Below are 115,343 nucleotides of genomic sequence, written 5' to 3'. Positions count from 1 at the left end.
CGTTTCCGCACCGAAAAAGCCGAGTGGGCCGATCAGAAGACACCGTTCAGGCTGTCCTTCTATCACCAGGGCATGCATTTCGATACGCCGGTGAAGATCAACGAGATCACCGCGACCACCGTCGATGAAATCAAGTATGACCCGACGCGCTTCGATTTCGGTGACGTCAAGTTCGACCCCAAGTCCACTGAAAAACTGGGCTACGCCGGTTTTCGCGTGCTGTACCCGATCAACAAGGCCGACAAGCAAGACGAAATCATGACCATGCTGGGCGCGAGCTATTTCCGCGTCATCGGCAAGGGCCAGGTTTATGGCTTGTCCGCCCGTGGCCTGGCCATCGATACCGCCCTGCCATCCGGTGAGGAATTCCCGCGCTTTCGCGAGTTCTGGATCCAGCGTCCGAGGCCGACCGACAAGCACCTGGTGATCTTCGCCCTGCTGGATTCGCCACGGGCTACCGGCGCCTATCGCATGATTCTGCGTCCGGGCACCGACACCGTCGTCGACGTGAAGTCGCGCGTGTTCCTGCGAGATCGCGTAACCAAGCTGGGCATTGCTCCGTTGACCAGCATGTTCCTGTTCGGCGCCAACCAGCCGTCCAAGATCCTGAACTACCGTCGAGAGCTGCACGATTCCAGCGGCCTGTCGATCCATGCCGGCAACGGCGAGTGGATCTGGCGCCCGTTGAACAACCCGAAACACCTGGCCGTGAGCAACTTCTCGGTGGAGAACCCGCGTGGTTTCGGCCTGCTGCAACGCGGTCGTGACTTCAGCCACTACGAAGACCTCGATGACCGCTATGACAAGCGTCCAAGTGCCTGGATCGAACCGAAAGGCGATTGGGGCAAGGGCTCGGTCGATCTGGTTGAAATTCCGACCGCCGACGAAACCAACGACAACATCGTGGCGTTCTGGAGCCCGGAAAAGCTGCCTGAGCCAGGTCAGCCGCTGGACTTCGCCTACCGTCTGCACTGGACCCTCGACGAAGCCAACCTGCATTCGCCGGACAGCGCCTGGGTCAAGCAGACCCTGCGTTCGACCGGTGACGTGAAGCAGTCCAACCTGATCCGTCAGCCGGACGGCAGCGTGGCTTATCTGGTGGATTTCGAGGGGCCTTCCCTGCAAGCGTTGCCGGAAGACGCGGAAGTGCGTAGTCAGGTGAGCGTCGGCGAAAACGGCGAGATCGTCGAGAATAATGTGCGTTACAACCCTGAAACCAAGGGCTGGCGCCTGACCTTGCGGCTGAAGATCAAAGACCCGAAACAGTCCACTGAATTGCGCGCCGCGCTGGTCCGTCCACTGGTTCCGGTTGAAGCTCCAGCCGCGTCCCATGCGGTGACCACCACCCTTGCCAAGGCTGACAAGGTCGCCAGGCAGCAGAGCGATAAGGAAACCGCGAAAGAAAAAGAGCAGGAAAAAGAAGCCAAGGCCGATAACGCGTCCACTGCCGCTGAGTCGACCCCAACCCCGCAGGAACCGGAACCGACTGAACAAGTCCTGACCGAGACCTGGAGCTATCAGTTGCCCGCCGATGAGTAATACTCCAGTACGGCCAGAGACGCTCAGCGAGTATCTGGCCCATTTGCCGATGACCGACGCGCAGCGTGCCGAGCTGGCGGGCTGCAAGTCGTTCAGCCAGTTGCACGAGCGCCTTTCGTCTTCGACCTTCGATGCACCCACCGAGGCGGCGCAAGCCTCGGTGGGCCGTCGGCTGACCCTGAGCACCGCCGAAGAACTCAAGGACGCCGAAATGCTGGCGCTCGATGCCAGCGGTCGTGTCTGTCTCAAAGCCACGCCGCCGATTCGTCGGACCAAGGTTGTCCCGGAGCCGTGGCGCACCAACATCCTGGTGCGCGCCTGGCGTCGCCTCACAGGGCGCACCAACCCGCCGAAGCCGCCCAAGGATGAGCGCGTGCTGCCACACGCACGCTGGCGCACCGTGGGTTCGATCCGTCGCTATATCCTGCTGATCCTGATGCTTGGCCAGACCATCGTCGCCGGCTGGTACATGAAGGGCATCATGCCGTATCAGGGCTGGTCGTTGGTGGACCTGGACGAAGTCCTGCACCAGCCGCTGTTGCAGACCGCCACCCAGGTACTGCCCTATGCATTGCAGACCAGCATCCTGATTCTGTTCGGGATCCTGTTCTGCTGGGTATCGGCCGGTTTCTGGACGGCGCTGATGGGGTTTCTCGAGTTGCTCACCGGGCACGACAAGTACCGCATCTCCGGTGCCAGTGCCGGCAACGAGCCGATTCCCAAGGACGCCCGCACCGCGTTGGTGATGCCGATCTGCAACGAGGACGTGCCGCGAGTGTTCGCCGGTTTGCGCGCCACGTTCGAGTCGGTTGCGGCCACCGGGGACCTGGACCGTTTCGACTTCTTCGTACTCAGCGACAGTAACGAAACCGATATCTGTGTCGCCGAGCAGCAAGCCTGGCTGGATGTTTGCCGTGAAGCCGCAGGCTTTGGCAAGATTTTCTATCGCCGCCGTCGTCGTCGCGTCAAGCGCAAGAGCGGTAACCTCGACGACTTCTGCCGTCGCTGGGGCAGCGACTACAAGTACATGGTCGTGCTCGACGCCGACAGCGTGATGAGCGGCGAGTGCCTGACCAGCCTGGTGCGCCTGATGGAAGCCACCCCGGATGCCGGCATCATCCAGACCGCGCCACGCGCCTCGGGCATGGACACGCTGTATGCGCGCATGCAGCAATTCGCCACTCGGGTGTATGGCCCGCTGTTCACCGCCGGCCTGCACTTCTGGCAGTTGGGGGAATCCCACTACTGGGGCCACAACGCGATCATCCGCATGAAGCCGTTCATTGAGCACTGTGCCCTGGCGCCATTGCCCGGTAAAGGGGCGTTCGCTGGTGCCATCCTGTCCCACGACTTCGTCGAAGCCGCGCTGATGCGTCGTGCCGGCTGGGGCGTCTGGATTGCCTACGACTTGCCGGGCAGCTATGAAGAGTTGCCGCCGAACCTGCTGGACGAACTCAAGCGTGACCGTCGCTGGTGTCACGGTAACCTGATGAACTTCCGGCTGTTCCTGGTCAAGGGCATGCATCCGGTGCACCGCGCGGTATTCCTGACCGGTGTGATGTCCTATCTGTCGGCGCCGCTGTGGTTCTTCTTCCTGGTGCTATCCACCGCGCTGCTGGCGGTGAACACGCTGATGGAGCCGCAGTACTTCCTCGAGCCACGCCAGCTGTACCCGTTGTGGCCGCAGTGGCATCCGGAAAAAGCCATCGCGCTGTTCTCCACTACCATCGTGTTGCTGTTCCTGCCCAAGCTGCTGAGCATCATCCTGATCTGGGCCAAGGGCGCGAAAGAGTTTGGTGGCAAGTTCAAGGTGACGATGTCGATGCTGCTGGAGATGCTGTTCTCCATGCTGCTGGCGCCGGTGCGGATGATTTTCCACACCCGCTTCGTGCTTGCCGCCTTCCTGGGCTGGGCCGCGACCTGGAATTCGCCCAAGCGTGATGACGACTCCACGCCCTGGAGCGAAGCCTTCAAGCGCCACGGCCCGCAAACCCTGTTGGGCTTCCTCTGGGCCTTGTTGGTGATCTGGCTGAACCCGAGCTTTTTGTGGTGGCTGGTGCCGATCGTCGGTTCGCTGATGCTGTCGATTCCGGTATCGGTGATCTCCAGCCGTGTGGGCCTGGGCTTGAAGTCTCGCGACGAGAGCCTGTTCCTGATCCCCGAGGAATACGCGCCGCCACAGGAACTGCTGTCGACCGACCAGTACACCCATGAAAACCGTTGGCATGCGCTGAACGACGGTTTCATCCGGGCAGTGGTCGATCCGCAACAGAACGCCCTGGCCTTTGCACTGGCCACATCGCGTCACGGCCAGGCCGAGCCGATTGAATGGCTGCGAATCGAACGGGTTCGCCACGCCCTCACGGTTGGCCCGGCGGGCCTGAACAACAGCGAGCGACTGGCGCTGCTGAGCGATCCGGTGACCCTGTCCCGCCTGCATGAGCAGGTCTGGAGCGAGGGGCATACCGAATGGCTGGCGGCGTGGCGTGCATCGGTCAAGGCCGATCCTCACGCTCCGCTACTGCCGCTTCAGCCCATGAGCGCACAGCCTCAACTGGCCTGATACGCAAAAAGCCCCGCTTCTGAAAGGAAGCGGGGCTTTTTGTTGGGCTAAGGATCTGTACCTGGGACTTCCGGATGTCGAGCGACTAGCGTTATTAAACAACTGGAGTGACTTTGGCGTCTGGACTGAGGAAGTCAATGTGAAAGCCGCTGGAGCCATCCCCGATAGCTAAATGGACACCGTTGATTCCCTCATTCATTTGGGAGTTCACCTTGTAATCTATGAAGGCTGCTATTTCTTCGTTGACGCCGATGGCGAATTCGGTCAGTCCAAGTCCTCGAACTCCAGCAGCTAATTTCAAAGTTTCGATATGTTCCTCGTTGTCGGCTTGTAAAGACGTCACCTTGTTTTCCACGACTGTTAGCCATCCTCCCGCCTTGGCTATCGAATCTGATAACAGCTCAAGCCTGACCCGAATGTTTTTAGGCAGTTGTGGGTTGGCTTTTCTTAATACAGTTAAGATTCCGGAAATTTTAAGTTTTCCGCTCAAACAGAACGGGCAGCGTTCGTGGATATTCATGTGGGCATAGTGCACTTCGAAGAATTCGGCTGCTGAGTGTATGAAATTCCCTGAAATGTCCTCCTCTATCAAAGCGTAGGGTTCTGCTTGGCGGTTGAGTGTGACTTTTCCGAAAGTGCCTTCGCCTGATAGGAGGAATGAGTCATGGGAATTAAGCATGTTTAAAAAGAAACGCTGTCTTTCTAATGCTCTTCTGAAGTCGCTGTTAAGCAGTAAGTGCAAACTGTAGTTCGCGCTACTGAAAGACGGATCGAAGACCTGTGCTGCGCAGAAAACGCTCTTTTTGAATGGGGTGGCCTTGGCAATCTCCAGCGTGAGCTTGGCCGCGTTGTTGCTGAACGAGAAAATTATGCTATTTCGAGGGGGAGTACTGATTTCGTGAATGTGCGCTGTGTTTAATCCTTGATGACTGCATTCATCAAGGAATTCTTGTGAGTCTGCAATGACCCAGAATTCTTCCTCTCCAAAAAGTGTGTGGATACTGGTCATGGATGACATGGATTGCTCCTGAATGGGCGGACGGCATATACAATGCCGCCCGCTGGTTAGCGGAAGTTAGTCCTCCGTGTAGGCCCACGCCAATGGAGCCCATCCAAAGTTTTCCGGACCCGAGGTCAGGCGACTCAGTTTCTCTGATGTGTCTATTTGCTGTTCCATATTAATCCTCCTTTTTGTTGGGAACCCCTTTGTTGAACAGGGGGTTGTATTAACTCAAGTGTTTCTAAGATTTGGAATGGTTTTTTTAGAGGTTTTTAGAATGGATTGTGCTGTTTTTTGTTTCTTGGCTGCGAGGAGATTATTTGTGTGGGAAGTGTCTGTAGCGGTTTTCTGAAATTTGAGTAAATGACTCTCTGACATTGTTTGGGTGGTCTAGTGTTGATAGGTTTTATTGCTGTTCGTTTGAGGTTTTAAACTAAGGGGATCGGAAATGGCAGGTACAAAAAAATATTTGTCTGATGCAGCTCTCCAGCAGGCGCTGTCCGTCACAGACCTGACGGAAACACATACGGCCGTCCACGCGGTTCGGCTGATGGTTAATGAGATTGTCGAGGGATTGATCCGTAGCGGCTGGCCTCGGGCACGTATTCAGACAGGCCCGCGTATCGTGTCTGCTGAAGAAAACTATGGGCTGCTAGGCTACGACCCGGCAGAGATCACCTTGGGCAGTGAACACACACGCTGGGTGAGCGAAGATTCGCTATTGCGCACGCAAACCACCAGCCAGATTCCCGCCGCCCTTCAACGGGCTGCTCAAGAGCGCAAGACGGGGGAGATGATCCTGCTCGCCGCTCCGGGCATCACATTTCGCCGCGACAGTCGGGATAGATGGCATTGTGCCGAACCGCATCAAATGGATATTTGGGTTCTGGGCGATCCAGAGCTTTCAGGTCGCGAGCATCTGTTGCGTCTGGTCGGCGATATTCTCGGCGCCGCGGTACCCGATAAGCCTTGGGTCTACAGCGACAGCCCGCATCACTACACCGAGGGCGGAATCGAAGTGAATGTACTGAACGACGGCGCCAATGTTGAAGTACTCGAATGTGGCCTCATCGCCACTTCGCTGCTGCGGCGTTTAAACATTGATCCTCGGCGCCATGGTGGACTGGCGTTGGGAATGGGCCTGGATCGGCTGACGATGCTACGCAAAGGCATTCCAGATATCCGTTTGTTGCGTGACGCTAACGAACGGGTGCAGGCCCAAATGCAAGACCTGCGGCCATGGAACGCTGTTTCGCGTTTGCCTTCGATTTCTCGAGATATTTCGGTGGCGGTGTCTCCTGGATTGAGTGAGGAGGTGCTGACTGAGAGGATGCTGCAGGCGGCCGGGGACTGTTCTGGCTGGATCGAGGAAATGCAGATCAAAGGACGTTGGGTTTCGTCTGAATTGCCGCCCCAAGCTATTGAGCGACTCGGTCTTCTGTCCGATCAGGAGAATGTTCTACTGCGGGTCGTACTGCGTGATTGTTCTCGGTCAATAACGACTGTGGAGGCCAATGCTTTGTATGAAAAGATTCAGTCGGCGTTACACGAAGGTGCCCCGGGAGCAGGCTACCGAATGGACTTGACGGTGCGTTAATGCACTCGCCACTTGTGCTGGTTCCGTTTCCCAGATAAATCAAAATCGCCCCGCTTCTGAAAGAACGCGGGGCTATTTGTTGGGTAGGTTTTTATCTGTGGTCCTGAATGTTGTGGCGATGTTGGTCAGTGCTGCGGGTTGATGCGATCCAACATCCGGTTTGCCAATAACCTGCTCAGCTCGATCAGTTGCTGAATGCCGAAGGCGACATGGCGTCGAGAGCCTTTCAGGTCGAATGCAAGGTCGCTGATCATGGCGTCGGCTGAGGCCAGGTTTTCGCTGAGGTTGGCCAGCAGGCTTTCGGTGTCGATGCCGTCGACGACGGTGAAGAGCTGGTCTGGCGACGGTTTATTCTCGGATTTGGCCTGTTTGGGGTTCAGGTAGTAATCGAGCGTGCGATCAGTGGCTTCCTGGAGTTTCCTGGGGTCGGTTTCTGGTTCTGGTGGGTTGGGTGTGACCTTGTACATGGTTGACGCTCCTTGATTGATGGAGCCGCCAGACATCGCTGCTAAACGAAAAGGGTGGCGGCAGTACGCGGGTTAGCAGACCAGGAATCAAGGAACCCGGCGCACCGAAGTGCCCCACGCACAGCCGCCATAACGCGGGCCTGCGTGCCTTGATATTGTGCCGAGCTGCTAAACCCGATCGCTGAACTGACAGCGACCTGCAAACATTAGAACCCAGGCCCAAGGCGCACAAGCCGGCGGATTCTCGCGTAGTTGTAGGCAATGGCGCAAGGCTGCGTAGCCTTGGGATGACGGATTGTGGGGCGCAGGTATTTTTGTATGTATATCCGTTATTTAGGTAACGGCTGCTGACGGTTCCGCTCTTACAGCGGCTCACTTTTGAGAAGCCGGAATGCCGGCCCAGGCACAAGTAAGCAAAACGCTTTATGCCCCACCACTCGGCACCTCGCTCAGGCTCGGTGTGCCCTCACTCCGGCATTGCTCCGTGGGCCCGCCGCGCAATGCCTGCGTTCGGCCAGCGTGGTTAACGGGGCGCCCCAGATCAACGTCCACCGCGAGGCCTGATAGCCGACCTGGTTCTCCGGCCCGTACACCCGTCTGATCTGTGGGAGCAAAGCTTGCTCGCGAGGCGGCCTGACAGCCGGCCTGGCTCTCACGATCGTACCCCAATCCAATTGTGGGGGCGGGCTTGCTCGCGAAGGCGGCGGCACATTTAGCATTGATGTGAGCTGGCCCACCGCCATCGCGAGCAAGCTTTGCTCCCACAGGACTGGCGGTGGGCACTGATCTTATAAACGACCGAGACTAATGTGGGAGCGAGCCTGCTCGCGAAGGGGTCAGTACATGCAACATCTTCATCGACGGTGATATCGTCATCGCGAGCAAGCTTTGCTCCCACAGGATTGGCGGTGGGCACGGATCTTATAAACGACCGAGACTAATGTGGGAGTGAGCCTGCTCGCGAAGGGGTCAGTACATGCAACATCTTCATCGACGGTGATATCGTCATCGCGAGCAAGCTTTGCTCCCACAGGATTGGCGGTGTGCACGGATCTATAAACGGCCGAAACTAATGTGGGAGCGAGCCTGCTCGCGATGAGGCCGGCATCTCCAACATCTTCATCGACGGTGACTCCGCCTTCGCGAGCAAGCCCGCTCCCACAGGAGGAACGCGGTCCCCATCAATAACCAGGTTGGCTATCAGGCCGCCTCGCGATGGACGTTGATCTGGGGCTGTGCTTTTTGGACAGGTAATCAGCGATGAACATCACTTTAAGGTCCATAGGTTTCAGCTCTCTCCAAGGCATGGTCAGATCCTCGCGAAATCGACCATGCCAGTTAAAAACTGTTACCTATGTGCGTGAACTGATTTGTAACCCATGTGGGTGTGTCATACCCCAAGTTAAACCCTGAATCGCCCCACCAACGTCTGCAAATGAACCCCCAACCGCGCCAGCTCAGCACTGGAGGCGGCGGTCTCTTCACTGGACGACGCAGTTTGCTCCGACACATCGCGTACGTTCAGCACGCTGCGGTTGATCTCCTCAGCCACGGCACTCTGCTGCTCAGCCGCCGCAGCGATCTGCTGGTTCATCGACTGGATGGCCGAGACCGTGCGGGTGATGTTTTCCAGGGATCCACCGGCGCGGCGGGTCAGTTCGACGCTGTTGTCGGTCAGGGTGCGGCTGTTGTCCATGATGGTCGCGACCTGTTCGGTGCCCGACTGCAGGCCGACGATCAGTTCTTCGATTTCTTCAGTGGACTTCTGAGTGCGCTGGGCCAGGCTGCGGACCTCGTCAGCCACCACCGCGAAGCCACGTCCGGCCTCGCCGGCACGGGCCGCTTCGATGGCCGCGTTGAGGGCCAGCAGGTTGGTTTGCTGGGCTACGGACTTGATCACGTCCAGCACGCTGCCGATCTTGTCGCTTTCGCGCTTGAGGTCGCCCATCGCTGTGGTGGAGTTACCCACTTCGAGGGCCAGGCGTTCGATCTGGGCGATGGCTTCGCCGACCACTTTTTCACCCTCGCGTGCCTGCTGGTCAGCCGCGACGGCCGCTTCAGAAGCTTCCTCGGCATTGCGCGCCACTTCCTGCACCGTGGCGGTCATTTCGTGCATGGCAGTGGCGACCTGGTCGGTTTCCACTTTCTGACTGTTGACCCCGGCGCTGGTCTGTTCGGTCACGGCCGAGAGTTGTTCGGCGGCGCTGGCGATTTGCGTAACGCCGTCGCTGATGCCGCCGATCAATTGCCGCAGCCCTACGGTCATGCTCTGCATGGCGCGCTGCAACTGGCCCAGTTCGTCGCGGCGCTCGGAGGTGAGGTTGTGGGTCAGGTCGCCCGCGGCAACGCGCTCGGCGACTTTGAGGGTCTGGCCCAGCGGGCCGACGATCTGCCGGGTGATGACCAATGCTGCGATCACGCCGAACAACATGGCCAGCACGGCAGCCGATACCAGGACAGTCTTGGCCTTCGCGGCGTCGTGGTCGCGCACGGCGGTCTGGGACACGGTCAGGCTTTTGCTGGACTCAAGCAATACTTCGCCTTGCTCGGTCATGCGCTTGAGCGCAGCGGCGGTATCAAGCTGGGAGTCGCGGAACTGGCTGACTGCGGCACGGTAGGCGTTGATCGAATCGCTGGCCTGCTGCAGGTTGGCGGAATGTTCCTCAGGCAACTGCGCCGGCAGGCGTGCGAGAAGTTTGAGGGCATCGGTAATGGCGTCAAGGGCTGGTTGCTGGGCTTCGCTCTTGCCGCTGTAGGTGTAGCCGCGAACCTGGTAGCGCGCTTGCTGGATCGCCTTGCTCAGGGATACCACGTTGTTGAACTGGGCGATGTCCTCGCTTTGTAGCATCGCTTTTTCGACTTCGTCGACCCGGGCCACGGCGTTGTCGGCACTGGCGCCGAGTTTGCTGCGGGCATCTTCGCGGCTGACGGTGGCGCTGGCCATCTCGGCGAAGGCGCTTTTGTACTCGGCCACAGCGGCCAGTTGTTTGTCGATCAGCGCCACGTCGGCCGGCTGCTCGATCATCTGGCGGGCAGCGGTCAGTCCGGACTCGAGTTTGGCAAGCAGATCGTTGACTTCCTGCGGACCGTTCTCACCTCGCGTGGTGTAGTAGTCCAGGCGTGCCAGGCGCAGGTCCTTGCTCAACTCGTTCAGGCTGGAAATGTAGCCCAGCTTGTCGCCACGGCTGATGACATTGCCCAGGCCGCTCCAGCCGGTGAAAGCGATCATCAAGGTTAGAAATAGCACCAGACCGAAGCCGAAGCCGAGTTTGCGATTGACGCTTACGTTTCCCAGACTCTGGGTAAGCATTCGGAACATGCTGATTTCTCCCTTGCTGCATTGAATTGGTTTTATGGGAGCTGTATCGGCGGGACGGGAGGGATCTGTAGAAATGAACTGAGGAACCTGGAGCTTGCCCGAAAAGTTTGCAAGCCGCGGGGCTCAGAACAGCCGTGCAAGCAGCGCGGTAACGGCGGTTTCGACGCGCAGGATACGTTCGCCTAGTTGTACCGGTTGCAGCCCGGCCTTGGCCAACAGGTCAATTTCGTAAGGAATCCAGCCGCCTTCGGGGCCGATGGCCAGGGTCACGGATTCGTCCAGCGCGCGAGGGCAGGGGGGGTAGTTTCCTGGATGACCGACCAGACCCCGGGTGCCGTCCGCCATGGCCGGCAGGCGGTCTTCAACGAAGGGCTTGAAGCGCTTTTCGATGATGATCTCTGGCAGCACGCTGTCCCGCGCCTGCTCCAGGCCAAGGATCAGTTGTTCGCGAATGGCCTCGGGCTCCAGGAACGGGGTTTGCCAGAAACTCTTTTCCACGCGGTAGCTGTTGACCAGCACCACGCGCGGCACACCCATGGTGGCGATGGTCTGGAACACCCGTCGGAGCATTTTCGGTCGAGGCAAGGCCAGCACCAGCGTCAGCGGCAACTTGGCCGGCGCAGGTTGGTCGAGTGTCACTTGCAGTTCGGCTTCGCGGGCTTCCAGGCGCAGCACCTGAGCCGTGCCCATCAACCCGCCGATACGCCCGATCCGCAGGCTGTCGCCGACGGCGCTGCGATGCACTTGCTGCATGTGGGTCAAGCGGCGATCGCTCAGCACGACGCGGTCGGGCCCGATGAAGTCGGCCTCTTCAAGCAACAGCAGGTTCACGCTTGGGTCGCTGGCGGCTGGTCGTTATGGTCGTCGACCGGTTGATCGTCTGCTTCTTCCCGGCGCTTGCGGACCAAGCCGCCGAACAGGATGCCGATCTCGAACAGCAGCCACATCGGCACGGCCAGCAGGGTCTGGGAAAAGATGTCCGGTGGGGTCAGGATCATGCCGACCACGAAGCAGCCGATGATCACGTACGGACGGATTTTCTTCAGGTACGCAACGTCGACCACGCCGATCCACACCAGCAGCACGACGGCTACCGGGATTTCGAACGCCACGCCGAAGGCGAAGAACAGCGTCATGACGAAATCCAGATAGCTGGTGATGTCGGTCATCATCTCCACGCCCGCCGGAGTGGCGGCAGCGAAGAACTTGAAGATCAGCGGGAACACCAGGTAATAGGCGAAGGCCATGCCGGTGTAGAACAGCAGAATGCTGGACATCAGCAGCGGCACGGCGATGCGTTTTTCATGCTTGTACAGGCCTGGCGCGATGAAGCCCCAGATCTGGTGCAGGATCACCGGGATCGCCAGGAACAACGAGACCATCATCGTCAGCTTGAGCGGCGTCAGGAACGGTGACGACACGTCGGTGGCGATCATCGTCGCGCCTTCCGGCAGGTACTGGCGCAGCGGTGTGGAAACGAAGGTGTAGATCTGTTGGGTGAAGGCAAACAGCCCGGCGAAGATGACGAAAATCGCCGCCACGCAACGCAACAGGCGGGTGCGCAACTCGGTGAGGTGCGATACCAGCGGCATCGGCTGGTCGTTTTCAGGAATATCGCTCATGGGGCTCGCGGCGGCAAAGTAGGGTCGTTGGGAACTGCTGGCGTTGCCACTGTCGGGGCGGGCTCCACGGGGTTCGCGGGCTCGGATGCCACAGGCGGCGTGCCATCCACGGGCGCCTGTGGGGCAATCGTCGGCTCGACCGCAGGCTGAACCGGTGTCGGCTCCTGCTGGGTCGGGGTGAAGATTTTCCGCGCTTCCTGCTCCAAAGACAGAATGTGTTCGTTGTGAAGTTGCCGACGAATGTCGTCGGCCCCGATTTCACGTTCAACTTCCTGTTTGATCGCATTGAAGCTGCGCTTGAGCCGCCCGATCCATAAACCTGCGGTGCGCGCAGCGCCCGGCAGCCGCTCGGGGCCCAGCACCAGCAGGGCGACGAGGCCGACGAGCAGCAGTTCAGTGAAGCTGATCCCAAACATTAGTCAGTGCTCACGAGTCTTTGCGGGTCGGCTCTTCGACTTTCTGTGCCTGCACATCGATGGTGTGCGGGGCATTCACAGGTTGAGTGGCCTGTGGGTGTACCGGTTGGGTCGGCTGCGCCGGTTGAGCGGGCGTTGCTGCCGGGTCGGCCGGTTTTTCGTCGTCGTTCATGGCCTTGCGAAAGCCCTTGATCGACTCGCCAACGTCAGTGCCCAGGTTCTTGAGTTTCTTGGTGCCGAACACCAGGACCACGACCACCAGAATGACGACCCAGTGTTTCCAGTCAAAAATACCCATGTGGCTATTCCTCTTGTAAGTTGATCAGGCGGACGGACGCGAGGCTTTCTCGACGTGTCCGGACAGACCGAAGCGACGGTCCAGTTCATCCAATACAGCCTGCGGGTGCTGCCCCAGTTGGGCAAGCATGACCAGGCTATGGAACCACAGGTCGGCGGTCTCGTAGATCACGTCGCTGCAGTCACCGCTGATGGCGGCGTCCTTGGCGGCGATGATGGTCTCGACCGACTCTTCACCGACCTTTTCCAGAATCTTGTTCAAACCCTTGTGGTACAGGCTGGCGACATAGGAGCTGTCGGCCGCGGCGCCTTTGCGCTCTTCCAGCACCTGGGCCAGGCGGGTCAGGGTGTCACTCATGGGTATGTCCTGAATAAATGGCATGCGGGTCCTTGAGCACCGGGTCGACGGTTTTCCAGTCGCCGTTCTCGAAGACGCGATAGAAGCAGCTTTGACGGCCGGTGTGGCAGGCTATCTCACCGACCTGCTCGACCATCAGGATGATGACGTCGCCGTCGCAGTCCAGGCGCATCTGGTGCAGGTGCTGCACGTGTCCGGACTCTTCACCCTTGCGCCACAGCTTGCCACGGGAACGTGACCAATAAATGGCGCGGTTCTCGGCGGCGGTCAGTGCCAGCGCTTCGCGGTTCATCCAGGCCATCATCAGCACGCGCCCGGTCTTGTGATCCTGGGCGATGGCTGGCACCAGGCCGTCAGCGTCCCATTTGATCTCGTCCTGCCAGTTTTTCATCTTGGGTCCTGGGGCAGCGGCAAGCTTTGAGCTTCAAGCTGCAAGTAAAAGCAATTCTGTGTTGTGTTGATAGGTTCAACCCATGAACTTGCGGCTTGCAGCTTATCGCTTGCAGCTGATTCCTGCTATCGACGAACGACCAGATACAAACCAACGATGACCATGATGCCGGCGGGCCAGTGACCCAGCTGGCTCAACGGGCCCCCGCTCGCCAGTACCGCACCGCCACCCAGGTGAGCGGCGCCGAGCAGGCGCATGAACCAGTCGTCCCCGCGCTCTTTCCACGGCGGCGCGGGGTCGTGGGCGTGGGGTTGGGACATGCGTTCGAGCAGGTCGCGGGTCATGTTGGCCAAGTGCGGGATCTGCTCGAACTGGCTCTGTACGTTGCCCAGCAGGGTCTTGGGGCTCACGCGCTCGCGCATCCAGCGTTCGAGGAACGGTTGGGCGGTGTTCCACAGGTCCAGGTCCGGGTATAGCTGGCGACCGAGGCCTTCGATGTTCAGCAAGGTTTTCTGCAACAGTACCAGCTGTGGCTGAACCTCCATGTTGAAGCGACGCGCGGTCTGGAACAGGCGCATCAGCACCTGGCCGAATGAAATATCTTTTAACGGTTTTTCGAAGATCGGTTCGCATACGGTGCGGATCGCCGCTTCGAATTCGTTGAGTTTGGTCTCGGCCGGCACCCAGCCCGAATCGATGTGCAGTTGCGCGACGCGGCGGTAGTCGCGCTTGAAGAAGGCGAACAGGTTGCGGGCCAGATAGTCCTGGTCTTCGGGGGTCAGGCTGCCGACGATGCCGCAGTCGATGGCAATGTATTGCGGGCTCCATGGCTGCACGGTACTGACGAAGATGTTGCCCGGGTGCATGTCGGCGTGGAAGAAGCTGTCGCGGAACACTTGGGTGAAGAAAATCTCTACGCCGCGCTCGGCCAGCAGTTTCATGTCGGTGCGCTGGTCGGCCAGGGTTGCCAGGTCGGTCACCTGGATGCCATAGATGCGCTCCATCACCAACACTTTTGGACGACACCAGTCCCAATAGACTTGCGGCACGTAGAGCAGCGGCGAGCCTTCGAAGTTACGGCGCAGCTGGCTGGCGTTGGCGGCCTCGCGTAGCAGGTCGAGTTCGTCGTAGATGGTTTTTTCGTAGTCCTGGACCACGTCAACCGGGTGCAACAGGCGTGCATCGGCCGACAGCCGCTCGGCGGCCCGGGCGAGGATGAACAGCCACGCCAGGTCCTGGGCAATGATCGGCTTGAGACCCGGGCGGATAACTTTCACCACCACTTCTTCGCCGCTTTTGAGCTGCGCGGCGTGAACCTGGGCCACGGAGGCCGAGGCCAACGGTTCGACGTCGAAACGGCTGAAAATTTCGCTGATCTTCTTGCCCAGTTGCTCTTCGATCAGGGCCACCGACACCTTCGAATCGAACGGCGGGACGCGGTCTTGAAGCATCATCAATTCATCGGCGATGTCTTCGGGCAGCAGGTCGCGACGGGTCGAGAGGATCTGTCCGAACTTGATGAAGATCGGTCCCAGGTCCTGCAAGGCCAGGCGCAGGCGTGCACCGCGACTCAAGTCCAGCGTTCGCCGGGGAAACCAGCGCCACGGCAGCACGAAGCGCAGCGCCAGTAAAAACCAGGGCAGCGGCAGGGCGAACAGCAGGTCATCGAGGCGATAGCGGATCACGACGCGCTGGATGCGCAACAAACGGCGGACGGCAAGCAGCTTCATGCGTTATCGCTTGGTTTCAAGGGAGCGGGAAAGGCGCTCGAAACGCGCCTCGAGACGTTCCAGGTCAAGTTTGATCTGGTCCAGTTCATTAAAGCGGGCTTGCGCTTCGCGTTGGCCTACGAGAGTACGCGATTCCTCGGCCAGGTATTCACTCAGATTTTGCCCCAGGCTGGCGAAGCCTTGGCGATACCAGCGGGTGCGGCTGCGCAGATGGCCACTGAGTAGCTGAGTGCCCACCGGGCCGAGCCAGCGGGACACTTCATATTCCCAGTCCAGCTCCAGGTCCTGGAGAATCGCCGCCAGCTCCAGCAGCACGCCGCTGTCGCCGTCGAGTTCCACCTCAGGGCCGTGCAACACGGCGGTCTTGTCCTTGCTCAGGGCCAGGTTCATCAGGCTCGATGCCGGGGCGCGCAGGGTGCAGTGTGCCTCGGCTTCCCAATGTGCGGCGAGCATCAGGCCTTCGTCGCTGGGCAGGATGAACAGCTGCAACGCCGGGCTGCGGCAGTCCACGGCAATCACCTTGCCGCTCAAGTGCGCCAGGCGCGCAAGCGCCGTACTGTCCAGTCGCAGGACGCGATTGACGCCGAGTTCGACGCTGGCGAGCAGGCCGGTGAGCAGCATCAGGGCTTGATACCGCGGTGCAGGGCCACGATGCCCGACGTCATGTTGTGGTAGGTCACGCGGTCGAAACCGGCCTCGACCATCATCGACTTCAGGGTTTCCTGGTCCGGGTGCATGCGGATCGATTCGGCCAGGTAGCGATAGCTTTCCGAGTCATTGGTGATCAGCTTGCCCATCAGTGGCATGAAGGCGAACGAGTAAGCGTCGTAGGCCTTGGACATCAGCCTGTTGGTCGGCTTGGAGAATTCCAGCACCAGCAGGCGGCCGCCGGGCTTGAGTACTCGTAGCATCGAGCGCAGGGCGTCTTCCTTATGGGTGACGTTGCGCAGGCCGAAGGCGATGGTGACGCAGTCGAAATGGTTGTCGGGGAAGGGCAGCTTCTCGGCGTCGGCCTGGACGAACTCGACATTGCCGGCCACACCCAGGTCCAGCAGTCGGTCACGACCGACCTTGAGCATGGATTCGTTGATGTCGGCGAGCACCACCTGACCGGTCGGGCCGACAATGTGGGAGAACTTCTTCGTCAGATCGCCCGTGCCACCGGCGATGTCCAGCACACGATTACCGCTGCGCACACCCGACAGCTCGATCGCGAAACGCTTCCACAGACGGTGCATGCCGCCCGAGAGCAGGTCGTTCATCAAGTCATATTTGGCGGCTACCGAGTGGAAAACCTCAGCGACTTTTTCCGCCTTCTGGCTTTCCGGCACGTTCTTGAAGCCGAAGTGAGTGGTGGGTTCGGCATCGCTGCCTTTGCGCTGATCAGTCATATCGCTGTCACCAAAAAAGAATGCGGGACATTCTAATCCCGGCGGAGGGCTTTGTCTTGGCAAGCCTGAAGGTAAGATGAGCAACCGCCGGGACGTTTTGACGCAGCCAGGGTCAGAAACGTGCAGGCAAGTCCCGATAAAACAGGAGTCATCAGATGGCCCGTATAACAGTTGAGCGTGCCCACGGCCTGGGCAAGGAAGCGGCCCGCGCGAAAGCCGACCAGTTGGCGCAGAAGCTGTCCGACAGCTATGGCCTGGAGCCGCAGTGGTCGGGCGACACGCTGAAGCTCAAGCGCTCCGGGGTCAAAGGCGAGGTGCATGTGGGCGAAGACTCGATCCGCGTCGATGTCGAGCTGGGCATGTTGATGTCGGCCATGAGCGGCACGATCAAGACGGAAATTGAAAAGGCGTTGGATAAAGCATTGGCTTGATTGAAGAGATGACTCAAGTTCATCACTCATTCACCTGTGGGAGCGAGCCTGCTCGCGATAGCGGCGTGTCATTCAACATCAATGTTGCCGGTCTATCGCCATCGCGAGCAGGCTCGCTCCCACAGGGGAAGTCATCACCTCGGATTCTGTGGCAGTAGTTAGGGTGCCGTTTCTAATTATTGTCACTACTTTGTGCCTGAGCCCGACCGTGTACGGGCAGTTCCTCAAACCTGTTATCGAGTGAGGTGCACCATGGCCAAAGTTATTTTGAAGAAAAAAACCGACGTTGAATCTTCCACGCTCAGCGACGTGAAAACGTACGCGCGCAAGATCTGGCTGGCTGGCCTGGGCGCCTACACCAAGGTCGGCCAGGAAGGCAGCGAGTACTTCCAGGAGTTGGTAAAAGCTGGTGAAGTTATTGAAACCAAAGGCAAAAAGAACATTGCCGGAAAACTTGAAGCGGCCAACAGCGAACTGATTGAAGCCAAGACTGACGTCAACACGTTCAAGGCCCGGGTTGAAGTACAACTCGATAAAGTCGAGAAGGTCTTCGACGCCCGTGTTGCAAGTGCCTTGAATCGTATCGGCATTCCGTCTAAACATGACGTTGAGACACTCTCTGCTAAGCTCGATGAGCTGACGGCATTGCTTGAACGTGTCGCGCGTAAACATTAAGGAGAACGGGATGGCTGGCAAAAAAATCACCGAAAAAGAAGGCAGCTCGTGGGCCGGGAAGATTGAAAAATACTCCCGCAAAATCTGGCTTGCTGGTTTAGGCGTGTACTCGAAGATTGACACTGACGGCAGCAAACTCTTCGAGTCCCTGGTTAAGGACGGCGAGAAGGCCGAAAAACTCACCAAGACGGCGGTCGGCAAACAGGTCGATGCTGCCAAGGACTCTGCCGAGTCCGCCAAGTCGCGAATGGGCGGCGTGAAGGATCGGGCGATGGGCAAATGGGACGAACTGGAAGGGGCTTTCGACAAGCGCCTGAACAGTGCGATCTCTCGCTTGGGCGTGCCGAGCCGCAATGAAGTCAAGGCGCTGCACAGCAAGGTCGACACCCTGACCAAGCAGATCGAAAAACTCACCGGCGCCAAGGTCGCGCCAGTGGCAGCGAAGACTGCGGCAGCCAAGCCTGCCACCAAGACGGCCGCCAAGCCATTGGTCAAGGCCGCGGCAAAACCCGCGGCTAAACCTGCGGCAAAAGCAGCGGCCAAACCGGCGGCGAAAACCGCAGCCGCCAAACCTGCCGCCAAGGCAGCGGCCAAGCCGGTAGCAGCCAAACCCGCGACCAAAGCAGCGGCCAAGCCGGCTGCCAAAACCGCGGCCGCCAAACCTGCTGCCAAGCCTGCGGCAAAAGCGGCGGCCAAACCCGCTGCGGCGAAAAAGCCTGCGGTGAAAAAACCGGCCGCGCCAAAAGCTGCCGCACCGAAGGCGCCGACTGCTGCCGCCAAACCGGCCGCCCCGACGAGCCCCGCGAACTCCGCTTCGGCTCCGACTCCGGCGGTTACCCCGACCGCTGCGCCGGCTCCATCGACGCCTACCACCCAGTCCTGATATCCAGGGCAAACAAAAACGCCCGGCCTGTGAAGGTCGGGTTTTTTTATGCGTATGCATTTGAATGCACCGCAGAAGCGGGCTTGCTTCCACAGGGGGCTGGTGGTGATGCAAATATTGGAATCACCCAGAAAACAATGTGGGAGCGAGCCTGCTCGCGATAGCGGTGTGTCAGCCACATTGATGTTGGATGTGCGTCCGCCATCGCGAGCAGGCTCGCTCCCACAAGGGATCTTCCTCTGCTGGTCGTTAGTCGTGCTCTTCCAGGTACCGCAACGCCAGTTGCTCGGTCGCAACCTTAGCCGCCGGCGGCAGATGCGGCGCTACCAGCATCATGACCTGATAGACCACCAGTCGAACCTCACCCTCGCGGTCGAGGATGCGCTGATAGTCCAGCGAGAACAGCAGGGTCATGGTGATCTGTTCCACCAGTTGCCCCAATGCCTGGGTATCGCTGACCAGCATCCCCTGGGCCTTGAGTTGCGCCAACAGCGAGGCCAGGGTGCGTTTCAGGGCGTTGAGCAACTGGCGGATGCCCTTGGCCAATTTCGGCAGGCGTCCGGCCAGGTTCGACAGGTCCTGGAACAGAAACCGGTATTGAGCCAGCCGTTCGACGATCAGGTGCAGGAACAGCCAATAGTCCTCCGGCGCCAGTTGTACATCTGCCGGTGGGTCCAGCAGCGGTGCCAGCTCGCCCTGGAAGCGCTCGAACAGCCCGAGGATCAGGGGCTCCTTGCCATGAAAGTGGTAATAGAGGTTGCCTGGGCTGATGCCCATTTCGTTGGCGACTTCCATGGTGGAAACGTTCGGTTCGCCCTTCTCATTGAACAACTGCAGGGCGCATTCAAGAATGCGGTCGCGGGTTTTCATCCGGTCTTCTTAGTGATGGAAGTTGTGCCACGGGCCAGCGCCTGGCCGTGGAGTGCGCCCCTAGCGCACGCGCACATAGGTCCCCGGCGCCGCGTCCAGGGGCGGGTAGTTCGCGTTGCCCAGGGTCATTTGTGTTTCGCGCTGGGCGCCGGAGCGCTCCTGGACCCAGCCCAGCCATTGGGTCCACCAACTGCCTTCGACGTGCTTGGCGTCGTAATACCAGGCTCGCGGGTCGCTGCTCAGTTTTGGGTTTTCGACGTAATTGGCCTTGGGGTTGCCTGGCGGGTTGAGGATGCTCTGGACGTGGCCGCTGTTGGACAGTACGAAGCGTCGTTCGCCACCCAGCAGCAACGTGGAGCGATAAACCGCATCCCAAGGCGTGATGTGGTCATTGATGCCCGCCACGCTGAAGCTGTCCACCGTCACTTTGTGCAGGTCGATCGGTGTGCCGCACACTTCCAGGCCGCCGGGGTGGGTCAGGGGGTTGTGCTTGAAGAAGTCCAACAGATCGCCATGGTAGGCCGCCGGCAGTCGGGTGCAGTCGTTGTTCCAGTAGAGGATGTCGAACGCTGGTGGCTCCTTGCCCAGCAGGTAGTTATTGATGAAATAAGTCCAGATCAGGTCATTGGGGCGCATCCAGGCAAACACCCGGGCCATGTCGCGGCCATCGAGGATGCCTTTCTGGTAGGAACGGCGCTTGGCGGCCTCCAGGGTCTGCTCGTCAGTGAACAGCGTGGCCGGGCTCTCCATCTGGCTGTCCAGCAGGCTCACCAGGTAAGTGGCGCTGGCAACCCGGCGCAGTTGGCGCTTGGCTTGCAGATGGCCTTGCAGGGCGGCGATGGTCATGCCGCCGGCGCAAGCCCCCATCAGGTTGACCTCGCGGGCACCGGTGATCGCCCGGCAGACATTCATCGCTTCTTCCGTCGCTTCGACATAGCTGGACAGGCCCCATTCGCGGTGACGTACATCGGGGTTGCGCCAACTGATGATGAACACCTGCAAACCGTTTTTAAGGGCGTACTGGACGAAGCTGTTGGAAGGGCTCAGGTCGAAGATGTAGAACTTGTTGATCTGCGGCGGCACGATCAGCAATGGCTTGGCGTATTGCTTTTCGCTCATGGACTTGTACTGGATCAGCTCGAGCATTTCGTTGCGAAACACCACCGCGCCCGGCGTGGTCGCCAGGGTCTTGCCGACTTCGAAGGCATGGGGCGTGACTTGCCGCGGCAGCCCGTCGTTGTGCAGCAGGTCGTCCACCAGATGGCTGATGCCACGAATCAGGCTGGTACCGCCGGAATTGAACAGCTCTTTGACCGCCAGCGGGTTGAGCAGGGTATTGGAAGGCGATACGGCATCATTGAGCAGGGCGAAAGCGAAGTGAGCCCGGGCACGGTCATCGGGGCTCATGTCGCATTCGTCGATCCAGCTCTTCATCTGTTTCTGCCAGCTCAGGTAGGCCTGCAGGCTACGGCGGTAGAACGGATTGAGCTCCCAGGTGGGGTCGGCGAAGCGCTTGTCGTTGGGGTTGGTGGGGTGCAGGGTTTCCCCTAGCAGCACGCGGCCCAACTGGCTGCCCAACTTCAACGCATGCCGGGCGCTGTGCACCGGGTTGCGCAAGCTGTGTGCGGCAACACTGCGCAGCGTGGAAAGCAGGTCCCTGCCCCGCAGGCCGGTGACCGCGCTTTGTGCGTTGATGAAGTTGGCAGGGGCGGGCATGGAACCCTTCGCCGGTTTGTCGCGCATGAGTCAACTCCTTCGTCATCAGGCTAAAAACAAACACACCGAAGCAGACAACATAGTCGCTGTTTCGGGCAGTTGCGCGGTCCGGCGTCCTGCCAGGCGCTTTTGGACGGTGTCAGCCGCCACCCAGCGGCGCGGGATGCGGGTGCATGACCGCGCGCTGACGTTCTTCCTCCAGAAACTTCATGATGATCGGCGCCACAGCCTCGGCCCGGGTAATCAGGAACAGATGGCCATCGTCGATGATGTGCAATTGGGCGTTGGGGATGCGCCAGGCCAGCATGCGCATGTTGATCAACGGGATCAATGGATCGTCGTCGCCGGCCAGCACCAGGGTCGGCTGGTGGATCTTGTGCAGCCAGTGGATGCTGGTCCAGCCCAGGCCGGCGAACAGTTGCCAGTAATAACCCAGCTTGCCCGCCGAACGAACCTTGGCCGCGTGACTGGCCGCCAGGCTTGGGTCACGGCGGAACGAGCCGCCGTAGATCAGTGGCGCGATGCGCATAACGTGGGACGGCTGCACATAGCGTCGAGGACTTGCCATCATCCACAGCACTTTCGGTTTGCCCGGCACCATCACCGCTCCGGCAGCGGTGGCCGCCAGCACCAGCTTTTTGCAGCGCTCCGGGTAGTCATGAGCGAACTGCTGGGCCAGGGCGCCGCCCCAGGACACGCCGATCACGTTGACTTGCCCGTAATCGAGATAGTCGAGCATCCGCGCGGTGAGTTTTGCCAGGCCGGGAAAGCGATACGGCCGGCTGGGCGTCGACGAGCCCCCTACGCCGGGGACGTCAAAGGCGATGACCTCCAGGTCCGGGTCCAGGGCCTCAATGAACGGGAACACCAGCTCAAGGTTGGCGCCGATGCCGTTGAAAATCAGCAGGGGCGTCAAATGAGGCTTGCCGGGACGTACCGCGGTGCGCAAGGTCTGGCCATCCAGATCGACGGTACGGAAGATGTACGGTTGCGGCATGCTTCAAGCCCTGGGGTAGAAAAGCAGAAAAAGCAGTTTCAAGCTTCAAGCTTCAAGCTGCACGAGGCCAGCTTGGAGCTTGAGGCTTGTAACTTGCAGCTATCTTTCATGTACATACGTGCCCGGCGCCGCTTCTCCCGCCGGATAAGTCTTGTTGCCCAGCGCCGTCGGTGCTTTTTTCAGTTTGCCCGAGCGCTCTGCCTGCCACGCCTGCCAATGCAGCCACCAGGAGTCGGTGTGCTTGGTGGAGTTCTCCTGCCAGTCCTCGGCCTTGGCCGGCATGTCCTCGCTGGTCATGTAGCGCGACTTGGGGTTGCCCGGCGGGTTGAGGATGCTTTGGATGTGCCCGCTGCTCGACAGCACGAATTCCACCTTGCCGCCAAACAGTTGTGCGGATTTGTAGCAGGACTTCCACGGGGTGATGTGGTCGTTGGTGCCGGCCAGGGAGAAGATGTCGGCGGTGACCTGCTTGAGGTCGATCGGCGTGCCGCACACTTCCAGTGCATTGGGCCGGATCAGCGGGTTGTTCTTGAACATCTCGATGAGGTCGCCATGGAACGCTGCCGGCAGCCGGGTGGTGTCGTTGTTCCAGAACAGGATGTCGAACACCGGCGGTTCGTTGCCCAGCATATAGTTGTTGACCCAGTAGTTCCAGATCAGGTCATTGGGGCGCATCCAGGCGAAGACCTTGGCCATGTCGCGACCTTCGAGCACACCGGCCTGATAGGAGTGCCGCTTGGCCGCTTCCAGGGTCTGCTCGTCGACGAACAGCGCCACGTCGGTGTCCAGGGTGGTGTCGAGCACGCTCACCAGCAGGGTCAGGGCATTGACCTTTTTCTCGCCCAGGGCAGCGTAGTGCCCCAGCAGCGCGGTGCAGGTGATGCCGCCCGAGCAGGCACCGAGCATGTTCACATCCTTGCTGCCGGTGATGGCCGTGACGACGTCCACCGCTTCCTTGAGCGCCTCGATGTACGTCGACAGGCCCCACTCGCGCTGCTCCTTGGTGGGGTTGCGCCAGCTGACGATGAACGTCTGCACATTGCTGCGCAGGCAGAAGCGCGCCAGGCTCTTGTCCGGGCTCAGGTCAAAGACATAGAACTTGTTGATCTGCGGCGGCACCACCAGCAATGGGCGCTCGTGGACCTGTTCGGTGATGGGCCGGTACTGGATCAACTCCAGTACGTCGTTGCGAAATACCACGGCACCTTCCGTCACGCCCAGGCTCTTGCCGACTTCGAATGCGCCCATGTCGACCTGGCTCGGCATCCCGCCGTTGTGCACCAGGTCCTTGGCCAGATGCGAAAGGCCGTCCAGCAGGCTCTTGCCGCCGGTTTCGAAGAAACGTTTGACCGCCGCCGGGTTGGCTGCCGAATTGGTCGGGGCCATGGCTTCGGTCATCAGGTTGATCACGAAGTGACCGCGGCTGATGTCCTGGGGCGAAAGGCTGCTCTCGTCGATCCAGGCGTGCAGCTCCTTGCGCCACGCCAGGTAGGTTTGCAGATAACGTTTGTAGAGCGGGTTCTGGCTCCAGGCCGGGTCGTTGAAGCGACGGTCATCGCCCGCAGGTTGCAGTTCGGATCTGCCGAACAGGACGTTCTTGAGTTCGACGCCGAAATGGGCGACGTGCTTGACGCTGTGCAGCGGTTGTTTGATGGCCTGGGTCAGCACCATTCGGGCAGAGGCCAGCAGATCTTTTCTGCGCAAGCCGACGACAGGATTCAACCCCAGGGTATTTTCCGAGGCCTGGTACTTCAGGTCATCGTTGTTCTTGTTGCTCATCTACGACGCTCCATTGTCCTTCAGACGAGTACCTGGGCCATGCCAGAAAGCCCACAGCCAATAACAGGTACGCTGCTCGGGTGACCGTTAATTCCGCATCGAGGCAATGAGGAAACGTGTGCAAGGAATTCGCTGATTCCTTTGCAGGGAACTTGCCAGCTCCATTGGTTACCCGAGTTTAATTTTTTTCGCAAGCAGGCCAGTCATTGACGTTGCGGCGGGGGCATTCAAGCAGATGAGTCTAGAAAATTCGCCCTAAAGCGCCAGCCCTTGAGTTAGAGCATCAGCTTGACGACCGACTCGTTCGGGTCGCGGGTTTTACCGGCCGCCTTGAGTTCGGCAAGATAGTCGTTCCACAGGTCCTCCTGGCGTACCGCCAACTGATACAGGTAGTCCCAGGTGAACAGTCCGCTGTCGTGGCCATCGTCGAAGGTCAGTTTCAGTGCGTACTGGCCGGCCGGCTCGACCTTGGTCAGGCCGACGCCGATTTTCCCGTATTGCAGGATCGGCTTGCCGTGGCCCTGGACCTCGGCGGAAGGCGAGTGCACCCGCAAGAATTCGGCGGGCAGGTGATACTCCTCGTCCGGCGCGTATTTGAGCGTCAGGGTCTTGGAGGCTTTGTGCAGGTTGATGGCGCTGGGGAGTTTGGTCATGGAGGCAGCTTACAAGTTACAAGCTTCAAGCTACAAGCTGGAGGTGACCAGCTTGAGGCTTGCAGCTTGTGGCTTGTGGCTTAGAGAATATACCGCGACAGGTCTTCGTTCTCTGCCAATTCACCCAGGTGGCTGTTGACGTACTCGGCATCGATGAGGATCGGTGCTTCGTCGTGAGCGCTGGCCAGGTCGCCCGCACTGAACGAGACTTCTTCGAGCAGGCGCTCGAGCAGCGTGTGCAGGCGTCGGGCGCCGATGTTCTCGGTCTTCTCGTTGACCTGCCAGGCGATCTGCGCCAGGCGCTTGATGCCTTCCGGCGCGAACTCGATGTTCAGGCCTTCGGTCTTGAGCAGGGCACAATACTGTTCGGTCAGGGACGCATGGGGCTCGCTCAGGATGCGTTCGAAGTCTTCCGGCGTCAGTGCCTTGAGCTCGACACGGATCGGCAGGCGACCCTGCAGCTCGGGCACCAGGTCACTGGGCTTGCTCAGGTGGAACGCCCCGGAGGCGATGAACAGGATGTGGTCGGTCTTGACCATGCCCAGCTTGGTATTGACCGTGCAGCCCTCGATCAGCGGCAGCAGGTCGCGTTGCACGCCTTCGCGGGACACATCGGCGCCGCCGACATTGCCGCGCTTGGCGACCTTGTCGATTTCGTCGATGAACACAATGCCGTGCTGCTCGACGGCCTCCAGGGCCTTGGCTTTCAACTCTTCTTCGTTGACCAGGCGGCTGGCTTCTTCATCGCGCACCAGTTTCAGCGCTTCCTTGACCTTGAGCTTGCGGTTCTTGCGCTTGCCCTTGCCCATGTTGGCGAACAGGCTTTGCAATTGATTGGTCATTTCCTCCATGCCTGGCGGCGCGGAGATGTCGACGCCGGCCATTTCGGCCACTTCGATCTCGATTTCCTTGTCGTCCAGCTGGCCTTCGCGCAGGCGCTTGCGGAACAGCTGTCGGGTGTTGGAATCCTGGGTCGCAGCGGACTCGGCGTTGAAGCCCATGCGCGCCGGCGGCAGCAGTGCATCGAGGATGCGCTCTTCGGCGGCATCTTCGGCACGGTGGCGGACCTTGGTGATTTCCTGTTCGCGCAGCAACTTGATGGCGGCATCGGCCAGGTCACGGATGATCGATTCGACGTCGCGGCCGACATAACCGACTTCGGTGAACTTGGTGGCTTCGACCTTGATGAACGGCGCGTTGGCGAGTTTGGCCAGGCGACGGGCAATCTCGGTTTTACCGACACCGGTCGGGCCGATCATCAGGATGTTCTTGGGGGTCACTTCAACGCGCAACTCTTCGGGCAGTTGCATCCGACGCCAGCGGTTACGCAGGGCGATGGCGACGGCGCGCTTGGCATCGTCCTGGCCGATGATATGGCGGTTGAGTTCGTGGACGATTTCGCGGGGAGTCATGGACATAGTATTTGGCGGTCCTCAAGCAAGAATGAGCCGTGGCACAGGGCCAGGCTTATTCCGCGAGATCCTGCTCCTCAATGGTCTGGGTGTGGTTGGTGAAGACGCAGATGTCGCCGGCGATGCCCAGGGCAGTCTCGACGATTTCGCGGGCCGACAGATCGGTCTTTTTCAACAGGGCACTGGCCGCAGCCTGGGCGTAGGCACCGCCGGAGCCCATGGCGATCAGGCCATCCTCGGGTTCAACGACGTCACCGTTGCCGGTAATGATCAGCGAGGCATCCTTGTTGGCGACCGCGAGCATGGCTTCGAGGCGGCTCAGGGAACGGTCGGTACGCCATTCCTTGGCCAGTTCCACGGCGGCACGCACCAGGTGGCCCTGATGTTTCTCAAGCTGGCCTTCAAAACGTTCGAACAGGGTGAAAGCATCGGCAGTGGCCCCAGCGAAGCCGGCGATGACCTGGCCGTGGTACAGGCGGCGGACTTTCTTCGCGTTGCCTTTCATCACGGTGTTGCCTAGTGAAACCTGGCCGTCGCCGCCCATGACGACTTTGCCATGACGGCGGACTGAAACGATGGTGGTCAAGGGACGAGTCTCCACGCAGCGGGGCGAAAATGCCCGGATGGAACTCATATGGGGGTGGCGTGGGTTTTTTCAACCGTGGGGTGGGAGAGGGGACGAGTGGTGCGAGGCGCGTAGGAGCTGTCGAGCGGAGCGAGGCTGCGATCTTTCCCAGATAATTGAGTCACAAGCGGAGGATCAAGATCAAAAGATCGCAGCCTCGCTCCGCTCGACAGCTCCTACAGGGCGCAGCCCAGCGGGAGCAAGCTTCCTCGCCACAAAAGCCCCGCAGCACCGGGTGTTTTCAGCAGAAATCAGCGGCTCTGGCGCTGTTGTAACAACAGGTTGCTGAAACCGCTGCCGGCCAGTTGTTTTTGGGCCTTTGTCAGTTCTTCGCGGTTGCTGAACGGGCCGACCAGCACCCGATACCAGGTTTCTTCCTTCACCTTGCCGGACTCCACCGCCACGGACTGGCCCAGCAGAATGATCTGCGCCCGGACCTTGTCGGCGTCGGCCTCCTTGCGGAACGAGCCGGCCTGCAGGAAGAACTTCGTCACCGGAGCGGCCTTCTGCACCGGCGGTGCCGGTGGCGGCGTGATGCCGGCCAGGGCAGCCTGGGCGCGGGCGGTGTCGATCTTCGCCGCTTCGGCCGGGGTCACCGGTGTGGTGGGCACCTGCGGCACTTGTGGCGTCGGCAGGGTTTTCTCCGGCACGGCATCGGGCGGCACGATGACTTCCGATTCCGGCAGCAGGGTATAGAAGTCGTATTTGGGTTTGACCGGTTGCGTCGGGCTCGGCGGGGTCTTGTTGGCCTCGGCGATGCGCGTAGCCTTCTGCTGCTCTTGGCGCACGCGCTTGACGTCATCGCCCTGGCCCGGTTCCAGTTTCATCAGAAACACAATGAAAGCGCCAACGGTCAGGCCGATGGCCATCCACAACCAGCCCGGAATCGGCTGTTTGGCTGGAGGCTGGTAACGACTGGCGCCACGTTTGGGTGCAGGTTTTTTCTTGGCGGCCAACTTACATGCGCTCCAGCGTTTCCAGGCCCAGCAGTTCCAGGCCTTGCTTGAGGGTGCGCCCGGTCAGTGCGGCGAGGCGCAGGCGGCTCTGCATTTGCTCGGGCGTTTCGGCGTTGAGGATCGGGCAGTTCTCGTAGAAGCTGGAGAACAGACCGGCCACATCGTACAGGTACGCGCACAGGGTGTGTGGGGTGCCTTTGTCAGCGACGTTGTTCAGCACTTCACCGAACTGCGCCAGTCTGGCTGCCAGCTCCTGTTCGTGAGGGGCTTGAAGCACAATCTGGCCTTCCACCTCATCGAAGCGTTTGCCCAGCTTGCGGAACACCCCGGCCACGCGAGTGTAGGCGTACAGCAGGTACGGCGCGGTGTTGCCCTCGAAATTGAGCATCAGGTCGAAGTTGAAGCTGTAGTCGCTGGTGCGGTGCTTGGACAGGTCGGCGTACTTCACCGCGTCGATGCCCACGACCTTGGCGATCTGGCGCAGTTCGTCTTCGGCCAGGTCCGGGTTCTTGCCCTTGACCAGGGTGTAGGCGCGGTCCTGGGCTTCGGTCAGCAGGTCGATGAGCTTGACCGTGCCGCCGTCGCGGGTCTTGAACGGACGGCCGTCGGCGCCGTTCATGGTGCCGAAGCCCATGTGCTCCATCTCCATCGGATGGGTCACGAAACCGGCCAGGCGCGCCACTTCGAACACTTGCTGGAAGTGCAGGGCCTGACGCTGGTCGACAAAGTACAGGACCCGGTCCGCCTTGAGCACGCTGTTGCGGTAGCGCACGGCCGCCAGGTCGGTGGTGGCGTAGAGGTAGCCGCCGTCCGCCTTGACGATGATCACTGGCAGCGGCTCGCCGTCAGCGGTCTTGAACTGCTCGAGGAACACGCACTGGGCGCCGTTGCTTTCCACCAGCATGCCCTTGGCCTTGAGGTCGTTGACCACGTTGATCAGGTCATCGTTGTAGGCGCTTTCGCCCATCACGTCAGCCATGGTCAGTTTGACGTTCAGCAACTCGTAGATTTTCTGGCAGTGGGACAGGGAGATGTCCTTGAACTTGCTCCACAGCGCCAGGCACTCGGCATCGCCGGCCTGCAGCTTGACCACCAGGCCACGGGCGCGGTCGGCAAATTCGGGCGACTCGTCGAAGCGTTGCTTGGCGGCGCGGTAAAAGTTCTCCAGGTCCGACAGCTCATCGCTGGTGATCGGGTTTTCCTGCAAATAGGCCATCAGCATGCCGAACTGGGTGCCCCAGTCGCCGACGTGGTTCTGGCGGATCACCGTGTCGCCGAGAAACTCCAGTACGCGGGCCACGCCGTCACCAATGATGGTCGAGCGCAGATGGCCAACATGCATTTCCTTGGCGAGGTTGGGGGCCGAAAGGTCGACCACGGTGCGTTGCAACGGGCCGGCCTTGCGCACGCCGATGCGTTCGTCGGCCAGGGCCGCGTCCAGGCGTGAGGCCAGGGCCTGGGTGTTCTGGAAGAAGTTGATGAAGCCGGGGCCGGCAATGTCAGCCTTGCTGACGTTTTCGTCGGCCGGCAGCGCGGCGATGATTTTTTCGGCCAGGTCCCGCGGTTTCATGCCGGCCGGTTTGGCGAGCATCATCGCGATGTTGCTGGCGAAGTCGCCATGGGTCTTGTCACGGGTGTTTTCGACCTGAATCACCGGCGACAGGCCTTCTGGCAGCACACCTTCAGTGACGAGTTGGGTGATGGCTTGCTGGATGAGCTGGCGAATGGTGTCTTTCATGGTCTTCTCTTTCAACCGCAGGCGCGGCGGCGCTTCGATGCGCTGGTGGAAAAACTGGGCATTATCCGTGGCGAAGGCAAGCTTGCCAACTGTAGCGGGTCGGGTGGGGATATGTGGTGAGTATTCGGGCGCCATCGCGAGCAGGCTCGCTCCCACAGGAAATTGCATTTCAATGTGGGAGCGAGCCTGCTCGCGATGGCGATCTCACATTCAGTACAAATCCACCGGATCCACATCCAGCGACCAGCGCACCGCCCGTCCGCTGGGCATCTGCTCCAGCGCCAGCAGCCAGGCACTTAATAGCCGATGCAACGGTGCCCGGGCATTGGCCTGTAATAGAAGTTGGGCCCTATAGCGCCCCGCCCGCCGTTCCATCGGAGCCGGTACCGGGCCCAAGAGTTCGATGCCGGTGAGGTTCTGTTGCCCCAGCAAGCGCTCGGCTTCGCTGCAGGCTTCGTCAAGGAACGCTTCGGCCTGCCCCGGCTTATGGGCTTCGGCCCGCAACAACGCCAGGTGAGCAAACGGCGGCAGGCCAGCGCCGCGACGTTCGCTCAAGGCTTGCTCGGCGAAGGCGAAGTAGCCTTGTTCGGTCAGCTGTATCAGCAGCGGATGGTCGGCCAGGTGGGTCTGGATAATCACCTTGCCTGGTTCCTCGGCTCGCCCGGCCCGGCCTGCGACCTGGACGATCAACTGTGCCATGCGCTCGCTGGCACGGAAGTCGCCGGAGAACAGGCCGCCGTCGGCATCAAGGATCGACACCAGCGTGACCCGGGGAAAGTGATGCCCCTTGGCGAGCATCTGCGTGCCCACCAGGATGCATGGCTGGCCCTTCTGAATCGTGGCGAACAACTGATTCATGGCGTCCTTGCGCGATGTGCTGTCGCGATCGACCCGCAGTACCGGGTAATCGGGAAACAGGATGCCCAGCCGTTCTTCGGCGCGTTCGGTGCCGGCGCCCACCGGGCGCAGGTCCACTTTGCCGCATTGCGGACAGTGTCTCGGCACTCGCTCGGCGTGGCCGCAATGATGGCAGCGCAGCTCGCCGTGGCGTTGGTGCACAGTCATTCGAGCGTCGCAGCGTTCGCAGCCCGACATCCAGCCGCAGTCATGGCACAGCAGGGTCGGGGCGAAACCCCGGCGGTTGAGGAACACCAAGACCTGTTGCCCGGCGGCCAGGGTCTGGCCGATGGCTTGTTGCATCGGACCGGAAATGCCGCTGTCCAGCGGACGACTTTTTACATCCAGGCGCAGGAACCGTGGCTGCTTGGCGCCGCCGGCCCGTTCGTTCAGGCGCAGGAGCCCGTAGCGGCCGGTGTAGGCGTTGTGCAGGCTTTCCAGGGATGGCGTGGCCGAACCGAGAACAATGGGGATGTTTTCCTGGCGTGCCCGCACCAGCGCCAGATCGCGGGCGTGGTAGCGCAGGCCTTCCTGCTGTTTATAGGAGCCGTCATGTTCTTCGTCGATGATAATCAGACCGGGGTTTTTCATCGGTGTGAACAGGGCCGAGCGGGTGCCGATGATGATGTCGGCCTCACCGTCCCGGGCGGCGAGCCAGGCTTCCAGGCGTTCACGGTCGTTGACCGCCGAATGCACCAGGGCGATCCGCGCGTTGAAGCGTTGTTCGAAGCGCGCCAGGGTTTGTGGCCCAAGGTTGATTTCCGGAATCAGCACCAGGGCCTGCTTGCCAGCTTCCAGGGTCTGGCGGATCAGTTGCAGATAGACTTCGGTCTTACCGCTGCCGGTGACGCCGGCCAGTAGAAAGGCGTGATAGCTGTCGAAACCTGCGCGAATCGCCTCGCAAGCGGCCCGCTGTTCGGCATTGAGCGGCAGTTCCGGTTGGGCCAGCCAATGTTCATGGCGAGCGCCCGGGGCGTGCCGGCGGATGTCTACCTGGACCAGGTCCTTGGCCAGCAGCAGGTCCAGGCTGTCCTTGCTGAGCATCAGTTTGCTCAATAGCTGATGGGCCACGCCGTGGGGATGCTGGGCCAGGGTTGCCAGGGCCTCACGCTGACGCGGGGCGCGGGCGATGCGCGGGTCGTCCAGCGAGGCGCCCGGTGCCACCGACCAGAACCGCTCCTGACGTGCCTCGGCCGGTTCGCCCTGGCGCAACAATACCGGCAGTGCCCAGCTCAGGGTGTCGCCGAGGCTGTGCTGATAGTACTGGGAGGTCCACAGGCAGAGCTTGAACAGCGAGGCGGGCAGCGGCGGCGTTGCGTCGAGCAGGGCCAGGGCCGGCTTCAGCTTGTCGGCCGGGACTTCGCTGTGGTCAGCGACCTCCACCAGAATCCCGATCATCTCCCGCCGGCCGAACGGCACCCGCAGGCGCATGCCCGGATGCAGCTGCTCACGCAGGACTCCCGCCGGGGCGCGGTAGTCGAACAGGCGACGCAGAGGCGAGGGCAGGGCGAGGCGCAGGATGGCGTCGGGCACGCGGGAGGGTCTCGATATACAGACAAATTCAGAAGGCTTGGCACAACCCTTGTGGGAGCGAGCCTGCTCGCGATGGCGGAGCGTCAACCAATACCCATGCGGTTGATCCACCGCCATCGCGAGCAGGCTCGCTCCCACAGAAGAGCTTGCGCATGAGGCGGGGAGCCTAGCAGACGGTTGGTACAAGTCATAGCTTGCGTGATTGATGTTGTCTGGTAGAATCCGCGGCCTAATTACGTGCGGTATTCAACAATAGTGTTGGGTGGCGGCACGCTAGCCTGAGGAAAACACCATGAAAACCGATATCCATCCGGAATACCCAGAAATTGCCGTGACCTGCAGCTGCGGCAATAAGTTCGAAACTCGTTCGACCTACGGCAAAGCCCTGTCGATCGACGTTTGCAACGAATGCCACCCGTTCTACACCGGTAAGCAAAAGACTCTGGATACCGGCGGCCGCGTTCAGAAGTTCGCCGATCGTTTCGGTGCTTTTGGCAAAGCAGCTCCAAAGGCCTGAGGCTAATCATTTTGGATGGTCGTCTCGACTGTTCCAGACTGATGAAAAAGGCGTCCCTCGCGGGCGCCTTTTTTGTGTCTGCGATTTGGTTCTGTGGTGCCCAAGCCTCCTGTCCTTCGCCGGGCAACCTGCCCCAGGTGGCGGTGCAACGCGTGGTGGATGGCGATACTTTGTACCTGGAGGATGGCCGACGCATTCGGATGATCGGCCTGAACAGTCCTGAACTGGGCAAGCGAGGCCGCGCCGACGAACCGTTCGCCGTGGCGGCGCGCCAGCGACTCGAAGCCCTGGTGGCTGCCAGCGATGGTCGGGTGGGTGTATTGCCTGGCAAGGACGACCGGGATGATTACGGTCGCACGCTGGCCCACGTCTACAACGCCCAGGGCGAGAACCTCGAGGAGCGGTTGATTGCCGAAGGGCTGGGTTTTCTGGTGGCGGTCGCGCCGAACGTCGAACTGGTCAGTTGCCAGCAAGTGGCCGAACGTCATGCGCGGCAAACCGGATCCGGCCTCTGGAAAAAATCTCCCGTCGTACAAGCGCGGCAGATCAACGCGCCCGGTTTCGTGCTGACGAGCGGGCGTGTAGAAAGCGTGCAACGCAATCGCGGTGGTATCTGGATTGAGTTGCAGGGGTCGGTTGTCTTGCACATTGCGCCCGGTGTGCAGAGACGCTTCGACGCCTCGGCCCTTGAACGGCTCAAGGGCCGGAAAATCGAGGCGCGGGGCTGGGTCATCGACCGTGCCCGGCGTGGCGGGAACAAGGCCGGGCGGGCTCGATGGATGTTGCCGCTGACCGATCCTGCGATGCTGCAAGCGGACCTTTAAGAGAAAAATCGTAGACATTTTTCGGCTGGATTGTATGCATCTATCCCTTGTGTTTCGTGGCTCTTGGCCCAAAGTCGTAGGGCGGCGTGCTTGACAGGGGTGACCGGTCAGTCTTGTAGGGACTTTGCGAGGCGCGTATCCTCGGCGGTCCGTCTGTCCAACACAGTAAAAAGCGGAATGCCCACATGTCTGATCTGAAAACTGCCGCTCTCGAATATCACGCTAATCCTCGTCCAGGGAAGCTGAGTGTCGAGCTCACCAAGGCCACCGCTACTGCCCGCGATCTGTCGCTGGCCTACAGCCCCGGCGTAGCCGAACCAGTACGCGAAATCGCTCGCGACCCTGAGCTGGCCTACAAATACACCGGCAAGGGCAACCTGGTGGCAGTCATTTCCGACGGCACCGCGATTCTCGGCCTGGGCAACCTCGGCCCATTGGCCTCCAAGCCGGTCATGGAAGGCAAGGGCGTTTTGTTCAAGCGTTTCGCCGGTATTGACGTGTTCGACATCGAAGTCGACTCCGAAAGCCCGCAAGCCTTCATCGACACCGTCAAGCGTATCTCCATTACCTTCGGCGGCATCAACCTGGAAGACATCAAGGCACCCGAGTGCTTTGAGATCGAACGCGCCCTGATTGAGCAGTGCGACATTCCAGTGTTCCACGACGACCAGCACGGCACCGCGATCGTGACTGCGGCCGGCATGATCAATGCCCTGGAAATTGCTGGCAAAACCCTGCCGCAAGCCAAGATCGTCTGCTTGGGCGCCGGCGCTGCCGCCATCTCCTGCATGAAGTTGCTGGTGAGCATGGGCGCCAAGATCGAAAACATCTTCATGGTTGACCGTACCGGTGTGATTCACTCCGGCCGTGACGACCTGAACCAGTACAAGGCCGTGTTTGCCCACCCCACCGAGAGGCGCTCCCTGGCCGACGCGCTGGACGGTGCCGACGTATTCGTGGGGCTGTCGGGTCCGAACCTGCTGAGCCCGGAAAACCTGCTGCGCATGGCGCCGAACCCGATCGTGTTTGCGTGCTCGAACCCTGATCCGGAAATTTCCCCGGAGCTGGCTCACGCCACTCGCGGCGACGTGATCATGGCCACTGGCCGTTCGGACTACCCGAACCAGGTCAACAACGTACTGGGCTTCCCGTTCATTTTCCGTGGTGCCCTGGACGTTCGCGCCAAGCGCATCAACGAAGAGATGAAAGTCGCGGCCGCCAACGCCCTGCGCGAACTGGCCAAGCTGCCAGTTCCTCAGGAAGTGTGCGATGCCTACGGTGGCATCAAGCTGGAATTCGGTCGTGAGTACATCATTCCGAAACCAATGGACGCCCGCTTGATTACCCTGATCTCCGACGCCGTGGCCAAGGCTGCGATCGAGACCGGCGTGGCAACCCTGCCGTATCCGAAGAACTACCCGCTCAAGAGCGTGGATGACGTGTTTAACGGTTAACGGCAGCCCGCCCATAAAAAACCCTGGCCTGAACAGCCAGGGTTTTTTTATGGGCTTCAAGCTTCAAGCTTCAAGCGGCAAGTTAAAAGCAGCGCGTACTGCTCTTGCTCTTGCCCTTAACTTGAAGCCTGCAGCTTGAAGCTTACCGCTGCTTTCCTAGAACAGATCGATCGGCGCCGCTTCGTCCGCCGGCAGTGGGCTGCCTGGCACGATGCCGTTGTCCAGTTCGTTGATCGACGGTGGGGTGTCTTCGCTCTTGAACAGTTCGAAATACGCACCCGGAGTGCTTGGAGTGGCTGCGCGGCCGCTGACCGGGTCGACCCGCAGGCTGAGGATGCCTTCCGGTTCCGGTTGGGTGTGTGGGGGTTTGTCCTTGAGGGCTGCGCCCATGTAACTCATCCAGATCGGCAGCGCCACGGTGCCCCCGTACTCGCGCCGGCCCAGGCTTTCAGGCTGGTCGAAACCGGTCCAGACGGTGGTGACGTAATCGCCGTTATAGCCCGAGAACCAGGCGTCCTTGGATTCGTTGGTGGTGCCGGTCTTGCCGGCCAGATCGGTACGACCCAGGGCCAGGGCGCGGCGGCCGGTGCCGAGCTTGATCACGTCCTGCAGCATGCTGTTGAGAATGTAGGTGGTTCGGCCATCGATAATGCGTTCAGCGATGACCGGCGCTTGCGGTACGGCTGGCGCTGTCGTGGCTTCGCCCGGTGTCGCCTCTACCGTGAACGCCTCGCTGGCCGGTGCGGCGACGCCGTCGCTGGCTTGCTCGCCTGAAGGCACCCGTGGCGGGTTGGCGAGGAACAGCGTGTCGCCGTTGCGGCTTTCGATTTTGTCGATCAGGTATGGGGTGATTTTGTATCCGCCATTGGCGAACGTGCTCCAGCCCGTGGCGATTTCCATCGGGGTCAGGGTTGCGGTGCCCAGGGCCAGCGACAGGTTGCGCGGCAGGTCCTGCTTGTTGAAGCCGAACTTGCTGATGTAGTCGATGGTGCGGTCCACGCCCAGCGCCTGCAGCAAGCGGATCGACACCAGATTACGCGACTTGTACAGCGCTTCGCGCATGCGGATCGGGCCCAGGAAGGTATTGGTGTCGTTCTTCGGGCGCCAGACCTTGTCCAGGTATTCGTCGACAAACACGATCGGTGCGTCGTTCACTAGGCTGGCGGCGGTGTAACCGTTATCCAGGGCCGCGCTGTACACGAACGGCTTGAAGCTTGAACCCGGCTGGCGCTTGGCCTGCATCGCACGGTTGTAATTGCTCTGCTCGAAGGCGAAGCCGCCGACCAGCGACCGGATGGCACCGTCCCGCGGGTCAAGAGACACCAGGGCGCCTTGGGCGGCCGGGATCTGGCTGAACTTGAGGGTGTTGTCCGGCTGGCGCTGTACCCGGATCAGATCACCCACCTGGGCGACGTCAGACGGCTGTCGTGGGTTGGCGCCCATGCTGTTGGTGTTGAGGAAGGGGCGCGCCCATTTCATGGTGTCCCAGCTCACATGCTCTTCCAGCTCGCCATTGCGGGTCAGCACCAGGATGCCGTCCTTGTCCACCTGAGTGACGATCGCCGGTTCCAGGCTGCTGATGGTGCGCTGCTTGGTCAATTCCTGCGCCCAGGCCTCTTTGGTCTTGCCGGGCAGGCGCGATTCAGGCCCACGGTAGCCGTGGCGCTGATCGTAGCTGATCAGGCCCTCATGCAGTGCGGTGTTGGCCATTTCCTGCAAGTTGCTCGGCACCGTGGTGATCACGCGAAAACCTTCGGTGTAGGCGTCGCTGCCATAACGTCCGACCATCTCGGCACGGGCCATTTCGGCGATGTACGGCGCGTTCACCTCGGGGGTCGGCACGTGGTAACTGGCGTTCAGTGGCTCGTTGATCGCGGCGGTGTAGTCGGCCTCGCTGATCTTGCCCAGCTTGTACATGCGGCCCAGGATCCAGTCGCGACGCTCCTTGCTGCGCGCCGGGTTGGCCAGCGGATTGAAGCGAGACGGTGCCTTGGGCAGGCCGGCGATCATCGCCATCTGCGCCAGGCTCACATCTCGGATCGACTTGCCGTAATACACCTGTGCCGCTGCCTCGATGCCATAGGCGCGGTTGCCCAGGTAAATCTTGTTGACGTACAGCTCCAGGATTTCGTCCTTGGTCAGCTGTCGCTCGATTTGCAGGGCCAGGAGGATCTCGGTGGTCTTGCGCGAAAAGCTGCGTTCACTGGTCAGGAAGAAGTTTTTCGCCACCTGCATGGTGATGGTGCTGCCACCGGATTGGATGTGGCCACTCTTGATCAACTGGCTCGCGGCCCGCATCAGGCTGCCCGGATCGACGCCGTAGTGATTGGCGAAGTTATCGTCTTCAGCACTTAGTAACGCATTGATGAAATTGGGGGGAATGTCGGCGAAACGGATCGGCGTGCGGCGCATTTCACCAAACTCTGCGATCAACTTGTCGTCGCTGCTGTACACCCGCAGGGGAATCTGCAACTGAATACTTCTCAGCGCCTCCACGGAGGGTAATCCCGGACTAAGGTAAAGAAACGCACCGCTCAGACCCAGGAGCAGTCCGCAGAAAACGGCGACGATGGACCATCCGAAAAATTTCAGCAGACGAATCAAGGCTTTTGGATATCCAGGCAAAGAATGAAAAGGCGCCAGGTGCCGGGAAAAACCCGTGCTTGCAACAAAGCGAAAAAAAACGCTGGGCATTATAAGCATTTTTTTCCGTCGGTAACGCCACCCGGACGTCCGTCGGGCCGGAGTGATTGAACGCAACGCATATTAGAGAGTCCGTAACTCACGGATAGTCATAGGGAATTGGTAGTGCTACGACTCTTCAATAAAAAAGCCCATACGCTTTTGGGGATAGACATCAGTTCCACCTCGGTAAAGCTGCTCGAGTTGAGTCGCCAGGGCGAGCGGTACCGTGTCGAGTCCTATGCGGTGGAACCGTTGCCGGCCAACGCCGTGGTGGAAAAGAACATTGCCGAGCTCGAAGGCGTGGGCCAGGCATTGTCACGGGTGCTCGCCAAGGCCAGGACACCCTTGCGCAACGTGGCAGTGGCTGTCGCGGGGTCGGCGGTGATCACCAAGACCATCGAGATGGACGCCGGACTTTCCGACGACGACATGGAAAACCAGCTCAAGATCGAAGCCGATCAATACATTCCTTATCCGCTGGACGAGGTGGCCATCGACTTCGAAGTCCTGGGCGTTTCACCGCGCAGCGCCGAGCGGGTCGAGGTGCTGCTGGCCGCCTGTCGCAAGGAGAATGTCGAGGTTCGCGAGGCCGCGCTGGCGCTCGCGGGGTTGACCGCCAAGGTGGTCGATGTGGAGGCCTATGCGCTGGAGCGCGCCTTTGGGTTGCTTGCCACGCAACTGGCCGCGTCCCAGGAGCGGCTGACGGTGGCGGTGATCGACATCGGCGCCACCATGACCACCCTGAGCGTGCTGCATAACGGGCGCATCATCTATACCCGCGAACAATTGTTCGGCGGTCGCCAGCTCACCGAAGAAATCCAGCGTCGCTACGGCCTGTCGCCCGAGCAGGCCGGGCAGGCAAAAAAACAGGGTGGCCTGCCAGACGATTACCTCGGTGAGGTCCTGCAACCTTTTCGCGAGGCCCTGGTGCAGCAGGTATCGCGATCCTTGCAGTTTTTCTTTGCGTCGGGCCAGTACAGTGCGGTGGACCACATCCTCTTGGCCGGAGGCACCGCCTCGGTCGCGGGGTTGGACCGGCTGATCGAACAGCGCCTGGGCACGCCGACCCAGGTGGCCAATCCGTTTTCCAACATGGCCCTGGGCAGCAAGGTCAATGCCGGTGCCCTGGCCAGTGATGCACCGGCCTTGATGATTGCCTGCGGGCTGGCCCTCAGGAGCTTTGACTGATGGCGCGGATCAACCTTCTTCCCTGGCGAGAGGAACTGCGTGAGGAGCGTCGCAAGCGCTTTTTGCTGGCACTGGTAGGCGCATTGGTCGGGGCGGTGGGCCTGACGCTGATCGCGGTCCGATACCTGGACAGTGCCATTGACTACCAAGTGGCTCGCAACAGTCATATCAGCGAGCAGATCGCGGTGCTGGACGAGCGCATCAAGCAGATCAGCGAACTCAAGGCCCGCCGCCAGCAACTGCTGGAGCGCATGCGCATCATCCAGGACTTGCAGGGTAACCGGCCGGTGAGCGGGCGCATCTTCGATCAACTGGCGCGAACCCTGCCGGACGGGGTTTATTTCACCGAAGTGAAGATGGAAGACAAGACGCTCTCGATCAAGGGCGCCGCGGAATCGAACAACCGGGTCTCGGACCTGATGCGTAACCTGGACGCCTCGGACCTGTTCGATGCACCCAGCCTGACGGAGGTCAAGGCCACCACGGCCGGTCAGCTCGACCAGGCCAACGTCTTCCAGCTGACGGTTCGCCAGACCCGTCCGGCCATTGCCGAGGACGCCCAATGAAGCCGGGAGAGTGGTTCGAAGCGCTGCGCAAGATCGACATCAGCGAGCTGGACACCAACAACATTGGCTCCTGGCCGATGCCGGTCAAATGGATGACCGGCATCCTGCTGGTCATCCTGGTGTTGGGGTTGGGCTATAACTTTGCCTTGAGTGACCTGGAGAACCAGCTGCAGCAAGTGCGTGGGGAAGAAAACACCCTCAAGGCACAGTTTGCGGGTAAAGCTCACATGGCCGCGAACCTGGAGCGCTACATCGAACAGATGAAACAGATGGAAGCCTCCTTCGGCGTGCTGTTGCGGCAATTGCCCAGTGACACCGAAGTGCCTGGCCTGCTGGAGGACATCACTCGCACCGGTCTGGGCAGTGGCCTGGAATTCGAGGAAATCAAGCTGTTACCGGAGGTCACCCAGCCGTTTTATATCGAGCTGCCGATCCAGATCACCGTGACCGGCGACTACCATGACCTGGCAACCTTTGTCAGCGGCGTTGCCGGACTGCCGCGGATCGTCACGTTGCACGATTTCGACATCGCCCCGATGGAGCCCGATGCGGGGACGAAACTGCGCATGAGCATCCAGGCCAGGACCTACCGGTACAACGAGCAGCAGGTGCAGCCATGACGCCGGCTTGTCGCATTCTCCTGCTGGCAGGGCTGTTCGCGCTGGCGGGCTGCAACAACGATAACGGCTTCAGCGACCTGGACGCCTACATGAACGAAGTGCGGCTGCGCCCGCCCGGCAAGATCGAGCCAACGCCGACGTTCAGGCCCTACGAAACCTTCACTTACAGTGCCGCCGACCTGCGCAGCCCGTTTTCACGGCAGGTCAGGGTGGATCAGGCCGGTCGCCAGAAGGGCGCGCGCAATGTCCGGCCCGACCCGGCCCGGGTCAAGCAATACCTGGAAGGCTTCAACATCGAGCAGTTTGAAATGGTCGGGACGATCTCCAACGGCAGCGGCTCCTTCGCGCTGCTACGCGGTGCGGGTGGGGTTCACCGGCTCAAGGTCGGTGACTATCTGGGACGCAACGACGGGCGGATCGTCGGCATCAGCGCCACTCAGGTCGATGTGGTCGAAATCGTTCCTGATGGCGAGGGCGCCTGGCTGGAACGGCCACGGACCATTCCTCTGAAAGAGCACTCAATAGTGGAACTCGAACAATGAACAGGATTTTTCCAACCCTCGGTATGTCGCTATGGATAGCGCTGCTGTCGCCGATGGTTCATGCGGCCAATCTGAAAACGCTGGATGTCGCGGCGCTGCCCGGGGACCGTATCGAGTTGAAGCTCACCTTCGACGGGCCGCCACCTGCGCCCCGGGGCTATACCACCGAGCAACCGGCCCGGATCGCCCTGGATCTGCCAGGGGTAACCAGCCAGCTGGCCCACAAGAGACATGATCTTGGCGCTGGCAATGCACGAAGCGCCACGGTGGTCGAGGCGGGGGATCGTACCCGCTTGATCATCGGCCTTACCCAGCTTGCGCCCTATACCGCGCGGGTCGAGGGCAACGCCCTGCTCGTGGTGGTCGGCAAGGGTGCGGCTCCCGGCGCCACTTCCCAGGTATCACGCCCGGCAGCCCCCAGTGCTGTGCCGGCCAGAGCCAGTGCGCCGGCGGGCAAGGCCATTCGAGGCGTTGATTTCCAGCGCGGCACCCAAGGCGAAGGCAACGTGGTGATCGATCTGTCGGATCCTTCCATCACCCCAGACATTCAGGAGCGTGAAGGCAAGATCATCCTCAATTTTGCCAAGACCCGGTTGCCTGAGCCGCTACGAGTGCGCCTGGACGTCAAGGATTTCGCCACCCCGGTGCAGTTTGTCAACGCCAGTGCCGGCGCCGACCGGGCCACTATCAGCATCGAACCCAGCGGTACTTTCGATTACTCCACCTACCAGACGGATAACAAGCTGACCGTCAGTGTCCGGCCCATGACTGTCGAGGACCTGCAGAAACGCGATGCCGGTCGCGCCGCCTACAGCGGTGAAAAGTTGTCCCTCAACTTTCAGGACATCGAGGTGCGCTCGGTCCTGCAACTGATTGCCGATTTCACCAACCTCAATCTGGTGGCCAGCGACACGGTGCAGGGCGGCATTACCCTGCGCTTGCAAAATGTGCCTTGGGACCAGGCGCTGGACCTGGTGCTCAAGACCAAAGGGCTGGACAAGCGCAAGGTCGGCAACGTGCTGCTGGTCGCTCCTGCCGACGAAATTGCGGCCCGTGAGCGCCAGGAACTTGAATCCCAGAAGCAGATTGCCGACCTGGCGCCGCTGCGGCGTGAGCTGTTGCAGGTCAACTATGCGAAGGCTGCGGACATTGCCAAGCTGTTCCAGTCGGTGACCAGCGCCGAAGCCAAGGCCGATGAGCGCGGTACGATCACGGTTGATGAGCGAACCAACAACATCATTGCCTACCAGACCCAGGACCGGCTCGATGAACTGCGCCGGATCGTGGCGCAACTGGATATCCCGGTGCGCCAGGTCATGATCGAGGCGCGGATTGTCGAGGCCAACGTCGACTACGACAAGAGCCTGGGCGTGCGCTGGGGTGGGTCGATACAGAACAAGGGCAACTGGAACTCCTCCGGGGTCACCACCGGCGACTCCACCACCATCGGCACGCCAGGCAGCACCAGCACCAACCAGCCGTTTGTCGATCTGGGCGCGTCGGGCAATACCTCGGGCATCGGCATCGCCTTCATCACCGACAATGTATTGCTGGACCTGGAGTTGACGGCCATGGAGAAAACCGGCAACGGGGAAATTGTCTCCCAACCCAAGGTGGTGACGTCTGACAAAGAGACGGCAAAGATCCTCAAGGGTACGGAGATTCCCTATCAGGAAGCCAGTTCCAGTGGTGCCACCTCGGTGTCGTTCAAGGAGGCCTCGCTGTCCCTGGAGGTGACCCCGCAGATCACTCCGGACAACCGCATCATCATGGAGGTCAAGGTCACCAAGGATGAGCCGGATTACCTGAACAAGGTGCAGGATGTGCCGCCAATCAAGAAAAACGAAGTCAACGCCAAGGTGCTGGTCAATGACGGCGAGACCATTGTGATTGGCGGGGTTTTCTCAAATACTCAGAGCAAGGTCGTAGATAAGGTGCCATTTCTTGGCGATGTGCCGTATCTTGGCCGCCTTTTCCGGCGTGATGTGGTTTCGGAGAAAAAATCCGAGCTGTTGGTATTCCTCACTCCGCGTATCATGAATAACCAGGCGATTGCTGTGAGTCGTTGATTCTGTGCGAAATTTGATTCTTGTTGGGCCGATGGGCGCTGGAAAAAGCACCATCGGCCGTTTGCTGGCCAAAGAGCTGCGCCTGCCATTCAAAGATTCCGACAAGGAAATTGAATTGCGCACGGGCGCCAATATCCCATGGATCTTCGATAAGGAAGGCGAGCCGGGCTTTCGTGACCGCGAGCAGGCGATGATCGCCGAACTGTGCGCGTTCGACGGTGTGGTGCTGGCCACCGGTGGCGGCGCAGTGATGCGCGAGGCCAATCGTCGGGCATTGCATGCCGGCGGACGAGTGGTTTATCTGCACGCTTCCGTCGAACAGCAGGTCGGTCGCACCGCTCGGGATCGTAACCGTCCGCTGTTGCGCACCGCCGACCCGGCCAAGACCCTGCGCGACCTGCTGGAACTGCGTGATCCGCTATACCGGGAGATCGCTGACCTGGTGGTGGAGACCGACGAGCGGCCGCCACGAATGGTGGTGCTGGACATTCTTGACCGCCTGCAACAACTGCCACCTCGTTAATACGTCGCGGGAAATGCGTTATCCTCAGCGTCCCGTCATGGCCCGCCGGGACGTGGCCGATAGCCACCGATTGACATCGCAACAGGCACCGTGGACTTTCGTTAATTGCAGGCAGGATGCCTGATTCCATCTTCACTGTGGGGACACATGCAGACACTTAAGGTCGACCTGGGCGAGCGCAGCTACCCGATTCACATTGGCGAAGGTTTGCTGGACCGGCCCGACTTGCTGGCGCCGCATATCGCCGGGCGGCAAGTGGCGATTATCTCCAACGAAACCGTCGCACCTTTGTATCTGGAGCGTCTGACCCGCAGCCTGTCGGCTTTCTCGGTCATTTCCGTGGTGCTGCCCGACGGCGAAGCCTTCAAGAATTGGGAAACCCTGCAGCTTATTTTCGATGGCCTGCTGACCGCGCGGCATGACCGCCGCACAACGGTGGTGGCCCTGGGTGGCGGCGTGATCGGCGACATGGCCGGTTTCGCCGCCGCTTGTTATCAGCGCGGTGTTGATTTCATCCAGATCCCCACCACCCTGTTGTCGCAGGTGGATTCGTCGGTAGGCGGCAAGACCGGGATCAACCATCCGCTGGGCAAGAACATGGTGGGCGCTTTCTACCAGCCCAACGTGGTGCTGATCGACACCGCGACCCTCAATACATTGCCTGCCCGCGAGCTTTCTGCCGGGCTGGCGGAAGTCATCAAGTACGGGCTGATCTGCGACGAACCGTTCCTGGGCTGGCTTGAGGAAAACGTCGACCGCCTGCGTGCGCTGGATCAGGCCGCGCTGACCTACGCAATCGAACGTTCCTGTGCGGCCAAGGCTGCGGTGGTCGGTGCCGATGAGCGCGAGTCGGGCGTGCGCGCCACCCTCAACCTGGGCCACACCTTTGGCCACGCCATCGAAACCCACATGGGCTATGGTGTCTGGCTGCACGGCGAAGCGGTTGCGGCGGGTACGGTCATGGCCCTGGAGATGTCCGCGCGTTTGGGCTGGATCAGTGAGCAGGAACGCGATCGCGGTATCGCTCTGTTCCAGCGCGCCGGGTTGCCGGTGATCCCGCCCGAAGAAATGACCGAAGCCGATTTTCTCGAACACATGGCAATCGACAAAAAAGTGATCGACGGTCGCCTGCGTCTGGTGCTGCTGCGCCGCATGGGCGAAGCTGTGGTGACCGACGATTATCCGAAAGAGGTTCTACAGGCCACGCTGGGAGCGGATTATCGCGCCCTGGCTCAGCTTAAAGGTTAATAAGATTCCGATGACTAGTTTGCATGCCGACGAGGCTTTCCTCGGCCATTTCCAGTTGAGTCATGACCCTTTCGCGCCACGGGTTCCAGGCTTCAAGTTTTTCCCCGCCCAGCGCAAGCCGGTCCTGGGCCAGCTGCATCACCTGGCGCGTTACAGCCAGTTGTTGCTGGTGGTCACCGGCCCTCAAGGCAGCGGCAAGACCTTGCTGCGCCAGGCTCTGGTGGCCAGCACCAACAAACAGTCGGTGCAAAGCGTGGTGGTATCGGCCCGCGGCGCCGGTGACGCGGCCGGTGTGTTGCGTCAGGTGGCCCAGGCGCTGAATGTCGCCCAGGCTGAAGTCGGTGCGATTCTGGATCAGATCGTGCAACTGGCCCTGACCGGGCAGGAAGTCTATCTGTTGGTGGACGACGCCGAGCAACTCGACGAATCTGCCCTCGAAGCCTTGCTGGCCCTGGCTGCCGGTGCGCCGGAAGGCCGTCCCCACGTCTTCCTGTTTGGCGAGTCGTCGCTGATCGCCGATCTGGAGCAGCTGAATCTTGAGCAAGAGCGCTTCCACGTCATTGAGCTGGCGCCCTACACCGAAGAAGAAACCCGTGAATACCTGGCCCAACGTCTTGAAGGCGCCGGTCGGGGCATCGAACTTTTCACCGCGGATCAGATCTCTGAGATTCACGAAAGCTCCGATGGCTGGCCTGGAAATATTAACCAGGTGGCCCGCGATGCTCTCATTGAAGTCATGATTGCCAGCCGCTCAGCGGTTAAGCGTCCAAGTATGGGGTTCAACATGCCGAAGAAACACGTATTGGCGATTTCCGCCGTTGTCGTGGTCGCGATCGCCGCCGCCTGGCTGATGCCGGGTCGCAGCAAGGCACCGACCACGGGCGCACCGGCCAACGAACAGGCCCAATTACCCCTGGGCCAGGACGCAGCGCAACCCAATGGCGCTGCTCCAGAGGTGGAATTTGCCGGTAACACCCAACCGATGCCGCTGCCGCTGGTCGGCCAGTCGCAACCGGTCATGCGCAGTCCCCTGGCTGAGGCCGCTGGCGGCATCACCGAAGGCGACGACGGCACGGCACCACCGATCGATGACACCAGCGATACGCCGCCAACCGTGACCACCACCGCGCCACCGACGGGTGTGCCGGCCGGTCCGTCACCCACGCCGACCCCGGCGCCCGCTCCGGCCGCTAAGCCAACACCGGCCCCCGCCCAGGTGGCCACCGCCAAACCTGCTCCAGTCCCGGCCGCCAAGCCGGCCACCCAGGCCGCGGGCGGTAGCTGGTACGCGGGTCAGGCTCCAGGCAGCTACGTGGTGCAGGTCCTCGGCACCAGCTCCGAAGCGTCTGCGCAAAAATTCGTCAAGGAGCAGGGCGGCGAGTACCGTTATTTCAAGAAAATGCTTAACGGCAAACCGCTTTATGTCATCACCTACGGCAATTTCGCCAACCGTGATGCAGCCGTTTCCGCCATCAAGGCCTTGCCAGCGAAGGTTCAGGCTGGTAAACCTTGGCCTCGCACTGTCGCCAGCGTCCAACAGGAACTGGCAGCAACTCGCTGAAGATTCGGCGGCCTTACCCAGGCCGCCTCTCCCGGCACCTCAAAATTTCCGCAAGGGCGAGCGACCTTCCAGGCCGCGCGCCTTGTGGTGTCTGCGTCACAGTAGCGTTTGAGTCGCAGCGGTCGAACCCAAAAAAGTTTTGACTAGCACAGCGTATGGCTTTAAACCTTTCACAAATGCGACATGGATTTGCGACGTTTCGTCGTCAAATTTGTGAGCCCTTGTGTCGGTGTGTACAATGACCTCCCTTTTGCCCCCGCAAAGCTGGCGTACGTTCGGCGCGGCACGCAACTGGCTGAATTGAAAAGAAATTTGCCTCGATAAGAGGCAGCCTGGTGAGAAAGTGTCTATGAAAGCAGGTCTGTACCAACCAGATGAATTCAAGGATAACTGCGGTTTCGGCCTGATAGCTCATATGCAGGGCGAGCCCAGCCATACCCTTTTACAAACGGCCATTGAGGCCCTGACCTGCATGACCCACCGTGGTGGGATCAACGCCGACGGCAAGACCGGTGACGGTTGTGGCTTGCTGATTCAAAAGCCTGACGAGTTCCTGCGTGCCATAGCCCAGGAAACGTTTGGCGTGACCCTGCCCAAGCAGTACGCCGTGGGCATGGTGTTCTTCAACCAAGACCCGGTGAAGGCTGAGGCGGCTCGCGAAAACATGAATCGCGAGATCCTGGCCGCCGGCCTGCAACTGGTTGGCTGGCGCAAAGTGCCGATCGACACCAGCGTCCTTGGCCGCCTGGCGCTCGAGCGCCTGCCGCAGATCGAACAGGTGTTCATCGCCGGCGAAGGCCTGAGCGACCAGGACATGTCGATCAAGCTGTTCAGCTCCCGTCGTCGTTCGTCCGTGGCCAACGCTGCCGACACCGATCACTACATCTGCAGCTTTTCCCACAAGACCATTATCTATAAAGGCCTGATGATGCCGGCGGACCTCACCGCCTTCTATCCGGACCTGAGCGACGAGCGCCTGAAAACCGCGATCTGCGTGTTCCACCAGCGCTTCTCCACCAACACCCTGCCGAAATGGCCGCTGGCCCAGCCATTCCGCTTCCTCGCCCACAACGGCGAGATCAACACCATCACCGGCAACCGCAACTGGGCCGTGGCCCGTCGCACCAAGTTCGCCAACGACCTGATGCCGGACCTGGAAGAACTCGGCCCACTGGTCAACCGCGTGGGTTCGGATTCCTCGAGCATGGACAACATGCTGGAGCTGATGGTCACCGGCGGCATCGACCTGTTCCGTGGCGTGCGCATGCTGGTGCCGCCGGCCTGGCAGAACGTCGAGACCATGGACCCGGACCTGCGTGCGTTCTATGAATACAACTCCATGCACATGGAGCCATGGGACGGCCCGGCCGGTATCGTCATGACCGACGGTCGCTATGCCGTGTGCCTGCTGGACCGTAACGGTCTGCGCCCCGCGCGCTGGGTGACCACCACCAACGGTTTCATCACCCTGGCTTCGGAAATCGGTGTCTGGAACTACCAGCCCGAAGACGTCATCGCCAAGGGCCGCGTGGGCCCGGGCCAGATCTTTGCCGTGGACACCGAAACCGGCCAGATCCTCGACACCGACGCCATCGACAACCGTCTCAAGTCCCGTCATCCGTACAAGCAATGGCTGCGCAAGAATGCCCTGCGCATCCAGGCGACCATGGAGGACAACGATCACGGTTCGGCTTTCTACGACGTCGATCAGCTCAAGCAATACATGAAGATGTACCAGGTGACGTTCGAAGAGCGTGACCAGGTGCTGCGCCCGCTGGGTGAGCAGGGCTACGAAGCGGTCGGCTCCATGGGCGACGACACGCCGATGGCCGTGCTCTCGCAGCGCGTGCGCACGCCATACGATTATTTCCGCCAGCAGTTCGCCCAGGTGACCAACCCGCCGATCGACCCGCTGCGCGAAGCGATCGTGATGTCGCTGGAAATCTGCCTGGGCGCCGAGCGCAACATTTTCCAGGAGTCGCCGGAACACGCCTCGCGCGTGATCCTCAGCTCACCGGTCATTTCCCCGGCCAAGTGGCGCTCGCTGACCAATCTCGACCGCCCGGGCTTCGAGCGTCAGGTCATCGACCTGAACTACGACGAAAGCGTCGGCCTCGAAGCGGCGATCCGCAACGTTGCCGATCAGGCTGAAGAAGCCGCGCGCGCCGGTCGCACCCAGATCGTGCTGACCGACCGTCATATTGCCCCGGGCAAGCTGCCGATCCACGCCTCGCTGGCCACCGGTGCGGTGCACCATCGCCTGACTGAAAAAGGCCTGCGCTGCGATTCCAACATCCTGGTGGAAACCGCCACCGCTCGCGACCCGCATCACTTTGCGGTGCTGATCGGTTTCGGTGCTTCGGCGGTGTATCCGTTCCTGGCCTATGAAGTGCTGGGTGACCTGATCCGTACCGGTGAAGTGCTGGGCGACCTCTATGAGGTGTTCAAGAACTACCGCAAAGGCATCACCAAGGGCCTGCTCAAGATCCTCTCGAAGATGGGGATCTCGACCATCGCTTCGTACCGCGGTGCGCAATTGTTCGAGGCCATCGGCCTGTCCGAAGAAGTCTGCGAGCTGAGCTTCCGTGGCGTGCCAAGCCGCATCAAGGGTGCGCGTTTCGTCGACATTGAAGCCGAACAGAAAGCCCTGGCGGCCGAAGCCTGGAGCCCGCGCAAGCCGATCCAGCAAGGCGGCCTGTTGAAGTTCGTCCACGGTGGCGAATACCACGCCTACAACCCGGACGTGGTCAACACCTTGCAAGCCGCCGTGCAGCAGGGCGATTACGGCAAGTTCAAGGAATACACCTCGCTGGTGGACAACCGTCCGGTGTCGATGATCCGCGACCTGCTCAAGGTCAAGACCCTGGATACGCCGCTGGACCTCAGCGAAATCGAGCCGCTCGAATCGGTGCTCAAGCGCTTTGATTCCGCCGGTATTTCCTTGGGCGCCTTGTCCCCGGAAGCTCATGAAGCCCTGGCCGAAGCCATGAACCGCCTTGGCGCGCGTTCCAACTCCGGCGAAGGTGGTGAAGACCCGGCGCGCTACGGCACCATCAAGAGTTCGAAAATCAAGCAGGTGGCCACCGGCCGCTTCGGTGTGACGCCGGAGTACCTGGTCAACGCTGAAGTGCTGCAGATCAAGGTTGCCCAGGGCGCCAAGCCCGGCGAAGGCGGCCAACTGCCTGGTGGCAAGGTCAACGGGCTGATCGCCAAACTGCGTTACGCAGTACCCGGCGTGACCTTGATCTCGCCGCCGCCGCATCACGACATCTACTCGATCGAAGACTTGTCGCAACTGATCTTCGACCTCAAGCAGGTGAACCCGAAGGCTCTGGTCTCGGTGAAACTGGTGGCAGAAGCCGGCGTGGGCACCATCGCCGCCGGTGTGGCCAAGGCCTATGCCGACCTGATCACCATTTCCGGTTATGACGGCGGCACCGGCGCATCGCCGCTAACCTCGATCAAGTACGCTGGCGCGCCGTGGGAACTGGGCCTGGCCGAGACCCACCAGACCTTGCGCGGCAACGACTTGCGCGGCAAGGTCCGGGTGCAGACCGATGGCGGCCTGAAAACCGGCCTGGACGTGATCAAGGCAGCCATCCTCGGCGCCGAGAGCTTCGGCTTCGGCACTGCGCCGATGATCGCCCTGGGTTGCAAATACCTGCGTATCTGCCACCTGAACAACTGCGCCACCGGCGTGGCGACCCAGAACGAAAAGCTGCGCAAGGACCACTACATCGGCACCGTCGACATGGTGGTGAACTTCTTCACCTACGTGGCCGAGGAAACCCGCGAGTGGCTGGCGAAACTGGGCGTGCGCTCGCTCGAAGAGCTGATCGGCCGCACCGACCTGCTGGAAGTGCTCGAGGGCCAGACCGCCAAGCAGCATCACCTGGACCTGACACCGTTGCTGGGCAGCGATCTCATCCCGGCGGACAAGCCACAGTTCTGCCAGGTTGATCGCAACCCGCCGTTCGACAAGGGCGAGCTGGCCGAGAAGATGGTCGACATGGCCGCTTCGGCGATCAACGACCTCAGTGGTGCCGAGTTCGACCTGGATATCTGCAACTGCGACCGTTCCATCGGCGCGCGGATCTCCGGCGAAATCGCCCGCAAGCACGGCAACCAGGGCATGGCCAAGGCGCCGGTCACCTTCCGTTTCAAGGGCACCGCAGGCCAGAGCTTCGGCGTCTGGAACGCCGGTGGCCTGGATATGTACCTGGAAGGCGATGCCAACGACTACGTGGGCAAGGGCATGACCGGCGGCAAACTGGTCATCGTTCCGCCCAAGGCCAGTGTCTACAAGACTCAGGACAGTGCCATCATCGGCAACACCTGCCTGTACGGCGCCACCGGCGGTAAGCTGTTCGCCGCTGGCACCGCGGGCGAGCGTTTCGCCGTGCGTAACTCCGGGGCCCACACTGTGGTGGAAGGCACCGGTGATCATTGCTGCGAGTACATGACCGGTGGTTTCGTCTGTGTCTTGGGCAAGACCGGTTACAACTTCGGCTCTGGGATGACCGGCGGTTTCGCCTACGTGCTCGACCAGGACAACACCTTCGTTGACCGGGTCAATCACGAACTGGTGGAAATCCAGCGGATCAGCGGCGAGGCGATGGAAGCCTACCGCAGCCACCTGCAGCGCGTGCTGGACGAATACGTCGAGGAAACCGACAGCGAGTGGGGTCGTGAACTCGCCGAAAACCTCGATGACTATCTGCGCCGTTTCTGGCTGGTCAAACCTAAGGCGGCGAGCTTGAAATCTCTGCTTTCCAGTACTCGTGCGAGTCCGCAGTAAACGACGCAGCAGCAAGCGGCAAGCTTCAAGCCGCAAGTTAACAGCAGTGCGCGTTGTGCCTGCCACCGTGATTGTCTTGCAGCTTGAAGCTTATAGCTTGAAGCTGTCGTGTAAGAGGTTTTGAAGATGGCCGAACGTCTAAGCAACGACTTCCAATTCATCGATGTCGGGCGCAAGGATCCGAAGAAGAAACTGTTGCGTCAACGCAAGAAAGAGTTCGTGGAAATCTACGAGCCTTTCAAACCCCAGCAGTCGGCCGACCAGGCCCACCGCTGCCTGGGCTGCGGTAACCCGTACTGCGAATGGAAGTGCCCGGTGCACAACTTCATTCCCAACTGGCTGAAGCTGGTGGCCGAGGGCAACATCCTCCAGGCCGCCGAGTTGTCCCACCAGACCAACACCCTGCCGGAAGTCTGCGGCCGGGTGTGCCCGCAGGATCGCCTGTGTGAAGGTGCATGCACCCTCAACGACGGTTTTGGCGCGGTGACCATCGGTTCGGTGGAGAAGTACATCACCGACACCGCGTTCGCCATGGGCTGGCGCCCGGACATGTCCAAGGTCAAGCCGACCGGCAAGCGTGTCGCCATCATTGGTGCTGGCCCGGCAGGCCTGGGCTGCGCCGACGTGCTGGTGCGTGGCGGCGTGACCCCGGTGGTGTTCGACAAGAACCCGGAAATCGGTGGCCTACTGACCTTCGGTATCCCCGAGTTCAAGCTGGAAAAGACCGTGCTGAGCAATCGTCGCGAAGTCTTCACCGGCATGGGCATCGAGTTTCGCCTGAACACCGAAGTGGGCACGGACGTGACCATGGAACAACTGCTCGAAGAGTACGATGCCGTATTCATGGGCATGGGCACCTACACCTACATGAAGGGCGGCTTTGCCGGTGAGGACCTGCCGGGCGTCTACGATGCGCTGGACTTCCTGATCGCCAACGTCAACCGCAACCTGGGCTTTGAAAAGTCGCCGGAAGATTTCGTCGACATGAAAGGCAAGAAGGTTGTGGTGCTCGGCGGTGGTGACACGGCGATGGACTGCAACCGCACTTCGATTCGCCAGGGCGCCAAGTCGGTGACCTGCGCCTATCGTCGTGACGAAGCCAACATGCCCGGCTCACGCAAAGAAGTGAAGAACGCCAAGGAAGAGGGCGTGAAGTTCCTCTACAACCGCCAGCCGATCGCCATTGTCGGTGAAGACAAGGTCGAAGGCGTGAAGGTGGTCGAGACCCGTCTCGGTGAGCCGGACGCCCGCGGTCGTCGCAGCCCCGAGCCGATCCCGGGTTCCGAAGAGATCATCCCGGCCGATGCCGTGGTCATCGCCTTCGGCTTCCGCCCAAGCCCGGCGCCGTGGTTCGAACAGTTCAGCATCCAGACCGACAGCCAGGGTCGCGTCGTGGCCCCGGAACAGGGCCAGTACAAACACCAGACCAGCAACCCGAAGATCTTCGCCGGCGGCGACATGGTCCGTGGCTCGGACCTGGTGGTGACAGCCATCTTCGAAGGCCGCAATGCGGCTGAAGGGATTCTGGATTATCTGGGGGTCTAAAGACCCCAGCGGCAAGCTTCAAGCTATAAGCCGCAAGTTGAAGCAACGGCGCTTTTAACTTGCGGCTTGTAGCTTGCCGCTTGTGGCTGTCTTTCTGCGTCGCGCTCTGAGAAAATGCCCGCACTTTTTTTCCGGATGCCGACATGACTGCCCTGAAGAACGACCGTTTCCTCCGTGCCCTGCTCAAGCAACCCGTAGACGTCACCCCCGTGTGGATGATGCGTCAGGCCGGTCGCTACCTGCCGGAATACCGCGCCAGTCGGGCCAAGGCTGGTGACTTCATGAGCCTGTGCATGAACCCCCAGTTCGCCTGCGAAGTCACGATGCAGCCGCTGGATCGCTACCCGCAACTGGACGCGGCGATTCTGTTTTCCGACATCCTCACCATTCCCGACGCCATGGGCCAGGGTCTGTACTTCGAGACCGGCGAAGGCCCACGCTTCAGGAAAGTCGTCAGCACCCTGGCCGACATCGAAGCCTTGCCGATTCCCGATCCGCAGAAGGACCTGGGTTATGTCATGGACGCGGTCAGCACCATCCGTCGAGAACTCAACGGTCGCGTGCCGCTGATCGGCTTTTCCGGCAGCCCCTGGACCCTGGCCACCTACATGGTCGAAGGCGGCTCGTCGAAAGACTTCCGCAAGACCAAGGCGATGCTCTACGACAACCCGCAAGCCATGCACCTGCTGCTGGACAAGCTGGCCCAGTCGGTGACGTCTTACCTCAACGGGCAGATCCTGGCGGGTGCGCAAGCGGTACAGATCTTCGACACCTGGGGCGGCAATCTCTCGGCGGCGGCGTATCAGGAATTTTCCCTGGGCTACATGCGCAAGATCGTCAGCGGCCTGATCCGCGAACATGAAGGTCGCAAAGTACCGGTGATCCTGTTCACCAAGAACGGCGGTCTGTGGCTGGAAAGCATCGCCGATGCCGGTGCCGACGCCCTGGGCCTGGACTGGACTTGCGACATTGGCAATGCCCGTGCGCGTGTCGGCAGCAAAGTCGCCCTGCAAGGCAACATGGATCCGACCGTGCTCTACGCCAAGCCTGAAGCCATCCGCGCTGAAGTCGGACGTATCCTGGCCAGCTACGGCAGTGGCAGCGGCCATGTGTTCAACCTTGGCCATGGCATCACCCCGGAAGTCGACCCGGAACACGCCGACGCCTTCCTGCGGGCGGTGCATGAGCTGTCGGCGCAATACCACGTCTGATTGCAGCCCCTGTCACCCAGCCTGTCCGGACTTGTGCCGGACAGGCCGATTGCTCGCTTGTTTAACGATCTGACATAAACCCCGCCGGTTATTCTTCCTGGCGTGTTTGTCTGTGTTTATTTGTTTTGTTTTTGATAGTTATTTCTATTCGTAGGAAGTTTCTTAAGTAATGTAGGGGAAATTGATTCAGAGATCATTCCTTCTAAGTTGAGAGATTTGTCCTACACATGGGGTATGTAACTTTCTATAAGGTTCCGGGCACTTGCAAGGGCAGGCGTTGGGCGCTCTGGCGCACCTTTCAAGAGGACGGTGATACGTCTTTCATTTTTGATGACTGGTTTGGAACTTATATGAAGAATAACTTCAACAAGAGCAATCTATTAACGGGGTGTGCGTCCTCATTAGTTATATTGTCGGCCATGGCGGCATCCCAAGGCGTGCTGGCCCATGGTTTCGTCGACGTACCGCCTTCTCGTGCACTGTTATGCCAGAAAGGCGTCAACCTGAACTGCGGCGGCGCGCAATACGAGCCGCAGAGTACCGGCGAAACCTTCAAGGGCTTCCCGAATGGCGCCGGTGGTGCACCGCTGCAAGGTCCTATCGACGGTAAAATCGCCAGCGGTGGCAACGCCAACTTTTCTGCTCTTGATGCCCAGTCGGCCACGCGCTGGCATCTGACCGAAATCAATGACCGCAACATCACCTTTCAATGGCGATACTCCGCGGCGCATCCAGCGACCAGACACCAATACTTCATTACCCGCGACGGCTGGAACCCGAACGAAGTGCTCAAGCGTGCCTCGTTCGACAGCACGCCGTTCTGCACGGTGGAAGGTGGTAATCAAGTTCCGGTAGGCGGCGCCCCGCACAATTGTGTCATTCCCGACAGCAAGACGGGTCATCACGTCATCCTGGGGGTCTGGACGGTGGGCGACACCGATAACGCGTTCTACGACCCGATCGATGTGAACATCCTTGCCGAAGCCGGTCTGCCGGGCGGCTGGTCGCCGGTGGGCAGGATTGCGCCATCGACCCAGTTGCTGGCGGGTGACAAGGTCAAGGCCCGGGCATTCTCCGCCACCGGCGAAAATGCCGAGTACAGCGTGGAAATCAGCATCGACAACGCTGAGGAAGGCAAGGCTGAAAACTGGTCGCTCAAGCTGGCCGAGGCCCTCAACAGCGCCCAGCCGCTCATCCGTGCCGGTATCCGTGACGAAGACGACAACATCACGCCGGTCAAGGGCGCCAACAGCCTGTATGCCCAGAAAGAAAGCGGTGTGACCCGCTATGAAGTGCAACTGGACATGCGCGAAGACCCCAACGCCAGCATGGAACTGTCCTCCCTGCAGCCAGAGTATGTACTCGACAAAGGTCGGGTCAGCATGGCGCTCGCCGCGCAGACAAACCGCAGGATGAACCTTGAAGCCACGTTGTTCGATGAGAAGAACAAGCAGGTGGGTATCGTGCAGACCGTAGGCGAAGGCAATACCGCCCTGAGCCTGGACGTGCGCGGCGCCGCCCCTGGCGCGCACACCCTGACGCTGGTGGGTACCACCGAAGACGGCCGCACCACGCGCCAGGAGACCCGGACGGTCACCCTGACCGGCGAGGGCGTAGGCATCGAGTACGACTTCGTGTTCCCTGAAGGCCTCAGCGACTACACCGCCGGCACGAAAGTGCTGCAGCCCAAGACTGACGAAGTCTACGAGTGCAAGCCGTTCCCTGCGTCCGGCTACTGCAAGCAGTACAGCCCGACGTCGAACGGTTTCGAGCCGGGTGTTGGCGCGTCGTGGCAAAACGCCTGGGACCAGCTGTAAGTCCTGACAGGCATGGCCCCAGGCGATCCGCACGGGTTGCCTGGGGCCTTCAAACGAGAACGCAGTTATGTCTATCCATGACTCCAGGCGACGGGTGCTCGTGCTGGTGCTCGTGCCGCTGCTCTACGGGATATGCCTGGCCGGGCAGGAGTGGCGTTTTCGCCAGGCATTGGGCCGTGACGTGCCGGTGGTGGCCGACTCGCCGGTGGCATCGGTTCGCGCCCTGCCCAACGTCCAAGCGGTGGCAACCGTGCTCGGTCTGGCGCCTGCAGGTGCCCAGGCATCGAGCGCCGAACCCATTACGTTGCAAGCCAGTTTTGTCGTCGGTCAAGGTCTGTCGCGGGCCTTGCTGGCGGACGCCGCCGGCCCGCGCATTTACCAAGTGGGCGAACGCTTGCCCGGTGGCAGCGTGCTACGCCGGGTCGAGGCCAGCCATGTGACGTTGTGGCGCAATGGACGGGAAGAGCGGTTGGCCTTGCAAGCCGCGGCCAAGCCCTTGCTGCGCCGGTTGGGCCCCGAAGACGGGCGCCGTGCCGCGCTTCAATCCTCGCAATACCTACGCCCGGTGGCCGGGCAATCAGAGTGATCGAATTCATGAACAGCTTTATCCGGGGCCGTGTTTCGCGTGTCCTGTTCTGCCTCGCCGCGTCGTGCCCGCTGACGCCCGCCGGTTCGCTGCTGGCCGAGGAGGCTCAGTGGCAACTGGCGATGAACAACGCGGAACTGCGCGATGTGGTCGAGGAGTTCTCCGCGATCCTGGGCAAGACCGTGGTGCTCGATCCCCGGGTGTCGGGGAGCATCACCGTCATGTCCCGTGAAGCGCTGGACCGCGAAGGTGTGCGGCGGTTGTTCTATTCGGTACTCGATGCGCATAACTTCACCGTGATCGACGAGGGCGAGCGGATCCTGATCACGCCGGTCAGCGATGCCAGGACGCGCGCCGGCATCGCCGACGAACACGGCGCCACCCCGTCGCAGTTCGTCACCCGGGTCCTCGACCTGCAATCGAGTATCGCGGCCGATGTTGCCGGGTTGGTCCGGCCCCTGGTGTCGGCCAATGGTTATATCGGCCCTTCGGTATCGTCCAATGCCTTGGTGGTCACCGACACCGCGGCCAATGTCCAGCGCATCGCCGGGGTGGTGCGGCAGCTGGATTCAGGGCGCAATCGTAATCATGTGGTGGTGCGGTTGCAGCACGCCTTGACCGGGGACATCGCGCCGCTGATGGAAGCCTCCGGCGGCAAGCGCGAGGGTGACACGGCGGGCGTGGTGATCGCCGATGACCGCAGCAATCGACTGGTGATCATCGGCGCCCCGGCGGTGCGCCAGCGCCTGGTCGATCTGGCCCGGAGCCTGGATGTCCCGGCCGCCGCCTTCCAAGACAGCGCCCGAGTCATCCGCCTGCGCCATAGCGATGCCAAGCAACTGGCCGAGGTGCTGGAGTCGGTCGGCCAGGACAAGAAAACCAAGCCGGCCCTGGCCGGCCAGCGGGAAAGTGCCAGCGCCAGCCCGTTCATGATCAAGGCCGATGAAAGCCAGAATGCCCTGGTACTGATCGCCGAACCGGCCCAGATCCGCACCATTGAAAACATCGTCCGTGAATTGGACCAGCCCCGGGCCCAGGTGCTCATTCATGCGGCCATCGTCGAGGTCACCGGGGACATTTCCGAAGCGCTGGGGGTGCAGTGGGGGCTCAAGAGTGGCAGCGCGACAGGGGCCATCAACTTTCCGGGAACCGACATCCCGATCGTTGGGCTAGACCTCAATAAGCTGGATAAAACCAAGGAAAGCGCATTCCTGCGCCTGGGTGGCGACCGCTTCAGTGCGCTGGTCTCGGCACTGGCGAGCGATGCCCACAGCAACCTGCTGTCCACCCCTAGTCTGCTGACCCTGGATAACCAGGAAGCGGAAATCATCGTGGGCCAGAACGTCCCGTTCAAGACGGGTTCCTACGCCACCAGTGGCAACGGCGCGGACAATCCGTTCACCACCGTGGAGCGCAAGGACGTCGGCATCAGCCTCAAGGTCAAACCCTACATCAACGAAGGCTCGACCTTGCGCCTTGAAGTGGAGCAGGAAGTTTCGGACATCGCGCCGTCGGTCTCCGGTGTGGACTCCTCTGACCTGATCACCAACAAGCGCGCCTTGAAGAGCACGATCCTGGCGGACGATGGCGAGATGATTGTGATCGGCGGCCTGATCCGCGACAGTGTCCGCACCCAGCAAAGCGGTGTGCCGCTGCTGCGCAGTATTCCCTACCTGGGCGCGCTGTTTCGCTGGACCCGCGACACCCAGACCAAAAGCAACCTGATGGTGTTCCTGCGTCCGACCATCGTGCGCAGCGGCGAAGACCTGGCCGAGGTCAGCCGTCAGCGCTACGACGCGCTCCGGGAGCTGAGCAAGCCCGGCTCGCGGAAAAACAATTCGCTGCTGCTGCCCCGGGATGCCCATCAGTTGTTCGAGTCATCCACCGATGCATCGATGGCCGATCCGCAGCAGCGTTCGGGTGCCCTGTGACTGACCAGCAGGCCCCGTTGCCCTTTGGTTTCGCCAGGCGCCTGGGCGTGCTGCTGGAAGGCGCCGGGCCAACGCTGAGCCTGGTCATGCGCCGCGACACGCCGCTGACGGCCTTGGCCGAAGTGCGGCGCCTGTGTGGGCGGGACTTGCCGATCCAGGTGCTGGAACCGGCGCCGTTCGCTGCGCGCCTGGCCAGCGTCTATCGCCAGGGCCAGAGCGCCGCCGAGCAGGTGGCCCAAGGCTTGGACGAGGAGCTGGACCTGCTTAGCCTGGCCGACCAGATGCCGCAGACCACCGACTTGCTGGAACAGCAGGGCGATGCGCCGATCATCCGGTTGATCAATGCCCTGCTCAGCGAAGCGGTTCGCGAACACGCGTCGGATGTGCATCTGGAAACGTTCGAGCAGTACCTGTCGGTACGCATGCGCATCGACGGCCAGCTACAGGAAATGCTGCGTCCGCGCCGGGAGCTGGCGAGCCTGTTGGTGTCGCGGATCAAGGTTATGGCGCGCCTGGACATCGCCGAAAAACGTGTGCCCCAGGACGGGCGCATGGCGTTGCGGCTGGCTGGGCATGAAGTTGATGTGCGGGTCTCGACGCTGCCTTCGGCCCATGGCGAGCGAGTGGTATTGCGCCTGCTCGACAAGCAGGCCGGGCACCTGGACCTGGTGCGTCTGGGCCTGCCAGATGACACCCTGGCAAACTTGCGTCGGTTGCTTGGCAAACCTCATGGCATCGTGCTGGTGACCGGCCCCACAGGCTCGGGGAAAACCACCAGCCTGTACGCGGCGCTGAGCAGCATCAACGATCAGAGCCGAAACATCCTCACCGTCGAAGACCCGATTGAATATCACTTGCCGGACGTCGGCCAGATGCCGGTCAATCCGAAAGTCGACATGACCTTTGCTCGTGGCTTGCGGGCGATTTTGCGCCAGGACCCGGATGTGGTGATGGTGGGCGAGATCCGCGATCGCGAGACCGCCGAAATCGCGGTGCAGGCGTCCCTGACCGGCCATCTGGTGCTCTCGACCCTGCACACCAACACCGCCGTGGGCGCGGTTACGCGACTGAGAGACATGGGGCTGGATGCCTATCTGCTGGCCTCGTCCCTGGCGGGCATTGTGGCCCAGCGCTTGTTGCGCATCTTGTGTCCGTCCTGCAAGACGCCCTATGTGGCCGACGCTGCAACCTGTCGGCGCCTGGGGCTCGACGCCGACGCCGCGCCACGGTTGTTCAAGGCCCGGGGCTGCGAGCAATGCCAGAAAGGTTATCGCGGGCGCATAGGCATCTATGAGCTGGTGAGTGTCAGCGCCGCGTTGTCGCAACTGATTCATCAGGGCGCCCCTGAGCAGGCGCTGACCCTTGAGGCGCGCAAAACCTCCCGCAGCCTGTTTCAGGATGGGTGCCAGCGGGTTCTGGAAGGCCTCACCAGCGTCGATGAACTGCTGCGCATCACCCAGGAGGATTAGCCCCATGCCGACCTTCGATTATCGAGCAGAAGATGCCCGGGGCCGGCGCTGCAAAGGCCGCGTGGAAGCCGGCAACCCCCGTCATGCCCGTCAGGTGCTGCGCGAGCGTGGCTTGCTGCCCAGCGAACTGCACGAAGCGAAGGCGCGCCGAGCCTTGGGCACCCGGCGCGCCGGGGGGCGTTTGAGCCCGGCGGATCTGGCGTTGCTGACGCTGCAGCTGTCCACCTTGATTCAGGCCGGTCTGCCCCTCGAAGAGGCCCTCGGCGCCGTCGCCCAACAAAGCCAGAAGCGGCGCGTTGCCAGCCTGCTGTCGGCGGTACGCAGTCGTGTGATGGAAGGTCACGCCCTGGCCACGGCGCTGGCGGCGTTTCCCCAGGCGTTTCCCGAGCTGTTTTGCGCCACGGTTGCCGCCGGCGAACAGTCCGGCCACTTGGGCCTGGTGCTGGAGCAGTTGGCGGCCTACACCCAGGCACGCCAGGCATCGCGCCAGCGCATCCAACTGGCCTTGGTGTATCCGCTGATTCTGATGCTGGCCTGCGTCGCGATTGTCGCTTTCCTGTTGGGTTACGTGGTGCCGGATGTAGTGAAGATATTCGTCGACAGCGGCCAACCGTTGCCCTGGCTGACCGAGGCGCTGATCGTCCTGAGTGACGGATTGCGTCGCTCTGGCTTGTTGCTGCTCGGGCTGCTGGTCGGGGTGCTCGGGTTATGGCGCTGGAGCCTGCGCCAACCTGCGTGGCGCCTGCGCTGGCATCGTCTGTTGCTCAAGCTGCCTGTGTTCGGCGAGGTGTTGCGGGCGATGGAAGCGGCCCGATTCGCCAGCACCCTGGCGATCCTGAGCAAAAGTGCCGTGCCTCTGGTGGATGCCCTGCGTATCGCCGCGCAGGTAATTGGCAACTTGACGATCCGTGCCCGCATGGCCGACGTCGCCCGTTCGGTCCGCGAGGGCGGGACCCTGACCCGGGGCCTGGAGCTTGGTGGGGATATCCCGCCCCTGATGCTGCACATGATCGCCAGCGGCGAACGGGCCGGCGAACTCGACAGCATGCTGGCCCGGGCCGCCGAACAACAGGAGGCCAGCCTCGCGGCGCGCATCGCGCTGGTGGTGAGCCTTTTCGAACCGGCCATGCTGGTGCTGATGGGCGGCGTCGTGCTGCTGATCGTCATGGCCATCCTGCTTCCGATCCTTGGCCTCAACCAATTGGTGAATTGACCCATGACACTTCAAAACAACCGACCTGCACGTCCTCAACGCGGTTTTACCCTGATCGAAATCATGGTGGTGGTGGTCATCATTGGCGTGCTGGGCGCCATTGTGGTGCCACAGTTCATGAGCCGGCCCGATCAAGCCAAGACTACGGCTGCACGGACCGATATCCAGGCGATTGCCACAGCCCTGGAAATGTACCGTCTCGACAACTTTCAATACCCATCGACCCAGCAGGGCCTGGAGGCGCTGAGCAAGCGTCCGTCCGGCACGCCCGCGGCCAGGAACTGGAACCCCCAGGGTTATCTGAGAAGCCTGCCGGTCGATCCCTGGGGCACGCCCTACCAGTACCTCAATCCGGGGCACAAATCCGTCGATGGCAGCTATGACCTGTACTCGCTGGGCGCCGATGGCGTGCCGGGCGGTGACGGGTTCGCCGCCGACATTGGCAATTGGGCCGAGTGAACATGGCTCGTCATTGTCGGGGCTTCACCTTGCTGGAGCTGATGATCGTTATCGTCTTGATCGGCGTCCTGGCGGGCATGGTCCGCTTCGCCACGGGGCCGAGCCCGGCGCGTGAGGCCCGGCAGCAGGCCCGGGACTTCGTCGCGCTGGTGCAGCAGTTGCGCGAGCGGGCGGTGTTGGACGGGCAGGAATACGGTGTGCGTGTGCAACCCGGCGGTTATCAGGTGTTGCGACTCCAAGCCCAGGACTGGACGGCGGTGTCGGCGTTGCATCGATTGCCCGAGGGACTGACGCTCGGGTTGGAGCTGGACGGTCATGTCCTGCGTCTCGATGACGTTCAAGGCCCACCGCAGTTGCTGATGCTCAGCAGTGACGAGATCAGCCCGTTCAGGTTGCTCTTCAACGTCGCTGGGCAGGCGATTGCCCGGATATCGAGCGATGGCCTGGCGGAGCCGCTGATCGATGAGTAACGCGCGCAGGCAGGCTGCCGGTTGTCAGGGTTTCACGCTGTTGGAAGTCATGATCGCCCTGGCGATTTTCGCGACGCTGGCGGCGGCCGTGCTCTCGGCCAGCCAATTTGTGCTCAAACAGAGCGCGGGGCTCGAGGACCGTCTGTTCGGTGCCTGGCTGGCGGACAATCAGTTGAGCGAATTGCGCCTGCAAGCCGTCACGCCGCCCCCACAACAGCGACTGAGCCGGCACCTGGATCGCCGCGATTGGGTCTTGCAACAGCGGATCGCCCCGACCCGTGATGGGCGGCTGCTGCAGGTCGAGATCCAGGTCAGCCGCCGCGACAGCGTAACCGTCGTGCACCGTACCACCGGGTGGATCGGCCGCCGTCATGAATAGGCAGTCGGGTTTCACCTTGCTGGAGCTGGTCATCGCTATCGCCATTTTTGCCTTGCTCGGCCTGGCCAGTTGGCGGCTGTTCGATGGCGTCGTGCGGACCCAGCAGGGGGCCGCTCAGCATGAACGCGACATCAGGGCCTTGCAGCGCGCTGTCGGCGTGATCGAGCGGGATGTGTGGCAGGCGGTTGTCGACTCGGTCGTGCTCGCGCCCGGGCATTTGCAGTTGCAGCGCAGCCATTGGCGCAACCCACAGGACCAGCTCCGCAGCGAACGGCAAACGGTGAGCTATCGACTCAAGGGCGGCGCGTTATGGCGTGAGAGTGTCGGCGAAGGCACGACGCTCATGCAGCGGCAGAAATTGCTCGACGACGTCCACAGCCTGAGCTGGCGCGTGTTCGACCGGCAACGGGGTTGGCACCGCGAAACCGTGAGCGGCACCGCGCCGCTGGCGTTGGAGTTGATCGTGTCAGCGGGGCGTTTCGAACAGATCCGTCGGGTGCTGTTGTTGCCGGAGGTGTTGCCATGAAGCGACAACGCGGCGTGGCGCTGATCAGCGTGCTGCTGGTGCTGAGCCTGGCCTTGCTGCTGGTCGCTGGCCTGTTGCGCAGTCATCGCCTGTTGTTGCACAGCAGCGCGCAGCAACTGCAACAGGTCCAGTTGCGGCAATTGGGCTTGGCGGGCGAAGCCTGGGCGCGGGCGGTACTGGAGGACAGTGGGATAACGCCGTCCGGGCCCGTTGACCTGAGCCAGGACTGGGCCCGGCTCGGGCCCGTATTGGAAGTGGGCGGCGCCGAGCTGCACATCGGTATCGAGGATCTGTCCGGGCGCCTGAATCTCAATGGGTTGCTGGCCCTGGGTCAGATCGATCAGGTCACCCTTGGTCGCTGGACCCGTTTGCTGGTCCTGCTGGATCTGCCGCCGCTGTCGTTGCCCCAGGTCGGGCCGGTGCAGGAGTTGAGTCAACTGCGCCTGTTGCCGGGCATCGACAGCCAGACGCTGCGGCGCTTGGAACCGTGGGTAGTGTTGCTGCCCAAGGACGCGCGGCTGAACATCAATACCGCCTCGCAGCGCGTGCTGATGACCCTCGATGGCATGGAAGCCGGGCCCGCCAAGGCGTTGGTCAACCAGCGTCGTCACGCGCCATATGCCAGCGTGCAGGCATTTACCAACGACCCGTTGCTGTCCGGAGCGGGCCTCAACAGCCATGGGCTGGGGGTGGGCAGTCGCTGGTTTCGAATTACCGTGAGCGTGATCCATGCCGACAGCCGTCTGCGCCTGGCCTCGGATATCGAGCGTGATTCTGTCAGCGGACGCTGGACGGTTCGTCAGCGCCGTTTCTTACCCTTCAGCCCCAGCGAGCTTCCTTGATGAAAACCTGGCTTTACCTGACAGCCGAGGGCCTGGACGCGCCTTGCGCCAACTGGCCGTGCTGCGTGTGGTCGCCCACCGGCGAGCGGCGTCGACTGCCTTTGCACGAGGCGGCCGGCGAGTTGAGCGGCCGGGCCGTCGATGTGCTGTTGCCGATGGAAATGTGCAGCTGGTTGCGCAGCGATCCGTGGCCCTCTCGACGCCAGCCCCGGCCCCAGGCCCTGGCATTCGCCATCGAAGAACAACTGAGTGAAAACCTGGAGGCGCTGCACATCAGCATCGGCCCGCGGGACCGTCAGCACCGCTATCCGCTGATGGTGACGGAGCGCGCCCGGTTCCAGGCGCTGCTGTCGCTGCTCGCCGAGCAAGGCATCGATACGCGGGCGGTGCATGTCGACGCCGACCTGCTTGCCGATGACCAGGCATTGGGCGTGCGCTGGTTCGGGCGTTGGTTGTTAGGTGCAGGGCTGCCTGCGCGGGCGGCGTTGTCGGTACGGGCCTTGGCGGCGCTCAAGCCCGGCCTGCCCGAGGACATCCACTGGCTGGACGAAGAGCGTGATTGCCCGGGTATCGATGAATGGCTGCTGAACGCGGGTGGACGACCCGTCGATCTGTTGCAAGGTGAGTTTCGTCGACGCCGAAGCCCGCTGCCATGGCGTGGCGCTTCGGCGACGGCATTGGGCATGTTGGTGCTCACCTGGGCCTTCAGCGACGCCCGTGTACGTTTTCTTGAAAGCGAAACCCGGCTTTTGTATGCCCAAAGTGAGCAGCGGTTCAGGTCGCTGTATCCCGGGCAGGCGCGGATCGTCGACCTGGCGGCGCAGTTCCAGGCATTGCAGAGTCGGCGCGGGCAAAGCCACGACACTCAGGTCGCACGTCTGGCCCGTCTGACCGAGCAGGTCATTGGCGCCAGCAACGTCGAGGTGCAGCGCATCGATTTTCGCGAAGGCGAAGGCTGGAAAATCCAGCTGACGGCGAACAGTTTCGTCGAACTGGAACAGTTGCGTGAACGCGGGCAGCAAAACGGCTTGCCCGTCACCCTGGGCAGCGCCAGCAAGCAGAACAATCGCGTGCAGGCCATCCTCACACTGGAGAACAGTTGATGAGCGTCAATGGATGGCGGGTCTTGAAACAGACCTGGGAAAGCCTATCGCGCCAAGAACAAGGGCTGTTGCTGGGGCTTGCCGGGTTGTTGTCGGTGGCGCTGGCTTACACCGCGATGTGGCAACCGGCCAGGCAACGGTTAGAGGTTGCCGAACGACAGCATCGCCAACAGGCCGAACTGAACGCCCGTATCCAGCGCGCCGAACCCACCCGGGATACGACTGCCGCCACTCGGCCCTTGTCGGTGCGCGTCAATGAAAGTGCGACAGCGACGGGCTTGGACATGGCGGAAATGGAGGTCGACGGCGACTCGTTGCGACTCGCCGTCAGTGGTGATGCGAATGCGTTGCTTCAGTGGTTGGATCAACAAGAGCGGGAGGGGGCGGTCCTGCGGTCGCTGACGCTGGAAGTGGAGAATGGTGTGTTGGTCGCGCGAGTGGTTTTGCATCAATGACACACAGCAGTTCTGACCAGGGTATGAGGGGCCTTTGTGGGTTGGTGGGAGTGGGGCAGCGACATGTTTCCCAGAGGGACGCACAGGGTTTGGGCGCACACAGGTTTCTGTGGCGAGGGAGCTTGCTCCCGCTCGGCTGCGTAGCAGTCGTAAACCGGTTTGCAGGATTCACCTGTTGCACCGCGGTGTCTGATTTTGGGGCGGCTGCGCCACCCAGCGGGAGCAAGCTCCCTCGCCACGGGATTGCGTTCGGTCTTTAAGTCCGTGGCATAGCACTCCCTCGCCACAAAGTAGGTGCTCTGTCTCAAGTTTGCACCGGGCTTGCGCCATGGCTAGACCTGCACATTCCCCGGCAACAACGGCAACTTCGCCAGCTTCACCGCCACCCACAACGCAATCACCAGCAAGCCACCGATGAACAGGCCGATTCCGTTCCAGCCGCCCAGGTGCCAGGCCACGCCGCCCGCTGTCCCCGCGACGCTGGATCCGGCGTAGTAGCTGAACAGATAAAGCGACGACGCCTGGCCCTTGGCCTTGAGGGCGCGGCGACCGATCCAGCTGCTGGCAACCGAGTGGGCGCCGAAGAAGCCGAAGGTGAACACCAGCATGCCCAGGATCACCAGCCATAGCGGCGTGGCCATGGTCAGCGCGAGGCCAGCCAGCATCAGCGCGATGGTCGCCCAGAGCATTTTGCGGCGCCCGAGTTTGTCGGCCAGGGCGCCGACTTTCGCCGAGCTGTAGATGCCCGACAGGTACACCACCGCCAGCAACCCGACGGAGGCCTGATCCAAATGATAAGGCGCAACCAGCAAGCGGTAGCCGATGTAGTTGAACAGCGTCACGAACGCGCCCATCAACACGAAGGCTTCAAGAAACAGCAGCGGCAACCCGGCGTCGCGAAAGTGCATGGTGAAACCGTCCAGCAAGCTGCGCGGGTGCAGTGAGCGGGGGCGGAAATTGCGCGACTCGGGAAGAATTCTCCAGAACACCGCCGCCGCGATCAGCGCCAGGCCACCGATCACCAGCATCGCGGTGTGCCAGCTCACGAAATCAATCAACACCCCGGCGATCAAACGGCCGCTCATACCACCGATGGCATTGCCGGCAATGTACAAACCCATCGCCAGGCCGATGTGCCTGGGATGGATTTCTTCACCCAGGTAGGTCATCGCGACCGCCGCCACGCCGCTCAACGACAGCCCGACCAAGGCGCGCAGCACCAGTACACTTTGCCAGGTTGGCATCAGCGCACTGGCAATGGTGCACAGCGCCGCGGCGAACAGCGCCGCGACCATCAACGACTTGCGGCCGATGCGATCAGAAATCGGGCCTGTGATCAGCAAGCCGATGGCGAGCAGGCCGGTCGCCACCGACAGGATCAGGCTGCTCTGCGCGGCATTGATGGAAAACTCTTCGGACAGCAGCGGCATCATCGGCTGCACGCAATACAACAGGGCGAAGGTCGCAAAACCGCCACAGAACAACGCCATCACCGTACGCATGAACAGCGGGGTGCCTTTTTCGATGTAGATGTCGTTCCGTTCGGCGGCAACATTATCGGCGGGAGGCGGGATTTCATGGGCCAGGGGAGCGGCGGCAGTTTTCACGGTGGACCTCAAGGGACACGGACAGGCAGGCAATGAAAAAAGAATATAGCTGGTTAATGTTTCTATCCAATATATTGTTCGACCTGTTTGAGACGTTTTACGACCTAATGGGCTGTCCATGGAATTACGTCACCTGCGTTACTTCATTGCCGTGGCCGAAGAATTGCATTTTGGCCGCGCCGCACTGGCGTTGGGCATCTCCCAGCCGCCCTTGAGCCAGCAGATCCAGGCGCTGGAGCAGGAGATCGGCGCGCGGCTGTTCGACCGCACCAATCGTCGCGTCGAACTGAGCGAAGCCGGGCGATTGTTCCTCGAAGAGGCGCGCAGGATATTGGCCCAGGTCGACAAGGCCGCCGACGTGGCCCGCCGAGCCCAGTTGGGCGAACTGGGCGAGCTGAAAATCGGCTTCACTTCATCGGCGCCCTTCAATTCCACCATCCCCCAGGCGATCTTTTCGTTCCGCCAGCGCTTCCCGGCCGTGCACCTGAACCTGCGGGAAATGAGCAGTACCCAAGTGGCCGATGCACTGGTGGATGACGTGATCGAGGTGGGCATCATGCGGCCGTTGCCGTTGCCCGAAGCCTTGACGGAAATCGAACTCAGCCGTGAGCCGTTGGTGGCCGTGCTCAGCGCCAAGCATCCACTGGCCCAAGGCAATGAAGACGGCCTGTTTCTCTCGGCCTTGGCCCAGGAGCCGTTCGTGTTTTTTCCGCGCAGTTACGGCAGCGGCCTCTACGCACAACTGCTGAACCTGGCCCGCGACGTCGGCTTCAGCCCGCACTTCGCCCAGGAAGCCGGCGAGGCCATGACCATCATTGGCTTGGTCGCGGCGGGGCTGGGGGTCTCGGTACTGCCGGCGTCTTACCAACGGATGCGTATCGATGGGGTGGTCTATCGGCCGCTGCTCGACCCGGCGGCGGTGTCGGCGGTGTGGCTGGTGCTGCGCAAGGATCAGCGTTCGCCGATGGCGGCGGCGTTTGTGGCGTTGTTGACCGATGGTGATCAATGCGCACCTGAGCTTCCCGGGACCATCGAAGGATGACGTGATACAAACTTGAACGAAATCCTGGCAGGAGCAAAATCCATGACCGAACAATTCACTCGTTGGGACTCTGCCGAGTACCTCAAGACCGAAGAGGACATGGCTAATTATCTGGATGCGTGCATGGAGGAGGCAGGAGACGATCCTGCATTCATGGCCCCGTCATGACCTTGTGGGGCTCTTTCAGTCCCCCCATACCGTCGCAGGTTTGTTGACGTGATAGTCATAAAACCCTTGCAGCGTCCAGGTATCGCCCTGGCGTTCAAACGCGGCGCGCCATGCGCCTCGGCCGCCGCCGGGGGCCAGTCGGGCCATGTCGTACCAGTAATACCGATTGATTCGCTTGGTCGTAACCCTGCCAGCGCGAATGTCATCCATGATCTCCAGCATCTTCGCCTGGGCTGTCTCGGGAAAGTTGGCGTATGACATCTGTGCTTCGGCCAGTGGGCTGATGTCTACCCTGAACTTGTCCGGCGCGGGTGTTGGTTTGGGTAAGGCTGGAGCGGTGGTGGCAGGTTGGGTGCCGGTCACTTTATGTGTACGGGCCTGTGTCACGATGTCGATGTCGAAGGGTTCATAGTGAGAGAGGGTATTTGTAAACTTTTTAATATCGTCCCCGGAGACCAGCGTCATGCTTCGTTGTGTCTTGCCCCTGTTGGCTATCAGGTAGGGTATTCGATGATTCCTTATCTCTGTCAGCAGCCCGGGTTTGTGCCGGCGTACTTTCTCTTCCCTGAGGGCGACAATCGACTCGTTATAGTATTCGTCTGAGGCAATGTATTTTCTTCTGGCAGCGACTGCATCCGGCTCATTCCCCGGAAATAAGCTCGTTGCTTTGGCGTTCATTTGCGCTTCTACGGCGTCTAGCATCTGCGCGGTGTCTCTCGCTATTTTTTCTATGGCTCGCTTTTTTTTTCCTTGTCTGGGGGTATAGGCCAGGAATACGGCATCGGTAATGTTATCGCTGATGACCGTTGTATCGGCTTGGATCCGATCGTCGCTGAAGAACTCGTTTTTGTGGGCCAGTATCGTGTCATAAATTTTTATTTTTTGAGTGGCCGTAATTTGCACACGCTGTACGTTCCTTTCTATATGGGTGCTACTGAGGGTAACGATGCTCCAGGCGTTCATCTTGTCCACCAGGTTGCTATACCCGGTTTCATATTGTTGAGTCGAAAAAGTTAGGTATCCCTGATTCAGGTCGTATATCCGCGAGCGATAAGTTTCTATATCGGGCACGTCTATCTCCGCCATGCTTTCGCGAAGGATGCGTTCGGCCAGTTCATCGGGCATCGAATGGAAAATACGCTTTGCCTTATTGATCACATTGACGTCGCGATAGATATGCTTGACCAGCGCCCCCTCTACCAGCGCATTGAGAGTTGTCTGTTGAGGGGTTTCCGGGGTCCAGCCGAGCAGGCTGTGTACAGGGCCGCCACCGCGTAACCCTAGCGGTTCTTCAACTTTCCATTGGCTGTTCTCCCACGTCACGGTCCGTTGGTGCGTGCGGTTGTTTGGTGCGTAGATAATCCTTTCACCTGCCTGCATCTGGGTCCTGTAGTAACCCGTGCCCAGCTTCAGATACTCCTGTCCGTTTGCGTCGCTGTAGCGATTGCGTCCCTCGGACACCAACCCCTTGCCATCGAATCCTTTGAGAGTGAACGGCTCCAGGTTCGGGTCGGGCATGTGGGGCAGGGTCGATAATGCCGGGCGTGCCTGGCTTCGACGGCGCCCCGCGCGGGCCATGATCAAGTCCTGCCCGGCCTCGGCCAGGACGTCCCCCAGCCCAGCGATAAAGTCATGGGTCCACTGATGGAGACTGCCGCCCTCGATGTCTATCGCCGACACCGCGGCACCCGCGGTCATGGTCGGCACGATTGCACGCCCCAATAGGCCGCCTAGCCGGCCTGCCGGGAACATCGACATCGCACCCGTGAGCAGCATGACTGCGTTGCGGCGTCCCTCTTGGGCGCGGGTGCTGTCGCGCTCGGCATGGGTCACCGTCAACATCTCCACCGCCTTGATCCCATGGGCGATTTGCGTCTCATGCAACGCTTTGAATAAATTCCCCTCGACCACGGGCGAAGCGATTGTCTTCGCGAAATCATCCTGTGCCCGGTCCTTGGCCCACGTGAAAACAGACTGTGTGACTTGCTTGATTTTTTCCTCGAGTGTCAGCTCCTCCGAGGTCGGTACCATGCTGGCAAGTTGCTTGGCCTGTTCGAGCAGCGGCAGGTGCGAAATGAGCCAGCGGGTCATCTGCGACGTGGCGGTGAGTGTTTTCGCCAAGGTTATTTCCAACGTCCGCGCGCTGGGCGCATCCACGTCCCTGAACGTCTTGCCGTCGGGGGCGCCTGGTGTGTATAGCGTCAACGAGGGGCGGCTCGCCGTCGTCTTCACCCCAAACGCCAGCAATTCCTTCAGCACGCTGTCGCCCCATTGCAGTTGGCGGACCACCACCTCGTGCCCGTTGACCTTGTCGCGCGCCGCCGCGGTCGGGCCGTCCAGCGCGGCCAGCACCAGCTTCAAGCCGGTATTGTCCCGGTCGTGCCTCAAGTCGCTCGAAATATGGGCAGCCCACACCTGGGCGCGCATCTGTTGCGCTTTCAGGGCCATCCACTGCGCCTGGCCTTCCCGGGCCACACGTTGCAGCTCGGTCGGAAGCCGGGCGCCGATGTTCGCCCTTTCAATGATCTCCACAATTTGCGCGAAGCTCAGCGGCCCTTCCACGGTTGGGTGAGGGGCATTGCGTTCGTCCTGGGTCAGGTTGGACATCGCCCACTGCGTCAGGGAACGACGGTCATCGACGATTCCCCTCTCGCTGCCTTGCGAGACCCCGGAGCCAAACGGCGAGCTCCCCGTCGGTGCGTGGGGGTCGACCACGGTTTTTCTGATGCTCAGGGACACGTCCTCAGGGTCGACCGGCGGGTATTTCGCCTTGATGACGTCGGCGAGCAGCTGACGGGTCCGGTCCCGAAGCGCGTCCGCGGTGGCCAGCGTCACCGGGTCCGGCGGCGGGGGCAGATCTGTCAGGGTTTTGTGCAGGGCCCGCGTCGCCGCCCACCACGCCAGGCGATCACTGGCGGTGACGTGCGGGTTGCCGTGCAGCCAATCATTGAGTCTCTTCAGGTTCAGCCGCAACTCGCGCTCGTCCATGGCGCTCGCCAGGTCCAGCTTGTGGCCGATGTCCGCCGCCACGTCGATCCTGTTCATCCAGGCGGTGATTTCTTCCGACGCCGCCGGACCTTCCAGCACGGCAGTGCCCACGGCGATTTTTTGCGCCGCCCGCAGTTCCGTGACCAGGCGCGCGAGGAAGTGCTCGGTGACAGGTGCGGTGTCGACTTCATCCCCAGCGTTGCCGTCTTGCGCCAGGCCGGCCTTGAGTGCCGCCAGCGTGTCGTACAGTTGCAGCGGCTGGCCCGGGCGGTACAGCACGGCAGCCCCCGGATCGCTGGCGTTGTCATATCGCGACAAGGCCACGGCGCCCGACACCGGTACGCTGAAGCTCCACCGGCGGGGTGTGATCCCCAGGCTGAAGACCCCGGGTCGGATCCGCTCCGCCAACTGTGCGCGAGACGCCGCGTCCGGTGCCGACAACGCATAGTCGGTCAGCGCCTGGTGCATCTGCGGGCTCAACCTCTCGTCCAGCCAGTGAAGATCGGCCTGGGCCTTGAGTTGCCTGGCGAGTTCATCCGCCAGCCAGTCGCCGACGTTGTGGTTCTGGCTGAAGTCGGCCGGCTTGTTCCAGAACTCATCCAATGCACGGGTGAGCAGTCGTTCATAGAGCGCCGGCGTGGTACTGATCAGTCGTTTGATTTCAGTTTTCACGGCGCGCTCGTTCAGGGCGACGGGGGCTGCGGTGGCGCTGTCCCTGCGGGTGACAATCTCGATGCTGTTCAGGTCACGGAAGAACGCGCGCGGATCGATCCTGCCGGCGACGGCTTGCAACAAAAGCGTCTCGAGGAAGAGGATGTCCATCACCGTCCGACGGGTTGTCGGGCCGCCGGCTGTGCGCTGCGCAGGCAGGGTCGTCTCTTCTCGCAGCGTTCGCACGGACAGCGCGTGCACCGTCACGCTGCTGGCCAACGCAGGGAAGGTTCTCCTGAACCAATAATCCAGGTGTTGCCTCAGCACATTGGAAGGCCGTGGGATGGCGTCGTTCAGGCGGATCATGTGTTGCTGCGAAGCCTGGAGTTGGCTGACCAGCCGGGCATCCGGCACCACGGCGCTGTCGGCCGGCGGTAAGTCATAAGACGTTGTTAAGGGGGTATGTTCCACTGCTTTCTTCCTGGAGGAATGTAGGCAGCACAACCTATTCAAGAAAAATTTGGGTGGGTGGTATATAGGTACCGCATGCAGGGAGGGGCGATAGGGTAAGAACAACAATGAGCGGCTATGACGTGGGGCTCGGACAATGTTTGTCAGTTAGTCGCAGAACTTGTGGGAGCGGGCTTGCTCGCGAAAGCGGTGTGTCAGACAACATCAATGTTGACGGTCCCGTCGTCTTCGCGAGCAAGCCCGCTCCCACAGGGATTGCATGGGTCATTGAGTGATGGTGAGGAATGCCAAAATCGCCTCGTGAGTCGCCTGCGTTTGTTCCTCCAGCACCCAATGCCCGGTATCTACCAATATCAATGAGTGCGGTTGCGTCGCAATGTACAAGGCCTGTTCGGCCAAGGTTTTTCCTCTCGAGTGGTCCCCGCCGATGGTGAGCAGTGGAGCAGTCAATTTGTTCTTGGAAAATTCCAGGTTGTCGTTCGCGTCATGTTCTACCCAGGTTGAATAGAGCTTGAAGGCCGCTTCCATGCGCCCAGGCCGGGAGTAGTCTTGCACCAGCGCCTGTCGCACCTCGTTACTGACTTTAGCGTTGCGCGCGAGTACGAAGTCATCGAAGAACATGTCCAGGTAGGTTTTCTCTTGTCCTTGAATCAGGCTGAGGGCCACTTTGCCAAAGAAGCGAAAATGCCATTTGCTGGCTATCCCGGCTGCAGGATCCCCGTTATAGGCAACTTCCCATCCGGGAACGCCCGGAATAAATCCATCCATCAACACAATGTGCCCGGTTTCAGCCGGATAAAGCGCCCCGTAGGCGTAGGCAATGATCAAGCCCATGTCATGGCCAATGATATCGACCCGCTTGATGCTCAAGAGGGTGACCAGTTCGTGCAGATCACGGGCCATGCTTTTTTTGTCGTAGCCACCGACTGAAATATCCGTTTCGCCAGCGCCGCGATAATCAGGAACGATGGCTGTAAAACCGGCATGCACCAATGCGCCCATCAATGGCTCCCAGCTACGCCAGCTGCCTGGAAACCCATGCACCAGCAGAACCGGGTGTTTGCCATCACCCCCCATGAGGTAGTGGAGGCGAATACCGTTCACGGATGCATAGGCATGTGTAAATGTCGCACCGTTGACAACGACGCTGTTTGGTTCCGAAGAAGGCATGGCATGGAGTTTGGAAGATGCGGCTGCACGGCTCGACCAGGCTATTGTGTTCATCAATTCCTTATCCATGTTGGGAACCAGATTATTTTTTATGAGATTGCGAGTTGCCGTTCATAAGGCCGGGATGTTTTACCGAGCGTTGATTTGGAATACGTCTGGAAGCCTGAAGCTATCCTGAGCTCCTTCGCTACTGTCAGAGCTGACAGTTCCGACAAGCGGAAAAAAGCGCTGCTTCGATTTGGATCCCGAAGAGGGGAAAACAGGGTGGAACTTGCGTCGCTACTGTAGGAAAACGCGCATTTCCAGTTACGACACTTCTTATTCGTTCCAGATCCCCCTCCGCCGGGGTTGCGGCTCACCAGTGCTGCAACGTCTTATTCATCACTCTGATCGTCCGGCTCAGTGCTCTCTCCCGGTGGAAGGGGACGCAGCCTGAAGCCCATGAATAAGGCCCCTGAAAATGCACTCATCTTTGGATGCCCCCTACACCAACGAAATCTCCCGTGAGTCTCTCCTTCATTTGGATGACTTGTACTTGGAGCCACGCCAACTGGAGGGTTACGGCGAAGAAGTCGCGGCATTCGTTAATCGACAAAAAGCATTCGTCGAAGCTCATCCGCCAATCGCTATTTACCGAGTGGCCACCGAGGGGAGCCAGACGCGTAACGGCGGAACGATCCAGCAAGTGTCATCGTCGTTGACGTTCACCCTGGACAATGGCTGGAAAGTACGCGCCGCGCAGAAAGGCGACCAGGTGGTGTATGCCGATGGCAGCACGGCGCGGATCGTCACCGCCGCCGGGGAAACCAATAGCAACATCGCACTGGTCGGCAGTCGCTTGAGTAATGGCGACGAGATCATCAATACGCTTCAGCGACGATTCATGATCATCGTGCGTGAGGGCGTGCCGATGGCGGAGGATTTCTTGCCTGCTCTCAGGCTGGCGGAGGTTCATCGCCTGCACTCGGATGTGATGAAGGAGGACATCCAATGAACGAGGGCTGCAGCGCAGCCCAGCGGGAGCAAGGTTCGTGCTTGACACTCGGACTGCTGGAGAGCTCCAGACAGGTTGAAGATGATCTACCTCATGCACCGAGGCGTCAGGCCCAAACCCTGTGGGAGCGAGCCTGCTCGCGATGACGGCAGTACAGCCAACAGCACCGGCGCTGACCCACCGCTATCGCGAGCAGGCTCGCTCCCACATGAGGGGTGTTTAACTGGCGGGCCAACGCCGGAAGATCAGCGAGGTGTTGACCCCACCAAAGGCGAAGTTGTTGTTCATCACGTATTCGTGGCTCATCGGCCGGAATTCGTTGCGCAGGTAATCGAGCTTGCCACATTGGGGATCAACCTCATCGAGGTTGAAGGTGTGCACGTAGAGATCGTGGTTCATCATTTCGATGCTGAACCAGGATTCCAGCGCCCCGCAGGCACCCAGGGTATGACCGAGGAAACTCTTCTGCGAGCTGATGGGCATCTGTTCACCAAACAGGCTGCTGGTGGCCAGGGTTTCGGCAATGTCGCCCTGTTCGGTGGCGGTGCCGTGGCCGTTGACGTAGCCGATGGCCGAGGGTTTCAGACCCGCATCCTCCAGGGCCAGCTCCATGGCCCGGCGCATGGTGCTCAGTTCGGGGCGAGTGGCGTGCTGGCCGTCGGCGTTGCTGCCGAAGCCGACGATTTCGGCATGGATCCGTGCGCCACGGGCCAGCGCGTGTTCCAGTTCTTCAAGCACGAGCATGCCCGCGCCTTCCCCGATCACCAGGCCATCGCGGTCCTTGTCATAGGGCCGTGGGCTGGTCTGCGGTGCATCGTTTTTCAGGCTGGTGGCGTACAGCGCATCGAAGACCATCGCTTCGGTCGGGCAGAGTTCTTCCGCGCCTCCGGCAAGCATCAGTGGCAGGCGACCGAACTTGATCGCCTCATAGGCATAGCCGATGCCATGGCTGCCGCTGGTGCAGGCGCTGGAGGTGGGAATCAGCCGTCCGGTAAGCCCGAAGAAGATACTGATGTTGGCTGCCGTGGTGTGGGGCATCATCCGCACATAGGAGTTGGCGTTCAGCCCTTCGGCCACGCTGTTGAGCAGCATGTTGCCGAATGCCTTGATCTCGTCGGTGCTGCCGGTGGACGAACCGCAGGACACGCCCATGCGCCCGTCCTTGATCGACTCATCGCCCAACAGGCCCGCATCGGCCAGGGCCTGTTCCGCGGCTCCGACTGCCAGGCGCGATACCCGGCCCATGCTGCGCAGTTGCTTGCGCGTCCAGTGCGGCGGGACCTGGAAGTCGTCGATAGGCCCGGCCAGGCGGGTGTTCAGTTCGGTGAACCGGTCCCATTCATCCATGCGTCGTATGCCGCTGCGGTTGGCGGCGAAGTTGGCGGCGATGGTTTCCCAGTCGCTGCCCAGAGAGGTAATGCCGGCCATGCCGGTGACGACGACGCGCTTCATCAGCACAGGCCTCCGTTGACGGCCAGAACCTGCCGGGTGATGTAGCCGGCCTCGGCGGACATCAGAAAATTCACCGCGCCCGCCACTTCTTCCGGGGTACCCATGCGCTGGGCGGGGATCATTTTCATCAGTTCTTCCACGGGCACGTTTTCATCGAGCATGGCGGTGTCGATCAGCCCGGGCGCGACGCAATTGACAGTGATCTTGCGCTTGCCCAACTCGATTGCCAACGCCTTTGCCGCGCCGATCAGGCCAGCTTTCGACGCGCTGTAATTGACCTGGCCGCGATTGCCGATCAGCCCCGAAACAGAGGTAATACAAACAATTCGCCCGGCGGCGCGGCGACGAATCATCGGCATCATCACCGGGTGCAGTACGTTGTAGAAACCGTCCAGGTTGGTACGCATCACCACATCCCAGTCGTCCTCGCTCAAGGCCGGGAATGCGCCGTCGCGGGTCAGCCCGGCGTTGAGCACCACGCCGTAGTAGGCGCCGTGGGTTTCAACATCAGCCTCGAGAATGCTTTTGCACGCGCTGCGGTCGGACACGTCGAACTGCAGCACCCGGGCATTGCGCCCGAGGGCCTGGATTTCGCCCTGGACGGCCTCAGCCTCGGCGCGCCCGCTGCGGCAATGCAGCACGAGGTCGTGCCCGGCCTGGGCCAGACGCAGGGCGATGGCACGGCCGATGCCGCGGCTGGAGCCGGTGACCAGTACGGATTCAGTCATGGCGTATTTCCTGTTGCGGTCGGTTCATGAAGGTAATGGGCTGGCTGAGGTGGCCGGAACACATTCAACCGGGCCGTGGCGTGGATACCCGGGGCGTTGATGTGGCATTCGAACACGCCCATGCCGTTGTCGTCTTCCAGCGAGCGCACACCGTGGATAGTCAACTCGGTACCGGCCGGGAAAAATTCGACATTGCACTCGAACTTGCGGGTGCCGAGCAAAAAGCCAAGCGCCACGGCATCACCACGTTGGCGTGCATGGCAACCGGCAAACGCCGCGACACTCTGGGCCATCAGCTCGATGCCGACCCAGGCCGGCAGCCCACCGTCATCGCGGCTGAACAACCCGTCGGGCTTGACGGTGGCGAGGGTATGGATCTGCTCGTCATCGAACGCCAGGATGCGGTCGATGAGGATCATGTCGCCGGCGTGGGGCAGCAGTTCGGCGAGCGGCCAGTCAATCATGGGGCGTCTCCGATAATCAGGCTGACGTTGTTGCCGCCGAAGGCGAACGAATTGCTCATCAGGCGGCGCGGTGATGTCGGGCTCAGGCGGGTGCTGCTAGTTACCCACTTTAACGCCGGCAGTTCAGAATCGGCCTGGCCGTCCCAGACATGGGGCGGCAAGGCATGTGCAGTGTTTTGCGTGCTCAGGCTCAACCAGCAGAACGCCGCTTCCAGCGCCCCGGCGGCCCCGAGGGTGTGGCCGGTCATAGGCTTGGTCGACGAACAGGGTACTCCCGCTGGAAACAGCCCGGCCACTGCCTGGCTTTCCATGGCATCGTTGTGTTGCGTGGCGGTGCCGTGCAGGTTCAGGTAATCGATCTGGCCGGGTTGCAGGCCGGCACGACGCAAGGCTTTTTCCATGGCCTGGCGAGCGCCGCGACCACTGGGCTCCGGCGCGGAAATATGGTGGGCATCGGAGCTGGCGCCGTCACCCAGCAAGGCAATTGGTGCCGGGTGCCCTGGCGTCCTGCTCATGAGAAACAGCACGGCGGCCTCGCCGATATTGATGCCACTGCGGTTCACCGAAAACGGATTACAGCGCTCGCCCGACACCGCTTCCAGGGCCGAAAAGCCGTTGAGGGTCAGTTTGCACAGGCTGTCCACACCACCGCAGAGCACCGCATCGCACAGGCCCAGGTCCAGCAGGCGCCGGGCGCTCATCAATGCCCGGGCGCTGGATGTGCAGGCGGTGGATATCACATAGGACGGGCCGCTCAGATCCAGCCAGTCGGAAAGAAAGTTGGCCGGCGCGCTCAGTTCCTGTTGCTGGTAGTCGTAGCCGTCGGGGAAGCGCTGCTCGCGCAGGTAGTGGGCAATGCCCTGACTGGCTTCATCGATGCCCGAGGTGCTGGTGCCCAGCACGATACCGATGCGAGCGCGACCGTAAGTCTCAATGGCCTGATCGATCTCGTCGCGAATCTGTAGCCCCGCTTCGAGCAGCAACTGATTGTTGCGGCTGCGGTGCGCGATCAAGGATTGCGGTATGCAAGCGAGTTCACCCGACACCGAGGCCACCGGCAATTTGCCCTCGGCCACCCAGCCATCCTGCACGCGCACGCCGGAGCAGTCGCCGGCAAACAGGTTGCGTGCTACTTCATCTTTACCCCGGCCCAGGGCGCAAATCACCCCGAGGGCATTCAAATAAGCGGTCATGGGGTGCTCTCGGTCAACGGCATGATGCGGTAGTGCGGGCCTTGGGGCAGGCGCAGTTCAAAATCCAGCGGTTGCGTGTAGCGCACTTGCCAGCGTTGGCCCAGGGTGCGTTGCCGAGCCTCTTGCTGGGCGGTGGGGTAGTTGCCCGGCAGTTCGGTTTCGGGCGTCAGGGCAAACAACAGCGCGGCGAAAAGTTCACGGGCTTCGGCGTTGGGTGGCAGCAGTCCGTCGGCTTGCCACTGGCCGTCCACCAGGCGTTGGCGGGCCAGGGGAATGCCCAGCGGGTCCATCATCGACCAGCGGATGCCGGCACCTTCGCGCTGGATCACCAGCAGCCAATCCTGACGCTGTCCGGCCAGTTGCCGCTCGATATGCAACTGCAGCGGCAGTGCCAGGGTCGGCGTGCGTTCCGGCAGCGGCGCCTGACTGGCGCAGGCACTGAGCAACAGCAAGCAGCCAAAAAGCAGCGCACGAATCATTCGACAACCCCTTCAACGGGTTTACGGGCCACTACATTGACCAGGGTTTCCTCCCGCTCGCCAAAGGGCCTGGGGCGGCGCAGGCCGAAGCGTTCGAGAAGGCCGAAATCCTTGGCGCGGCTCCACCACAGATAGGGATACGAGACGTTGGCGGCTTCGAACTGGAAACCCTGACCGCGGATCATTTCCAGGTATTGCGCGGCACTTTTTTGCACGTGCATGGGATGACGGAACAACCAGCGGATCACCCAGGTGTCGATGTAGGCCGCAGTGGACTCCGCGAACATCAGATAGCCGCCGGGTTTGAGCACGCGGTAGAACTCGGCGAGGGCTTTTTCCTGCTCCACCAGGTGATGAAAGGTTTGATGACAGAACAGCAGGTCGACGCTGTCATCAGGCACAGTCAACGTCGCGCAATCGCTGCCGATCAGTTCCACGGCCATACCTTGGCGTGCGGCTTCCGCAAGACTCAGGGCCAGGCTGTGAGGGTCGGCGTCGACGCCGATCAGGCGCTGTGGCGCGAACACCTGGCGCAAGTACTGGAACGACTTGCCCTGGCCGCAACCGGCATCCAGCAGCACCGGCGCCACCGGCAACGGGCCACTGAAGAGGTTGCGCAGGTCATTGATCGCCACCCGCAAGACATGGTGCTGCCAGGTGTGGCTGCGCAGGAACCAGAACCCGAAGCGGGTTTCTTCGACGTAGTTGTCGCTCAGGTAGCTCATGGTTGTTTGCTCATGGCGCCGTGCTCGCACAGATTTCCGAGAGCATGCGCAGGCGTCGCTTGGGTTCGCTGACGAACGGGTTGCGTTCATCCCAGGCGTACCCGGCCAGGATCGCGCTGATCATGCGGCGAATGTCTGGCGAGCCGTCGGTGTAGAAAATCACGTCCTGGAAGGTGCCGGCGTACCAGCCCTCGACGTAGCAGCGGAAGGTATCGACGCCACGTTTGAGTGGCTCGGCGAATTCGCTTTGCCAATCCACGCGTTCACCTTGCAACTGACGATGCAGCACGCCGGCGGCCATGCTGGCCGAGCGCATGGCGATGGTCACGCCGGAAGAAAACACCGGGTCGAGGAATTCCGCAGCGTTGCCCAGCAGGGCGAACCCGGGGCCATGCAGTGTTTTGACATTGGCCGAGTAGCCGCCGATGGTTCGCGCCGGGGTGTCCCATACCGCGTTGGTGAGCACGCCGGCCAGGCTTGGCGTTTCGTTGATGAAGCTGCGCAGGCAAGCGTCAAGATCGTCAGTGCGACCGGCGAAATGCTCTGCCGCCGCCACCACACCGACCGAACAGCGCCCGCCGCTGAATGGAATGGTCCAGAACCACACATCGCGCTGGGTCGGGTGAGTGGTGATGAGGATTTTTTCGCGGTCGAAGGTGGGGGTATCGATGCAATCTTCGATGTGGGTGAACACCGCCTGGCGTAGCGGGAAGTTCGAGGGCGCCTCAAGGTCCAGCAGGCGTGGCAAGACCCGGCCATAGCCGCTGGCGTCGAGGACGAAGTCGGCCTCGACGAGGTACTCGCTGCCGTCTTCGCGCTGTACGCCCAGTTGGGGCTTGGCAAGTGAGAAGTCGGCGCGGGTGATGGCTTGCCCATAACGAATCTCGACACCTTGCAGCGCCGCCTGATCGGCCAGTAGCTTGTCGAAGTCGGCGCGCTGCACCTGGAAGGTGGTGGGCTTGCCTTTGCTGAAGGTGTCGCCGAAATCAAAGGCGCTGTAGCGCTCGCCCCAGGCGAACGCCGCGCCGTTTTTGCGCTGAAACCCGGCGGCATTCACCGCGTCGAGCATGCCGGCCTCTTCGACGAAGTCCAGGCAATGGGACAACAGGCTTTCGCCGATGGAAAACCGTGGGAAGTGCTGGCGCTCAATGACCAGCACATCGTGGCCCTTACGCTTGAGCAGCGCGGCGGCGATGGCGCCAGAGGGACCTGCGCCGATGACGACGACCTGGCGACGTTCCGTTTCAATAACAGGCATTGGAATTCCTTTAGTATCGGCAATCATCGTGGGACTGGCCCTTGTACAGGCGTGCGGTGTTCTTGACGTCCGGCCCACGGCGCCAGCATGAAACTGAACGCCAGCCCCAGGCTGACCGCCAGGCCGAAGCTACTCACCGCCGGAGTGCTGGAAACCGCCAGCAGCCCGAACGACAGCCAGGTGGTGACTGCTGCCAGCAGGGTGCCCAGCAGGCTCACCGCCGCGCCGCCAATCTGTTCACGCATCAGGATCGCGTAATCGACGCCGATGGCGGTGACCAGCAACAGGCCGAACAGGCTGAACAGGGTCAGTGGCTGGCCCAGCCAGCCGAGGCTCGCCAGGCTGCACAGCGCGGCCAACAACGGCAGAGCGACGATGCGAAGGGCGCCGCCGACACCGAAGGGCCAGATTAACAACAGCACGATCAGCACGCAGGAGGCCAGTTTCAGCTCCGCGGCGCTGACCTGCGTGGCGGCAAAGACCCGGTTCAGGTCCCCCAGGCGATCAACCAGTTGTACGCCAGGCAGATCCAGCGTCTGCACCCTGAGCAGCGCTGCATCATTCAAGCCTTGCAGGCTGACCACCGCCGCCACGCCATCGGTCGTCGGACCGAGCCACAGTGTGCGGTACGGTTCGGCCAATGGGCCGGTCAACGCGGCATCGATGTCGGTCACCGGCAAGGCCTGCAATTGCGCCAGTTCGGCTTGCAGTGCGGCGACCGGCACACCCAGGTCCAGCAGCGGTTGCCAGAACGCCGGCAATCGGGCCAGGGCCTCACGCACTTTCTGTTGTTCGGCGGGCGGGCTGACCAGTTGGTTCAGCGATAGGTAGCCCTCAAGCTTCTCCAGGCCAATCAACTGCTCCAGCCGCTCGTTGAGCACCGTCTGACGTTCCAGCAGGTGTTGCTGGTCATCGGCGCGGATCAGGAAGAACTGGCTGGTGGGTTGGAAACCGGTGATACGGGCGATGGCCTGGGCTTCGTCGGTCAAACGCTCAGGCGTACCGATCCACTGGCGCATGTCGTTTTTCGTGGTCAGTTGCCAGAGGCCGCCAGCGCAGAAGATCAGCAAGAGCCCCAACAAGACCGGTGTACGCACCCGCGCCAGCAATGCTTCGCGCGCCCTGAGCAGGTGTTCGCACAGCCGCAGCGGCCACTGGGCCGGGCGTAAGTCCACGCCCTTGAGTAGCGCCGGCAAGAGGCAAACCGCTGTCAGGTAAGCGCCGATCAAACCGGCGGCGGAAAATATCGCGATCTGGGTCAGGGCCGGGAAAGGCGTCCAGGCCAGGGCCAGGTAGCCGATGCAGGTGGTCGCCAGGCTCAGGCTCAGCCCCGGCAGGGTCAGGCGCAGGGCCGACCAACTGCGCCACGGGGTGAGGCTCCAGCTTTTGGACAGGTAGTGCAGCGGATAATCCACCGCCACGCCGATCAGGCTGGCCCCCAGCACCAGCGTCATGACATGCATGCGTCCGAACAGCGCCACGCAGGCCACCGCGCCGAACAGGATGCCCACCAGCACTGGCACGAACGCCAGCCACGCTCGCAAGCGTCCGAAGGCGAGCAACAGCAGCAGCAAAATGCCGAGCGTCGCCCCACCGCCCACCCAGGTGATTTCCCGCGAAGCCTGTTGTTGGGCGCTGGCGGCGTACAGCAGCCCACTGGCCGCCAGCAGATGCCCGTGTGCCGGTTCCGCCTGCTCACGGCTGCGTTGCAGCAGCTCGGCCACTTGCAGCGGCAGGTTCATGTCAAAGGCGTTGCCATGGGTGCGGGCTCGCAGCAGCACCCAGTTTTTGCCGTCGGCTTCAGCGATCAGTGCGCCGCTGCCGACATCCAGCTGTATCGCGCCGCGTTGCGGCTGGCTGCCCTGGATGCGCCCGGTCAGGCCCAGCCAATCGTCCTGGCTCGGCACCAGGCTGAAGCCGCTGAACGGGTCGAAGAGCGCCTGTACCCGTTGTTGGATGAAGGCCTGGGGCTGATCGATCAGTTGTTGCCGGTCCGCTGCCGAGAGCATTGCCAGCCGGCCGTTGAGCAATTGTGTGCGCAAGGTCGGGAGGTCGGCCTGCAGCGTCAACTGGACCCTGTCGAACAAACCGCTGGCCTGCCACTGCTCACCAAGGGTTTGCGCCAGGGCGATGGCCTGCTGGCGGTCGGTGTGCCCGACCAGTAGCAGCACCTCGCGGTTGAGGGGTTCTTGCATGCGTTGTTCGGCGATGAGCTCCAGCGCATCAGGAGAGGTGCCCGGCACCAGTTCCATGAGGTTGGCTGACAGGGGCGCGCCATTGCGCCACTGCCAACCGGCCAGCGCCAGCACCGCCAGCAACAGGATCAGGAACAGTCGCGGCAGCCTGCGTTCACTCGGCAAAATCATGTTGCTCCGCTTCGCTCAAGGCTTTCGCGCGGATGCTGTCCTGCATGCGCAGCACGGTACGGTCACCCTGGGTTTCCAGCAGTTCGATACGCTGCACCAGCTCGCCGCCCTCGATGTTGATCTGGTCGAAGATTTGTTTGAGCAGCACCGAGCGCGGGGTCAGGGTCAGCTTCCACTGCTGCGGTTGGCCCGAGAGACTAAGGTCGAAGTCCCGTTGCAGGCCACTGCTGTCGCCCTGTAACACCGCAAGGAACAAACGATTCTGTTCGGCGCCGGCGCTCTTGCTTGGCAGTGTCTGCCAGGTGTCGCCATCGCGCCGGGCGATTCCCTGGGGGGTGATGCGGTAATCCTGCTGCAGCGGGGTTTGCAGCAGCCACAGCAGGCCGTGGTTCTTCGCCAACACGAAACGGCCCTTGCTGGTGAGGGGCTGGGGCAGGGCGCGCAAGTGCTTTTCCTGGATGAACTGGCCGTGGATCACGTCCGGACGGGCCAGTTGTTCGCTCAACTGTTGCAAGTCGAACGCCTGGGCTACGGGTGCCAGGCAGCACAGCAACAGCCAGACTGACAGGCGCTTCATGGCAGTTTCCTTTCGACGGCTTCGACAAAGACCCGCGGCGAGGCCAGCAGCATTTCGCGACTGGCGACGTCCACCGCCACTTGCACCGAGCTGGCGCGGGTCAGGCGTTCACCGGTGGCGGCGTCGCTGATCAGGTAATTGATCTTCAAGCGGTTTTCCCATTCCACCAGACTGGCGCGCACAGTCAGGGTCTGACCGAACACGGCGCTGCGCACATAGCGCAGTTGCAGGTCGATCACCGGCCACGCATGGCCGGAGGCGAGCATGTCGTTGTAGTTGTGGCCGATCAGGTCGAGCAAGGCGCAGCGGGCCACTTCCAGGTACTTGACGTAGTGACCGTGCCAGACCACGTTCATCGAATCGACATCGAAAAACGGCACCACGACCTGCGTTTCGACGTGCAACACTCCCTGGCTACGCATGCAGCCTCCAGTGTTGCTCGGCGATGCGTTGCAGGCACAGGCGCAATTCGCCTTCCAGGGCGCGGTCTTCGATGACCGGCGGGAAATCCACGGCCAGTTGTTCGTGCATGTCGGCCAGGGCCGGCGGCAGCGGTCGGGCATCTTCGGCACGGTTGCGCAGCCACACGCCCTGGTTGGCGGCCAGCAACGTCGCGGCGGCGACTTGTTCGGTCAGCTCCAGCACGCGGATCGCATCCCGGGCAGCGATGGTGCCCATGCTCACTTTGTCCTGGTTGTGGCATTCGGTGGAGCGCGAGAACACGCTGGCCGGCATGGTGTTTTTCAAGGCTTCGGCGGTCCAGGCGCTGGTACCGATCTGCACTGCCTTGACGCCATGGTTGAGCATCGCTCGCTCGGCGCTGGCGCCGGACAGGTTGCTCGGCAGGCCGTGGTTGTAGCGTTCGTCCACCAGTAGCGCGAGCTGGCGGTCCAGCAGGTCGGCGACGTTCGCCACCAGGTTCTTGAGGCTGTCCATGGCAAAGGCGATATGCCCGCCGTAGAAATGTCCGCCGTGCAGAACCCGCTCGGCTTCGGCGTCGATGATCGGGTTGTCGTTGGCGCTGTTGAGCTCGATTTCGATGAATGAACGCAACCAGCTCAGGCTGTCGGCCAGCACGCCGAGCACGTGGGGGGCGCAGCGCAGGGAGTAGCGATCCTGCAGGCGATGCAGCGGTGCGGTCGGGGCGTCGATCGCCAGGTCCTTGCGCAGCCATGCGGCCACTTGCATCTGCCCCGGATGCGGCTTGGCGGCGAACAGGCGCTCGTCGAAGTGTTCCGGGTTGCCTTGCAGCGCGACCACGTTCAGCGCGGTGATGCGGGTCGCCAGTTGCAGCAGGTAGTCGGCGCGGGCGAAGGCCAGGCAGGCCAGGCCGGTCATCACGGCGGTGCCGTTCATCAGCGCGAGGGCTTCCTTGGGGCGCAGCACCAGCGCCGTCCAGCCCAATTCGCGATGCACATCAGCGGCCAGCCGACGCTCGCCACGGAACATGACCTCTCGCTCGCCGGACAGTGTGGCGGCGACGTAGGACAGTGGCGTCAGGTCCCCGCTGGCGCCCACCGAGCCTTCTTCCGGAATCAGCGGCAGGATGTCATGTTCGAGAAAGGCCTGGAGCCGTTCCAGCAGTTCCACGCGCACCCCGGACACGCCGTGGCACAGCGACTGCAAACGCGCGGCGAGCACGGCGCGGGTGGCCTGGGCGTCCAGCAGTTTGCCCAGGCCGCAACCGTGGAACGTATACAAGTGACGTGGCAGGGCCTCGACGTGGTGCAACGGCACGGCCACCACGCAGGAGTCGCCATAGCCGGTGGTCACGCCGTAGATCACGCCTTCCTTGGTCAGCAACGAGTCGAGGAATTGCGCACCCTTGGCGATGCGCTGGCGGAATGCCGGATCATCCTGCAACCGCGTCTGCGCCTGACGGTTGGCCAGGGCCAGCACGTCCTCGATGCGCAAGGGGCGTTCGCCGAAGGTTACCGGCTCAAGAGTGGGCATCGTCATCGGTCTTCCAGAAAGGGTAAAAGTTAAACCACTGTTGTGGTGCCTGGAGGCAATAATGCGCCAGGCGCTGGGCGTAGAGGCCGGCCCAATGGGCAATGACCTGCTCGCGGTCGCTGCGTTTCCACACCACGGCCTCGGCGAAGGGTTCGAGGGTGACTCGATAGCGCCCCTCGTGCTTGAGGCACATCAGCAGGTTGATCGGGCATTTGAGCAGCCCGGCCAGCAGCCAGGGGCCTTGGGGGAATGCCGCCGGGCGACCCATGAAGTCCACGGTCACAGTGCGTGCGCCGTGCAGCGGTATGCGGTCGCCGGCTATCGCCAGCCACTCGCCGCGCTCCAGGCGTTCGCTCAGTTGCAGCATGATCACCGGGTCCAGCTCACTGACCTGGATCAGCCGCAGATGCGTGGCACCGGCTTCCCCCAGCAAACGATTGAACTGTTCGGCGTGCTTGGTGTGCACCAGCACGTTCATGGTCACTTTCTCGCCCAGCTCGGCCAGGGCCCGGCACATTTCCAGGTTGCCCAGATGTGCGCCCACCAGCATCTGCCCACGGCTGTCGCGCAGATGATTGCGCAGCAATGCCGGATCGACGATTTCGATCTGTTCCAGGCTCAGCTTGCCGTTCCAGACGTCGAGCTTGTCCAGCAGGGAGTCGGCAAACGCCATGAACTGCCCGAACACCCGCCCATGGCTTGGGCGTAGCTCGGTGCGGCCGCTCCAGTCAGCCAGGCGCTGTTGATATTGCCAGGCTGCCTGCCGGGCGCTGCGGCCGAAAATGAAGAAGTACAGGACGATGCCGTACAGCAACGGGCTCAGTAAGCGGCGGCCCAATACCTTGGCGGCGAACGCGGTGAGTTTCATCAGCCAGAAACTGCCGCGCTCCTGGCGGTCGGCCCAGTGCCGCTTGTCTGTCTCAAGGCTCATGTTCGCCACCGTCGCCAGAGAATCAGGGGAGAGCGCACCAGCATGCCGAAGAACAACCGGGTGTGCATGCTGGAAATCAGCACGTTGTCGTGGAACAGGCGGAAGTGCGAAACCCCGTCCAAGGGGTAGTGAACCCGGGTACGCAACCAGCGCATCGGCTGATTGCGCCAGGCCAGGCGTACCAGGATGTCGGAGTCGAAATCCATGCGCTTGCCAATGTTCGCCGAATCGATCAGCGTCAGCACCGGTGGCAAGGGGTAGACCCGAAAGCCGCACATGGAGTCGCGGATTTGCAGGGACAGGCTGTTGATCCAGACCATGACATGCGTCAGGTAGCGTGCATACAAGCGGCCTTTGGGCACGCTCTCATCGTATTGCGGATAACCGCAGATCACCGCATCCGGGTGAGTACGGGATTGCTCGATGAAGGTTTTCACGTCGCCCAGATCGTGTTGCCCGTCGGCATCGACCTGCAAGGCATGGCTGAAGCCCAGGCGCGAAGCCTCCCGCAGACCGGACATCACAGCGCCACCCTTGCCTTGATTGACTGCCAGCCTGACCAGATGAACCCGTTCGCCGTCGGCCAGCCGCTCCAGTACCGCCGCGCAGACCGGGCTGCTGGCGTCGTCCACCAGCACGCAGGGCAGGCCGTTGGCGAGCAGGGCCTGCACCACGGTCGCGACGGCGGTTTCGTGGTTGTAGACCGGGATGACGGCGCAGGGGTTATGCATAGATCCTGCCCTTGTGGCGGGGGAGCTTGCTAGCGCTGTAGGAGCTGCCGAAGGCTGCGATCCTTTGATCTTTCGCTTTGGACTCAATTGATAGGGGCAAGATCGCAGCCTCGTTGCACTCGACAGCTCCTACGTAACCCAGCGGGAGCAAGCTCCCTCGCCACAGGAGGGCGGTGCAATCAGTCATTGGCCACCCCCAGGACGATCCGCCCACTCGAACAGGCCGCCGTGTCATTGCGATAAGCGAAGTACAGCTTGCCGCGTTCGCGGTCGAAGCGCAGGTGCAGTTGGATTTCATCGCCGGGGCGCACCAGTTGCTGGAATTTCAGCACTTCCATGCCAACGAACCGTGGCGGCAAGTCCATCAGTTGTCGGCCCAGGCTCAAGGCCCAATCGACCTGTACCACACCGGGCAGTACCGGTGCGGTGGGAAAGTGGCCGCTGAAATAAGCCAGGTCTGGAGGCACCACCAGTTGCAGGCTCCATTGTCCGTCGGTTTCGATTTGTTCGAGCACTTGCGGGGCTTTGGGGCGCGCAGCCATCAGCAGGGCTTCGACCGCGGCCTGGGGCAGTTTGCCTTGGGCGTTGAGCGGCAACTGCCGCAGCCAGCGCCAGCGCCGAGGCAAGGCGAGCGTTTCGCAGTGTTCGCTCAAGTGACGACGCAAGGTGTCGGTCACGGCGCGTCGGCCCAGGTTACGCAAGGCGTGCAGGCCGCTTTCGCTCAGCACCAGCAGCGCCCCGAGTGAGGCGCGATTTTCCTGGATCACCCCCAGCCGTGCTTCGCTGACCCAGTCGTGGGCCACCAACGCCTGTTCCAGCATGGGCAGTGAGATGCGTTTTTCTTCCAGCTTGACGATGCGGTCCAGTCGTCCGAGCAGTTCAAAGCGGCCATCCTCGGCGATCCGCGCCGCGTCGGCGGTATGTTCCACGTGGCCGGCCGGCAGATAGGGCGAGGCGACCAGCAAGGCGCCGTCGCTGTCCTGGCTCAGCTCTACATCGGCAAAGGGCTGCCATAATCCGCCGCCCTGACGCCAGGCGATGCCGCCGGTTTCCGAACTGCCGAAGATCTCCGTTGGCCATTGCGCCAGTCGCTGGTGCAGGCTTTGGGCGGCCTCGGTCGGCAAGGCACCACCGGAGGAAAATACCCGGCGTACGCCGCTCAATGCCGGCCAGTCGAGATTGTCGCCCATGCGCTTGAGCAAAGCCGGGCTGGCGACCCAGGCAAAAGCCGGGTATTGGCGGCTGGCGCGTTGCAGATCTTCCGGAAAAGCCAGTTGCCGACGCACGAAGGTACGCCCGGCGCACAGCGGCCATAGGACCCGGAACAGCAGGCCGTAGATATGCTGGGTGGCGACGCTGCCGATCATGCAGGCCGGGCCCAGGTCGGCGCCCCACAATTGTTCCAGAGCCTGGACTTCGTTACTCAACTGACGCAGGGTTTTCTCGATGCGCTTGGGCTCGCCGCTTGACCCGGAGGTGCACAGGCTTAGTTTGCACTGATCGAGGTCCAGTTCAGCGGCCTCCAGGGGGGCTTGTCGCAGGTCATCGGGACGGATGTCCGTGGGCTCATCGGTCAACCACAGGTCAACGTCCGGCGACCAGCGCTGGCGGGTCTGGGCTTGCAGGTCGGCCGGGAGCAGGACGCTGGCCCCGGCACGCCAGGCGCCGAGCAGAGCCACCGCCAGGTCGGCGGCATCTTCCAGGTGCACCGCCACCCGTCGTACGCCTCGAGTCTGCAGACCGGCGGCCAGGCTCAGCGCCGCGTCCCGCAGCTGCGAGTGACTCAGGGCCGGGTTGACGGCCAGAGCACGTTCCGGCTGGGCTCTGAGCAACATCTGCTCAAGTGTTATCCAATTCATGGGCGGCCTCTTACCCGTTGTCGTATAAGCCATTCAATGGCAAACAGCAGCCCCATCAATCCGTAGGAAATCAGGCCGGTGTACAACATCCACCAGCTCAACGGCGCCCAGAGGGTCAGGGCGGCGGCGAGCAAGCCGTTACACAGGAAAAATACACTCCAGACCACCGTGACCTGGCGGGTATACACCACCGCCCTGGCCGGTAGCTGCGGTTCGCGCAGGCGCGCCAGGCGTTCGACCATCGGCGGACCGTATTTCAGGCTCAGGGCGAACAGCCCGAGCATGAAGGCGCTGATCAGCACCGGATACCAGCGCAGCAGGAGCGGGCTGTCGAACAGCGCGAGCAATGCGCTGAAGCCAATCGCCGTAGCTGCCATCCAGCGGCTGCCAGGCCTGCCTTTGCCGAGCAAGGCCCGGGCCAGCCACAGGCTACCCAGCAGCAAGCCGAACTGCCACGGGGCGAAATGCTCCATGCCGAAATACACCGCAAAGGGGTACAACAGGCCCACCAGCAGCAGGCCGAGGCCAATCAGCCGGGTCATGCGGCCGGTTGAACCAGTCGATAGACCGCCTCGACCACGTCGTTGACGGTGCGCACCGACTTGAATTCTTCGGCGGCGATTTTCTTGCCGGTCTGGCGCTTGATGTGGTCGATCAGGTCGACCGCGTCGATGCTGTCGATTTCCAGGTCCTGGTACAGGTTCGACTCCAGCGTCACGCGCTCAGGGTCCAACTCGAAAAGCTCGACCAGGGCATCGCGCAGGGTGTTGAAAATGTCGTCACGAGTTTGCATGGTCCGGTCTCAGGGGCGTTTTGCAGTGACGAAGGCCGCAAGGCTTGCCACATTGCTGAAATGGTTGCGGGTGTCCTTGGCGTCGGCATCGATCTTGATGCCGTACTGTTTCTGGATCGCCAGGCCAAGCTCCAGGGCATCCACCGAGTCCAGGCCCAGGCCTTCGCCAAACAGGGTCTGATGATCGCCGATGTCTTCGGTGCTGATGTCCTCCAGGCCGAGGGCGTCGATGATCAGCTGTTTGATGTCACGGTGCAGATCGCTCATCTTCGGCGAGCTCCTTGATGTAATAGTGATGCAGAAAATCGTTGAGCCTGCGCGAAGCCTGCGGCGGGGGGCCGAGCGCGGCGAAGGCCTGTGGATCTATATCGGCCCCCACGTGAAAACTGAAGTGCACGCGACGTTCGGGGATGCGATACCAGGGTTCGGCCTTGGTCAAGGTAGTGGGGCAGACCTTGATGGTCACCGGAGTGAGGATTTTCGCACCTCGCAGGGCGATGGCCGCTGCGCCCCGATGAAAGGCCGGCGGCTGGCCTGGCTGAGTGCGGGTGCCTTCGGGGAACACGATCAGGCTCTGGCCATCCTGCAGGGCATCGCTGGCGGCATCGAGCATGTCCATGCTGCCGTCGTTGCTGATGTATTGAGTCGAGCGCAGCGGGCCGCGGGTGAAGGGGTTTTTCCACAGGCTCTGCTTGACCACGCAGTTGGCGTCGCGCACCAGGCCGATCAGGAACACCACGTCGATCAGCGACGGATGGTTGGCGATGATCATTTGCCCGGGTCGACCGAGTTTCTCCGCGCCGTCGATCTGGTAGGTGAGCACGCCGGTGCGCGCCATGAAACGGATAAAGAACCAGAACAATCGCCCCACGGTACGACGGGCCCGCAGGCGGTGGGCCTGGGCGTCGCCGGGCAGCCAGGTCAGCAATGGAAACACCAGCAATCGCAGGCACAGCCCGCCCAGCCCGAACAGGACGAAGCTTGCCGCGGTCGCGAACAGGCGCCAGTAGTAGGCGTCGCGATGTTTACCGTTCACCGGTTGCGTTGCCAGGTCCATACACGATTTTTCCAGGCATGTTGGCAGGTGGTTTCGTTGTTCAGCAGGGTACGCAACAGATCCAGGGCATGGGGCCAGTCGCTGGCGGGTATTTGCCCGGCCTGGCTGGACAGGTCCAGTTGCCAATCGTCGCCTGGAGTCAACAGCAGGCCCATGGCATAGGGGAAGGGCACATCGTTGACCCAGGGGGCGTACACCTGGGGCGGCTGCTCTTCGGTAATCACCAGCAGCACCGCCGCCGCACCCTCGTTCAGCAGCGCAACAGCCTCCAGGATCCCGTGTTCCAGCCCGTCGCCGGTGGCCGCCAGGGCGGTCATTTCGCTGGTTTCGCCGCGCAGGATCGACCACAGGCCGATCACGGCGTTATGCACCGACAGGCTGAATTGAGTGGGCGATAACGGTTGGTTGGCGGCCAGGTCCTTGAGAATCTCAAAAGTGCGTGGGGTTTCGCCGTGGCGGGAAATAAAGACCAACGGCAGGTTCGGCCGGCCTTCGGCCAGTGGCCAGCCGACGCTGAAGGCCATCCGCGCCAGGCGACTGAGGCGTCGGCGCTGCATGGCCGGCAGAAACGAAACGTCAGGGGCTGCATCGCTGGCGGGCAACACGACCGGCTGTCGGCTCCACGCCTGCCAGTCGTCCACGCTTTCGAGCCCAGGGGCCCACGCGCGCCATTGGGCGATGTTGAAGTTGATCACAAATACACCCCACCCCTGCGGGCTTTTATTGTCACGGTTCAGTGGCTTGACCCGCGTCCAACCCTGCATGGTCTTGCGACCCAAGTGGCGCGCATTATCCCGGTGCGGTTGGCTTGTAGCAAATGCTGGTTACATTTTGCTCAGCGAAATGTACCGGTCAGTTCGCCGAGGCGCAGACAAGAGCCATTGTCGCGATTATGACGAGCATGTCTGTAGGGCATTTCTGTCGTTCGCGGTGTGAGCTGACGCTTCATTGTTCGAAAAAGCCACCGACGTCGTAGTTCAGCAACACTGAAGGTAGCGAAGCGGTATCGGGGACTACTACACTCGGGAATCTTTGATACACGGAGGTTTTGACATGCGGCGCGTGGTGTTCAATCAGAAAGGTGGCGTGGGCAAGTCCAGCATCGCCTGCAATCTGGCGGCGGTCAGTGCCAGCGAGGGGTATCGCACGTTGTTGGTGGACCTGGATGCCCAGGCCAATTCCACTCAATACCTGACGGGCCTTACCGGCGACGACATTCCCATGGGTATCGCCGATTTCTTCAAGCAAACCCTGTCGTCCGGGCCTTTCTCGAAAAAGAACAAGGTGGATATCTACGAAACGCCATTCGACAACCTGCACGTCATCACCGCCACCGCCGAGCTGACGGATCTGCAACCCAAGCTTGAGGCGAAACACAAGATCAACAAACTGCGCAAACTGCTCGAAGAACTGGGCGAGGATTACGACCGGATCTATCTGGATACCCCGCCCGCCTTGAACTTCTATGCGGTTTCGGCACTGATCGCCGCTGATCGTGTGCTGATTCCCTTCGATTGCGACAGCTTTTCACGTCAGGCGTTGTACGGTCTGTTGGCGGAAATAGAAGAGCTCAAGGACGACCACAACGAAGGGCTCGAAGTCGAAGGCATCGTCGTCAATCAGTTCCAGGCGCGGGCCAGCCTGCCGCAGCAGATCCTTGACGAACTCATTGCCGAAGGCTTGCCGGTATTGCCGGTATACCTGAGCAGCTCGGTGCGCATGCGTGAATCCCATCAGGCGAGCCTGCCGCTGATCCATCTGGACCCGCGGCACAAGCTGACCCAGCAGTTTGTGGAGTTGCATAGCCTGCTGGAAAGCGCCTGATTCTGGCCTATGCAAAACCCATGTGGGAGCAACTGGGTGGGAGCAAGGCTTGCCCGCGATGAAAACGCCGCGGTCTCTTGAGGACCGCAGCGCCTGGATCGCGAGCAAGCTTTGCTCCCACAAAGCCCGCTCCCACATTTATCTCACGGCTTCAAATCCCTTGGCTACGCAGCCAACTCATCAACTGCGGCAACGGCAGCGCCCCGCTCTGGCGCGCCACTTCCCGGCCGTCCTTGAACAGGATCAGGCTGGGAATCGAGCGGATCCCCAACTGCGCGGATAATTGCTGATTGGCTTCGCTGTCGAGCTTGGCCAGCCGGCATTTACCCACCAGTTGCGTGGCGGCCTGTTCGAACACGGGCGCGAAGGACTTGCACGGCCCGCACCACTCGGCCCACACATCCACCAGCAACGGCAGGTCACCCTTGATCTGGCTGGCGTAGTCGCCTTGCTTGAGTTCGAACGGTTTGCTCAACAGCACCTGGGCCTTGCAACGCCCGCACTTGGGCTCATCACCCAGGCGTTCGGCGGGGATGCGGTTGAGTCCGTTGCAGTGGGGGCAGGGGATCAGCATTGGGACAACTCCAGAAAAGATCATTGGTAAAGATTTGACCACCGTGTAGAGCACACCGCAAACACTTGTGGGAGCGAGCCTGCTCGCGATTGCGGCCTGACAGTCAATACGTCATTGACTGTCCTGCCGTCATCGCGAGCAGGCTCGCTCCCACAGGGACTACGAATTGCCTGTTATTTAGCGTTGGTCAGCGTGTTGTAGCTGGTCATCAGGTTGCGGTAGTCCGGGATGTGGTTGGAGAACAAAGTCGCCAGCCCTTCCACATCGTTGCGCCAATCGCGGTGCAGTTCGCAGGCCAGACCGAACCAGGTCATCAACTGCGCACCCGAGGAAGACATGCGATCCCAGGCCGATTGGCGGGTCAGCTCGTTGAATGTGCCAGAAGCATCGGTGACCACGAACACCTCGAAACCTTCGGCCAGGGCCGACAGCGCCGGGAAGGCTACACAGACTTCAGTGACGACGCCGGCGATGATCAGTTGCTTCTTGCCGGTGGCCTTGATCGCCTTGACGAAATCTTCGTTGTCCCAGGCGTTGATCTGGCCGGGACGAGCGATGTACGGCGCGTCCGGGAACAGGGTTTTGAGCTCGGGCATCAACGGGCCGTTGGGGCCTGTTTCGAAACTGGTGGTGAGGATGGTCGGCAATTCGAAGTATTTGGCCAGGTCGGCCAGGGCCAGCACGTTGTTCTTGAAGCGGTCCGGGTCGATGTCACGCACCAGCGACAGCAAGCCAGCCTGGTGGTCCACCAGCAGAACGGCGGCGTTATCTTTGTCGAGACGGTTGTAGGAAGTGGTCATGGCGTCAGTCCTCTGGGTTTTGGCTGCCGAACGGTTCGGCGTGGTTAAAGTTTTCAGTGTTGGTGTGTTGCTAAGCGATGGACCTAGATTAAAACTGGCACCTTTGATGCGCTAGACTGTGAAAATCAGCCTTAGCGTTCTATTTGGAGAACGATCATCGAAGACCTCAATACGCTTTACTACTTCACCCAAGTGGTCGAGCACGGCGGTTTCGCCGCCGCCGGCCGGGCGCTGGACATGCCCAAATCGAAGCTCAGCCGGCGTATTGCCCAACTGGAAGAGCGCCTTGGGGTGCGGTTGATCCATCGCACCAGTCGTCATTGCTCGTTGACGGAGATCGGCCAGGCTTATTACCAGCGCTGCCTGGCGATGCGGGTCGAGGCCGAGAGCGCGGCCGAAGTGATCGAGCGCAACCGTTCCGAGCCCCAGGGGTTGGTGCGTATCAGTTGCCCGACGGCGCTGCTCAACAGTTGGGTCGGGCCGATGCTGACCCGCTACATGCTCAAGTACCCACGGGTGGAGTTGTTCATCGAGAGCACCAACCGCCGGGTCGACCTGATCCATGAGGGTTTCGATATCGCGTTGCGGGTCCGCTTTCCGCCCCTGGAAAACACCGACATGGTCATGAAAGTACTGGGCAACAGCACCCAGTGCCTGGTGGGGAGCCCGGCCTACTGCGAACGCCTGTCCTCACCCGCTTCACCGGCGGACCTCCACGGTTTACCGAGCGTGCACTGGGGGGCAGCGCAGCGCGAATACCAGTGGGAATTGTTCGGGCCGGACGGTACCAGCGCGCTGATCCGCCATGAACCGCGCATGGTCACCGATGACCTGCTGGCCCTGCGTCACGCTGTACTGGCGGGTATCGGCATCGCACATCTGCCCGCCGTGGTGGTGCGCGAGGACCTGGCGGCTGGACGGCTGGTGGAATTGGTAGCGGGCTGGACGCCCAAGTGCGGGATCGTCCATGCGATCTTCGCCTCACGCCGCGGGTTGCTGCCGTCGGTGCGTACGTTGATTGACTTTCTGGCCGAAGAATTCAGCCAGAGTGATATGGCATAGGGCAGGAATCCATGCGTGAGCATGCTTCTATGGGAGCTGAGCTTGCTCGCGATGAACGATAACGCGGTCTTCTGGTGGAACGAGGTGCCTTCATCGCGAGCAAGCTTGGCTCCCACAGGCTTTTTACCGACCTTCCTTCCGGGGGCAAAGGTATCCAAGGTTGCCATTCATCAGGTGCGCCGCACTGAAAACGCCCCACGCCCTCAAAACACACACAGCACCTGTTCGTAACCCAGGAGGCCCCATGAGCAATCCTCAAGACCCAACTACCCCCCAGGCACCAACCAACCCCAACGACGACGGCTTCGTGCTCGGCACCGCCGGTCGCGACGAAGACCCGAACGCCGCCCCGTCCTACGCCATCGACCGTCGCCACGAACGAGATGAACTGACTCCCGAAGACGCCCGCGGCATGCCTGGGTACTTCGAGAAAAAACCACCGGAAAAACCGGCTGGCGAAGCGGAGAGTGACGAGGCTGAACCGGGCATCGAGACGCCTGAGCAAGGGAACGATAAGGTGGGGTGAGCAGGTAGCCCGGTTTGTGCTGATGATGAATCACTCAAAGCCAGTTAGAAACCTGTGGCGAGGGGATTTATCGAAACGTCGCACCGCCCCGCTGGGTTGCGCCGCGGCCCCAAAAAGTGGCTTATCTCAGGGCTGCTATCGCAGCCCAACGGGGATAAATCCCATCGCCACAAAAGCTGCGCCTGGTTTCATTTCTCTTGTTGGGATTATCGCATTTTGCGATAAATTCAATCTGTGTTTAACTCGTCTATAGCAAAATGAGATGAGAAAAAGATGAGTCCGCTAATCGAACAAGTCGCCGCCCATTGGGAGTTTGTGTCGCCCCTGCTGCGCAAACCCAGGAGCGAGGAGGACTACGACCGGTTGATCGCAGCTCTCGATGAATTGCTGGAATTGATTGGTGAAGACGAAGCCCATCCCCTTATGAGCCTGGTGGACATCATCGGCGAATGGATCGAGGCCTGGGATCACCAACATCGGCCAATGCCCAAGGCCAGCGGCGTCGAGACACTTCGCTACCTGATGCGCGAGCATGGCATGAGCCAGAGCGACTTGCCGGGCGTCGGCACCCAGTCGGTGGTATCGGAGGTATTGAGCGGCAAGCGCCAGCTCAATTTGAGGCAGATCCGCTGGTTGGCGGGGCGCTTCGGCGTATCGGTTGAAACCTTCATTTAACGGTTCGCTGTGGGGGCAAAGCTTGCTCGCGATACAGGCTCCTCGGTTTTTGAGGAAGACCGAGTTGCTTTCATCGCGGGCAAGCCTTGCTCCCACATGTCTTGCCCTCGCAAGACTGAAGCCTTTACGACGAGCAACTGATCTCCAGATGTTTGCCCCACTCCGGCGGACGTTGCGCGTAGCTGTCCATGCCCGGTTGCTCTTCGAACGGCCTGGTCAGCACGGTGTGCAGGCGGCGGACTTCTTCGTAGTCGCCTGACTCGGCGGCGTCGATGGCTTTCTGCGCCAGGTAGTTGCGCAGCACATACAGCGGGTTCACCGCGTGCATGCGGGCGCGGCGCTGGTCTTGATCGACAGCGCCGTCGCGGTTGACGCGGGCAACGTAAAGTTCGCCCCAGGCGTCGAAGCCCTTGAGGTCGACGAAGTCGTCGCGCAGGGCGGTGACGGCCTGCTCGGGGGATTGATCGCCTAGCCGGCGAAAGAACAGGCTGTAGTCGACGCCGCTGTTTTGCATCAATTGCAGCAAGCGCTCCAGCAGTTTCTGGTCATCCTCCTCGGCGCGGGTCAATCCGAGGCGGCGGCGCATCAGGTCCAGGTAGTGGGCCTGGTACAGCGGCAAATACAAACCGAGGGTTTCACGCAGGGCCTCGACGCTGATGAACGGCGTCAGGGCCTGGGCCAGGGCGCTGAGGTTCCATTGGCCGATCGGCACCTGGTTGCTGAACGAGTAACGGCCCTGGTCGTCGGAGTGGTTGCAGATGAAGTTGGCGTCGAAGTCGTCGAGGAAGGCGAACGGGCCGAAGTCGAAAGTGATGCCCAGGATCGACATGTTGTCGGTGTTCATCACGCCGTGGCAGAAACCGTAGGCTTGCCATTTGGCGATCAGCTCGGCGTTGCGCTCGACGATTTCGCGGAACATCGCCAGGTATGGCTCCGGTTGTTCGCGACACTCGGCAAAGTGCATGTTCAGCACATGTTCCGCGAGGGTGGCATGCAACTCGGGCTTCTTGGTGTAGTAGAAGTATTCGAAATGCCCGAAGCGCACATGGCTCGGCGCCATACGCAGCACCATGGCGGCGCGTTCCTGCTTCTCGCGCCACACCGGGGTGTCGGAGCCGATCACGCACAAGGCGCGCGTGGTGGGTATGCCCAGGGCATGCAGCGCTTCGGACGCGAGGAACTCGCGGATCGAGGAGCGCAATACCGCTCGCCCATCGCCCATGCGTGAGAACGGAGTCTGGCCGGCACCCTTGAGGTGCAGGTCCCAGTGTTCCCCGGCCTCGTTGTATACCTCCCCCAATAGCAGCCCGCGGCCATCCCCTAGTTGTGGGTTGTAATGGCCGAACTGGTGCCCTGAATACACCATCGCCCGGGGCTCGGTTTCAGCCCACAGCTTGTGGCCGCCAAAAATTTCGGCAAACAGCGGTGTCTCGGCTTGCGCCGGATCCAGGTCCAGCAAGGCCATGGCTTGTGGGCTGGCCACGACCAGTCGGGGGTTGTCGATGGGCTCGGGCAGTACATGAGCCGAGAAACCGTCGCCCAGGCGAGCGAAGCGGTTATCGAAGGTCAAGGTTTCCAGGGTTTTCATGGCCGTCTCCGGCGCGGTGCCCGCAGGCATCGCGCGATCAGTCGAGTGTGGCTGCCGGCGGCTCTGGCAAGGACTTGGGCCCTGGCGCGAGGGGAGGCTCGGGCGTCGCTGTTTTGTTTTCAGGCAAGACAGGTGTCAGTTTGTATTCCAGGCCTTGAAGATTTTTCAAGGAGACTTCTACCTGCCGGAACGCAATGCTGATGTTCTGCTTCTTGAATTCGCGACTGATGAACCGGTTGATCTCGTCCAGCACAGGATTGCGGTCACCCAGGTCGCGCACGTGCATGCGCAGCTCATGGTCCAGGGTACTCTCCCCGAAGTTGAGGAAGTACACGAGTGGTTCTGGTTCTTTCAGCACGCGCGGGTTCTCACGGGCGGCCTTGAGCAGCAGTTCCTTGACCAGATCCAGGTCTGATCCGTAGTCGACACCCAGCTTGAGGGTCACCCGCGTGACGGTGTCGGTCAGCGACCAGTTGATCAACTGCCCGGTGATGAAGGTCTTGTTGGGGACGATGATGTCCTTGCGGTCGAAGTCGGTGATGGTGGTGGCGCGGATGCGGATCTTGCTGACCGTGCCCGACAGGTTGCCGATGGTGATGGTGTCGCCGATCCGTACCGGGCGCTCGAACAGGATCATGATCCCGGAGATGAAGTTGGCGAAGATCTCTTGCATGCCGAAGCCCAGGCCAACCGATAGCGCGGCCACCAGCCATTGCAGCTTGTCCCAGCTCACGCCCAGGGTGGACAGTGTGGTGACGAAGCCGACGCCGGCGATCACATAGGACAGCAGCGTGGTGGCGGCATAGGCGCTGCCCTGGGCCAGGTCCAGTTTTGACAGCACGAACACTTCCAGCAGGCCCGGCAGGTTACGCGCCAGGGCAAAGGTGATGCCGATGATGATCAGCGCGCCGAGCATATCGCCGATGCTGATGGGCACCATGCTCATGTTGGCGCCGGTGCCGCTGGTGTACTCGTAGAGGGTGATGTTGTCCAGGTACGAGAACACGCTGATCAGGTCCGACCAGACCCAGTACAGCGCGGCGATGAAGCCACCCAGCAGGGCCAGGCGGATCAGGCGCAGGGACTGTTCGTTGACCTTTTCGATGTCCAGGGTCGGCTCCTCGACCACTGCTTCGCCATCACCGGCTTCCTTGGTCGCCTGACGCTTGGCCAGGGCGCGCTGGTAGGCCAGGCGGCGCGCCGCGACCGACAGGCCACGCACGAAAGTGGCCTCGATCACCAGCCAGAACATCAGCAGGTACAGGGTATTGATCAGTCGGTCGCTGAGTTTGAGCGCGGTGTAGTAGTAGCCGAAGCACACCGCCACGAACAGCGCGATAGGCAGCGCGGTGAACATTACCCCGACGGCCTTGCGGAACAGCGAAGTATTCTGGTGCGTCGGGCTGCTGAGCAGCAGGCGACTGAGCAACCACGCCATCAAGGCGTAGCAGGTCAGCACCACCGGCATGCCCAATACGTCGTCGGCCAGGGCCGAGGGTTGCAATTCGGCCACGGCCACCACCGCGACCAGCGCCAGTACCACCAGCCCGAGTCGGCGGATCCAGCCCTGGAGAAATTCGACCTGGGGCTTTTCCCAACGGAAATGCAATTCGGCCACGCCCCCGGGTGCCAGCACTCTATAGGCGGTGTAGAACACCAGCCAGGCCTGGCCGATCTGCAGCAGCGCCGCGCCGAGGTTGGCGTTCTGGCCCCGGGCGTCGATCTGCAGGGCATAGCCGCACAGGGCCAGCGTCAGGGCTACCGGCATCGCCAGCAGGATGTTGATCAGGATCGCCTGGGGCGTGTGCCACTGACTGTCGCGCTTGAAGTGGCCGACGTCCTGGTGAACCTTGTTCAGCCGGGCATACAGACTCTTGCGCCGCCACAGCAACGCACCGATGAGCAGCGCCAGGGGCAGGAACAGCAGCGGTCGCTGGGTCAGGCCGTCCGTCAGCTCACTGAGACTCGAGGCCCAGGGTAGCGAGTCGACCTGTTTTTCCAGGCGAGCCGGCACGCCCCGCATCCATTCGAAATCCAGCGGCTTGTTGCTGGGAATCCAGAACATTTGTTCTTCGAGGGTCGCCCGCAAGTTTTGGGCGGTACTGAGCAGTTGCTTCTGGTTGAGCTGCAAGGTGATGGATTCGTTCAGCACCGCGCTCAATTCGCGATTCAGGCGCTCCAGCAGGTCAACCCGGGTAAGGGCCAGCTCCAGCAGGGTCTTGCGCAGTTGTGGCGTGACTTGCTCGGCAGGCTGTGACGCCAGCAGATTGTCGACATAGGCGCTTGGGTTGTTCAGCAGCTCGCGTTGCTGACTGACTTCGAACTGGTACAGGCGGATGTCGGCGATCTGGTCCGCCAGATTCTTGTCCAGTTCCAGGCGCGGCAGGGTCTGGCGCTGTTTGTAGAGAATCTTGGACAGCAGCAGGCTGCCCTTGAGCACGCTGATTTGCTCGTCCAGGGCCGCATCGGTCTGGGTGACGCTGTCCAGCAGTTGCTTGGTCTGCAGGTTCTGCTGGGTGACCTCATTGAGACGGTCGGTGCTTTTGAGCAGGTAATCGGAAAGCTTGAGGTTGGCCGCGCTTTCGGTCGCCAGCAGGCTGCTGCCGCCGGCCTTTTGGGCTTCGATGGATTGCTGGGTCACCGTTTCCTGGGACTGGGCCAGGCGCTTCTGGTTGATCAGCGTTTGCAGGTCCTGGATTTCCTGCTCCATGCGGTCGATCTTTTCCGTCAGCAAGTCGTGCTCGCTGTTGCCCAGGTCTTGCAGTTGACTGTTGCCGGCCAGTTCCTGGCGACGCAGGGGAATAAGCGCATTAAGTGCCGCCAGTTCGGCGTTGAGCTGGTCGCGCTGTTCGCCGTTCAGGGTTTTTCCGGCGTCCTTGCCCGTCTTGAGGATGGTGTTGATCTGCTGGATGCGGGTCTGGCTGCTGGCGATTTCGGCCTGGGCGCGCTCGGGGCGGGTCTGGGCGGTGATGATCAGGCTGTTGGCATCGGCCAGGGCTTTTTGCAGGTCACTCTGCTGGGTGGACCGGTCCGTCAGCATCTGTTCGAGCTGGGGAACCGGCAGGTTGGCGTAACGCTGCGCCACGGGCACCACGGGGGTACTCTTGAGCCGGGCCAGTTCGCGCTGGTTCTCAATGTTCTGCTTGGGCGCGCTGGCCAGTTGCTGCTTGAGGTCGACCAGCTTCTGCTCGTATTCGGCCTTGCTGGTGAGCTGGGCCAGGGTCTTTTGCAGCACCTCCTGCAAGGCCTTTTGTTCGGCTTCCGGCAGTTTGCGATCAGCGATCTTGTCCAGGCTGGCCTGTACCGAAGCGCTGGTGAGCGGTTCGGCGGCTTGCAGCGGGCAGACGGAAAGACTCAGGTCCAGCAGGGCAATGGTGAAAAAGGAGCGCAGGGTAGGCATAGAGACCGGTCGAGCAAGTGAAAGTGGGAGCAGTTTAGAGGAACAAGCCGGGACCCGGGCGACTTCCTTCGGGGAATCTGACGCCCACTTTGCCAATCTTGTTCCCGTCCATGACCGCGACAGTCCACAGGGTGTTGTTCCATTCCACCTGGTCGCCGACCACTGGCGCGCCGCCAACTTTCTGGGCGATGAAGCGGCCCAGGGACATGTCTGGATCGATGCCGTCCAGCTTCAACCCGTACAGGGCCGCAACCGCGGCCAGCTGGGCGTCTCCTTCGAGTACGAAGTCACCGAAGAAACGCAGATCCAGGCCTCGTTGCGGGGCCTGGCTGAACAGTTTTCCAAGGGCCGGCAAATCGTGTTCATGGCCGATAACACAGAGTAAATCACCGACTTCGAGCACCGTACTACCCGACGGATGGAGCAGTTGCTGACCACGGAACAGGGCTGCGATCCGTGTGCCGTCGGGCATTTTCAGATCCCGCAGGGGTGACCCGATGCACCATTTCTCCGCGCCGAGGCGATAGATGAACAGTTCCCACTCGCTGGTGACGTGGACCTCCAGCGCTGCCCGGGAAATCGGCAGGGGTTCTGGCGGGACGGTGACGTGCAACAATTTGGCTACCCACGGCAGGCTTGTACCCTGCACCAGCAACGACACCAGCACGATAAAGAACGCCAGGTTGAAGTAGAGCTGGGCGTTGGGCAGGCCGGCCATCAACGGGAACACTGCCAGGATGATCGGCACCGCGCCGCGTAGGCCGACCCAGGAAATGAACACTTTCTCGCGGCCATGGAACGCCTTGAACGGCAACAGCCCCACCATCACCGAGAGAGGGCGCGCAAACAAAATCATCCACAGGGCCAGGCCCAGGGCGGGCAGGGCGATCGGTAGCAGGTCATGGGGCGTGACCAGCAGCCCCAGCACCAGGAACATGCCGATCTGCGCGAGCCAGGCCATGCCATCGAGCATGTGCAGGATGCCGTGACGGCTGCGCACCGGTCGGTTGCCGATCACCAGGCCGCACAGGTAGACCGCCAGGAAGCCGCTGCCGTGCAGGGCGTTGGTCAGGGCGAACACCGCCAAGCCGCCGCTGATGACGAGGATCGGGTAGAGACCATTGGCCAGGTTGATGCGGTTGACCAGTTGCAGCATCAGCCAGCCACCACCCAGGCCGATCACCCCGCCGATGCCGAACTCACGTAGCAAATGCCCCAGCAGGCTCCAATGCAGACCGGTTTCACCGCTGGCAAGCATGCCGATCAGGGTAACGGTCAGGAACACCGCCATGGGGTCGTTACTGCCGGACTCGATCTCCAGCGTTGCGCTGACCCGCTCGTTCAGGCCCTTGCCGCCCAACAGCGAAAACACCGCCGCGGCATCGGTCGAGCCGACGATGGCACCGATCAGCAGGCCTTGCATCAGGCTCAGATTGAACAGCCACGCCGCCGCCAGGCCGGTCAGCCCGGTGGTGATCAGCACGCCAACGGTGGCCAGCGACAAGGCTGGCCACAACGCCACGCGAAAGCTCGACACCCGCGTGCGCAAGCCACCGTCCAGCAGAATGACGGCCAGCGCGAGGTTGCCGACCAGATAGGCCGTGGCGTAGTTATCGAAAAGAATCCCAGCGCCGTCGACACCGGCGAGCATGCCCACGGCCAGGATGATCACCAGGATCGGGATGCCCAGGCGGGACGAAAGGGAACTCACCAGAATGCTCGCACCCACCAGCAACGCGCCGATCAAGAACAGGCTGTTGATGGTCGTCGCGGTCAAAGGCAGTACTCCGAGCAAACGTGGGGGCGGGCGCAAACTGACCATGCAGTCTGCGTGCCAGCGATTCTAACCTGTTGAAATGTGATGCTGTCAAAAAAGGTTGGGCTTGTTTCTGGTTACCTGCACTCCTGCCTGTCCGTTTCGCAAGAGGTTTGGGTTCCCCGGGGGAGTCTTGCGTACGGCGATACGGGAGAGGTCTGATTTCAGGTGAGCAGTTCTAACGATATTTCCACGGCTCAAACCATTGCTTGACTCCAGGGTAGTGGCTACCTAACATCCGCGCGCTATTTTGGATGTCGCTTCTTGCTCGAGGGATCGAACATGTTCTCACCCGCCCATTGGGCGAGGTCGTACCTGGCTTTGCTGTGCCTTTCTCCGCTAACACTCGCTTACGCTGCGCCAACACCCGGCGACACGGACCTGATCCGTGAGCGCCAGGATCGCTTGCTCGAAGAGCAGCGCCGTCGTCTGGAAGAACTCAAGGAATTGCCGGGCAAGGCGACGAAGCCGACTCAGCCGACAGCGCCTGTGGATACCCGTTGCTTCCCCATCAAGACCATCGAAATCAAGGGCGCCGACAGTCTTTCGGCCAGTGAGCGCGAACAACTGCTCAAGCCCTATATCAACCAATGCCTGGGCGTGCCACAGCTTAATGAGCTGCTCAAGGTCATCACCGATTACTACCTGGAAAAAGGCCTGGTCACCAGTCGTGCCTATTTGCCACAACAGGACCTGTCCAGCGGTCACCTGCAAGTGCTGGTCGTTGAGGGCCGGCTGGAAGGGCTGAAGGGGGCCGAAGGCAGTGGTCTGTCCGAGCGGGAGCTGGCCATGAGCTTTCCCGGCAAGGCGGGCGATTTGCTCAATCTGCGGGATATCGAGCAAATGGTCGACCAACTGAACCGTTTGCCATCCAATCGCGTGCAGATGGAGTTGGCGCCGGGACAGGATCTCGGTGGCAGTGATGTGCTGGTCAAAAACACCCCGCAAAAGCCTTGGCGCGTTGGCCTGGCGCGGCATAACGATGGCCAGAAGAGCACCGGCGAACAGCAATGGGGCACCTCCTTCGACTGGGACAGCCCGCTGGGCCTGGCCGATCAACTGGCCTTGCGCGGCGGCCACGATGCCGTCAGCGATCACCAGAAAACCTCGCGCAATGCCATGCTCTATTACAACCTGCCATTTGGCTGGTGGAACCTGAGCTACAGCTACAGTCAGAGCGAGTACCGCGCCCTGGGCCAGGCCAACGGCTTCAATTTCAAGCAGAGCGGTGACAGTCAGAGCCATCAGGTGCGCCTGGAGCGGGTGGTCCATCGCGACGCGGTGAGCAAGACTTCGCTCAACACCGGCTTGGCGTACCTGCGCACTAACAACTTCGTCAACGACAGCAAGCTCGGTAACAGCAGCAATCGCATCAGCGAGGCGCAGTTCGGCATCAACCATGGACGACGGGTCGGCAATGCATTCGTCAACCTGGACCTGGGTGTACAGCAAGGCATCGGCGCTTTCGATGCCCAGGGCGACGACGATCCGGGCCCCGGGCAGGCCGACGCCCGCTACCGCAAATACACCGCCACCCTCAGCTATTTGCAGCCCTTCATGCTGGGCGGCGAATCCTTCAGTTTCAGCAGCCTGATGACCGGCCAGCGCAGCGAGGATGCGCTATTCGCCTCGCAGCGCATGAGCCTGGGCGGACTGGCGTCGGTCCGAGGCTACAAGGACCAGACGCTGTCCGGCGACAGTGGTGGTTACTGGCGCAACGACCTGCGCTGGAGCCGCCCGGTGACGCTGGAGTGGCTGCGCCCGGTGTTCGCCGAATACGGCACTAGCCTCGGTTACGACCAGGGCGTGATTCGCGGTAATCGCTACAACGGCGACCAGCACGGGCGCATGTCGAGCAATTCGCTGGAGTTGTTTGTCCGTGGTGAGCACCTGAGCGCCAGCGTCACCTTTGCCCATTCCCTGGAACGTCCGGATGCCCTGACCGAGCGCGAAGCGCCGATCTACTTGCGCGTGGATGTATCTATCTAATTTCTGCTGCAACGAGACCTGATCATGGACGACCGCCAACACGCCTTTCTGGCCCGCCAGCCTTCTGCTGCCTTGCAAACCCGCGAGCGCTTCTGGGGCATGCCCAAGCGCGGCCTGGCATTCCTGTTGGCCAACGTCATGTTCTGGCAGCCGCTGTGGGCCCAGGCTGACGGGATCGTAGTCAGCGCGCCGGGCACCAGTCTCGGTCAGGCGGGCAACGGCGTGCCCATCGTCAACATCGCCAAGCCCAACGGCAGCGGTCTGTCCCACAACCAGTTCAAGGATTACAACGTCGGCAGCAACGGCGTGATCCTCAACAACGCCACCAACGTCACCCAATCCACGCAACTGGGCGGGATCATCCTCGGCAACCCGAATCTCAAGGGCGCGGGCGCCAAGATCATCCTCAACGAAGTCAACGGCGGCAACCCGAGCCAGTTACGCGGTTACACCGAAGTGGCGGGGCAGTCGGCGCATGTGATCGTCGCCAACCCTTATGGCATTTCGTGTAACGGCTGCGGGTTTATCAATACCCCAAAAGCGACCCTGACCACCGGCAAACCGATTATCGAAAACGGTCAGTTGAGTCGCTATCAGGTTGACCAGGGCAGCGTTGCGATCGAAGGCGCAGGCCTCAACGCCAACAACGTCGACCGTTTCGAGATCATCACCCGCAGCGCCAAGATCAATGCCGAGATCCAGGCAAAGAATCTGACGATTATTGCCGGGCGCAACGACGTCAACGCCAACACCCTAAACGCCACCGCCCGCGCCGACGACGGCAGCGCCAAACCGCAACTGGCGATCGACTCCTCGGCCCTGGGCGGCATGTACGCAGGGGCGATCAAGCTGGTGGGTACGGAAGCCGGGGTCGGGGTCAAGCTCGATGGCAAGATGGTCGCCAGTGGCGGTGATATCCAGCTTGATGCCAATGGTCATTTGAGTCTGGCGCAAACCACGGCGGCGGGCGCCGTCGATATCAAGGCGCAAAGCCTGGAAGCCAAAGGGACGATCTATGCCGGCAGTCATGTCCAAGCGACGACCCGGGGTACCCTCAGCAACCAGCACGCCATCGCCGCGCGCGACAATGTCACGCTGACCACCGACGGCCAGCTCAACAATCTCGGCATCATCGAAGCGGGCGTCAACGTTGACAACACCCGCAACCAAGTTGGCGACGTGGTGCTGACAGCGGCGAATATCGACAATCGCGGGCAGAGCGTGATCGCCAGTCGCGACTTGAAAGCCACGACGACGCAGACCCTCGACAATCGCGGCGGCACTTTTTCCGCCGGCAAGAGCCTGACGCTCGACAGCAGGGACATCGACAACCGCGCCGGCACGCTGGTCAGCCAAGGCAACATTCAAGCAGTGGCCACTGGAGCCTTGGATAACCGCGATAAAGGGATCATCGCCAGCGACGGCGAGCAGACTCTGATCGCCGGGACGCTAAAGAACAGCGCAGGCGTTATCAGCAGCAACAACTTCCTGAAGCTCGAAGCGAAAACCCTGGATAACAGCGGCGGCAAAATTGCGTCCTACGCTGCACTGACCCTTGGGGGTGGTAGCGCTGAAAATAGCGCAGGACAAATCACCAGCCAGGGTGATTTCGTTGCCACGCTGAAAAGCTTCAACCAGCAGGACGGCAAGGTGGTCAGTCAGGGGAAACTGACCCTGACCGCAGACCGCATCAACAACAGCGACGATGGCTATATCGCCTCGGTCAAGGCCATGAGCCTGACCGCTCACCAGCAATTGTTCAATAACAATGAGGCGATCATCAGCACCGAACAGGGGCTGACGATCAACGGCGGTGGTCTCGATAACACCAAAGGCAGCCTGCTCAGCCAGGGTGACCTGAAGGTCGACATCACCGGGGATTTCGTCAACCGGGATGGCAGCGCCATTACCCAGGCCGGGAACGTGGATGTCGAGGCGAACAGTCTCGATAACCGTGGCGGTGTTCTTGCGAGTGTGGGCGGTTGGCTGAAAGCTGAGTTGAACAAGGTGTTGGATAACGGCGAGTCGCTCACCGCCGCTGGCGAGGCCGGGTTGATCCAGGCTCAATCCGTCAATCTCGATGCGAAACAAGCGGTGCTCAACAATGGTGGGCAAATCTCGGCCTTGTCCGGAAGCGCCGAGCTCACTACCGCCACGTTCGAGAACCGCAACGGTGCAGTGCTCGCCAAACAGGCCCTGACGGTGCGTGCCCAGGATCTGGACAACAGCGACGGACGCGCTGCGGCAAACACCGTTGATTTCGGTTTGACCGGGGCGCTGAACAACCAGCGCGGCCTGGTGGAAGGTTCCAACGGTTTGCTAATCAATGCCGCGTCGGTTGATAACCAGGGCGGCAAGTTGCGCTCGGTGGGTGAGCAGGGGACCGCGACGCTAACGGTTGACCAACTGCTGGACAACCAGGGCGGGGTCATTGAGGCGGCCACCCAGGACCTGTCCTTGCAGATGACAGGCTTCAAGAATGCTGGCGGCAATATTCGTCATGTGGGCACCGGCACTTTAGGTGTGGACCTCGCCAGATTCAGCAACATCGGCGGCAGCCTGATGACCTCGGGCACTCTGACTGTCGACGCGGCGCGTTGGGACAACAGCTCGGATATCCAGGCTAATGTCCTGAACCTGAAGGTGGGCCAGCTCAACCAGACCAGCACTGGCAAGTTGATCGCCGTGCAAAACCTGCAGGCCACGGGCGGCACCTGGAACAACGCAGGCACCATCAGCAGCGACGTTGATTTGGATCTGAAGTTGACCGGCGCTTATGTCGGTACCGAAAACAGCCGCCTCAGCAGCGTCGGTCAATTCGATTTGAGTGCGGCCAGTCTCGATCTATCCAGCGGCTCGCGCCTGGCTGGCGGTGGCGTTACCTCCGTCACCAGTCTTGGTGCATTGAACAATGCCGGACGGATCACCGGCGGCGGCAAGTTCTCCCTGGCCGCCTCGAGCCTGGTCAATACAGGCACGCTGGGCGGTGCCGACACCGTGGAGCTGGTTGCCAACGAGGCCCGTAACGATCGCGGCCTGATCTTCAGCGGTGCGGACATGGCCCTGCGCTTCAACCGCTTCACCAACGACCACGCGGACGTCTACAGCCTTGGGGCACTGAATGTCACCGCGCGAGATGGCGTCGCTCGCAGCGTGCTGCTGGAGAACATCTCCGGCACCCTTGAATCGGCCAAGGACATGTCGCTGCGCAGCGACACCCTGATCAATCGCAAGGACGTCTTCACCACCACCGATGAGCTGGTGTCGGGCTCCATCAGCGTCACGTGCTATGACTGCGGCGGTGATCATCACAACGTCGATTATGTGGCCAGGGAAACCTACCAGAGCGTAGTGGTTGAAGACTCAGCCAGTGCCACCCTGATGAGTGGGGGTAAGCTGACCGTCGACGGCTCCACGGTGACCAACCAATACAGCGTGATGGCCTCGGCCGGCGACCTGCTGATCACCGCAGACAACTTCGCCAACGCTGGCGCCGCCGCCGGGACCAGCGTCAGGACGCGGACCTGGAACACCGGCAGGGTCACCGATGGAACCGACGAGCGTTTCCGCGACAGATACATTGTCCCCTACAACGCCCAGGCCAATCCGAAACAAGTGCCGGTAGATGCGCTCAACTCCTTCCGTCAGGTAGGCGACATCACCACCGTGATGCCAGGGGGATCGCTGGCGCCCGCGGTTGTTCAATCGGGCGGCAGCATCAGCATCCAGGCTACACAGCGGCTGGAGAACAGCAGCATCGTGCAGTTCCAGGCGCCGCCGGCTGGAGCGACCAAGTCAGCGGCCACCGATGTAGCCGACGCCGCACAGCCAGCGGTCGTGGTGCTCAACCCGCAGCTGCCGCCTGACCTGGCCCAACAACAAGTCAACCCCACCACCATGCCCGGGTTCACCTTGCCGACGGGCGAAAATGGCTTGTTCCGTGTCGTCGACAGCGCGGCCGCAGCGCAAAACAGTCATGACCAAAGCCAGGCCACTGTCCAGGGTTCGGCCGCCAGCCGGGTCATCATCGGCCCGAAATACCTGATTGAAACCAACCCCGCGCTGACCGACCTCAAGCAGTTCATGAGCTCGGACTACCTGTTGGGCAACCTGGGTTATGACCCCGACACCAGTTGGAAGCGCCTGGGCGATGGCTTGTACGAGCAACGCCTGATCCAACAAGCCGTGATCGCCCGCACCGGCCAACGCTTTCTCGATGGCCAGACCTCCGACGAAGGCATGTTCAAGTACCTGATGAACAACGCCATCGCCAGCAAGGAACAACTGAACCTGGCCGTTGGCGTGACCCTGACTTCGCAACAAGTCGCCGCGCTGACCCACGACATCGTCTGGATGGAAGACCAGGTCGTCAATGGTCAACATGTCCTGGTGCCGGTGCTTTACCTGGCCCAGGCCAACAACCGGCTAATGGCCGATGGCGCGTTGATCCAGGGCAAGAACCTCACCCTGATTGCGGGCACCGACCTGAAGAACGCCGGGACGCTGCGTGCCAGCGAGAACCTCTCGGCGGCGGCCGGGAACAACCTAATCAACACGCGCCTGGCCGAGGCTGGCGAGCGGCTCAAGTTGGTCGCGGGCAAAGACCTGGTCAACATGCAAGGCGGCATCCTCAAAGGCAAGGACGTCGAGCTCTCGACCTTGACCGGCGACATCCGCAACGACCGGACCATCACCACCCTCGAGAACAGCGGCAAGGGCTTCAGTTCGAAAACCTCCGTTGTCGACAACGCCGCGCGCATCGAGGCCGGCAACAACCTCACCATGCGCGCAGCGGGCGATCTGCTCAACGTGGGCGGCGCGATCACCGCGGGCAACCACGCGGACTTGAGTGCGGGCAAAGACGTTGTCATCTCCGCGGCTCGCGAAGAAAGCGGCTCTATGCGTCAGGACAAACGCCACTTCTGGGAGCAGAGCCAGACCGTTCAGCACGCCAGTGAAGTCAAGGCGGGTGGCGACCTGAACGTCACCGCCGGCAACAACCTGACCGTCGTCGCCAGCCACCTCGAAGCCAAAGGCGATATCAACCTGAGCGGTAACGATGTCGCCCTGATCTCGGCGGCGAACGAGAATTCCAGCGAATACCGCTACAAGCGCAGCGGCAAGAAGATCAACAAGGAAGAAGATCATGTCCAGCAGCAGGCAACCACCCTCAATGCTGGCGGTGATGTAAGGGTTTCGGCGCGCAATGACCTGTTGATGGTCGCGAGCAAGATTGCGGCGGCTAACGAGGCCTATCTGGTGGCGGGGAAACAACTGAGTCTGCTGGCTGAGCAGAATCGGGATTATTCGCTGTATGACATGAAGAAGAAGGGGAGCTGGGGCAGTAAAGCCGCCCGGCGTGATGAGGTGACGCAACTCACCCACATCGGAAGCGAAATCGCCACCGGGGGCGACCTACTATTGGTCAGCGGTGGTGACCAGACCTATCAAGTGGCGAGGCTGCAAAGCGGCAACGATCTGATCATCGACAGTGGTGGGCGCATCACCTTCGAAGGGGTCAAGGACCTCCACGACGAGAGCCATACCAAGAGTAAAAGCGACCTGGCCTGGTACAAGATGAAAGGCGAGGGGCGGACCGACGAAACCTTGCGCCAGAGCGCTCTGGTTGCCCAAGGGAAGTTGGTTATCAAGGCCGTCGATGGGCTGCGTATCGATGTCAAACAAGTCGATCAGCAGAGCGTTAGCCAGACCATCGATGCAATGGTTAAGGCCGAGCCGGACCTGGCTTGGATGAAAGAGGCCCAGGCGCGTGGCGATATTGACTGGCGCCAGGTGAAGGAAATCCACGACAGTTTCAAATATGACAACTCCGGTTTGGGTGCCGGCGCCAAGATCGCCATCGCGATTTTGATGTCGTTCATCATGGGGCCGGCCGGCTTCGGACTGTCAGGCGCCAATCTTGCGGTCGCCACCAGCCTGAGCACCACGGCGGTCACCAGCACCATCGATAACAAAGGCAATCTGGGACTTGCGCTGAAGGAAACAGTCAGCGCCGACAGCCTGAAGAGCGCGGCGATAGCCGGTTTTACCGCAGGAGCTTTGGATTACGCGGACGAAAACTGGTTTGCCGGCGCCGACAACGCTGGCACGGCCACGCAAGGCGTCGAGCCGTCGGCAGGTTCGGCAGGTTCGGCAACGAGCGCCGGTAATTCCTCCAAGGATATCTTCCGTTGGAGTAACGCGACCGACACGACAATCCGCACAACTGGGCGAGCGGTCATTTCCAGTGGCATTTCCACCGCGATTGGCGGCGGTAGCTTCGGCAGCAATTTCAATGCTGCCCTGCTGGGAGAAGCGGGTAATGTGGCGATGGCGACCGGTTTCAACTGGGTGGGCGATACCATCAAGTTCCCGGATGGCGGCCCTCAGAAAATTGTTGCGCACGCGATCATGGGTGGCTTGCTGGCTGAGCTGACGGGCAGCGATTTCAAGACCGGCGCGGTCGCCGCTGGTTTGAACGAAGCACTGATTCCCGGCATGGCCAAAGTTGCGGATGGAAACGAACATCTGCAGCTGATGCTGTCGCAGCTAACGGGCCTATTGGCCGCGTCTGCGGTCGATGGTGACCTGAATACAGGCTCGAAAATCGCCGAGAAAGCGACCGCCTTTAACTACCTATTCCATGCTGAGTTGTTTGAAAGGGAACAGAAGCTCAACACCTGCGCCTCTCCGGCGGATTGCCAAGCCGTCAGGGAGTACTACAACAACCTCGACGCGACTCGGAACAAGGAGTTCGGCCAGTACTGCCGGACTAACCCGGCGGCCTGCTTGCAAGTGACCAAGCAACTGGCGGATGAGATTCCGGCCAATGAGAAATTGCTGCATGACGGCCGAGACGCCGGGTTCGATCGCTCGGCAGCACTTTGGGAAATTACTCGAAGTAACGAGCGGGCCATTAACACCGGTATCACCGAGAAGACGCGTACCGATAAAGGCGATGCTGCGGCGTTTTTGACGGAGCTTGCGGCGGATGGGTTGAATCCGGATAGGGATTTGTTCTCGTCGACGGCTGGGGGTAAGGGTGGTACAACCGGGGTTAAGGTTGGGGTTGTTGGGGATGGTCCCAAAGGGATTGATAACTCAGTTCTAGGAAAGCCAAGGGTAGGGAGCGCTAATAAGCTTCCTGATGGACAGCACGGCTTCAATGATATTATCGATAATTACGCTGGTGCTGCTGCAAAGTTCGAAATACCAACCAAGGGTGCTGGCGGGGTTGTACTAAGAGTTTCCGAGCTAAGGCAAATTGAAGGCAGTAATAATGGAATTAGTGGCGTGTTTGAGTGGATTGTTGATGAGGGAAATGTGACCCATCGGCGTTTTATTCCCGGCGGTCAGGTGACTGGACGACCTAACCAGACTCCCAGAAGGTAGGAGCAATTTATGTCACCATTCAACATGCTGTCGAAGTTAGGATTGGTGTGCTGGTCGACCATCCATTTAGGGCTCAAGAAGGGATGGGTGAAAAGAAATGATGTTTTTAAATATGCTATCGATAAGCTTGAAGATGGTGAAGACAGTCAGGATGTCGTTTTAATCGCGGGCGGCGACTACTTGTCTGATGAAGAACTTCTCTCGTTGATCGAGGGGCAACTGCAAGGGGAGGACGTTGCTTTCGGTATAGATAAATGGCGTCTTGCATTTTTGCTTTGTATCGAAGAATCCACTGAGAGCGATGAAAGCAAGTTGCGTAGGCTTCAAGAGATATATGCGGATTTTGATTATCCTGAAGATATGTCGCTGTGTAGTATATATTCCTCGGGCGATACTCCTCCGCTTGCGGAGATGAGTAAAGTTGTGCAAAAACTGAAGGGGTGTTTTTTACTTTCAGGGGAAAGGGGACGGATTTAATTAAAAGTCGGAAGGGGCGTTTATCGCTGAGCTGCTAAATAAATTTTCCCCTTTTTTCTTTTTTCTGAGTCGAAATAAAGTGCCTTGGAGGGCCATTGATGAGACATGATGTTGTTTTGCGCTTTATTGCAATGAGTTTGACTAGTTTCTCCTTGACCGGCTGCATTCATTACGAGCATAAAAGCGCAGAAGGAAAACCCTGGGACGAGGTCGCGACGATTCGGCAGTTCGACAAAAGTCTGTCGATATCCAAGATCGATGACGATACATCGTTATATTGGCTGGCCCGCCAAACCGAGTATCGACTTGGCGCAGGAAGGCATAAAATTTCCGTTAAGCAAGCTATTGGAACCGAATACTCGCGTCCAGTTGAAATGACCGTGGATTTGGTCGGTGGTCGTACCTATGGGCTTTATGGTATCTCTTCGATGAAATGGTGGTATTACGAAATTCGCGATGTCGAGACAGGGCGTTCCGCGAAAGTTATAGAGCCGGCTGTCACAACGATGCCTTCTGAATCAGCCGGGCAAGCGGTCCAATAACTTCATTGCTGCTAGGGAGCGAGCTTTCATGGGCAAATCACAAACTGCTGATTTAAGAACATTTTTTTGCTAGATACAGTTCCGCAATGTGATCCCAGTTAGGCGAGTACCTCCCTTTGTGGTGAGGGGATTTATCCCCACTGGGCTGCGCAGCGGCCCCCAAACCAGGCTGCTCGGTGTGCCAGGAAGATTGAGTTCGTTGCTTTAGGGCTGCTACGCAGCCCAGCGGGGATAAATCCCCTCGCCACAGGGCCTAGTTCACGGCGCAGACGCGGCGGCCACGCCAGGGTACTCATGGTGGGTGTGGAATGGTTGAACGGGCTTATCGTAGGAATCGACGGAGCGATTATTTCCCATTGACTTGCAGGACATTTCCTAGAAAATTCCAGTCCCTTGCGCCTGCTGATTCCGGTGCCTAGTCTTTGCCCACCGCTGCCAATTAGCGGTCGGGTTTAGCAGCTCGGAGTCACGTTAGGCGCATGGCAACTGCCTTCAATGCGGGCATTCTTATTGCTCGAATTCTTATGGCGGCTATGCGCAGGGCATCCTCGGGTGCGCCGGTGTCCTAACGTACCGGTCTGCTAACCTGCGCACGGCTGCCACCCACTCGTTTAGCAGCGAACGTGGCGGCTCTTGCTTACGTTAGGAGCATTCCATGGACAAACTCATCTCCGACCCACCCGTTCCACCGCTGCACCTGGACATCGCAGCCGACGCCAACGCCGAACGTGTCATCGATTCCTATCTGAACCCCAGACCCGTCCAGCCTGACAAGAAGCCACCTCCAGACCAGTTGTTCACCGTCGTGGAGGGCGTCGATGCTGAAAGCCTGTTGGCCAATCTCAGCGAAACCTTGGCCTCTGCCAATGCCATGGCTGGCGATCTGGCGTTCGACCTAGAGGATTCTCGACGGCACGTTGCACTAGGGGCTGCAACAGTTGATCGAGCTGGGTCAGCTATTGGTAAACCGGGCGCTGGATGTCGTAGATCCCAGATAGGCGCAGCCCCTAGCACACGGCTGGCCTTTCGTTAAAGGCTGAACCGCCCAACCATGCTGTTCAAGTCCACGGCCAGGCGCGACAGTTCGGCACTGGCGGCGCTGGTCTGGTTGGCGCCAGTGGCCGATTGCACCGACAGGTCGCGGATGTTCACCAGGTTTCGGTCCACTTCACGGGCCACCTGGGCCTGTTCTTCAGCGGCGCTGGCGATCACCAGGTTGCGCTCGTTGATCTCGACGATGGCGGTGTTGATGGTGTCCAGGGACAGGCCGGCACCGCGGGCGATGTTCAGCGTCGACTCGGCACGTTCGGTGCTGTTGCGCATCGAATCCACGGCGTGTTCGGTGCCGCTCTGGATGCTGCCGATCATGCGTTCGATTTCGCTGGTCGACTGCTGGGTGCGATGGGCCAGGGCACGCACCTCATCGGCCACTACCGCAAAACCACGACCGGCCTCACCGGCACGGGCCGCTTCGATGGCGGCGTTCAAGGCCAGCAGGTTGGTCTGGTCAGCCAGGCCGCGGATGACGTCCAGCACCTTGCCGATGTCACGGGACTCATTGGCCAGGTCGCCGATCAACGTGGCGGTGCTCTGTACATCGACGCTCATGCGTTCGATGGCGCTGACAGTTTCCTGCACCAGGTCGCGACCGTCACCCGCAGAGGCAGTGGCGTCTTTGGAGGCTTCGGAGGTGCTGACCGCGTTGCGCGCCACTTCTTCGACGGCGCTGGTCATCTCGTTGACCGCGGTGGCGGCCTGTTCGATTTCATTGTTCTGCTGGGTCAGGCCACGGGCGCTTTCGTCAGTGACGCTGTTGAGCTCTTCGGCGGCGGAGGCCAGCTGTGTAGCCGAGCCGGAGATCCGTTGCAGGGTGTCGCGCAGTTTTTCCTGCATGGTCGACATCGCCCGCAGCAGGCGACCGGCTTCGTCGTTGCCATCCACCGTAATCGGTCGGGTCAGGTTGCCCTTGGCGATTTCTTCGGCGGCGTCCAGGGCACTGCCGATCGGGCGGGTAATGCTGTTGGTCAGCAACCAGGCGAACAGCAGGGTCAGGCCGGTGGCGATGACCAGTAGCGTGACCACCCAATTGAAGGCCGTTGAATATTGTTGGGTCGCACCCTGATCGAGGGCTTCGGCTTGCTGGTTGTTGATTTCCACCAGGCGATTGATTGCCACGTTGATCGCGTCGGAGTTGCTCAGCAGTTCAGTGTTGAGCAGTGCTCGCAATTCATCGAGCTGATTGTTGCGCGAAAGGGTTTTCATCCGCTCTTCGAGCTGACGGTATTGGTTGAGCAATTGAACGTATTGATCGTAGGCGGCTCGTTCTGGCGCAGAGCTTATAAGCTTTTCATAGATGCTCTGGGCGGCTTGGATCTGCTGGTTGCGTTGCTCGAACAAGCTGAAGGTTTTCTGCTGGATGTCCGGTTCGCGATTGACCAGCAAGCGATAGGACAGCACGCGCAGGCGCAGGGTCAGCGAGGTGAATTCATCCAGGGCCTTGATGCTGGGCACGCTGTTCTGGACGATGCTTTCGCCGGATGCACGGATTTTGCTCATCTGGCTCAG

At 61.2% G+C, this 115,343-nt stretch carries 91 protein-coding genes and 6 pseudogenes (2 of these 97 running past the window's edge); 44 read left to right on the top strand and 53 right to left on the bottom strand.

Features of this window, described 5'->3' with window-relative positions:
* Positions 1-1,539, top strand: the 3' portion of a protein-coding gene (locus MA884_RS05460; protein WP_256229429.1) for a glucan biosynthesis protein G. 201 nt of this gene lie to the left of the window's left edge; only the last 1,539 of its 1,740 coding nucleotides appear in the window; its start codon lies beyond the left edge, outside the window; it ends in the stop codon at positions 1,537-1,539.
* Positions 1,532-4,102 carry a glucans biosynthesis glucosyltransferase MdoH gene (gene mdoH / locus MA884_RS05455; protein WP_256229428.1) on the top strand — a complete coding sequence of 857 codons (2,571 nt, stop codon included), beginning with the start codon at positions 1,532-1,534 and terminating at the stop codon, positions 4,100-4,102. The genes MA884_RS05460 and mdoH overlap by 8 nt, the downstream gene beginning before the upstream one ends.
* Before the next feature lie 94 nt (positions 4,103-4,196).
* Here the strand turns inward: mdoH and MA884_RS05450 are convergent, their stop codons facing one another.
* On the bottom strand, positions 4,197-5,120 hold the full coding sequence (locus MA884_RS05450) for a hypothetical protein (protein WP_256229427.1): 924 nt from the start codon (positions 5,118-5,120) through the stop codon (positions 4,197-4,199).
* Between the two features lie 430 nt (positions 5,121-5,550).
* Here MA884_RS05450 and MA884_RS05445 point away from each other — a divergent pair, with 430 nt between their 5' ends.
* The gene (locus tag MA884_RS05445; protein WP_256229425.1) at positions 5,551-6,699 is read left to right on the top strand and encodes a hypothetical protein; all 1,149 of its coding nucleotides are present in this window, start codon (positions 5,551-5,553) and stop codon (positions 6,697-6,699) included.
* Between the two features lie 125 nt (positions 6,700-6,824).
* Here MA884_RS05445 and MA884_RS05440 read toward each other — a convergent pair whose 3' ends face one another.
* From MA884_RS05440 to ubiE, 12 genes and pseudogenes are all read right to left on the bottom strand, one after another.
* Positions 6,825-7,166, bottom strand: coding sequence for a DUF6124 family protein (locus MA884_RS05440; protein ID WP_256229424.1), 342 nt, complete (start codon positions 7,164-7,166; stop codon positions 6,825-6,827).
* Between the two features lie 1,240 nt (positions 7,167-8,406).
* Positions 8,407-8,473: pseudogene (locus tag MA884_RS27980) on the bottom strand (helix-turn-helix domain-containing protein); the annotation flags it as partial.
* 95 nt (positions 8,474-8,568) lie between these two features.
* Entirely contained in the window at positions 8,569-10,476 is a 1,908-nt protein-coding gene (locus MA884_RS05435) for a methyl-accepting chemotaxis protein (protein WP_371134739.1), read from the bottom strand.
* 132 nt (positions 10,477-10,608) lie between these two features.
* Positions 10,609-11,316 (bottom strand): 16S rRNA (uracil(1498)-N(3))-methyltransferase, encoded by a 708-nt coding sequence (locus MA884_RS05430; RefSeq protein ID WP_256229422.1) that lies wholly within the window; start codon positions 11,314-11,316, stop codon positions 10,609-10,611.
* Positions 11,313-12,107, bottom strand: a complete 795-nt coding sequence (gene tatC, locus MA884_RS05425) for a twin-arginine translocase subunit TatC (RefSeq protein WP_256229421.1) — start codon at positions 12,105-12,107, stop codon at positions 11,313-11,315. The genes MA884_RS05430 and tatC overlap by 4 nt, the downstream gene beginning before the upstream one ends.
* Complete coding sequence (gene tatB / locus MA884_RS05420; RefSeq protein ID WP_256229420.1) at positions 12,104-12,523, bottom strand: Sec-independent protein translocase protein TatB; 420 nt, start codon at positions 12,521-12,523, stop codon at positions 12,104-12,106. Before tatB ends, tatC begins: the two co-directional genes overlap by 4 nt.
* Positions 12,524-12,533: 10 nt before the next feature.
* The gene (locus MA884_RS05415; protein ID WP_256229419.1) at positions 12,534-12,821 is read right to left on the bottom strand and encodes a twin-arginine translocase TatA/TatE family subunit; all 288 of its coding nucleotides are present in this window, start codon (positions 12,819-12,821) and stop codon (positions 12,534-12,536) included.
* A 24-nt stretch (positions 12,822-12,845) separates the two neighbouring features.
* Positions 12,846-13,178 carry a phosphoribosyl-ATP diphosphatase gene (locus MA884_RS05410; protein WP_003186671.1) on the bottom strand — a complete coding sequence of 111 codons (333 nt, stop codon included), beginning with the start codon at positions 13,176-13,178 and terminating at the stop codon, positions 12,846-12,848.
* Entirely contained in the window at positions 13,171-13,569 is a 399-nt protein-coding gene (gene hisI / locus MA884_RS05405; RefSeq protein WP_256229418.1) for a phosphoribosyl-AMP cyclohydrolase, read from the bottom strand. The genes MA884_RS05410 and hisI overlap by 8 nt, the downstream gene beginning before the upstream one ends.
* A 125-nt stretch (positions 13,570-13,694) precedes the next feature.
* A complete protein-coding gene (ubiB, locus tag MA884_RS05400; protein WP_256229416.1) occupies positions 13,695-15,299 on the bottom strand; it encodes a ubiquinone biosynthesis regulatory protein kinase UbiB in 1,605 nt (534 codons plus the stop codon).
* Positions 15,296-15,920: pseudogene (locus tag MA884_RS05395) on the bottom strand (SCP2 domain-containing protein). The gene ubiB and the pseudogene MA884_RS05395 overlap by 4 nt, the downstream one beginning before the upstream one ends.
* Positions 15,920-16,690 (bottom strand): bifunctional demethylmenaquinone methyltransferase/2-methoxy-6-polyprenyl-1,4-benzoquinol methylase UbiE, encoded by a 771-nt coding sequence (gene ubiE / locus MA884_RS05390; RefSeq protein WP_256229415.1) that lies wholly within the window; start codon positions 16,688-16,690, stop codon positions 15,920-15,922. The pseudogene MA884_RS05395 and the gene ubiE overlap by 1 nt, the downstream one beginning before the upstream one ends.
* 155 nt (positions 16,691-16,845) lie before the next feature.
* Between ubiE and MA884_RS05385 the strand changes: the two genes are divergently transcribed.
* The 3 genes from MA884_RS05385 to MA884_RS05375 all read left to right on the top strand — a co-directional run bounded on the left by MA884_RS05385 (position 16,846) and on the right by MA884_RS05375 (position 18,679).
* Positions 16,846-17,121: a polyhydroxyalkanoic acid system family protein gene (locus tag MA884_RS05385; RefSeq protein ID WP_076383012.1), complete on the top strand. Its 276-nt coding sequence runs from the start codon at positions 16,846-16,848 to the stop codon at positions 17,119-17,121.
* 252 nt (positions 17,122-17,373) lie between these two features.
* Positions 17,374-17,796: a phasin family protein gene (locus tag MA884_RS05380; protein WP_047225983.1), complete on the top strand. Its 423-nt coding sequence runs from the start codon at positions 17,374-17,376 to the stop codon at positions 17,794-17,796.
* A gap of 10 nt (positions 17,797-17,806) precedes the next feature.
* Positions 17,807-18,679 (top strand): phasin family protein, encoded by an 873-nt coding sequence (locus tag MA884_RS05375; RefSeq protein ID WP_256229413.1) that lies wholly within the window; start codon positions 17,807-17,809, stop codon positions 18,677-18,679.
* 249 nt (positions 18,680-18,928) lie between these two features.
* Here MA884_RS05375 and MA884_RS05370 read toward each other — a convergent pair whose 3' ends face one another.
* The 10 genes from MA884_RS05370 to MA884_RS05325 form a co-directional block, all read right to left on the bottom strand.
* A complete protein-coding gene (locus MA884_RS05370; RefSeq protein WP_256229412.1) occupies positions 18,929-19,549 on the bottom strand; it encodes a TetR/AcrR family transcriptional regulator in 621 nt (206 codons plus the stop codon).
* Positions 19,550-19,609: 60 nt separating this feature from the next.
* Positions 19,610-21,292 carry a class II poly(R)-hydroxyalkanoic acid synthase gene (phaC, locus tag MA884_RS05365; protein WP_256229411.1) on the bottom strand — a complete coding sequence of 561 codons (1,683 nt, stop codon included), beginning with the start codon at positions 21,290-21,292 and terminating at the stop codon, positions 19,610-19,612.
* 112 nt (positions 21,293-21,404) lie between these two features.
* Positions 21,405-22,262 (bottom strand): poly(3-hydroxyalkanoate) depolymerase, encoded by an 858-nt coding sequence (phaZ, locus tag MA884_RS05360; RefSeq protein ID WP_210642463.1) that lies wholly within the window; start codon positions 22,260-22,262, stop codon positions 21,405-21,407.
* Positions 22,263-22,361: 99 nt separating this feature from the next.
* The gene (gene phaC / locus MA884_RS05355) at positions 22,362-24,041 is read right to left on the bottom strand and encodes a class II poly(R)-hydroxyalkanoic acid synthase (RefSeq protein ID WP_256229410.1); all 1,680 of its coding nucleotides are present in this window, start codon (positions 24,039-24,041) and stop codon (positions 22,362-22,364) included.
* Positions 24,042-24,316: 275 nt separating this feature from the next.
* Entirely contained in the window at positions 24,317-24,694 is a 378-nt protein-coding gene (locus MA884_RS05350) for a gamma-butyrobetaine hydroxylase-like domain-containing protein (RefSeq protein ID WP_047225977.1), read from the bottom strand.
* 80 nt (positions 24,695-24,774) lie between these two features.
* Complete coding sequence (gene hslU, locus MA884_RS05345; protein ID WP_256229409.1) at positions 24,775-26,112, bottom strand: ATP-dependent protease ATPase subunit HslU; 1,338 nt, start codon at positions 26,110-26,112, stop codon at positions 24,775-24,777.
* Between the two features lie 49 nt (positions 26,113-26,161).
* The gene (gene hslV / locus MA884_RS05340; RefSeq protein WP_003186641.1) at positions 26,162-26,692 is read right to left on the bottom strand and encodes an ATP-dependent protease subunit HslV; all 531 of its coding nucleotides are present in this window, start codon (positions 26,690-26,692) and stop codon (positions 26,162-26,164) included.
* Positions 26,693-26,982: 290 nt separating this feature from the next.
* A complete protein-coding gene (locus tag MA884_RS05335) occupies positions 26,983-27,687 on the bottom strand; it encodes an SPOR domain-containing protein (RefSeq protein ID WP_256229408.1) in 705 nt (234 codons plus the stop codon).
* A 1-nt stretch (position 27,688) separates the two neighbouring features.
* Positions 27,689-29,425 carry an arginine--tRNA ligase gene (argS, locus tag MA884_RS05330; RefSeq protein WP_256229407.1) on the bottom strand — a complete coding sequence of 579 codons (1,737 nt, stop codon included), beginning with the start codon at positions 29,423-29,425 and terminating at the stop codon, positions 27,689-27,691.
* A gap of 210 nt (positions 29,426-29,635) precedes the next feature.
* Complete coding sequence (locus MA884_RS05325; protein ID WP_256229405.1) at positions 29,636-31,855, bottom strand: primosomal protein N'; 2,220 nt, start codon at positions 31,853-31,855, stop codon at positions 29,636-29,638.
* A gap of 292 nt (positions 31,856-32,147) precedes the next feature.
* Here MA884_RS05325 and rpmE point away from each other — a divergent pair, with 292 nt between their 5' ends.
* The 3 genes from rpmE (at position 32,148) to MA884_RS05310 (ending at position 34,650) form a co-directional block, all read left to right on the top strand.
* Positions 32,148-32,372, top strand: coding sequence for a 50S ribosomal protein L31 (gene rpmE, locus MA884_RS05320; protein ID WP_256229404.1), 225 nt, complete (start codon positions 32,148-32,150; stop codon positions 32,370-32,372).
* A 41-nt stretch (positions 32,373-32,413) separates the two neighbouring features.
* On the top strand, positions 32,414-33,196 hold the full coding sequence (locus MA884_RS05315; RefSeq protein WP_256229403.1) for a thermonuclease family protein: 783 nt from the start codon (positions 32,414-32,416) through the stop codon (positions 33,194-33,196).
* Positions 33,197-33,381: 185 nt separating this feature from the next.
* Positions 33,382-34,650: a malic enzyme-like NAD(P)-binding protein gene (locus tag MA884_RS05310; protein ID WP_256229402.1), complete on the top strand. Its 1,269-nt coding sequence runs from the start codon at positions 33,382-33,384 to the stop codon at positions 34,648-34,650.
* A 156-nt stretch (positions 34,651-34,806) separates the two neighbouring features.
* On the opposite strand, the gene MA884_RS05305 is transcribed toward MA884_RS05310, so the two are convergent.
* Entirely contained in the window at positions 34,807-37,251 is a 2,445-nt protein-coding gene (locus tag MA884_RS05305) for a penicillin-binding protein 1A (RefSeq protein WP_256229490.1), read from the bottom strand.
* Positions 37,252-37,458: 207 nt separating this feature from the next.
* On the opposite strand from MA884_RS05305, the gene MA884_RS05300 reads away from it, so the two are divergent.
* The 23 genes from MA884_RS05300 (at position 37,459) to gspM (ending at position 64,456) form a co-directional block, all read left to right on the top strand.
* On the top strand, positions 37,459-38,523 hold the full coding sequence (locus MA884_RS05300) for a pilus assembly protein PilM (protein WP_214913703.1): 1,065 nt from the start codon (positions 37,459-37,461) through the stop codon (positions 38,521-38,523).
* On the top strand, positions 38,523-39,089 hold the full coding sequence (locus MA884_RS05295) for a PilN domain-containing protein (RefSeq protein ID WP_256229401.1): 567 nt from the start codon (positions 38,523-38,525) through the stop codon (positions 39,087-39,089). The genes MA884_RS05300 and MA884_RS05295 overlap by 1 nt, the downstream gene beginning before the upstream one ends.
* A complete protein-coding gene (gene pilO, locus MA884_RS05290; RefSeq protein ID WP_256229400.1) occupies positions 39,086-39,709 on the top strand; it encodes a type 4a pilus biogenesis protein PilO in 624 nt (207 codons plus the stop codon). Before MA884_RS05295 ends, pilO begins: the two co-directional genes overlap by 4 nt.
* Complete coding sequence (locus MA884_RS05285) at positions 39,706-40,251, top strand: pilus assembly protein PilP (RefSeq protein ID WP_256229399.1); 546 nt, start codon at positions 39,706-39,708, stop codon at positions 40,249-40,251. The genes pilO and MA884_RS05285 overlap by 4 nt, the downstream gene beginning before the upstream one ends.
* A complete protein-coding gene (pilQ, locus tag MA884_RS05280; RefSeq protein ID WP_256229397.1) occupies positions 40,248-42,320 on the top strand; it encodes a type IV pilus secretin PilQ in 2,073 nt (690 codons plus the stop codon). The genes MA884_RS05285 and pilQ overlap by 4 nt, the downstream gene beginning before the upstream one ends.
* A gap of 4 nt (positions 42,321-42,324) precedes the next feature.
* Positions 42,325-42,843, top strand: a complete 519-nt coding sequence (aroK, locus tag MA884_RS05275; RefSeq protein WP_003196983.1) for a shikimate kinase AroK — start codon at positions 42,325-42,327, stop codon at positions 42,841-42,843.
* Between the two features lie 147 nt (positions 42,844-42,990).
* Complete coding sequence (aroB, locus tag MA884_RS05270) at positions 42,991-44,091, top strand: 3-dehydroquinate synthase (protein WP_256229395.1); 1,101 nt, start codon at positions 42,991-42,993, stop codon at positions 44,089-44,091.
* Positions 44,092-44,101: 10 nt separating this feature from the next.
* A complete protein-coding gene (locus MA884_RS05265; RefSeq protein WP_256229394.1) occupies positions 44,102-45,652 on the top strand; it encodes an AAA family ATPase in 1,551 nt (516 codons plus the stop codon).
* 349 nt (positions 45,653-46,001) lie between these two features.
* A complete protein-coding gene (gene gltB / locus MA884_RS05260; RefSeq protein WP_256229393.1) occupies positions 46,002-50,450 on the top strand; it encodes a glutamate synthase large subunit in 4,449 nt (1,482 codons plus the stop codon).
* Positions 50,451-50,576: 126 nt separating this feature from the next.
* The gene (locus MA884_RS05255) at positions 50,577-51,995 is read left to right on the top strand and encodes an FAD-dependent oxidoreductase (protein WP_256229392.1); all 1,419 of its coding nucleotides are present in this window, start codon (positions 50,577-50,579) and stop codon (positions 51,993-51,995) included.
* Positions 51,996-52,138: 143 nt separating this feature from the next.
* A complete protein-coding gene (gene hemE, locus MA884_RS05250) occupies positions 52,139-53,206 on the top strand; it encodes a uroporphyrinogen decarboxylase (protein WP_256229391.1) in 1,068 nt (355 codons plus the stop codon).
* A gap of 350 nt (positions 53,207-53,556) precedes the next feature.
* The gene (gene gbpA, locus MA884_RS05245; protein WP_256229390.1) at positions 53,557-55,023 is read left to right on the top strand and encodes an N-acetylglucosamine-binding protein GbpA; all 1,467 of its coding nucleotides are present in this window, start codon (positions 53,557-53,559) and stop codon (positions 55,021-55,023) included.
* Positions 55,024-55,090: 67 nt separating this feature from the next.
* The gene (locus tag MA884_RS05240; protein WP_256229389.1) at positions 55,091-55,609 is read left to right on the top strand and encodes a type II secretion system protein N; all 519 of its coding nucleotides are present in this window, start codon (positions 55,091-55,093) and stop codon (positions 55,607-55,609) included.
* A gap of 8 nt (positions 55,610-55,617) precedes the next feature.
* Positions 55,618-57,540, top strand: coding sequence for a type II secretion system secretin GspD (gene gspD / locus MA884_RS05235; RefSeq protein WP_256229388.1), 1,923 nt, complete (start codon positions 55,618-55,620; stop codon positions 57,538-57,540).
* Positions 57,537-59,009, top strand: coding sequence for a type II secretion system ATPase GspE (gspE, locus tag MA884_RS05230; RefSeq protein WP_256229387.1), 1,473 nt, complete (start codon positions 57,537-57,539; stop codon positions 59,007-59,009). Before gspD ends, gspE begins: the two co-directional genes overlap by 4 nt.
* A gap of 4 nt (positions 59,010-59,013) precedes the next feature.
* Positions 59,014-60,222, top strand: coding sequence for a type II secretion system inner membrane protein GspF (gene gspF, locus MA884_RS05225; protein ID WP_256229386.1), 1,209 nt, complete (start codon positions 59,014-59,016; stop codon positions 60,220-60,222).
* Positions 60,223-60,225: 3 nt separating this feature from the next.
* Positions 60,226-60,681, top strand: coding sequence for a type II secretion system major pseudopilin GspG (gene gspG / locus MA884_RS05220; protein WP_256229385.1), 456 nt, complete (start codon positions 60,226-60,228; stop codon positions 60,679-60,681).
* Between the two features lie 2 nt (positions 60,682-60,683).
* Positions 60,684-61,151: a type II secretion system minor pseudopilin GspH gene (gspH, locus tag MA884_RS05215; protein ID WP_256229384.1), complete on the top strand. Its 468-nt coding sequence runs from the start codon at positions 60,684-60,686 to the stop codon at positions 61,149-61,151.
* Positions 61,144-61,530 carry a type II secretion system minor pseudopilin GspI gene (gene gspI, locus MA884_RS05210; protein WP_256229382.1) on the top strand — a complete coding sequence of 129 codons (387 nt, stop codon included), beginning with the start codon at positions 61,144-61,146 and terminating at the stop codon, positions 61,528-61,530. Before gspH ends, gspI begins: the two co-directional genes overlap by 8 nt.
* Entirely contained in the window at positions 61,523-62,056 is a 534-nt protein-coding gene (locus MA884_RS05205) for a type II secretion system protein GspJ (RefSeq protein WP_256229381.1), read from the top strand. Before gspI ends, MA884_RS05205 begins: the two co-directional genes overlap by 8 nt.
* Complete coding sequence (locus MA884_RS05200; protein WP_256229380.1) at positions 62,053-62,898, top strand: type II secretion system protein GspK; 846 nt, start codon at positions 62,053-62,055, stop codon at positions 62,896-62,898. Before MA884_RS05205 ends, MA884_RS05200 begins: the two co-directional genes overlap by 4 nt.
* Complete coding sequence (gene gspL / locus MA884_RS05195) at positions 62,898-64,001, top strand: type II secretion system protein GspL (RefSeq protein ID WP_256229379.1); 1,104 nt, start codon at positions 62,898-62,900, stop codon at positions 63,999-64,001. Before MA884_RS05200 ends, gspL begins: the two co-directional genes overlap by 1 nt.
* A complete protein-coding gene (gene gspM, locus MA884_RS05190; RefSeq protein WP_256229378.1) occupies positions 64,001-64,456 on the top strand; it encodes a type II secretion system protein GspM in 456 nt (151 codons plus the stop codon). Before gspL ends, gspM begins: the two co-directional genes overlap by 1 nt.
* A gap of 332 nt (positions 64,457-64,788) precedes the next feature.
* On the opposite strand, the gene MA884_RS05185 is transcribed toward gspM, so the two are convergent.
* On the bottom strand, positions 64,789-66,063 hold the full coding sequence (locus tag MA884_RS05185; protein ID WP_256229377.1) for an MFS transporter: 1,275 nt from the start codon (positions 66,061-66,063) through the stop codon (positions 64,789-64,791).
* A 118-nt stretch (positions 66,064-66,181) separates the two neighbouring features.
* Here MA884_RS05185 and MA884_RS05180 point away from each other — a divergent pair, with 118 nt between their 5' ends.
* Both MA884_RS05180 and MA884_RS05175 read left to right on the top strand, forming a co-directional pair.
* The gene (locus MA884_RS05180) at positions 66,182-67,105 is read left to right on the top strand and encodes a LysR family transcriptional regulator (protein ID WP_256229376.1); all 924 of its coding nucleotides are present in this window, start codon (positions 66,182-66,184) and stop codon (positions 67,103-67,105) included.
* Positions 67,106-67,147: 42 nt separating this feature from the next.
* A pseudogene (locus tag MA884_RS05175) lies at positions 67,148-67,264 on the top strand (DNA-binding protein); the annotation flags it as partial.
* Between the two features lie 24 nt (positions 67,265-67,288).
* On the opposite strand, the gene MA884_RS05170 reads toward MA884_RS05175, so the two are convergent.
* Both MA884_RS05170 and MA884_RS05160 read right to left on the bottom strand, forming a co-directional pair.
* Positions 67,289-71,383, bottom strand: a complete 4,095-nt coding sequence (locus tag MA884_RS05170) for a dermonecrotic toxin domain-containing protein (RefSeq protein WP_256229374.1) — start codon at positions 71,381-71,383, stop codon at positions 67,289-67,291.
* A 264-nt stretch (positions 71,384-71,647) separates the two neighbouring features.
* Complete coding sequence (locus MA884_RS05160) at positions 71,648-72,607, bottom strand: alpha/beta fold hydrolase (protein ID WP_371134738.1); 960 nt, start codon at positions 72,605-72,607, stop codon at positions 71,648-71,650.
* Positions 72,608-73,013: 406 nt separating this feature from the next.
* Here MA884_RS05160 and MA884_RS05155 point away from each other — a divergent pair, with 406 nt between their 5' ends.
* On the top strand, positions 73,014-73,547 hold the full coding sequence (locus MA884_RS05155) for a hypothetical protein (protein WP_256229372.1): 534 nt from the start codon (positions 73,014-73,016) through the stop codon (positions 73,545-73,547).
* Between the two features lie 219 nt (positions 73,548-73,766).
* Here the strand turns inward: MA884_RS05155 and MA884_RS05150 are convergent, their stop codons facing one another.
* The 19 genes from MA884_RS05150 to MA884_RS05060 form a co-directional block, all read right to left on the bottom strand.
* A complete protein-coding gene (locus MA884_RS05150) occupies positions 73,767-74,999 on the bottom strand; it encodes a beta-ketoacyl-ACP synthase (RefSeq protein ID WP_256229371.1) in 1,233 nt (410 codons plus the stop codon).
* Positions 74,999-75,727 (bottom strand): 3-oxoacyl-ACP reductase FabG, encoded by a 729-nt coding sequence (gene fabG / locus MA884_RS05145; protein WP_256229370.1) that lies wholly within the window; start codon positions 75,725-75,727, stop codon positions 74,999-75,001. The genes MA884_RS05150 and fabG overlap by 1 nt, the downstream gene beginning before the upstream one ends.
* On the bottom strand, positions 75,724-76,191 hold the full coding sequence (locus MA884_RS05140) for a hotdog family protein (RefSeq protein ID WP_256229369.1): 468 nt from the start codon (positions 76,189-76,191) through the stop codon (positions 75,724-75,726). The genes fabG and MA884_RS05140 overlap by 4 nt, the downstream gene beginning before the upstream one ends.
* The gene (locus MA884_RS05135) at positions 76,188-77,384 is read right to left on the bottom strand and encodes a beta-ketoacyl-[acyl-carrier-protein] synthase family protein (RefSeq protein WP_256229368.1); all 1,197 of its coding nucleotides are present in this window, start codon (positions 77,382-77,384) and stop codon (positions 76,188-76,190) included. Before MA884_RS05135 ends, MA884_RS05140 begins: the two co-directional genes overlap by 4 nt.
* Complete coding sequence (locus MA884_RS05130) at positions 77,381-77,863, bottom strand: DUF3261 domain-containing protein (protein ID WP_256229367.1); 483 nt, start codon at positions 77,861-77,863, stop codon at positions 77,381-77,383. The genes MA884_RS05135 and MA884_RS05130 overlap by 4 nt, the downstream gene beginning before the upstream one ends.
* Positions 77,860-78,588, bottom strand: coding sequence for a class I SAM-dependent methyltransferase (locus MA884_RS05125; protein WP_256229366.1), 729 nt, complete (start codon positions 78,586-78,588; stop codon positions 77,860-77,862). Before MA884_RS05125 ends, MA884_RS05130 begins: the two co-directional genes overlap by 4 nt.
* Positions 78,589-78,598: 10 nt before the next feature.
* Positions 78,599-79,846 (bottom strand): NAD(P)/FAD-dependent oxidoreductase, encoded by a 1,248-nt coding sequence (locus MA884_RS05120; RefSeq protein ID WP_256229365.1) that lies wholly within the window; start codon positions 79,844-79,846, stop codon positions 78,599-78,601.
* A 23-nt stretch (positions 79,847-79,869) separates the two neighbouring features.
* Entirely contained in the window at positions 79,870-82,212 is a 2,343-nt protein-coding gene (locus MA884_RS05115) for an MMPL family transporter (protein WP_256229364.1), read from the bottom strand.
* Positions 82,196-82,789, bottom strand: coding sequence for an outer membrane lipoprotein carrier protein LolA (locus MA884_RS05110; RefSeq protein WP_256229362.1), 594 nt, complete (start codon positions 82,787-82,789; stop codon positions 82,196-82,198). The genes MA884_RS05115 and MA884_RS05110 overlap by 17 nt, the downstream gene beginning before the upstream one ends.
* Positions 82,786-83,211 carry a thioesterase family protein gene (locus tag MA884_RS05105; RefSeq protein ID WP_256229361.1) on the bottom strand — a complete coding sequence of 142 codons (426 nt, stop codon included), beginning with the start codon at positions 83,209-83,211 and terminating at the stop codon, positions 82,786-82,788. Before MA884_RS05105 ends, MA884_RS05110 begins: the two co-directional genes overlap by 4 nt.
* The gene (gene hutH, locus MA884_RS05100; RefSeq protein ID WP_256229360.1) at positions 83,204-84,748 is read right to left on the bottom strand and encodes a histidine ammonia-lyase; all 1,545 of its coding nucleotides are present in this window, start codon (positions 84,746-84,748) and stop codon (positions 83,204-83,206) included. The genes MA884_RS05105 and hutH overlap by 8 nt, the downstream gene beginning before the upstream one ends.
* Positions 84,729-85,673: a glycosyl transferase gene (locus tag MA884_RS05095; protein WP_256229359.1), complete on the bottom strand. Its 945-nt coding sequence runs from the start codon at positions 85,671-85,673 to the stop codon at positions 84,729-84,731. Before MA884_RS05095 ends, hutH begins: the two co-directional genes overlap by 20 nt.
* The gene (locus MA884_RS05090) at positions 85,670-86,404 is read right to left on the bottom strand and encodes a glycosyltransferase family 2 protein (protein ID WP_256229358.1); all 735 of its coding nucleotides are present in this window, start codon (positions 86,402-86,404) and stop codon (positions 85,670-85,672) included. The genes MA884_RS05095 and MA884_RS05090 overlap by 4 nt, the downstream gene beginning before the upstream one ends.
* A 179-nt stretch (positions 86,405-86,583) precedes the next feature.
* On the bottom strand, positions 86,584-88,263 hold the full coding sequence (locus tag MA884_RS05085; RefSeq protein ID WP_256229357.1) for an AMP-binding protein: 1,680 nt from the start codon (positions 88,261-88,263) through the stop codon (positions 86,584-86,586).
* A complete protein-coding gene (locus MA884_RS05080) occupies positions 88,260-88,805 on the bottom strand; it encodes a hypothetical protein (RefSeq protein ID WP_256229356.1) in 546 nt (181 codons plus the stop codon). The genes MA884_RS05085 and MA884_RS05080 overlap by 4 nt, the downstream gene beginning before the upstream one ends.
* Positions 88,802-89,056 (bottom strand): acyl carrier protein, encoded by a 255-nt coding sequence (locus MA884_RS05075; RefSeq protein ID WP_030140951.1) that lies wholly within the window; start codon positions 89,054-89,056, stop codon positions 88,802-88,804. The genes MA884_RS05080 and MA884_RS05075 overlap by 4 nt, the downstream gene beginning before the upstream one ends.
* Before the next feature lie 9 nt (positions 89,057-89,065).
* Positions 89,066-89,323 carry a phosphopantetheine-binding protein gene (locus MA884_RS05070; protein ID WP_256229355.1) on the bottom strand — a complete coding sequence of 86 codons (258 nt, stop codon included), beginning with the start codon at positions 89,321-89,323 and terminating at the stop codon, positions 89,066-89,068.
* Positions 89,304-90,113: a 1-acyl-sn-glycerol-3-phosphate acyltransferase gene (locus MA884_RS05065; RefSeq protein WP_256229354.1), complete on the bottom strand. Its 810-nt coding sequence runs from the start codon at positions 90,111-90,113 to the stop codon at positions 89,304-89,306. The genes MA884_RS05070 and MA884_RS05065 overlap by 20 nt, the downstream gene beginning before the upstream one ends.
* A complete protein-coding gene (locus MA884_RS05060) occupies positions 90,089-90,808 on the bottom strand; it encodes a beta-ketoacyl synthase chain length factor (protein ID WP_256229489.1) in 720 nt (239 codons plus the stop codon). The genes MA884_RS05065 and MA884_RS05060 overlap by 25 nt, the downstream gene beginning before the upstream one ends.
* A 358-nt stretch (positions 90,809-91,166) precedes the next feature.
* On the opposite strand from MA884_RS05060, the gene MA884_RS05055 reads away from it, so the two are divergent.
* Positions 91,167-91,937, top strand: a complete 771-nt coding sequence (locus tag MA884_RS05055) for a ParA family protein (RefSeq protein ID WP_256229353.1) — start codon at positions 91,167-91,169, stop codon at positions 91,935-91,937.
* Positions 91,938-92,088: 151 nt separating this feature from the next.
* Here MA884_RS05055 and trxC read toward each other — a convergent pair whose 3' ends face one another.
* On the bottom strand, positions 92,089-92,511 hold the full coding sequence (gene trxC / locus MA884_RS05050; protein WP_256229352.1) for a thioredoxin TrxC: 423 nt from the start codon (positions 92,509-92,511) through the stop codon (positions 92,089-92,091).
* 173 nt (positions 92,512-92,684) lie between these two features.
* Positions 92,685-93,311 carry an isochorismate family cysteine hydrolase YcaC gene (ycaC, locus tag MA884_RS05045; protein ID WP_256229351.1) on the bottom strand — a complete coding sequence of 209 codons (627 nt, stop codon included), beginning with the start codon at positions 93,309-93,311 and terminating at the stop codon, positions 92,685-92,687.
* Positions 93,312-93,467: 156 nt separating this feature from the next.
* Here ycaC and MA884_RS05040 point away from each other — a divergent pair, with 156 nt between their 5' ends.
* The 3 genes from MA884_RS05040 (at position 93,468) to MA884_RS05030 (ending at position 95,574) form a co-directional block, all read left to right on the top strand.
* Positions 93,468-94,373, top strand: a complete 906-nt coding sequence (locus MA884_RS05040; protein WP_256229488.1) for a LysR family transcriptional regulator — start codon at positions 93,468-93,470, stop codon at positions 94,371-94,373.
* Between the two features lie 244 nt (positions 94,374-94,617).
* Positions 94,618-94,899 (top strand): hypothetical protein, encoded by a 282-nt coding sequence (locus MA884_RS05035; RefSeq protein ID WP_256229350.1) that lies wholly within the window; start codon positions 94,618-94,620, stop codon positions 94,897-94,899.
* A gap of 273 nt (positions 94,900-95,172) precedes the next feature.
* Positions 95,173-95,574 (top strand): type II toxin-antitoxin system HigA family antitoxin, encoded by a 402-nt coding sequence (locus MA884_RS05030; RefSeq protein ID WP_256229349.1) that lies wholly within the window; start codon positions 95,173-95,175, stop codon positions 95,572-95,574.
* A 124-nt stretch (positions 95,575-95,698) separates the two neighbouring features.
* On the opposite strand, the gene selO is transcribed toward MA884_RS05030, so the two are convergent.
* The 3 genes from selO to MA884_RS05015 are packed head-to-tail and all read right to left on the bottom strand — an operon-like array spanning position 95,699 to position 102,339.
* Entirely contained in the window at positions 95,699-97,162 is a 1,464-nt protein-coding gene (gene selO / locus MA884_RS05025) for a protein adenylyltransferase SelO (RefSeq protein ID WP_256229348.1), read from the bottom strand.
* Between the two features lie 37 nt (positions 97,163-97,199).
* Entirely contained in the window at positions 97,200-100,562 is a 3,363-nt protein-coding gene (mscK, locus tag MA884_RS05020; protein ID WP_256229347.1) for a mechanosensitive channel MscK, read from the bottom strand.
* A 34-nt stretch (positions 100,563-100,596) separates the two neighbouring features.
* Positions 100,597-102,339, bottom strand: coding sequence for a potassium/proton antiporter (locus tag MA884_RS05015; protein ID WP_256229346.1), 1,743 nt, complete (start codon positions 102,337-102,339; stop codon positions 100,597-100,599).
* Between the two features lie 321 nt (positions 102,340-102,660).
* On the opposite strand from MA884_RS05015, the gene MA884_RS05010 reads away from it, so the two are divergent.
* The 5 genes and pseudogenes from MA884_RS05010 (at position 102,661) to MA884_RS04990 (ending at position 113,776) form a co-directional block, all read left to right on the top strand.
* A complete protein-coding gene (locus tag MA884_RS05010) occupies positions 102,661-104,367 on the top strand; it encodes a ShlB/FhaC/HecB family hemolysin secretion/activation protein (protein ID WP_256229345.1) in 1,707 nt (568 codons plus the stop codon).
* A gap of 24 nt (positions 104,368-104,391) precedes the next feature.
* Positions 104,392-111,759 carry a DUF637 domain-containing protein gene (locus tag MA884_RS05005; RefSeq protein WP_256229344.1) on the top strand — a complete coding sequence of 2,456 codons (7,368 nt, stop codon included), beginning with the start codon at positions 104,392-104,394 and terminating at the stop codon, positions 111,757-111,759.
* 9 nt (positions 111,760-111,768) lie between these two features.
* Positions 111,769-112,236: a DUF2247 family protein gene (locus MA884_RS05000; protein WP_256229343.1), complete on the top strand. Its 468-nt coding sequence runs from the start codon at positions 111,769-111,771 to the stop codon at positions 112,234-112,236.
* A 98-nt stretch (positions 112,237-112,334) separates the two neighbouring features.
* Entirely contained in the window at positions 112,335-112,778 is a 444-nt protein-coding gene (locus MA884_RS04995) for a hypothetical protein (RefSeq protein ID WP_256229342.1), read from the top strand.
* Between the two features lie 655 nt (positions 112,779-113,433).
* A pseudogene (locus MA884_RS04990) lies at positions 113,434-113,776 on the top strand (DUF6124 family protein).
* 31 nt (positions 113,777-113,807) lie between these two features.
* On the opposite strand, the pseudogene MA884_RS27975 reads toward MA884_RS04990, so the two are convergent.
* Together MA884_RS27975 and MA884_RS27970 are read right to left on the bottom strand one after the other, a co-directional pair.
* Positions 113,808-114,407, bottom strand: a pseudogene (locus MA884_RS27975) (methyl-accepting chemotaxis protein); the annotation flags it as partial.
* Positions 114,408-114,710: 303 nt separating this feature from the next.
* Positions 114,711-115,343 (bottom strand): annotated as a pseudogene (locus MA884_RS27970) (MCP four helix bundle domain-containing protein) (its annotated part continues 24 nt past the right edge of the window); the annotation flags it as partial.

This window comes from Pseudomonas sp. Q11 (assembly GCF_024494355.1).
In the GTDB taxonomy this organism is placed as follows: domain Bacteria; phylum Pseudomonadota; class Gammaproteobacteria; order Pseudomonadales; family Pseudomonadaceae; genus Aquipseudomonas; species Aquipseudomonas hefeiensis.
This window is presented reverse-complemented; position numbering and strand designations above follow the sequence as displayed.

Bases quoted from the DNA above. Each gene is read 5' to 3' on its own strand.
- MA884_RS05085 (WP_256229357.1), bottom strand. From the start codon at position 88,263: ATGAATTGGATAACACTTGAGCAGATGTTGCTCAGAGCCCAGCCGGAA.
- MA884_RS05070 (WP_256229355.1), bottom strand. From the start codon at position 89,323: ATGAGCGATCTGCACCGTGACATCAAACAGCTGATCATCGACGCCCTC.
- phaZ (WP_210642463.1), bottom strand. From the start codon at position 22,262: ATGCCGCAACCGTACATCTTCCGTACCGTCGATCTGGATGGCCAGACC.
- MA884_RS05140 (WP_256229369.1), bottom strand. From the start codon at position 76,191: ATGATTGACTGGCCGCTCGCCGAACTGCTGCCCCACGCCGGCGACATG.
- MA884_RS05385 (WP_076383012.1), top strand. From the start codon at position 16,846: ATGGCCCGTATAACAGTTGAGCGTGCCCACGGCCTGGGCAAGGAAGCG.
- pilO (WP_256229400.1), top strand. From the start codon at position 39,086: ATGAAGCCGGGAGAGTGGTTCGAAGCGCTGCGCAAGATCGACATCAGC.
- MA884_RS05450 (WP_256229427.1), bottom strand. From the start codon at position 5,120: ATGTCATCCATGACCAGTATCCACACACTTTTTGGAGAGGAAGAATTC.
- phaC (WP_256229410.1), bottom strand. From the start codon at position 24,041: ATGAGCAACAAGAACAACGATGACCTGAAGTACCAGGCCTCGGAAAAT.
- gspM (WP_256229378.1), top strand. From the start codon at position 64,001: ATGAGCGTCAATGGATGGCGGGTCTTGAAACAGACCTGGGAAAGCCTA.
- MA884_RS05265 (WP_256229394.1), top strand. From the start codon at position 44,102: ATGACTAGTTTGCATGCCGACGAGGCTTTCCTCGGCCATTTCCAGTTG.
- MA884_RS05410 (WP_003186671.1), bottom strand. From the start codon at position 13,178: ATGAGTGACACCCTGACCCGCCTGGCCCAGGTGCTGGAAGAGCGCAAA.
- MA884_RS05120 (WP_256229365.1), bottom strand. From the start codon at position 79,846: ATGCCTGTTATTGAAACGGAACGTCGCCAGGTCGTCGTCATCGGCGCA.
- MA884_RS05095 (WP_256229359.1), bottom strand. From the start codon at position 85,673: ATGAGCCTTGAGACAGACAAGCGGCACTGGGCCGACCGCCAGGAGCGC.
- gbpA (WP_256229390.1), top strand. From the start codon at position 53,557: ATGAAGAATAACTTCAACAAGAGCAATCTATTAACGGGGTGTGCGTCC.
- MA884_RS05115 (WP_256229364.1), bottom strand. From the start codon at position 82,212: ATGATTTTGCCGAGTGAACGCAGGCTGCCGCGACTGTTCCTGATCCTG.
- aroB (WP_256229395.1), top strand. From the start codon at position 42,991: ATGCAGACACTTAAGGTCGACCTGGGCGAGCGCAGCTACCCGATTCAC.
- MA884_RS05380 (WP_047225983.1), top strand. From the start codon at position 17,374: ATGGCCAAAGTTATTTTGAAGAAAAAAACCGACGTTGAATCTTCCACG.
- hslU (WP_256229409.1), bottom strand. From the start codon at position 26,112: ATGTCCATGACTCCCCGCGAAATCGTCCACGAACTCAACCGCCATATC.
- pilQ (WP_256229397.1), top strand. From the start codon at position 40,248: ATGAACAGGATTTTTCCAACCCTCGGTATGTCGCTATGGATAGCGCTG.
- gltB (WP_256229393.1), top strand. From the start codon at position 46,002: ATGAAAGCAGGTCTGTACCAACCAGATGAATTCAAGGATAACTGCGGT.
- gspF (WP_256229386.1), top strand. From the start codon at position 59,014: ATGCCGACCTTCGATTATCGAGCAGAAGATGCCCGGGGCCGGCGCTGC.
- gspG (WP_256229385.1), top strand. From the start codon at position 60,226: ATGACACTTCAAAACAACCGACCTGCACGTCCTCAACGCGGTTTTACC.
- gspD (WP_256229388.1), top strand. From the start codon at position 55,618: ATGAACAGCTTTATCCGGGGCCGTGTTTCGCGTGTCCTGTTCTGCCTC.
- MA884_RS05010 (WP_256229345.1), top strand. From the start codon at position 102,661: ATGTTCTCACCCGCCCATTGGGCGAGGTCGTACCTGGCTTTGCTGTGC.
- MA884_RS05180 (WP_256229376.1), top strand. From the start codon at position 66,182: ATGGAATTACGTCACCTGCGTTACTTCATTGCCGTGGCCGAAGAATTG.
- MA884_RS05370 (WP_256229412.1), bottom strand. From the start codon at position 19,549: ATGAAAACCCGCGACCGCATTCTTGAATGCGCCCTGCAGTTGTTCAAT.
- ubiB (WP_256229416.1), bottom strand. From the start codon at position 15,299: ATGAAGCTGCTTGCCGTCCGCCGTTTGTTGCGCATCCAGCGCGTCGTG.
- MA884_RS05440 (WP_256229424.1), bottom strand. From the start codon at position 7,166: ATGTACAAGGTCACACCCAACCCACCAGAACCAGAAACCGACCCCAGG.
- MA884_RS05055 (WP_256229353.1), top strand. From the start codon at position 91,167: ATGCGGCGCGTGGTGTTCAATCAGAAAGGTGGCGTGGGCAAGTCCAGC.
- ycaC (WP_256229351.1), bottom strand. From the start codon at position 93,311: ATGACCACTTCCTACAACCGTCTCGACAAAGATAACGCCGCCGTTCTG.
- fabG (WP_256229370.1), bottom strand. From the start codon at position 75,727: ATGACTGAATCCGTACTGGTCACCGGCTCCAGCCGCGGCATCGGCCGT.
- MA884_RS05350 (WP_047225977.1), bottom strand. From the start codon at position 24,694: ATGACCAAACTCCCCAGCGCCATCAACCTGCACAAAGCCTCCAAGACC.
- MA884_RS05255 (WP_256229392.1), top strand. From the start codon at position 50,577: ATGGCCGAACGTCTAAGCAACGACTTCCAATTCATCGATGTCGGGCGC.
- MA884_RS05125 (WP_256229366.1), bottom strand. From the start codon at position 78,588: ATGAGCTACCTGAGCGACAACTACGTCGAAGAAACCCGCTTCGGGTTC.
- MA884_RS05205 (WP_256229381.1), top strand. From the start codon at position 61,523: ATGAATAGGCAGTCGGGTTTCACCTTGCTGGAGCTGGTCATCGCTATC.
- MA884_RS05105 (WP_256229361.1), bottom strand. From the start codon at position 83,211: ATGCGTAGCCAGGGAGTGTTGCACGTCGAAACGCAGGTCGTGGTGCCG.
- MA884_RS05445 (WP_256229425.1), top strand. From the start codon at position 5,551: ATGGCAGGTACAAAAAAATATTTGTCTGATGCAGCTCTCCAGCAGGCG.
- gspL (WP_256229379.1), top strand. From the start codon at position 62,898: ATGAAAACCTGGCTTTACCTGACAGCCGAGGGCCTGGACGCGCCTTGC.
- phaC (WP_256229411.1), bottom strand. From the start codon at position 21,292: ATGCGCGACAAACCGGCGAAGGGTTCCATGCCCGCCCCTGCCAACTTC.
- MA884_RS04995 (WP_256229342.1), top strand. From the start codon at position 112,335: ATGAGACATGATGTTGTTTTGCGCTTTATTGCAATGAGTTTGACTAGT.
- selO (WP_256229348.1), bottom strand. From the start codon at position 97,162: ATGAAAACCCTGGAAACCTTGACCTTCGATAACCGCTTCGCTCGCCTG.
- MA884_RS05310 (WP_256229402.1), top strand. From the start codon at position 33,382: ATGTCTGATCTGAAAACTGCCGCTCTCGAATATCACGCTAATCCTCGT.
- MA884_RS05415 (WP_256229419.1), bottom strand. From the start codon at position 12,821: ATGGGTATTTTTGACTGGAAACACTGGGTCGTCATTCTGGTGGTCGTG.
- trxC (WP_256229352.1), bottom strand. From the start codon at position 92,511: ATGCTGATCCCCTGCCCCCACTGCAACGGACTCAACCGCATCCCCGCC.
- hisI (WP_256229418.1), bottom strand. From the start codon at position 13,569: ATGAAAAACTGGCAGGACGAGATCAAATGGGACGCTGACGGCCTGGTG.
- argS (WP_256229407.1), bottom strand. From the start codon at position 29,425: ATGAAAGACACCATTCGCCAGCTCATCCAGCAAGCCATCACCCAACTC.
- MA884_RS05200 (WP_256229380.1), top strand. From the start codon at position 62,053: ATGAAGCGACAACGCGGCGTGGCGCTGATCAGCGTGCTGCTGGTGCTG.
- gspH (WP_256229384.1), top strand. From the start codon at position 60,684: ATGGCTCGTCATTGTCGGGGCTTCACCTTGCTGGAGCTGATGATCGTT.
- rpmE (WP_256229404.1), top strand. From the start codon at position 32,148: ATGAAAACCGATATCCATCCGGAATACCCAGAAATTGCCGTGACCTGC.
- MA884_RS05285 (WP_256229399.1), top strand. From the start codon at position 39,706: ATGACGCCGGCTTGTCGCATTCTCCTGCTGGCAGGGCTGTTCGCGCTG.
- MA884_RS05005 (WP_256229344.1), top strand. From the start codon at position 104,392: ATGGACGACCGCCAACACGCCTTTCTGGCCCGCCAGCCTTCTGCTGCC.
- MA884_RS05240 (WP_256229389.1), top strand. From the start codon at position 55,091: ATGTCTATCCATGACTCCAGGCGACGGGTGCTCGTGCTGGTGCTCGTG.
- MA884_RS05030 (WP_256229349.1), top strand. From the start codon at position 95,173: ATGAGTCCGCTAATCGAACAAGTCGCCGCCCATTGGGAGTTTGTGTCG.
- mscK (WP_256229347.1), bottom strand. From the start codon at position 100,562: ATGCCTACCCTGCGCTCCTTTTTCACCATTGCCCTGCTGGACCTGAGT.
- mdoH (WP_256229428.1), top strand. From the start codon at position 1,532: ATGAGTAATACTCCAGTACGGCCAGAGACGCTCAGCGAGTATCTGGCC.
- MA884_RS05110 (WP_256229362.1), bottom strand. From the start codon at position 82,789: ATGAAGCGCCTGTCAGTCTGGCTGTTGCTGTGCTGCCTGGCACCCGTA.
- hutH (WP_256229360.1), bottom strand. From the start codon at position 84,748: ATGACGATGCCCACTCTTGAGCCGGTAACCTTCGGCGAACGCCCCTTG.
- MA884_RS05160 (WP_371134738.1), bottom strand. From the start codon at position 72,607: ATGAACACAATAGCCTGGTCGAGCCGTGCAGCCGCATCTTCCAAACTC.
- tatC (WP_256229421.1), bottom strand. From the start codon at position 12,107: ATGAGCGATATTCCTGAAAACGACCAGCCGATGCCGCTGGTATCGCAC.
- MA884_RS05090 (WP_256229358.1), bottom strand. From the start codon at position 86,404: ATGCATAACCCCTGCGCCGTCATCCCGGTCTACAACCACGAAACCGCC.
- MA884_RS05080 (WP_256229356.1), bottom strand. From the start codon at position 88,805: ATGACCCGGCTGATTGGCCTCGGCCTGCTGCTGGTGGGCCTGTTGTAC.
- gspI (WP_256229382.1), top strand. From the start codon at position 61,144: ATGAGTAACGCGCGCAGGCAGGCTGCCGGTTGTCAGGGTTTCACGCTG.
- MA884_RS05135 (WP_256229368.1), bottom strand. From the start codon at position 77,384: ATGACCGCTTATTTGAATGCCCTCGGGGTGATTTGCGCCCTGGGCCGG.
- ubiE (WP_256229415.1), bottom strand. From the start codon at position 16,690: ATGACTGATCAGCGCAAAGGCAGCGATGCCGAACCCACCACTCACTTC.
- MA884_RS05435 (WP_371134739.1), bottom strand. From the start codon at position 10,476: ATGCTTACCCAGAGTCTGGGAAACGTAAGCGTCAATCGCAAACTCGGC.
- MA884_RS05315 (WP_256229403.1), top strand. From the start codon at position 32,414: ATGAAAAAGGCGTCCCTCGCGGGCGCCTTTTTTGTGTCTGCGATTTGG.
- MA884_RS05130 (WP_256229367.1), bottom strand. From the start codon at position 77,863: ATGATTCGTGCGCTGCTTTTTGGCTGCTTGCTGTTGCTCAGTGCCTGC.
- hemE (WP_256229391.1), top strand. From the start codon at position 52,139: ATGACTGCCCTGAAGAACGACCGTTTCCTCCGTGCCCTGCTCAAGCAA.
- MA884_RS05035 (WP_256229350.1), top strand. From the start codon at position 94,618: ATGAGCAATCCTCAAGACCCAACTACCCCCCAGGCACCAACCAACCCC.
- MA884_RS05375 (WP_256229413.1), top strand. From the start codon at position 17,807: ATGGCTGGCAAAAAAATCACCGAAAAAGAAGGCAGCTCGTGGGCCGGG.
- MA884_RS05155 (WP_256229372.1), top strand. From the start codon at position 73,014: ATGCACTCATCTTTGGATGCCCCCTACACCAACGAAATCTCCCGTGAG.
- MA884_RS05065 (WP_256229354.1), bottom strand. From the start codon at position 90,113: ATGGACCTGGCAACGCAACCGGTGAACGGTAAACATCGCGACGCCTAC.
- MA884_RS05000 (WP_256229343.1), top strand. From the start codon at position 111,769: ATGTCACCATTCAACATGCTGTCGAAGTTAGGATTGGTGTGCTGGTCG.
- MA884_RS05295 (WP_256229401.1), top strand. From the start codon at position 38,523: ATGGCGCGGATCAACCTTCTTCCCTGGCGAGAGGAACTGCGTGAGGAG.
- tatB (WP_256229420.1), bottom strand. From the start codon at position 12,523: ATGTTTGGGATCAGCTTCACTGAACTGCTGCTCGTCGGCCTCGTCGCC.
- MA884_RS05075 (WP_030140951.1), bottom strand. From the start codon at position 89,056: ATGCAAACTCGTGACGACATTTTCAACACCCTGCGCGATGCCCTGGTC.
- MA884_RS05150 (WP_256229371.1), bottom strand. From the start codon at position 74,999: ATGAAGCGCGTCGTCGTCACCGGCATGGCCGGCATTACCTCTCTGGGC.